Genomic DNA, 112004 nt, shown 5'->3' with positions numbered 1-112004 from the left:
CTGCCCGGGACCCGGGGCCGCGATCTGCGCGATGCCGATCGGGAGCCACAGCGCGGCAACGAGAAATAGCGCGAGGTGGATGATCGCCTGACGCCGCACAGTGAACCGCCCGAGCCAGTGCGCATAGGCGTAACCGCCGAGCAGCAGCGCCTGATAGACGAGCATCGCGCTGTTCCACACCGCCGGCGCGCCGCCCAGCTTGGGCAGCACCATGCGCGCGACCATCGGCTGGACGAGGAAAAGCAGGAAGCTGCCGACGAGGATCGTCAGCACGAACAGCCAGCGTCGCGGCGAGGAGGACGCGGTCATGCGATTTTCCATGCCGAGCGCGACAGCGAATAGGTCACGTGCGGCCGCAAGGGATTGTCGGCCGCGAGCTTGGGATGGTCAAAGCCGAGGTCGGCGCAATATTGCATGCCGAGCCGTTCCATCACCGCCCGGCTGCGGACATTGCCCTGCCAAGTGATCGCCAGGATTTCATCGTCGGGCAGGTTCGCGAAGCTCCACGCGGCCGCGCCGCGCGCGGCCTCGCTAGCGAAACCGGCGCCCCAACAGTCGCTCGCGAGCCGCCAGCCGATCTCGACCTTATCCGCTACCGGCGCCATGTCGCCGCGGATGACGCCGCACCAGCCGATCAGCCGCGCATCGTCACGCCGCTCGAGCGCCCAGAAAGTATACCCATGCTCAGCTTCCCGCGCCTTGACCCGTTCGATGAGCGCCTGCGTCGCATCCATGTCGAGCGGGGCGCCGAGAGTCGCCATGACCTCCGGATCGCTACAGATCGCCTGAAAGGGCGCGACATCTTCGTCGCGCCACGATCGCATCACCAGCCGCTCGGTCACGATCATGCGTTAAGCAGCCGTGCCGCATGGAGCGCGTGATAGCTGAGCACCCCCGACGCCCCCGCGCGGCGGAAGGCGAGCAGAGTTTCGAGGACGAGCGCATCGCGGTCGCCCGCGCCCACCGCCGCCGAGGCCTCGATCATCGCATATTCGCCCGACACCTGGTATGCGTAGACGGGCACGGCAAAATTATCCTTCACCGCGCGGACGATGTCGAGATAGGGCAGCCCGGGCTTGACCATCACGCTGTCGGCGCCCTCGGCGAGGTCCTGTGCGACTTCGCGCAAGGCTTCCTCAGCGTTCGCGGGATCCATCTGATAGGTCTTCTTGTCGCCCTTGAGCAGCCCGCGCGAGCCGACCGCGTCGCGGAACGGGCCATAGAAGGCCGAGGCATATTTGGCGGCGTAGCTCATAATCTGGACATGGCCGAAACCCTCGGCCTCGAGCGCCTGCCGGATCGCGCCGATGCGGCCGTCCATCATGTCGCTGGGTGCGATGATGTCGGCGCCCGCGCGCGCCTGATTGAGCGCCTGTCCGACGAGCACTTCGACCGTTTCGTCGTTGAGCACATAGCCCGTATCGTCGATCAGCCCGTCCTGCCCGTGGCTGGTATAGGGATCGAGCGCGACGTCGGTGAGGACGCCGATATCGTCGCCGAGCGCCTGCTTGATCGCGGCGGTGGCGCGGCACATGAGGTTGTCGGGATTGAGCGCTTCGCCGCCATCCTCGCTGCGCCGGTCGGGCTGCGTATAGGGAAAGAGCGCAAGACACGGGATGCCTGCGGCGACCGCGTCTTTCGCGCGCTCGACGAGCAGATCGACCGACCAGCGCGATACGCCGGGCAGGCTCGCGATCGGTTCCTCGGTGCCCGATCCGTCGGCGACGAAGAGCGGCCAGATGAGGTTCGAGGGCGAAAGCTGGGTTTCGCGCACCATCGCGCGGCTCCAGCCGGTGCGGCGGGTGCGGCGCAGGCGCAGGTCGGGAAAAGCGGCTTGGGTCATCCGGGGTGCATAGCGGCGCTTGGCCGCGGGGCAAATGGATATTGCCGCTTTAGTGCGGGGTCAGATCCCTTCGCCAGCCCGTTTCGACGCGACATCGGCAAGGCTGCCGAGCTTCGGCCCCTCGACCTGTTTCGGTGCGATCGGGGTGAGCGCGGCGCCCGGCGCGATCGAGGTCAACGAGCGGATGCGCGCGCGGAAGTCGGCGAGCGCCTTGCCCTCGAGCAAAGCGCGGGTGACGAAGGTCACCGACGACGGGTTCACCGCGCGGCCGTTCCGATACAGCTCGTAATGGAGGTGCGGGCCGGTCGAGAGGCCGGTCGAGCCGATATAGCCGATCACCTGCCCGCGACGCACGCGCTGGCCGGAGCGCACCGCGATGCGGCTCATATGGCCGTAACCGGTGCCGAGGCCGTTGCCGTGGTTGAGCTTGACGAAATTGCCGTAACCGCCGTGGCGCCCGGCGATCGTCACGACGCCGTCGGTGACCGCATAGATCGGCGCGCCATAGCCGCCGCCGAAATCCATGCCGCTGTGCATGCGCTTGTAGCCGAGGATCGGGTGACGGCGCATGCCGAAGGTCGAGGTCACGCGGCCATTCGTCGGCCGCGCCATGCCGCCGCGCTGTTCGCCGACGCCCGACGCCTCGAACCACTGCGTCCGGCCGTCGACATTCCATTCGAGCATCGAGAGTTTCGATTTTCCGCCGCGGATCAGCCCGGCGTAGAGCAATTTGCCCGTCTCGGTCTCGCCCGTTTCAGCGCGGCGGTAATCGACGATGATGTCGAACTCGTCGCCGGCGCGAATGTCGCTGCCGACCGAAATCTGTTTGCCGACGACGCGCAGGTACGACTGGATCGCCTGCGGCGGCGCGCCGGCGGCGCGCGCCGAACGATAGAGGCTGTCGCCCACCCTTCCGCGAATCCGCAGCGGGGTCGCGTCGACCGCGATCGGGATGCGCCGCATCACAAGTTGGCCGCCCTGCCGCTCCATCTCGATACGCAGGTCGAAGCGTGCGCGCATCGCGAGCGCCTCGACCGGGCGCGGCATCGTGCGCGCGGCGCGGCGGCCGAGGATCAGGTCGATGCGCGTGCCCGGCGCGATATCGGCGAGCGGCACCGCGCCCGACACCTGATTTGCCAGCGTCTGCGCCTCGCTGCTGCCGACGCCCGAGCGTTCGAGCAGGCGCGCGAAGCTGTCGCCGCTGCCGAGGGTGGCGGTGAGTTCGATCTGCGGGCGTTCGGGGGTTTGCGTCAGCGGGCGGACCGCGTCGGTCGCCGCCATATGACGGCCGGTGTCGCCGCCGAATGCCAATGGCACGATCATCTGCGCGCGCGCTTCGTTGAAATCGGCGGCATCGAGCGCGGGGGTTCCGCCGACTTGAAGCGGCTGGATGCCCGGGAAGGTCGCGATCGCGGTTCCGCACAGCAGGGTTAATGTCGCAAGACCGCGCCACCATTCGCCCGAACCGATATTGTCGCCAAGGTCGGGAACAAGGTCGAGCTGCGCGAGCCGGTCACGCCAGCCGAGCTGCGGTTCGGCATCGGAATCGGCACGCCGCAGCGGGATCGCTTGCGACATCGTGAGGGCGGCCGCGTTGCCGGACATCCCCGCGATGGGTTCGTGACGCTGAAACAAATTTCGGACCCCCGCTCGGCCAGCCTCCCTTTTACCCGGCTGCCGAATGATGTTTTCGAGCCATTGTCTGTAAAGAAAGGTCGTTAAAGTCAATTTAATGGCGGAATTGCCGCGGTGCATTGCGGCAAGGCGTGGCGGGCCCGGGATATTATGCAACAGTGTGGAAAAAATCGGCCTCCACCCTTCCTTTCGAAGATCGGCTGTTGCGCGCGGACCTTGCGCATGCCAGCTTGGCGGTCAAGAAAATGACGTCACCCTCCTCCCAGCCGGTCAAGGCTGTCCTTGGCCCCACCAACACCGGCAAAACCCATTTGGCGGTCGAGCGCCTGACCGCCCATTCGAGCGGCATGATCGGCTTTCCGCTGCGCCTGCTCGCGCGCGAGGTTTACGACCGTGTCGTCGCGATCAAGGGCGCCGCGCAGGTCGGACTGATCACCGGCGAAGAGCGAATCCTGCCCCCCGATGCGCGCTATTTGCTCGGCACGATGGAAGCGCTGCCCGTCGAACGCGACGTCGCCTTCGTCGGGATCGACGAGGCGCAGCTCGGCGCCGATCCCGAACGCGGGCATGTCTTCACCGACCGGCTGCTGCGCGCGCGCGGGCGCGAGGAAACGATGATCCTCGGCTCGGCGAGCATCCGCGGGCTGGTCAAGGGGCTGGTGCCCGAGGCCGAGATCATCACCCGGCCGCGCTTCTCGACCTTGAGCTATGCGGGTTCGTCGAAGCTGTCGCGCCTTCCCAAACGCTCGGCTATCGTCGCCTTCTCGGCCGAGGAAGTCTACGCGATCGCCGAAATGCTGCGCCGCTTTTCGGGCGGCGCCGCGGTGGTGATGGGGGCACTCAGCCCCAAGACGCGCAATGCGCAGGTCGCGATGTTCGAGGCGGGCGAGGTCGATTATCTCGTCGCGACCGATGCGATCGGCATGGGGCTCAACCTCGACGTCCAGCATGTCGCCTTTGCTTCCTTGCAGAAATTTGACGGGCGGCGCCTTCGCCGCCTGACGGTTTCGGAGATGGCGCAGATCGCGGGGCGCGCCGGGCGCCACCAGCAGGACGGCGGCTTCGGCACCGTCGGGCTGCCGCAGGGCGGCTTCACGCCCGAGGAAATCCACGCGATCGAGGGGCATCATTTCCCGCCGCTCGCGAGCCTGTTCTGGCGCAACCCGACCCCGGGCTTCGGCTCGCTCGACCAATTGCTGTCCGACCTCGCCCAGCCGCCGAGCCAGCCGATGCTGCGCGCCGCGCCCGAGGCGGTCGATATCGCGGTGCTCAAGCATCTCGCGGGCGACATGGAGGTGCGCGCGCGCAGCGGCGATTTCGATGCCGTCCAACGCCTGTGGGACGTCTGCGGCCTCCCCGATTTCGAGCAACTGGGCGCCGAGCACCATAGCCGCACGGTGTTTAAGCTGTGGCAATGGCGCACGAGCGGCGACGGGATGATCGATGCCGACTGGTTCGCGCGCCGCCTCGCGCGACTCAACGATGTCGAGGGCGATATCGACCAGCTCGCGAGCCGCATCGCCGCGGTGCGCACGCTCTGCTTTATTGCGCAGCGCGGCGACTGGATCGCGGGCGCGGCGGGTTGGACCGAGCAAACGCAGGCGCTCGAATCGCGCCTGTCCGACGCGCTGCACGCCGCGCTCGCGCAGCGTTTCGTTGACCGGCGGCTCGCGCTGCTGCTGCGCGATGCGGGGCAGCGGGGCGCCGCCTTGCCCGTCGCGGTCGGCGCCGACGGCACCGTCGCGGTCGACGGCGAGGCGATCGGCACGCTGAAAGGATTTCAGTTCAAGGTCGACCCGGTCGCCAAGGCGAGCGACCACCGCATGCTGCTCGCGGCGGCCGAAAAGCATCTGCGCGCCGAACTCGCGCGCCGCGCGACTGCGATCGCCGAGGGCGACGACAGCGCGCTGTCGCTGATCGCCGAGCCGGGGACCGCGCCGCGCCTCGCCTGGCACGGCCATGCGATTGCGACGCTCGCGCGCGGGCCGACGCTCGTCCAGCCGGCGATCCAGGTCGACCCATCGCTGCGGCGGCTCGAACCCGGGCAGGTGCAGGCGATTTCCGAACGCCTCCAACGCTTCGTCGCCACGCAGCTTGCCCGCCACGCCGGACCATTGGCCGCGATGGGCGAGGCGGCCGGCGACCTCTTTACCCCGCCGCGCGTGCGCGCGTTGCTCGCGGCACTCACCGACAATAGCGGGACGATCGGCCGCGCGGCGGTCGAGGACCAGCTCAATGCCCTCACCCCCGAAGAGCGGCCGCAGCTGCGCAAGCTCGGCTTCACCATCGGCTCGCTCGACCTCTTCCACCCGCTGCTGCTCAAGCCCGAGGCGGTGCGCTGGCGCGCGGCGCTGATGGCGGCCCAGCAGGGCGCGCCGGTTCCCGCGCTGCCGCCGCACGGCGCGGTGCTGCAAAAGGCGGGCAGTCATGCGGGGCTGGTGATCGCGGGTTTCCGCCGCTGTTCGTCGGGCTGGCTGCGCATCGACATGGCTGAAAAGCTGGCGCGGCAGGCGCATGCCGCGCGGATGCAGGCGGCGGCACCGCCGACCGCGCCACTGGTCGGCCGCGACGATCACCATGACGATCATGCGCAGGACGAGCATGAGGGAGTCGGCGCGGCGGCGCCGCCCGGCTTTGTCATCGACCCGGCGCTCGCCACTTCGCTCGGGCTCGACGAGGAGACGCGCCGCGCGCTGCTCGGCAGCTTCGGTTTCCGCAGCATCGGCGAACCCGCGCTCCAACGCTGGCGCTGGTCGGGGCTGCGCAAGCCCGAAAAGCGCCCGCGCCGCAAATCGCATCCGCATCGCAAGAGTGCCGACGCGCCGCCTCGGACCGCCAACGGTGAGGCGCGGCGACCGCCTGCGCACCAGACGAAAGGCAAGCGCGGCAAGCCCGGCAAACCCCGCATCGACGCCCCGCGCCCGCCGCGCCCCGACCGCCCCGACCGGCAGCCGCGTCGCGGCCCGTCGCCCAATAGCCCCTTCGCGGGCCTTGCGGCACTCCTTGCGGACGCACGCAAAGACTGATGGCGAGCCCGGGCGCCGCAGGAAGCATCCGGCTGGACAAGCTGCTGTGGTTCCTGCGCTTCGCCCGTTCGCGCAGCATCGCGCAGGCGATGGTCGAAGCGGGGCATATAAGGCTCGACGGGCGGCGCATCACGCGTTCGTCATGCGCGGTGCATGCCGGATCGACGCTGGTTCTGCCCGTCGGCGAGCGGATCGAGGTGATCCGCCTGCTTTCGCTGCCGCTGCGCCGCGGCCCCGCGCCCGAGGCACAGGCCTGTTACCAGCGGCTCGATCCCGGGGCGCTGCCGCCCGAACAATCGGCTATCGGCGCCGATGGAAATGCTTTGCACCCAGAGCCCCCCGATCGTCCTATTCAATGAGAGTGATTCGCAACTGTCGCTTAGCGTTGACGCACCGCCTTCACGCGGCATAGAGGCGAGCCCATATGGAGAGCCTGACGGCCCGATCGCCGTCATCTGAGGGAGCCGAAAGCCCATGACCTATGTCGTCACCGATGCCTGCGTCCGGTGCAAATATATGGACTGTGTCGAGGTGTGCCCCGTCGACTGTTTCTATGAGGGCGAGAATATGCTCGTCATCAATCCGAACGAATGCATCGACTGCGGCGTGTGCGAACCCGAATGCCCGGCCGAGGCGATCCTGCCCGACACCGAGAGCGGCCTGGAAAAGTGGCTCGAAGTGAACAGCAAGTTCAGCGCCGAATGGCCGAACATCACGGTCAAGAAGGAAACCCCCGCCGACGCCGACGAATTCAAGGGTGTCGAGAACAAGTTCGAGACGCTCTTTTCGCCCGAACCCGGCGAGGGCGACTGAGGCGAAACCAGATAATCCGGACGGGGCGGGACTTTCCCGCCCCTTCTTTTTGCCCCCTTGAAAGACCTCCGCTTGGCGACGATGTAGGATCATGGAGGGGCAGCCCGCCGGATTCTCCGGCGCGGCATCCCGATAACATAAGGACGAATTCCCAATGATCGACCCGCTCGCAGCCCTTGTTCCCGTCGTCGTCGAGCAGACGAGCCGCGGCGAACGCAGCTTCGACATTTTCTCGCGCCTGCTGCGCGAACGGATCGTCTTCGTTACCGGCGAGGTCGAGGACCAGATGGCCTCGCTGATCGTCGCCCAGCTCTTGTTCCTCGAATCGGAGAATCCGAAGAAGGACATCTATATGTACATCAACTCGCCGGGCGGAGTCGTCACGGCGGGCATGGCGATCCACGACACGATGCAGTACATCCGTCCGCGCGTCGGCACTGTGTGTATCGGTCAGGCGGCATCGATGGGCAGCTTCCTTCTCGCCGCGGGCGAACCCGGCATGCGCGTCGCGCTGTCGAACGCCCGCGTGATGATCCACCAGCCGTCGGGCGGCGCGCGCGGCATGGCGTCGGACATCGAAATTCAGGCGCGCGAAATCCTGCGCATCCGCAAGCGGATGAACGACCTCTATGTGAAATACACCGGCAAGCCGCTGAAAGAGATCGAAAAAGCGATGGACCGCGATACGTTCCTGGAGGCCGACGAGGCCAAGGCATTCGGCCTGGTCGATCAGGTGTTCGACCGCCGCCCAGGCCTGCCCGGCGACGACGCGCCGAAGGATGTGAGCGAAGGTCCGACGCCCTGATCGTCAGGCGGGCAACACACCGGTAACCGCGTTTCTTGACGTCCGCTTGGCGCCTTGGCGCTAGGCGGGACATTGAACCCGTGTCACCCAATTGCCATATTGTAATTGGGTGACCGGGGACTAGGATAAAGACGGCAGCGCCCCTTTTGGGCCCGCCATAGGAAGTTTTATGACGAAATTGAGTGGCTCGGACAGCAAGAGCACCCTTTACTGCTCCTTCTGCGGCAAGTCGCAGCACGAAGTCCGCAAGCTGATTGCCGGGCCGACCGTGTTCATCTGCGACGAATGCGTCGAGCTGTGCAACGACATCATCCGCGAAGAGATCAAGGGCGGGATCGCCGCGCGCAAGGATGGCGCGGTGCCGACCCCGCTGGAAATCTGCCAGCATCTCGACGCCTATGTGATCGGCCAGAACACCGCCAAGCGCGTGCTGTCGGTCGCGGTGCACAATCACTACAAGCGCCTCGCGAACAGCGGCCGCGGCGACGATGTCGAACTCGCGAAGTCGAACATCCTGCTCGTCGGCCCGACCGGCAGCGGCAAGACTTTGCTCGCGCAGACGCTCGCGCGCTTCCTCGACGTGCCCTTCACGATGGCCGATGCGACGACGCTGACCGAAGCCGGCTATGTCGGTGAGGATGTCGAGAATATCATCCTCAAGCTGCTGCAGTCGTCCGACTATAATGTCGAAAAGGCGCAGCGCGGCATCGTCTATATCGACGAGATCGACAAGATCAGCCGCAAGGCCGAGAATCCCTCGATCACGCGCGACGTGTCGGGCGAAGGCGTGCAGCAGGCGCTGCTCAAGCTGATGGAAGGCACGACCGCGAGCGTTCCGCCGCAGGGCGGGCGCAAGCATCCGCAGCAGGAATTCCTGCAGGTCGACACGACGAACATCCTGTTCATCGCGGGCGGTGCGTTCAGCGGGCTCGAAAAGATCATCGGCGACCGCCTGCAGGGCAAGTCGATCGGCTTCGGCGCGCATGTCGCCGGCCCCGACGAGCGCCGCATGGGCGAGGTGCTGAAGAATATCGAGCCCGAGGATCTGCTGAAATTCGGCCTGATCCCCGAATTCGTCGGCCGCCTGCCCGTCATCGCGACGCTCGAGGATCTCGACATCGACGCGCTGGTCAAGATTTTGGGCGAGCCCAAGAACGCGCTGGTGAAGCAGTATCGCAAGCTCTTCGATCTCGAGGAGGTCGTGCTGACCTTTACCGACGATGCGCTGATCGCGGTCGCCAAGAAGGCGATCGAACGCAAGACCGGCGCGCGCGGGCTGCGCTCGATCGTCGAGGCGATCCTGCTCGACACGATGTTCGACCTGCCCGACCTGACCGATGTGGTCGAGATCGTCGTCGACAAGGATGTCGTCGAGGGCCGCAAGGATCCGGTGCGCGTCTATGCCGACAAGGCGAAGGAAGCGGCGGGCGACGCCGCCTGAGTCGCAAATAGGGCGCCCTTCGGGGCGCCCTTTTATGTTGCATTGCAGCAACAGTTTCCCGAAAAAACGAATTCGTGCCTGTGGATAACTCCACGCGCATTACGCAAATTCGCGCTTTTTTCACCCTCTTGTGAAGCGCGCTCCCCTCCCCGCTTGCACTGTCACAATTGCTGTCACAATCGTGCCACATGCGGGCTTCAGGGGCGCTCGCAGGTCAGGCGCGCCCCATTTGCGTGCCCGCCGAATGCACCACCAAAGGGGACAATCCAAATGCATTTCCGTCATTATCTGGCTGCCAGCGCCGCTGCGCTCAGCATGAGCGTCGCGCTAGCCGCTCCCGCCGCCGCGCAGGAAACCAGCTCGTCGCTGCGCGGAACCGTCGAAACGGCCAGCGGTCCGGTTGCCGGTGCCGCCGTCACCGTGACGCACGTCCCGTCGGGCACCGTGTCGCGCACGACCACGGACGCCAGCGGCAATTTCGGCGCCAACGGCCTTCGCGTCGGCGGCCCCTACACGGTCGAAGTGACCGCTGACGGTTTCGACAGCACGCAGGTCACCGACCTGTTCCTGCAGGCCGGCCAGCCTTTCCGCCTGCCGATCACGCTCGAAGACACGGCGATCGTCGTGACGGCATCGTCGGTCAAGGGCGCAGTCGAAACCTCGAACGGCCCGATCACCGCGCTCAACCGCGAAGCGATCGAAGGCGCCGCCTCGATCAACCGTGACATCCGCGACCTCGCACGCCGCGATCCGCTGGTCACGCTCGACCTGACGAACGCCCGCACGATCGAAGTCGCCGGCAACAACGGCCGTCTCAATCGCTTCTCGGTCGACGGCGTCCAGATGAGCGACGACTTCGGTCTCAACAACGGCGGTCTGCCGACCTCGCGCGGCCCGGTTCCCTTCGACGCGATCGAGCAATTCTCGGTCAAGGTCGCCCCCTTCGACATCGCCGAGGGCGATTTCCAGGGCGGCGCGGTCAACGTCATTCTCCGCTCGGGCGGCAACAAGTTCCACGGCGGCGCCTTCTTCACCTACACCGACGACAGCCTGACCGGCGATCGCACCCGCGGCCGTAACGTCAATCTGAACTTCGACAGCAAGCAATATGGTGCGCACCTCAGCGGCCCGATCATCAAGGACAAGCTGTTCTTCATGCTGGCCTATGAAAAGACTAAGGAAAGCGATCCGTTCGACGATGGTTTCGGCGACGGCTTCGCGAACCAGGTTCCCGGTCTGACGCAGGCGGTGATCGACCAGGTCAGCAGCGTCGCACAGTCACGCTACGGCTATGACACGCTTGGCCTGTCGCCGAACGCGGTCGAAGAAGATGAAAAGATCATCGGCAAGCTCGACTGGAACATCAGCGACACGCAGCGCGCATCGCTGACCTATATCCGCAACGTCGGCACGCAGCAGTTCCAGCAGAACACCTTCCTGACCGCGCCTTTCGCGCTGGGTTTCCAGTCGAACGGCTATGAGCTGGCCGAAGAAGTCAACTCGGGCTCCTTTGAACTGAACTCGACCTGGTCGGACACTTTCTCGACCACCTTCCGTGCCTCGTATCGCGACTATAACCGCGACCAGACGCCGTTCGGCGGCCGCGAGTTCCCGCAGATGGAAGTCTGCACCGACGCCGCTTCGGCGGGTTCGGCAACCAGCTGCGACGGCACGCGCCTGTTCTTCGGCCCCGACGTCAGCCGTCAGTCGAACGACCTCAACACGGAAAATCTGTCGTTCGACCTCACCGCGCGTCTGGACGCCGGCGATCATTCGTTCCGCCTGCTCGCGGGCTACACCGACGTTTCGGTGTACAACCTGTTCCTGCAGCGTTCGCTCGGCGATTTTTATTTCGATAGCCTCGCCGATTTCGCCGCTGGCAATGCGAACCGCCTGCGCTACGGCAACGCAGTGCCCAGCCTTGATCCGAATGATGCCGCGGCCCGTTTCAGCACGCAGAACTACACCGTGGGCATCCAGGACGACTGGCAGGTCACCCCCGATCTGACGCTGTCGCTCGGCGTTCGTTACGACCTGTTCGGCAACGACGTGAAGCCGCCGCTAAACCCGAACTTCCTGGCTCGTTATGGCTTCCACAACCGCGAAACCTTCAACGGCCGCGACGTGCTGCAGCCGCGCTTCGGCTTCAACTGGCAGGCCACCGACAAGCTGATCGTCCGCGGCGGCGTCGGCATTTTCTCGGGCGGCACGCCCGACGTCTATCTGTCGAACAGCTTCTCGAACACGGGCCTGCTGACCAACTCGGTCGACATCAACGACGCCAACTGTGCGGCGTCGGTGACCTGTAACGCCCTTACCAACGTCTCGAATGGCACAATCCCGACCAGCGTCACCGACTTCCTGTCGCGGAACGTCGGCTCGTTGGCAGCAGCGCCGACCGACAATATCGATCCGAATCTGAAAGTCGCGCGCAAGTGGAAGGCTTCGTTGCAGGCCGATTATGAAATCGGCGACGGCTGGTTCGTCGGCGGCCAGTTCCTGTACGACAAGAACATCTATGGCTACACGTGGACGGACCTGCGCTCGGTGCCGGTCGGCACGTTGCCCGATGGTCGCACCCGCTATGGTCCGATCGGCGGCGCCGCAACGAGCAACCGCGATCTCCAGCTGACCAACAGCGAAAAGGGCCGCGCCTATTTCGCGACCGCCCGCTTCGCCAAGGCATGGGACTTCGGCCTCTCGATCGACGGCAGCTACACCTATTCGAACGTCAAGGACGAAGGCGCGATGACCTCGTCGACCTCGTCGTCGAACTATGGCAACAACGCCTTCGTCGATCCGAACCGCGCTGCCTATGGCCGGTCGATCTACGAATATACCCACCAGTGGAAATTCGGCGCCGACTTCAAGCGCAACTTCTTTGGCGACAATGAAACGCGTATCAGCCTGTTCGGCGAATATCGCTCGGGCCGCCCGTACAGCGTCACCATGCTGGACAACAGCAGTGGCCGCGGCGCGGTGTTCGGCACCGTCGGGAACCTTGGCAACATGCTGCTCTACGTTCCCACCGGTGCCAACGATCCGCTCGTCCAATGGGGTTCGCACACTTCCAACGGCGCAACCGTGACCGCAGCGCAGAACGAAGCGGCGTTCAACGATCTGATCAGCCAGCTCGGCCTCGAAAATTATCGCGGCAAGATCGTCAAGAAGAACAGCCAGACCTCGCCCGACTTCTTCAAGGTCGACCTGCACTTCAGCCAGGAAATCCCGGCCTTTGTTGGCAATGCGAAATTCAAGCTGTTCGCGGACGTCGAGAATGTGCTGAATCTGATCGACAGCGACTGGGGTTCGCTCCGTCAGGTGTCGTTCCCGTACAACTCGGCATTGGTGCGCGTCACCTGCGCCGCGACGAGCGGGGCGAACTGCACCAAGTATCAGTATACCAACACTCTTGCACCGAACGAGGTTCTGACGAACCGCGTGTCGCTGTACGGCGTCCGCGTCGGCGTGAAGGTCAACTTCTAAGCCATCCGGCTTCGGCCAAAAGAAAAGGGCGCGGGAGGCAACTCCCGCGCCCTTTTTCATTGCGGTGAAAGCGGCGTGGCCGCGGCGCCGGGAAATCAGCCCGCGGCGATCCGCCGCGCGGTCTCCTGGACCAGCGCGATCATGTTGGGGACGCCCTGCGTCCGGTTCGACGACAGCTGGCGCGTGAGGTCGAAGGGGGCGAGCGCCGCCGCGACGTCCATCTCGGCCACTTCGGCCGCGGGCTTGTCCTGCACCGCCGAAAGCACGAGCGCGACGATCCCTTTGGTGATCGCGGCGTTGCTGTCGGCGAGAAAATGGAGCTGGCCGTCCTCGCGCGGCACCGGATAGACCCAGACGCTGGCCGAACAGCCGCGCACCATCGTCGCGTCGGTCTTGAGCGCGTCGGGCATCGGCTCGAGCGTCCGGCCGAGGTCGATCAGCAGGCGATAGCGATCGTCGCCGTCGAGAAAGTCATATTCGTCGAAGATGTCGGTCAGGCTGCGCATGGCCGCGCCACTCGCATAGATGGCGCCAAGTTGAAAGGGGCCTGAAACGACATCGGCCCGCTCCCCTGTCAGCCGCCGGACGGATGGCGACTGACAGGGGAGCGGGCCGGTGCCGCGCGGGTCGGAGTGATTAGAGGTCGACCCCCGCCGCGATGGCTTCGAGCTTGCGCAGCCGTTCCTTGAGGTCGGCGATCTCGATCCGCGACCCGGCGTGCGGGACGCCCGGATCCTGCGCGAGCGGCGCGTGGTGGCCCGCGGCGAGTTCGTCGCGCTTGAGCTGGATCCAGTCACGCCAGCCGCGCAGCGCGACCAGGCTGACGATGCTCAGCGCGGTGAGAGCGATCGCCGCGGCGGTGAGGTCGGGGGTGATGAAAGCCATGAGCGTTGCTCCTTTTCCGGCATTCAGATTTTGCTGTTGTCGCGCAATTTCTCGATTTCCTGATCGAGCGTGACCGCGCGGTTGTGATCGGTCGCGATGCGTTCGAGCACCTGGATCCGCTCCTTGAGCGCGCGGATTTCGGCTTGCAGCGCCTTGGTCTCGCCATTGTCGGTGGCGACGAAATATTCGCCGCCCTTGTGATCGCGGCGGATGCCGTGCTTGGCGCGGATTATGCTGCCGATGGTCACGATCAGGACGATGCCAACAACCATTTCAAACGGGCCCATGGGGAGGTTCCTTTCCGTATGTCTTTGTTTTTTAGTTCAGCGGGGCGTCGCGCAGCTTTTCGATCTCGTCGGCGACATCAATTCCCTTGTCGGTAACGATGCGCTCGAGAACGCGGACGCGCGCCTCCAGCCGTTCGGTTTGCGCCGCATATTGCGCGGCCTTTTCGGCGGTCTCGTGCGTGATCGCCTGGAACTGCTTTTCCTTGAATTTCAAGGTCCGCTCATAAGCGGCGTAGCCGATGGCCAGCGTGACGGGCAGCCCCACGACGATGGCGAGAATGAAGATGACTTCCATGTTCGTTCCTCTCAGTCCGGCGCTTAGTTCGAGGGGCGCCGCAGCGCTTCGATCTCGTGGCTCAGCCGGTGGCTTTCGTCGGTGACGATGCGCTCGATCACCGCGAGGCGATCCTTCACCGAACCGAGTTCGGCGCGCAGCTGGGCATTTTCCTGGCTGATCAGCTTGACGCGTTCCATCGCCTCGTCGCTGGTCTTGGGGTAAACCGCCTTGCCCCAGCTGTTTTCGAGCGGATAGCCGTTCTTGACGCGGAGCCAAGTGGTGAAGACCCATCCTCCGACCCCGGCCAAACCGATGGTGGCGATGACGGGGGCGATGGCGTTCAGGACGTCCAGATTCATTGTCTTCTATCCTCTCAGCGCAGGCGGTCGATCTGGCTGGCGAGTTCCGCCGCCTGACCATTGTTTTCGGTCGCGATGCGTTCGAGCACCGAAATCCGCTCTTCCAGCCGGCTGACCTGCCCCGCCAGCTTGGCGTTGTCATCGGTCAGCAGGGCGATTTTTCGATCAGCGTCGGGGTCGGTTCGATGAACCGTGCCGCCCCATTCATTCTCAACGGGATAGCCGTGCTTGGCGCGGATCCAGGTGGTGAACATCCAGCCGCCGATCGACAATGCGATGATGGCGAGGACAAAAGTGGTGCCACCGAAATTCATTCTTTATCTCCCTGTTGCCTTGGACCCGCCCGGCCCGCTCAGCGCAGCGCGTCGATCTCGTCGGCGAGGCGGCGGTTGTGGCTGGTGTAATATTGTTCGATGTCAGCAAGCCGGCGGTCGATGTCGCGAAAGCGCGACTTGATGTCGCGGGTCGATGCGGTCGGGTTGCTACGCACACCCTGCCAGAATTTCGCTTCCTCACTCGAACCATAGAGCGCGAACGGTTTCGGCGTGCCCATCCAGGCGACCATCCAGTAAGCGATCAGCGTCCAGGGGAAGCCGCCCATCAGGGTCAGGAGGACCGCGCCGACACGAACCCAGAGGACGTCGATCCCGCTATAATCCGCGATTCCCGAGCACACGCCGCTCCATTTGGCGTTCTGCTTGTCGAGGTAGAATTTTGTGCGGCTGGCAGACATCTCAGTTCCTCCGGTTCGTATGGTTTTCGAGTTGCGCCAGCTCTTCATCGCTGCGTACCGCGGGGCGGAAGTCGGGATGGTCGGCGCTGATGATGCGTTCGACGGTGTGCAGGCGGTTTTCGAGCCTTCGTGCCGTGTCGTAGAGTTCGTCGAGCAGCTGTTCGTCTTCTCCGGTCAGCGTCTTGGCCTGCTTCCACTTCGTGATGTAGTGGAGGATCAGCCAAGGCAGACCGAGGAAGAGGGTTCCGATGACGATCGGGACGATGATAATCTCTTCCATCGGTCCGGCTCCTTACTGCTTGCTGGCCTGCGCGGCTTTCAGCGCGGCGAGTTCGTCGGCAACCTTATCGGCGGCCTGCAGTTCGGCGATCTCTTCGTCGAGCGACTTCTTGTAACCGAGGCTCAGCGCATCGGCGCGGCCTTCGGCTTCGTCGACGCGGCGTTCGAGGATCTCGAAGCGCGAGAAGGCGTCTTCGACGCGGTCGCCGTTGGTCATCTCGCGCAGCTTGTAGCGATTCTCGGCGCTTTCGAGGCGGTTGACGACGCTCGACTGGCGCGCGCGGGCTTCCGAAAGCTTCTTCTGCAGCTTGGCGATGTCGGCCTCGTAACCGGTCAGCGCGTCGTCGAGGACGGCGATCTCGGCCTTGAGCTTCTCGGCCATGTCGCCGGCCTTCTGCTTTTCGACGAGCGCGGCGGTGGCGAGGTCTTCGCGGTCCTTCGACAGCGCGAGTTCGGCCTTTTCCTTCCAGCTGTCCTGCAGGCTTTCGAGCTTGGCGATGTGGCGGCGCATTTCCTTTTGGTCCGCGATCGTGCGGGCGGCGGAGGCGCGAACTTCGACGAGCGTTTCGTTCATCTCGAAGATGATCTGGCGGATCATCTTTTCGGGGTCCTCGGCCCGGTCGAGCAGGTCGGTGACGTTGGCGGCGATGATGTCGCGGGTTCGTGAAAAAATACCCATTTTGAAACTCCTGTCGAAAATCTTGAGACCCGGTATTTTTTTGGGTGTCGTTGGAAAAAAGCTGGTGCCGGGGCGGGGCAAGGGGGGAGAGTGCCCCGGCACCAGTGCCGGTCAGGCCAAAGCGCTGACCGCCGGGGACATGACAGCGGCAACCAGCGGGCCGGCAGGGGTGCCGGTGACGCTGGCGGCGACCTGGGGCTGGTCGATCACACCGACGAGGATGGCAAGCGCTCCGACCGCGCTGAGCGCGAAAGTGGCGGCCTGGGCAAACATCGTTTTCATGGATCAACCTTCCCTGTAGTTTTCGCTGCACCGGTGCGATTTGCGCCGGTTCGTCTGAAACAATGCATAGGGCGTGCCAATTGCGCGCACGCACGGAAAACCGCCGAAATTCGCGCCGGAATCGCACCCCCAATCGATTTGACTTGCCAATGAGCGGGAAAATTTGCCAATGATTGGGAATGGAGCGCGAGACCCAATTTATCGGCCAATCGGCGGCGTTTCAGGACGCGGTCGAACGCGCGAGTCTCGCGGCGTCGCTCGACCGCCCGGTGCTGGTGATCGGCGAGCGCGGCACGGGCAAGGAACTGATCGCCGAGCGCCTCCACCGCCTGTCGACGCGCTGGGACCGCCCCTATGTGATCATGAACTGCGCCGCGATGCCAGAGACGCTGATCGAGTCCGAACTCTTCGGGCACGAGGCGGGCGCCTTTACCGGCGCGACGCGCACCCGCGCGGGGCGCTTCGAGGAGGCCGACGGCGGCACCTTGTTCCTCGACGAACTCGCGACGATGTCGATGGGGGCGCAGGAGCGCCTGCTGCGTGCGGTCGAATATGGCGAGGTGACGCGCGTCGGCTCGTCGCGCCCGATCCGCGTCGACGTGCGCATCGTCGCGGCGACCAACGAGCATCTGCCCGCGCTCGCCGAGGATAATCGTTTCCGCGCCGACCTGCTCGACCGGCTGTCGTTCGAGGTCATCACCCTGCCCCCGCTGCGCGCGCGCGAAGGCGATATCGAGGTGCTCGCCGAATATTTCGGACAGCGCATGGCGGCGGTGCTCGGCTGGGACGAATGGCCGGGTTTCGGCCCGCGCGCGCTCGCGGCGATGGAGGGGCACGACTGGCCGGGCAATGTCCGCGAACTCCGGAACGTGATCGAGCGCGCGATCTATCGCTGGGCCGACGCCGAAAAGCCCGTCGACGCGCTGAGCTTCGACCCTTTTGCGAGCCCCTGGCAGCCGGTATCGCGCAAGGTCCCCGCACGGCCCGAGGCGTCCGCCCCGGCACCGGCGAACGACGCCGCGCAAACCGCCGCCGCCCCGCCCTCCGGCCCGGTCAGCGACCTGCGCGCTGCGGTCGACGCTTATGAAAAGCAGATTTTGTCCGACACGATGGCGCGCTGCCGCTTCAATCAGAAGGTCGCGGCCGAGGCGCTGGGATTGAGCTACGACCAGATCCGCCACGCGCTGAAAAAGCACGGGCTGAATCAGTAGCACGCGAACGTCGTCCCAGCGAAAGCTGGGACCGCCATCGTCCTTTATGGGCGCCAGAGATCCCAGCTTTCGCTGGGATGACGGTGTAACCTACTGCCCCGGCAACTGCGCGCTCAACGCTTCCAGCAACGCATCCTGCGTCGAGGCCAGATCGGCGAGCCGGTCGCGCAGCGCATAGATGTCGGGAAGCCCGTCGATCTGCTCGTCGACACTGCGCTCGACATAGAGGCGATCGATATCGGCGAGCGCCGCGGTGAGCGGCGCGCGTGCTGCCGCGAGGCGCGAGATCGCCTGCTGCGCGACGACCCAGCGTTCGCTGGCGACGGGCGCGCCCGCGGCCGCCGAAACCGCCGACGCGGTCGCAGATCGTTCGGCGGCGAAGGCCTGCTGGCCGGCGGCACCATCCGATTCCCAGCGCTGAAGCCGTCCGGCAACGTCGGTGGGCAGCGGCCCCGGGGGCGCGACGACGACCGCGGGGGGTGCGACATCGAATCGCCCCTCGACCGCGCGCTTCGCCAGCGAGGGTCCGTCGTTGGCCTGCGTCGCGGCGCAAGCCGGCAGCGACAGGAGCAGCGGAGCAAAAAGAAAGGCGCGCGTCATCGCCGCCCCTGATATGGGCGCACCGACGGCGCAGCAAGCACCGAATCGGCGGCGCGCGCGATAATTGGTGCAGCCCCGCGCTTTTGGATGAAAAGCACGGGATTTGGCGGTTGACAGCACGCGCCTGGCTCGCTAGTGGCGCTGACTTTCCCGCATGCCGGAAAAATCGCCTGCTTTGGCGGGTGACTGGCAGCGTGGGTGTTTTAGTTTCTGATTGGATGGAAGACCATGTTCGCAATCGTGCGCACGGGCGGCAAGCAGTATCGCGTCGCCGCTGGAGACAAGATCGCCGTTGAAAAGATCGACGGCGAAGCTGGCGACACCGTGTCGCTGGGCGACATCCTGCTGGCCGGTGACGGCGGCGAAGTGAAGAGCGCCGACGGCCTCGTCGTTTCGGCCGAGATCATCGCCCAGACGCGCGGCGAAAAGGTCATCGTCTTCAAGAAGCGCCGCCGGCACAACTACCGCCGCCGCAACGGTCACCGCCAGTCGCTGACGCTGCTGCGCATCCTCGCTGTCGGCGATGCCAAGAAGGCCGCGCCGAAGAAGGAAGCCGCTCCGAAGGCAGAGGCCGCTCCGGCCGCCGAAGCCAAGGCTGCAGCGCCCGCCAAGGAAGCCGCGCCGAAGAAGGCTGCTGCTCCGAAGGCCGAAGCCGCCGCCGAAAAGAAGCCCGCTGCCAAGAAGGCAGCCCCCAAGAAGGAAGCCTGAGCGCGGCAACGCCGCTCGGCCTCTCGAACGAACGAATTAAGGAGCATCAGTCATGGCACATAAGAAAGCAGGCGGTTCTTCGCGCAACGGTCGCGACTCAGCCGGCCGCCGCCTTGGCGTGAAGAAGTTCGGCGGTCAGGAAGTGATCGGCGGCAACATTATCGTGCGTCAGCGCGGCACCAAGGTTTACCCGGGTGTCAACGTTGGCATGGGCAAGGACCACACGCTGTTCGCAACCGCCGACGGCCAAGTCCGATTCCACGATGGCAAGCTTGGCCGCAAATATGTGTCGGTCGACGCCATGGCGGAAGCCGCCGAATAAGGACGATCTTCCAGGGTCGTCCACCAAGGGATGACCCGGAACGGTCCTTTCCGCCTCCAGCGGAAACAAAGTTCGAAAAGAGGGAGACGGGTCACCCCCGTACTCCCTTTTTTCTTGTCCAAAATCCGTCACTTGTGACGATCGGGCGCGAAAACGGGGCCATCCATCTCCCTCCATATCGAATGTCGTCAAAGCGTCACCATCTGGCGCCAAGGCGACAGGCATTGGGAGTTTGAAAAGATGTTCGCGCGTACCGAAAGACTGTTGCTGCGGCCCGGCTGGCAGGAAGACGCCCCGGCGTTGGCCCGGGCGATCGGCGAGGAGGCGGTGGTCCGCAATCTCGCGACCGCACCCTGGCCCTATGGCGAGGAGGAGGCGCAGAAGTTCCTGAGCCTTCCCGTCGATCCCGACCAGCCGCGTTTCCTGATCTTTGCCCGCACCGGCGGCGCACCGCGCCTCGTCGGCGGCTGCGGCATCAAGCCCGATGAAGAGGGCCGCCCCGAATTGGGATACTGGATCGCGCGCCCCTATTGGGGACTCGGCTTTGCGACCGAGGCGGGCCGCCAGCTCGTCCACATCGCGCGCGCGATAAACCTGCCGAAGCTCACTGCCGGCCATTTCCTCGACAATCCGGCGTCGGGTGCGGTGCTGCGCAAGCTCGGCTTCAGGCCCACCGGCAAGGTCGCGCAGCGCTACAGCGTCGCGCGCGGCGGCGAGGCCGCGTGTGCGCTGTTCGAAGAAGGCGACGCCGATGCCGATGGCGCCGTCACCCCGATGCGAACCCGCATCGGGGTGGACGAGGATTTCCGTCAGGAACTGCGCCTGATGGCAGCCTGAGGCGCTGCTCGCTTGAGCAGCGCCCACAGGATTGGTGGCAGCAGCAATTCGACGCTGCCCAGCACGATGAACAGCGTGTTCGGCAGCCCGACCGCGAGCGCCGAGACGATCCGCGCGATACCGCCAAGGAAGAAGATCAGGAGCAGCGCGCCAAAAACGTCGCGCCGCTGGACCAGCGCGCGACTGGACCAGATCATCGCTGCGCCATAGCCGAGGAACAACGTCGCGTAGAAGCGATCCTCGCTGTCCATCGTCGCATTGACCGGCACCGATCCGGGGATCGCCGCTGGCCCCAATGCGATATGCGCGAGCGCGATCACCACGCAGACCGTGCCGAACAGGGCCGCAAACAGCGAAAGCGCGCGCAGCACGGGAGACTAGCCGCGCATCTTGTTCACCATGCCCATGATGTCGTCGAGCGGATTGCCGTCGCCGTCCATGTCGAGCATCTTGCCCAAACCGCCGAGACCGCCTGCCGAAGGTGCCGCACCGCCGCCCATCGCGCCGCCAAGCACATTGCCGAGCATGCCGCCCAGCCCGCCGCTCTCGCTGCCCTGCCCGCCCTGCTTCGCCATATAGCCTGCGGCCATCATCGCGAGCATCGGCAGCATCTGCTTGAGAATCCCCGAATCGATCCCGGTCTGCGCCGCGGCCTGTCCGGCGACGGTGCGGCTGACATCCTTCGACCCGAAAATCTGGCCGAGCACGTCATTGCCCTGTTCGACCGGGGTCGTCTGCGGTCCGAGCACCGAGTCGAGCAGGCCGCCGCCGCCCAGCTGGCCGAGCAGCCCGCCGAGGCCTTCGACTCCGCCGCCCGATTGCGCCTGTTTCTTGAACCCGCCGAGAATCGCGGGCAGCAGCGCGTCGGCGCCCTGTTTTGCCATCGCGGGCGGAATGCCCAGCTGGTTCGCCATCGATTCGATGCCGCCGGCCTGCGCCAAAATATCGGTGAGATTCATGTCATCATACTCCCGCTTCGGCGCAGATCGGACACCGCACCGATTGGAATGAGTATAGCAGCGCGCGGGCGAAGGACGAGTCGGTCTTTTGACTGTCATTCTCAAATGCATAGTCCTAGCTTGCGGCTGTTCGACTCGCCTCTTCCGGGTTGAGCCGCTTTTCTAGTGGGAGCTACACAATGAGCATTTTCGGCAAGATCAAGGACGCCATCTTCGGCAAGAAGGCCGTCGCTGCAGAACCCGCCGCCCCGGCAGCCCCCAACCCCGTCGGCTCCGCACTCGACGCCGCGACGCAAGCCATGGCAGCAGCGGCCGCCGCGCCGGTCGATGTCGATGCGATCCTCACCGCCGAGGCCGCCAAGGCCGGGCAGGATCTCAACTGGCGCACGTCGATCGTCGACCTGATGAAGCTGCTCGGGATCGATTCGAGCCTCGCCAACCGCAAGGAACTGGCGCAGGAACTCGGCTATACCGGCGAGCTCGACGGCAGCGCCGAAATGAACATCTGGCTGCACAAGGCGGTGATGCGCGAACTCGCGGCGAACGGCGGCAAGGTGCCCGCCGACCTTACCGACTGATAGACGGCCGATAATTTTCGACGGGGGTCGGGAGGGCAGCAGCTTTCCCGGCCCCTTTTCGTTGACCGGCGCGCCCCCGCGCCTAGACAGGTTTCACAAGAAACAAGTCGCCAGGGAGCCGCCCGTGTCCAATCCGCTTTCCATCCCCGTCAGCCGCCGCCAGACGCTCGCCACGCTCGGTGCGGGCACCGCAGGGCTTGCTATCGCTGGCCCCGCGTCGGCGCTGCAGTCGCCGCCAAAGAGTAACGCGCAGAAACTGCTCGATTCGGTCGCCGACAATCTGCTCGCGCTGTCGCCCGAAGGCGCGACCTCGCTCGGTATCGACACCGGCGCGCGCGCCGCGATGCGCGGGCGTCTCGGCGACCGGTCGGCGGCAGGGCAGAAAGCCGTCGCCGACACGCTGAAGGCCGATCTCGCGCGCGTCCGCGCCTTCGACAAAGCGGGGCTCGATCACAGCACCCGCACCAGCCTTGCTGTCGTCGAAAGCGCCTATGGCGTCGCGCTCGACGGCTTTGCCCTGCCCTATGGCGATGTCGCGGTCGGCGGCTGGCGCAACACGCCCTATGTCGTGATCCAGAATGTCGGCGCCTATCTCGACGTGCCCAAATTCCTCGACAGCGACCATCCGGTGAAGAACGCCGCAGATGCCGAAGCCTATCTCTCGCGCCTCAATGCCTTTCCGGGCGCGCTCGACGGCGAGACCGACCGGCTGAAGGCCTCGGGTGGACGGGGACTGATCGCCCCCGCCTTCCTGATCGACAAGGCGGTGAAGCAGATGGAAGCGAGCCTGGCCGATGCGAAGGCGGGCGGCTCGATGGTCGAAAGCCTCGTCCGCCGCACCGGCGAAGCGAAGATCGCGGGTGACTGGAGCGCGCGCTCGGCGAAGATCGTGCAGGGGCCCGTCGCCGCGGCGCTCGAACGCCAGCTCACCGCGATGAAGGCGCAGCGGTCGAAGGCGACGATGGACGCAGGCATGTGGGCGCGGCCGGGCGGCGACGAATGGTATGCGTGGGGCCTCCGCGCCTCGACCACCACGCGCATGACCCCCGACGAAATCCACGCGATGGGCCGCGAAGAACTCGCCGAACTCCATGGTCGCATGGACCCGATTCTCAAGAAACTCGGCTATACCCAAGGCTCGGTCGGCGACCGGATGAACGCGCTCGCCAAGGATCCGCGTTTCCAATTCCCCGACAATGACGCGGGCCGCGCCGAAATCCACGCCTATATCCAGACCTGGCTCGGCAAGATCCGCGCCGAGTTGCCGCGCGCCTTCCGCACGCTGGTGAAGGGCAATGTCGAGGTGAAGCGCCTGCCGCTCGCCGAGGAACCCGGCGCGCCCGCGGCCTATGGCGGCGCGGGGTCGATCGATGGCAGCGTTCCGGGCAAATTCTGGATCAACCTGCGCACCACCGAGCTCCACAGCAAATATTCTCTCCCCGACCTCACGATGCACGAGGCGATTCCGGGCCATGTGTGGCAGGGCGAATATGCCAACCAGATGCCGCTCATTCGCACGATGCTGGCATTCAACGCTTATTCGGAAGGGTGGGCGCTCTATGCCGAACAGCTCGCCGACGAGCTGGGACTTTACGATGACTTTGAGGTCGGGCGCTTGGGCTATCTCCAGTCGCTGGCCTTCCGCGCCTGCCGCCTTATCGTCGACACCGGCCTCCACGCCAAACGCTGGACGCGCGAGCAGGGCGTCGACTTCTTCGTCAAGGAGAATGGCTCGAACCCGCTCGAGGTCGCGAGCGAGGTCGACCGTTATTGCAGCTGGGCCGGGCAGGCGTGCGGCTACAAGGTCGGGCACAGCGAGATCGTCCGCCAGCGCGGGCTGGCGCAAAAGGCGCTCGGCGCGAAATATGACCTCCGCGATTTCGACAATGTCGTCGTCGAGGGCGGCAATGTCCCGCTCGACGTGCTCGCGCAGAATGTCGCCGCCTATGTGGCAGGCGCGAAAGGCTAACTCCCCTCTTCGCCATTGCGACCCCGGCGGAAGCCGGGGTCGCAATGGCGACTAAGGCAAAGGCGCAAGATCGGGTTCGACGAAGGCGCGCCGCGCCGGCACCGAGAAGAGCAGCTCGCGGCTGTAGAAGCGCAGCGGCCAGTCGCGGCGGCCCATGTCGGAGCGCAGCAGCGCGTTGACGCGCGCCGCGAGTTCCGTCTCCGCGGTCGTCGACAGGAACAGCCGTACCCCCGCGACATAAGCGCGGGTGATGCTGTCGTGATAGCCGCCATGGTCGTCGTTCACGCCGCCGACGCTTTCGTTGAAGCGGCGGATGATAGTGGCGATCTCGGCATCGATATCGACGTCGGGGCGCTCGGTCAGCAGCCATAGGCACGCGCCAAGATGCGCCTCGTGCGTCCACGCTTCGCGCGGCAAGGCGCACGCGAGCAGCCCTTCGCCGAGCGCGCGGATTTCGTCGTCGCGCGCGAACAGGCGCGGTTTATATTCGGTGGTCATGGGTCCGTTCCTTCCGGGTGATGTGCCACCCGGAAGAGGTCCGGGTCAATTATGCCGCGACGGCGGCCTGCGGTGCGGCCTGGCGGACGCCTTCGTCGACATGGTCCGCAAATTGCGCGAAATTGTCGATGAATTGTCCGACGAGCGTTTGTGCGGTGCGGTCATAGGCGGCCTTGTCGGCCCACGCTTCGCGCGGATCGAGCAGGCCGCTGTCGACGCCCGGAACCGCGACGGGGACCATGAAACCGAAATTCGGGTCCTTGCGGAATTCGGCGTCGTTGAGGCTGCCGTCGAGCGCGGCGTTAAGCAGCGCGCGCGTCGCCTTGATCGGCATGCGCTTGATGCCGTCCATCGTCGCCATGCCGCCGGTCCAGCCGGTGTTGACGAGCCAGCACTGGACGCCGCCCTTGGCGATGCGTTCTTTCAGAAGGTTGCCATAGACCGACGGGTGACGCGGCATGAACGGCGCGCCGAAGCAGGTCGAGAAGGTTGCCTCGGGCTCGGTCACGCCGATCTCGGTCCCCGCAACGCGCGCGGTATAGCCCGACAGGAAGTGATACATTGCCTGATCGGGGGTCAGCTTCGCGATCGGCGGCAGCACGCCATAGGCGTCGGCGGTGAGCATGATCACCGTCTTGGGCACCGGGCCCATATTATGGTCCGACGTGTTCGGAATGAAGTCGATCGGGTACGAACCGCGGCTGTTCTCGGCGAGGCTGTTGTCGTCGAAATCGAGCTCGCGCGTTTGCGCGTCGATCACGACATTTTCGAGCACGGTGCCGAAGCGCTTCGTCGTCGCGAAAATCTCGGGCTCGGCTTCGGGCGAGAGGCGGATCATCTTGGCATAGCAGCCGCCTTCGAAGTTGAAGACCGCGGTGTCCGACCAGCCATGCTCGTCGTCGCCGATCAGCGTGCGCGAGGCATCGGCCGAGAGCGTCGTCTTGCCGGTGCCCGAAAGGCCGAAGAAGACCGCGGTATCGCCCTTGGGTCCGATGTTCGCCGAACAGTGCATCGGCATCACGCCATCGACGGGGAGCAGATAGTTGAGGATGCCGAACACCGACTTCTTCATCTCGCCGGCATAAGCGGTGCCGCCGATCAGGATCAGCTTTTCGGTGAAATTGACCGCGACGACGGTTTCGGTGCGCGTGCCGTGCTTCGCCGGATCGGCGCGGAAGCTCGGCAGGTCGATGATCGTATATTCGCTCGCGAACGCCGCCAGCTCCTCGGCCGTCGGTCGGACGAGAAGCGTGCGGATGAACTGGCTGTGCCAGGCGAATTCGGTGACGACCTGGACCGCAACGCGATGCTCGGGCTGCGAGCCGCCGAACAGCTGCTGGCGATAGAGGCGCGGGCGCTCGGCGAGGTGCGCGAAGAAATCGGCCTTCAAGGCCGCGAAATGATCGGGGGTCATCGGGACATTGGTCTTGCCCCACCAGATCGTGTCGGCGGTCTCGGCGTCCTGGACGATGAACTTGTCCTTCGCGCTGCGCCCGGTGTGCTTGCCGGTTTCGACGACCAGCGGGCCGTCCTTGGCGAGCACGCCTTCGCCGTGGCGGACCGCGTCCTCGATCAGCTGCGGCGCGCCCCAGTTTTCGGCGACCTCCGCCTTCGTCTCGACGGTGCTCGCGCCGATAACAATCTTGGTCATTTGCCTTCGCCTTTCCTTGTCCGGCGGCGTCGTTGCATACCTATGCAATGCTTAGCGCACTAATGGGTTGGCCCGCATTTGCATGGGTGCCGACGTGACCGCCGATTCCGAAATCCCGGCCGCGTTAGCTCGCTTGGCGGGGGAGGTCAAAAGATTAAAGCGGGGCCGCGCCGCGCTTGCGACGAACGCGCAAAGCGGGAAACCGGTGACCATGCGCGCGGTTGTCGCTGCGCCCCGGATAGGCTAATCGCTTTGCCGGGCCCGCCCAACGGAAAGAGCATGACGGCAACTATCGCGCTGGTCGACGACGACCGCAACATTCTGCAATCCCTTTCCATCGCGCTGCAGGCCGAGGGTTTCGTGACGCGCGTCTATTCGGACGGCGAAGCGGCGCTGAAACCGCTCATCGACAATCCGCCCGACCTTGCGGTGTTCGACATCAAGATGCCGCGCATGGACGGGCTCGAACTGCTGCGCCGCTTGCGCGAAAAAAGCCAGCTTCCGGTGATCTTCCTGACCAGCAAGGACGACGAGATCGACGAGGCACTGGGGCTCGCGATGGGCGCCGACGATTATATCGCCAAGCCCTTTTCCCAGCGCCTGGTGATCGCGCGCATCCGCGCCATATTGCGCCGCGTCGAGCTCAACAAAAGCGCGGCCGAAGAGGGCGACGAGCCCGTCGCCGAACCGATCACCCGCGGACGGCTGAGCATGGACCCGGCGCGCCACAAGGTCGCATGGGACGGCAAGGACGTCACGCTGACGGTCACCGAATTCCTGATCCTCGAAACGCTGGCCAGCCGCCCCGGCATCGTGCGCAGCCGCAACCAGTTGATGGACGCCGCCTATCAGGACGACGTCTATATCGACGACCGCACGATCGACAGCCACATCAAGCGCTTGCGCCGCAAGTTCCGCGAGGTCGACCCCGAATTCGACGCGATCGCCACCCTCTATGGCGCGGGGTATCGCTTTGCCGATGAAAGCTGACGCCCAGAAAGCTGAAGGGAGCGTCGCCGAACAGGAGGAGGCGCCGCTCGTCTGGTCGGCGCGCTGGTCGCTGACGACGCGCATCCTCGCGGTGAACATCCTCGCAATCGCGCTGCTCGCGGGCGGCTTCTATTATCTCGACACCTATCGCAGCCGCCTTGTCGATACACGCATCGAGGTGATGAAGGACCAGCTCGCGATGCTCGACAGCGCGCTCGAGGCCGCACGCCCCGAGGAGCGGACGCGGCTGATCGACGAGTTCGCGGCAGCGACCGAATCGCGGCTGCGTTTCTATGCGCCCGACGGCCAGCGCATCTCGGACAGCTTTCAGAGCGGTCCGCCGACCTATACGCTGCGCGATCCCGACCTCCAGCCCTGGAAGCGCGATGCCGCGCGCGCGATGGACCGCGGGATCGACTGGGTCGTCGGCGCGCCGACCTATCCCGATTTTGAGGAGCCGCGCGTCGACCGGGCGCAGTCCTGGCCCGAAGTCGTCGAGGCGCAGACCGGCGGGGTCGCCGCGAGCCGCTTCCGCTTTGCCCCCGAACGCACACCGCTGCTCAGCGCCGCGCGCGTGGTCGACCTAGAGACACCGCAGACGGTGCTGATGACGCTCAACGCGCGCGATATCACGCGCACCGTGCGCGCCGAGCGGTTCCGCATCGCAGTCGTCGTCGCGATGGTGCTGATGGCTTCGGTGCTCCTTTCGCTGTTCCTCGCGCGCACCATCGTCCGGCCGCTGCGCCGGCTGGCGCGCGCCGCGGTGCGCGTCCGCCTCGGCCGCGCGCGCGAAGTCGTCGTCCCGCGCCTGCCGAGCCGCCGCGACGAGATCGGCACGCTCGCGCGCGCGCTGTCCGACATGACGCAGGCGCTACGCGAACGCATCGACGCGGGCGAACATTTCGCCGCCGACGTGACGCACGAACTCAAGAATCCGATCGCTTCGGTCCGCTCGGCGATCGAGGGGCTGGGGCGCGTCAAGAGTGACGAGCAGCGCGCGCAACTGCTCGCGATCGCCGACGAGGACGTCCGCCGGCTCGACCGGCTGGTGAGCGACATCAGCGAGGCGAGCCGCGTCGACGCGCAATTGTCACGCACCCTGTTCGAACCGATCGACGTCGGCATTATGATCGAATCGATGCTCGCCGCGCGCGCGGCGCGCGTCGACGCGAATGTGCCGCAGCCGCGCGTCGCATTCGCGCGCCCGCGCAAGGGCACAACGGTGGTGATGGGCGACGGCCACCGGCTCGAACGCGCGATCGACAATGTCATCGACAATGCGATCAGCTTTTCGCCCGACGCCGGCCTCGTCTGCGTCTCGGCAACGCGTCTCGGCGACGAGGTTCACATCAAGGTCGACGACGACGGCCCCGGGATCGATCCCGCGCAGCGCGACGCCATTTTCCGCCGTTTTCACAGCGAACGCCCTTCGGGAGCCTTTGGGCGGCACAGCGGATTGGGTCTGGCGATCGCGCGGACGATCGTCGAGGGGCATAGCGGGACGATCAGCGCCAAGGATCGCGACGACGGCAAACCCGGTGCAAGCCTGCTCATCACCCTCCCCGCGCGCGAAGGCGGGCACGCGGCAGGCTGACGCCGTCATCCTATCGCCTTGCGGCACCGCATCGTCGCCGGTAAGCCATGCGCCATGCTTCCGAGCCGGACCCGAACCGATATCATCAATATCCATGCCAGCTGCGTCGCGGCGGGCAATGGCGGCGTGCTGATCCTCGGCAATTCGGGACAGGGCAAATCGGACCTCGCGCTGCGGCTGATCGACCGCGGTGCCAAGCTGGTCGCCGACGATCGCTGCGACATCTGGTTCGAACGCGACCGCCTGTGGTGCCGCCCGCCCGAAAATCTCGCGGGCAAGCTGGAAGTACGTGGCATCGGGATCATCGAACGCGCGTGGACGGCACCCGTGCCGCTCGCGCTCGCGGTGCGCCTGACCGACCGTTACGATCGCATGCCGTCGATCAATCAGTTCGAGACGGTCGCGGGCCGCCCGCTGCCCGCGCTGCTGCTGTCGGCGTTCGAGGCGTCGGCGCCGATCAAGATCCTGCTCGCACTCGAACGGCTGGCGCCCGGCGCATGATGCATCGACGATGAGTCCGGCCGCCGAATCGCGCCTGTTGCTGGTTACCGGCCTGTCGGGCGCGGGAAAATCGACCGTGCTCAAGGTGCTCGAGGACCTCGGCTGGGAGGTTGTCGACAATCTGCCGCTCGCGCTGCTCGAAACGCTCATTGACGCGCCGATGCAGCGCAGCGAAGCGGGTCGCCCGCTCGCGATCGGCATCGACAGTCGTAGTCGAGGCTTCCGTCCCGCGCTGCTCGTGCGCCGGATCAAGGATTTGCGCGAAGCGGGCGGCCGCGACATCCAGACTTTGTTCCTCGACTGCGCGGGCGCCGAGCTTGAGCGCCGCTTTTCCGAAACGCGCCGCCGCCACCCGATGGCCGAGGACCGCCCCGCCGCCGACGGCATCGCGCGCGAGCGCGAGATGATGGAGCCGCTCCGCCGCTGGGCCGAGCATGTCGTCGATACGACGAATTACAGCAGCAATGATTTGCAGCAGGAAATCCGCCAGCGCTTCGGCGACGCGAGCGACGGCGAGCCGGTGCTCAACGTGATGAGCTTTGGCTTCGCGCGCGGGCTGCCGCGCAACGCCGACCTCGTCTTCGACATGCGCTATCTGCGCAATCCGCACTGGGACCCGAAGCTGAAACCCGGCACCGGGCTCGACGCCGATGTCGCCGCCTATGTCATCGCCGACCCCGCCTATGAGGACAGCGTCGCGCAGATCGAGAAGCTGATCCTGACCCTGCTGCCGCGCTACCGCGCCGAGGGCAAAAGCTATGTCACCATTGCTTTTGGTTGCACCGGCGGCCGCCACCGGTCGGTCCATGTCGCGGCGCGTGTTGCCCAAACGCTACGCGAATCCGGATATGAGCCAACGCTGACCCACCGCAATCTTGACTCTGCCCCGCAAGATGGGCTTGAGGGCAGGCCCCCGCCCGCGGCTTCCGCGCCCGGCGGCAAAACATAAGGGTCGACGACTGCATGCCGAACGATAAGGCTCTGCCGCTTCTGGGAATGGTGCTCGTCACCCACGGCCGCCTCGCCGAGGAAATGGTGCGCGCGATGGAGCATGTCGTCGGTCCCCAAAGGGCCATCGCGACCGTGTGCATCGGCCCCAACGACAATATGGAAATGCGCCGCAAGGAAATCGCCGATGCGATTCGCAAGGTCGACGAAGGTCGCGGCGTCGTGATGCTCACCGACTTGTTCGGCGGCACGCCGTCGAACCTTGCGATCAGCCTGCTCGAATCGGGGCGCACCGAAGTGATCGCGGGCGTCAACCTGCCGATGCTGATCCGCCTCGAAAGCGCGCGCAAGACGATGGAGCTGCGCGCCGCGGTGATCGCCGCGAAGGAAGCCGGCCAGAAATATATTTCGGTCGCGTCGGAAATGCTGGGAGTGGGCCCTTGAACGAAAATTCCGAGACGGTCGAAATCACCAACCAGCGCGGCCTGCACGCGCGCGCCAGCGCCAAGTTCGTGACCTTCGTCAGCCGCCTGCCCGAAAGCGTCTCGGTCGAGGTCGAAAAGGGCGGATCGCGCGTCAACGGCACCTCGATCATGGGGCTGATGATGCTCGGCGCCGCGAAGGGCGATTCGATCACCATCCACACGCGCGGCGACGGCGCCGACGCCGCGCTGCTGAAACTCGTCGGGCTGGTCAAGGACAGCTTCGGCGAGGATTGACGGCATGCGCCGTTCCACCATCGAGAGCCTGTCGAACCCGCTGGTGAAGCGGATGCGATTGCTGCGCGAAAAGCGCCATCGCCGCGCCGAGGGCCTGTTCCTCGCCGAAGGGCTGCGCATCGCGACCGAGGCGCGCGAGGCGGGCGTGCTTCCGCAATGGCTGTTCCTCGGGCCCGAGGGCGACGCACACCCGCTCGCGGCGGCGCTCGCCGCCGACACGCTGGCGGCGGGCGGCGAGGTGATCGACACGACGGGCGCGATCCTCTCGAAACTGTCGGGCAAGGACAATCCGCAGACCGTCGTCGGCATCTATGCCGAACCGCGAACGACGCTCGCCGATCTCGACCGCGACGCCGCGCCGATCTGGCTCGTCGCCGAGCGGCTGCGCGACCCCGGCAATCTCGGCACGATGCTGCGCACCGGCGACGCGGTCGGCGCGGGCGGGCTGATCCTCTTGGACGAATCGACCGATCCCTATGCGGTCGAGGCGGTGCGCGCGAGCATGGGCGCGATCTTCACGCAGAAGCTGGTGGTCGCACGCTGGAACGAGTTTCTGCCGTGGCTGCGGCAGGGGTCGGGGCAGCTCGTCGCGACCTGGCTCGGCGACGACACCGAGGATTATCAGGCGGTGCGCTATACCGCGCCGACCTTCATCCTCACGGGCAATGAATCGCAGGGCATGCCGAGCGAATATGCCGATGCCGCCGACGTCCGCGTGAAGATGCCAATGATGGGCAAGGCCGACAGCCTCAACGCCGCGGTCGCGACCGCGGTGATGGCATATGAGGTGCTGAACCAGCGGCGGAACCAATAGCGCCGCGCGCGGTTCATCGATCGATCAGCATAATGCGTTCAGGAGACACCGCATGATCAGGGTCGCCCTCCCCGCCGCTTCGCTTCTCGCGCTCGCCGCCTGCGCCCCCGCCGCCGAAACGCCGCCACAAGGCCCCGGCGAGCAACCTGCCGCCGCCTATATGGCGCTCGGCACCGAGCCCGGCTGGACGCTCGAGATCACGCCGTCGCGGCTCAATTACGACGGCGACTATGGCGAGACGAAGATCATGGTGCCGAACCCCGGCGCGAAGCCGTCGACCAACGGGCGGACCTATACCACCGACCGCCTGTCGGTCGTCGTCCGGCAGGCGCCGTGCAGTGACGGGATGAGCGACCGTCGCTATTCCGACAGCGTCCGCGTCGTCGCCGACGGCAAGGCGCTGCAGGGGTGCGGCGGCAAGATATTGCCGCCCGACACCTTGGCGGGATCGAACTGGACCTTCGTGTCGATCGGCGGCGTGCCCGTCGCGGCGGACCGGCCGACCTCGCTGCAATTCGACGGCAACCGGCTTAGCGGCAGCGCGGGCTGCAACCGCTTTTCGGGCGGCTATTCGGTCGACGGCGGGACACTCAAGGCCGGACCGCTGATGGCGACCGAAATGGCGTGTCCCGGCGCCGGCATGACGCAGGAGGCGGCCTTCTTCAAACTGATGGCTTCGCCGGTCAGCCTGACCTTTGCCGACGACGGCACGCTGATCCTGACCGGGAGCGAAGGCCGGACGGCGGTATTGCGGCGGGTGATTTAAACACCTCTCATCTCCGTTCGTGTCGAGCGAAGTCGAGACACCCATCGGCGGTCCACACCCTCACGGCATCTCGACTTCGCTCAATGCGAACAGGATTTCAGAATGGGCCTATTCGCCCGCGTCGTTCACCGCCGCTGGCGCCGACGCGAGCTTCGCGAGCGGACGCGCCGACTGCTCCGCAACAGGGAGCGCGGGAATTTCCTTGTCGCCGGTTTCGATATCGAGCGCCTCGAAACGTTTCGCCTGCGTCAGCACCTGCGATTCAAAGCTGCCGACGAAGGCATTATACGCCCCCGTCGCCTGATCGAGATTGCGCCCGACCTTGGCGATATGCGCGCCCATCACCGACATGCGCGCGTAAAGCTCCTTGCCGAGCGCGGCGATCTCGCGCGCCTGATTGGCGAGCTTTTCCTGCCGCCACACCGCCGCGACGGTGCGCGCGATCGCGATGAGGTTGGTCGGAGTCGCGAGCAGCACCTTGCGCTCGAACGCATAATCCCAGAGCTCATGGTCCTGATCGAGCGCGGCGGCGAGGAAATGTTCGCCGGGGACGAACATCACGACGAAATCGGGGGTATCGGGAAACTGGTTCCAATAGGCTTTGGCGCCGAGCGTGTTCACATGCGCCTTCATCGCCGCGGCATGTGCGGCGAGGTGCGCCGCCTTCTCGCGTTCGTCGACCGCGCCGAACGCATCCTGATAGGCGTTCAGGGACACCTTGGCGTCGATCACGAGGCTCTGCCCGCCGGGCACCTTCACCACGACGTCGGGGCGCAGCCGCCCGCCGTCGCCGTCGTTTACGCTGACCTCGGTCTGGAAATCGGCATGTTCGGAGAGGCCGCAGCTTTCGAGTACATTCTTGAGCTGCTGCTCGCCCCAGCGCCCGCGCGCCTTGGGCGCGTTGCGCAGCGCGTTGACGAGCTTCGCCGCCTCGCTCGACACGCGTTCGGTGCCCTCGCGCATCGCGGCGATCTGGCCGTGGAGCAGGCCGAAGGCGTCGCGCCGCTCGGCCTCGACCTTGCCGACCGCTTCCTCATATTTTTGCAGGCGTTCGTGGACCGGATTCAGAAGCGCCTTCAGATTCTGCCCCGCCGTCTCTTCGCTCTGGCGAAAGCGCGCGTCGGCGCGTTCGAGAAACGCCTTTTGCGCGCCATCGAGCATCACCTGCCCGACCTCGCGGAACTGCGCGGTGAGCGCCGCCTGCGCGTCCTTCAGCCCCGCAATCTGCGCATCATGCGCTTCGTCGCGCGCTTTCTGCTCGCTGAGCAGCGCGGCGAGCCGGATATCAGCGGCCTTGCGCGCCTCGGCCTCGGCGGCAAGATCGGTCACCGCACTCTTGAACCGCTCCGAAAGCCCGTCGCGCTCGGCCGTGAGCGCGCCCGACTGGCGGCCGGCGAAGAGCCAGCCGATCAGGGCACCGATGGCGAGGGCAACGAGGGCGACGACAAGCGAGGTTGAATCCATAAACGGAACATAGGACGAACAGCGGGTGTTTGGCCAGCGAAGAATGGCGGGCCGCCCGACCGGCAATAGTTTTCCGGGGCGACGCAGCCCGGGTTGCCGCCGCCGGGATTGCATGTGCCGCCCTTCCGGATAGAATGATGCCGACATGATGCGATGGCGCCTCTTTCAATCGCTGCTCCTGCTCGTCGCCGCGGTGCTGCTTGCCGCGGGGCCGGGCAGCCCGCTCTGCACCGCAGCCGCGGCCGCTCAAACCGCCGGCCCCGCCATGGCGGGCTGCGACATGTCTGCGCCTGCGAAGAAAACGCCGCTGCCCGCGCACCCCGATTGTGCGTCGCCCTGCATCGCGATCGCGTGCCCGGCGCCCGATATTGGCTTGGCCAGCCCGGAAAAATTCATCCCGTCCGATACCACAATGGCGCGGCTCGACGGTCTTGATCCGGTTCCCGAAGCCGAACCGCCGCGCTCCTGAATGCGATCCCGATTTCAGTCATTCAAAGGAGCATTTATGAAGAAGATCTTGTTCGGGCTGGCGATCGCGCTGGCCACCCCCGCCGCCGCCCATGCCGCAGAGGCGCCCAAGAAGGCGTGCTGCTGCAAGGAAATGAAGGACGGCTGCTGCTGCGACAAGAAAGGCGAGGACAAGTCCGATCACGCCGATCACAAGGATATGCAGCACTGATATCCGGATCGGGGAGCGCTTGCCGCTCCCCGGTCTTTTTATCCCGGGCCGTTATCCGGACTCGGCCTCGAACGGCAGGATCGCGCGATAAGCGTCGATCCCCGGCGCGCCGCCGACGACCAGGCCTTGTGTGAGCAGCCAGTAATGGCGGACGATCTCGGCCTGTTGCTCCAGCCCATAGCGTTCGAGCAGCCAGCCGGGCTTGAGGCTGTAGCTGTAGGTCGCGAACGGATGGCGCATCAGCACCAGATACCAGCGCCCGCGCGTCTGCGCCTGCCACACATGCGTCATCTCGTGGATGAAAAGCCCCTGCAATCGCTGCGACGCCGCGCTGAAATCGTCGCAATAGAGCTCGCCGTGCGGGTTGAAGTGCAGGCTGCCCATCGGCGCCATGACGATGTGGCGCGGCTGGAAGAATATCCATTTGTCATGGCACACACGCACGCGGTCGTAGGAGATCGCGTCGCCGAACACGCTGCGCGCCAGCGCGACCTCGCCTTGGGTCAGGGAACGCGCGTGGCGCGGCACGCAGACTTATTTCTTGGCCGCGTCCGGCGCCGCCTTGTCAGCGCCATGATCCATCGCGCCATGGTCCATTCCGCCCTCCGCCGCAGCGCCCTCAGCCGGCTTGATCACCAGATCGAACAGGATGCGCTCATTATTGTTGTTGGTGAACACGAACGCCATCGGCAGCTTGCCCGCGCGCACCGCGGCGCCGTTGATGCCCCAGATCATCAGATGCTTGCCGCCCTGCTTGAACACCAGCTCGCCCTTTGCGGGGACGTCGGCGCGGAGCAGCGGCTTCATCGTCACGACGCCATTTTCCTTGACGCTTTCGTGCATCTCGACGCGCTGCGCGAGGTCGGCGGTCACCGCAACGAGCTGGACCGGCTGCGGCCCGCCCTGGACGCGGAAATAGCCGACCGCGGGTCGGTCTGGGGTCGCGCCCATCACGATATGGCCGCTGACGACGTTCAGCGGCTTGGCAGCGACCAGATTATCGCCGCAGGCCGACAGGGTCAGCGCGGTGGCGGCGAGTGCAAGGATCGCAAAAGGTTTCATTTTGGGAGGACTCCGTAAAAGCGCGTCGTTTTCACGCCCTCGATAAGCCCTGAAAGCCCTTGTGCCAAGGATTAGCGCACCTATATCGCCCCCATAAACCCATGGACGGCGTGCCTTTTCAGGGCGCCAGAAAAGCAACAAGGACTGAATACCAATGGCCAAAGTGATCGGGATCGACCTCGGCACCACGAACAGCTGTGTCGCGGTGATGGAAGGCGGAAAACCCAAGGTTATCGAAAATGTCGAAGGCACGCGCACGACCCCGTCGATCGTCGCCTTTGCCAAGGATGGCGAGCGCCTGATCGGCCAGCCGGCGAAGCGCCAGGCCGTCACCAACCCCGAAAACACCGTTTTCGCCGTGAAGCGCCTGATCGGCCGCCGCTTCGACGATCCGATCACCAAGAAGGACACCGAGCTGGTCCCCTACACGATCGTCAAGGGCAGCAACGGCGACGCATGGGTCAAGGCCGGCAACGAAGATTATTCGCCGTCGCAGATTTCAGCCTTCATCCTTCAGAAGATGAAGGAAACCGCCGAAGCCTATCTGGGCGAAAAGGTCGAGCAGGCGGTGATCACCGTTCCCGCTTACTTCAACGACGCGCAGCGCCAGGCGACCAAGGACGCCGGCAAGATCGCGGGCCTCGAAGTGCTGCGCATCATCAACGAGCCGACCGCGGCGGCGCTCGCTTACGGCCTCGACAAGACCGAGAACAAGACGATCGCGGTCTATGACCTTGGCGGCGGCACCTTCGACATCTCGATTCTCGAGGTTGGCGACGGCGTGTTCGAAGTGAAGTCGACCAACGGCGACACCTTCCTCGGCGGTGAAGATTTCGACAGCAAGGTCGTCGAGTTCCTCGCCGACACCTTCAAGAAGGACGAAGGCATCGACCTTCGCGGTGACAAGCTCGCGCTCCAGCGCCTGAAGGAAGCCGCCGAAAAGGCGAAGATCGAACTGTCGTCGGCCGCGACGACCGAGGTCAACCTGCCCTTCATCACCGCCGACGCCAACGGGCCGAAGCACCTCGTCAAGACGATCACGCGCGCCGACCTTGAAAAGCTGGTCGAAGACCTCGTGAAGCGTACGCTCGAACCCTGCAAGAAGGCGATCAAGGACGCCGGCATTTCGGCGAGCGAAATCGACGAAGTCGTGCTCGTCGGCGGCATGACGCGCATGCCGCGCGTCCGCGAAGTCGTGAAGGATTTCTTCGGCAAGGAACCGCACACCGGCGTGAACCCCGACGAAGTCGTCGCGATCGGCGCCGCGATCCAGGCGGGCGTGCTGCAGGGCGACGTCAAGGACGTGCTGCTGCTCGACGTCACACCGCTGAGCCTCGGCATCGAGACGCTGGGCGGCATTATGACCAAGATGATCGACCGTAACACCACGATCCCGACCAAGAAGTCGCAGGTCTATTCGACCGCCGACGACAATCAGTCGGCGGTGACCATCCGCGTGTTCCAGGGCGAGCGCGAAATGGCGCAGGACAACAAGATCCTCGGCCAGTTCGACCTCGTGGGCATCCCGCCGGCACCGCGCGGCGTGCCGCAGATCGAGGTGACCTTCGACATCGACGCCAACGGCATCGTGTCGGTCCACGCCAAGGACAAGGGCACCGGCAAGGAACAGCAGATCAAGATTCAGGCATCGGGCGGCCTGTCCGATTCGGACATCGACCAGATGGTCAAGGACGCCGAACAGTTCGCCGAAGAGGACAAGACGCGCCGTGAGGCGGCCGAGGCGAAGAACAACGCCGAAAGCCTGATCCACTCGACCGAAAGCCAGCTCCGCGAGCATGGCGACAAGGTCGACGCGGGCCTGAAGTCCGAGATCGAAGCCGCAGTCGCCGAAGCGAAGACCGCGGTCGAAGGCGGCGATGCCGCCGCGATGACCGAAAAGAGCCAGGCGCTCGCGCAGGTCGCGATGAAGCTCGGCCAGGCGATCTACGAGAAGGAGCAGCAGTCGGCCGCATCCCCCGGTGCCGACGATGACGCCGGTGCGGCGAAGGCCGACGAAGACGTCGTCGACGCCGAATTCTCCGAAGTCGAAGACGACAAGAAGTAAGAAAATGATCTTCATCCGTCATGCCGGCGAAGGCTGGCATCGCTCTCGGCAAGGCACCGCCAGCCCGATAGCGACCCCGGCTTTCGCCGGGGTGACGGGTTGAAGAGGGGGCCCCTATGTCACTCGACATCGATTATTACGAACTGCTGGAAGTCGAGCGCACCGCCGACGATGCCGCGCTGAAGGCGAGCTACCGCAAGCTCGCGATGAAATATCACCCCGACAAGAATCCGGGGTGCGACAACAGCGAAGCGCGCTTCAAGGCGATCAGCGAAGCCTATGACTGCCTGAAGGACCCGCAGAAGCGCGCCGCCTATGATCGTTTCGGCAAGGCCGGCGTCAACGGCAACGGCGGTTTCGGTGGCGGCAATGGCGCCGATTTCGGCGACATCGGCGATATTTTCGAATCGATCTTCGGCTCGGCCTTCGGCGGCGGGCGCCAGCAGCGCGGCCCCGCGCGCGGCGCGGACCTGCGCTACGACATGGAGATCAAGCTCGAGGACGCCTTTGCCGGCGTGACGCGCGAGATTCAGGTCGATGTCGCGGCGCGCTGCGACACCTGCGACGGATCGGGCGCCAAGCCCGGCACCCAGACCAACCGCTGCACCACTTGCGCGGGCCACGGCAAGGTGCGCGCGCAGCAGGGTTTCTTCATGGTCGAGCGTACCTGCCCGACCTGTCAGGGCGCGGGCGAGGTCATCGCCGATCCCTGCAATTCATGCCATGGCGAAGGCCGCGTCGACCGGCGCAAGACGCTGACCGTCAACATCCCTGCCGGGGTCGACGAGGGCACGCGCATCCGCCTGTCGGGCGAGGGCGAGAGCGGCGCGCGCGGCGCGGCGCCGGGCGACCTCTACATTTTCTTGCACATGGCGCGGCACAAGGTGTTCGAACGCGAGGGCACGACCTTGTTCACGCGCGCGCCGATCAGCTTCACCACCGCGGCATTGGGCGGCGAGATCGCCATTCCGGGCCTCGACGGCAAGAAGCACGACATCGCGATCCCCGCGGGCATCCAGTCGGGCAAGCAGCTGCGCCAGCGCGGCGCGGGCATGCCGGTGCTCAACGGCCGCGGCCACGGCGACCTTGTCGTCCAGATCGACGTCGAGACGCCGACGAGGCTCACCGCGCGGCAGAAGGAATTGCTCTCAGAATTCCGCGAGACAGAGACGGGCGAGGAATGCCCCGCGAGCCAAGGCTTTTTCGGTCGCATCAAGGAAATGTGGGACGATCTGACGGACTAGCCGTCGCCCCAACAATCCTCGTCATTCCCGCGAAAGCGGGAACCCAGTTTGAGCAAACCACGGTAGCCACTGGGTCCCCGCCTTCGCGGGGATGACGAATTTTCTAGCCGATCTCACCCCGCAGCTCGTCGATCAGCGCCTTCACCTTAGGCAAGCGCCCCTCCTCCTCGTCCAGTATCGCATGGAACGCGCGGCGCTTGATCGCCTTCAGATCCTCGCCCGCCAGCGCCCCGTCACCGCCGACGCTCGACGCCACGATGTCGATCAGCCGGTCGGCGCCGTGGAGCCGACCCCACAAATAGTCATTCTCGCGGTACGCGCGGCTGAAGAAGGCGCCGAAGCTGTTGAACTCAACCCCTTTGAGCATCGCCGCCGCGCCGCCGGTGCGGATCGCGGTCGCGTCCGACGGCGAGATGCGGTCGATCTTGATCGGGTCAAATTCGTCGAACCCCTCGCCCTGCAGCAACGGCAAAGTCGCGATGTCGTAAAAGGGGTAGCCGAGATAGGCGAGCAGCAGCGTGCGCCGGTCGCCCTTGGGCATCGCGGCGAGCCCCGCAGCGATCAGCGCATCGGCCTCGCCATCGACCGTGCGGAGGTCGCGCCGCGCCGCGATCGCATCGATCCAGTCGCCGGGCCCGGCGTCGGCGGGCAGGTCGAGGTCGGCGAGCCAGCTGTCGCCCTGCCGGTCGAGATAGAGGCCAAGCGCGGTGAAGATCGCCTCGCGCATGTCCTCGCACACCGGGTCGCGGCCGTCGCGCGTCGCCTCGACCGCGGTGTCGAGTTCGCGCGCGAGGAAACGCAGGCGGCGGATGCGAAAGCCGAGGTCGTGGGTGCGGAAAAAGACGACCGCATCGCTGCTCGCGCCGGCACCTTTTTTCCCCGAAATCCGGTCGAGCCCGCGCGCGCGCGCCTCGTTCCATAACGCAAGGCGCCGGTTCGCCTGGTGCACCGCGCCCTCGGGCGGCAACAGCCGGTCGATCAGGCCCGCCATCTCTTCGATCACCGCCGACAGCTTGAGGTGGCCATAGGGCGCAAAGGCAAAGCCCGCGCGCGCCGCCGCCTGATCCTGCGCCTTGGCGCGCCATTTTTCGAGCCGCGCGACCGTCGGCGTATCGAGAAAGAAGGTGGTGCCGAACAACGCCGCGACCTGTTCCTCGACCTCGACCTTCATCGCGTCGACGATATGCTGCATCCGGCGAATGCGGCGCGACATCCCCTCGATCGCCTCGACATTCTCGCGGATCGGCTGTTCGCGCGGAATTTCGGACAGCGCCCCCAATATCGTCGCCAGAAAACCCGGAAGCCGCGCTCCCTCGCCCGCCACCTGTTCGCCCGGCTTGCCGAAGCTGATCGAGCGATAATCGGGCTTGGGGTCGATATAGACGAAACGGCGGTCGATCTCGCGCCGCGCCGGACGCTGTTTCAGCGCCGCGATCGCGGGCCGGAAGGGCGCATTCGCGAGCACCGAGCCGTCGATCAACACGCGATCGGCGGGATCGCCTTCGCCGCCCGCCGGAAGCTGCGCATGGATGAAAGCCTCGCGGCCCGGCCATGCGATCTGGCGCTTTTCGAGCACGCGGTCGAGTTCGCGCAAGGTGAAGGGCGGAAAGGCACCGGGAAAACTCGCCGTCGCGCGCGCCGCCGCGGTCAGTCCCGGAACATCGTCGAGCCGCTTGCCGAGACGGCTGTCCGCGCGAAAATGCAGCATCAACCGATGCTCGTCCTCGGTCACGCGCGCCGGGCTGTTGAGCGCGAGCGGCACGCTGTGCCCCGCAAAATCGGTGACCGAGACGAACAGGTCGACCGGCTGTCCGTCCGGCACCAGCACCGGCCCGCGCGGCCCCGCATCCATCGCGTCGAACGCATCGAACAGCAGGTTCGTGAAGGTTTCGCCGCCGAAGGGCGGTTCGAACCAGCGCGCGCGGACGAAGCGCGAGAGCTTGACGCGCACCTCGTCCTGCGCGCCTTCGCCGACGGTGCGGTCGATCGCGTTACCGCGCTTTTTCATCATCCAGCCGGCGATCGGCACCGCCCAGAATTTGGTCGCCGCCGACAGCGGCCGTGCATCGGGGTCGATCAACTTGTCGACATCGGCGCCGTCGAGCCACAGGCCGGTCAGCGGGTCGAGCGACTGCCCCGTCGCCAGCGCGCGCGCGAGGAAGATGCCGTTGATGCCCCCCGCGCTGGCGCCCGCGACGATGTCGGCAAGCACACGAAGCTGTACGTTGCTGCGCGCCGCGATTCCCGCGAGCAGCTCGCCATAGACTTTGCCCGCCCCGCTCAGCGGCGCGCCGTCGTGAAAGGCGCGCGACGCCGCCGCAAGCCGCCAGACTTCTTTCGTGATGCCATGCATATAGACGGCGAGGCTGATGCCGCCGTAGCAAATCAGGGCGAAGCGCAGTTCCTTTTCCCGCATTGGCAATCTGATAGCGCGCTTTTCGGCACTGTGGCGATTTTTCCACGAACCCGGGCGAAATGAAAAAATGGTCGCTGCATCGCGGCTTTTTCCTTGCTTATGCGAATTGCTCTCATTAGCGGCGCCTGCGAACAGGAGTTGAGAATGATTCGCAAAATTGCCGCCGCCGCCTTGTTGGGCACCTCGATGTCGTCGCCCGCCTTCGCACAGGACACCGCCCCCGTCGATGCGGACAGCGCGGCCGGCGAGACAATCGTCGTCACCGCGGCGCGCACCATCCTGCCGCCGAGCGCGCTGCCGCTGACAATCGACATCATCGACAAGGATGCGCTCGATCAGCAGATCGCGATTTCGGGATCGGTCACCGACGCGGTCGCGACCCTGACCCCCAGCTTCTCCCCGACGCGCCAGAAGCTTTCGGGCTCGGGCGAATCCTTGCGCGGGCGCTCGCCGCTCTATGCGATCAACGGCATCCCGCAATCGACCCCGATGCGCGACGGCAGCCGCGACGGTTTCACGATCGACGGCTTTTTCGTCGACCGCGTCGAGCTGATCTTCGGGTCGAACGCCTTGCAGGGAATCGGCGGCACCGGCGGCATCGTCAACCAGGTCACCGTCGGCGCGCCGACCGAAGAGGGGATTTCGGGCCGCGTCCTGCTGCAGGGCACCGCCGACAATGATTTTTCGAAGGCCGGGATGGGCGGCAAGGCCGGCGGCCTCTTCCAGTACAAGGCGGGCGCGTTCGACGCGTCGCTCGGCGCAACTTATGAAATCCGCGGCGTCTTTTCCGACGCGAAGGGCCGCCCGATCGGACTCAACCTGACGCAGGGCGAAACGCAGGACAGCAAGGCGACGAATTTCTTCGCACGCCTCGGCTATGAACTGTCGCCGAGCGCTCGCCTCGACCTGATCGCCAGCCGCTACGAGCTGAAGGGCGACGGCGACTATGTCGCGGTCGCCGGCAACCGCACGCTCGGCTTGCCCACCAGCGCGGTGCGCGGCAACCCGCCGGGCAAGTCGGCGCAGAGTCGCACCGAAAGCGTCGCGCTGTCGCTGACCGACACCGACCTTGGCGGCGGCAATTTCGTCAGCCAGATCTTCTTCAACCGCAGCCGCGACACCTTCGGCGGCGAAATCGTCACGCAGGCGACTTTCCAGGATCCGGCGATCGCCCCCGTCGGCACGCTGTTCGACCAGTCGCAGAACCGCAGCCGCAAGCTCGGCGCCAAGTTCAGCTACGAACGCGCGGTCCCCGGCTTCGAGGATCTGACGCTGACGATCGGGTTCGACGCGCTGGTCGACAAGACCGAACAGGCGCTGATCGCGACTGGCCGCCGCTGGGTGCCGCCGAGCGATTTCCGCAGCCTTGCCCCCTTCGGGCAGGCGAACCTGAAACTGTTCGACGGCGTTGTGCGCCTCGCAGGCGGGGTCCGCTGGGAAAATGTGAAGATCAAGATCGACGATTATCGCACGCTCGCGTCGACCACCTTCGTCGCCTGCCCCGCGCCGCCCGCCACGCAGCCCGTGCCGTGCGGCCTCGCAAGCTATGGCGGCGTCGACGTCGCCGGCGGCAAACCGAAGTTCGAGGATTTGCTGATCAACGGCGGCGTGATCGTCGAACCGTGGGACGGCATCCGTGCCTATGCAAGCTATGCCGAGGGCTTCACCGTTCCCGACATCGGCCGCATCACCCGCGCGGTGAACCGCACCGGCATCGATATCGACAATTTCCTCGATATCTCGCCCGTCGTATCGAACAACCGCGAGATTGGCTTCGAAGTGAAGCGCGGCCCGGTCGACGCGAGCGCCGCCTATTTCTGGTCGTCGAGCGACAAGGGCCAGCTCCTCGTCACGGGCGCCGACCGCAACTTCGACGTCCAGCGGCTGCGTGTCGAAATCCAGGGGCTCGAGGTCAACCTCGGCGTCCAGACGCCGATCGACGGGCTCAAACTCAACGTCGGCTATGCGCATCTGATCGGCCGCTTCGACAGCGATGCGGTGCCCGACGGCAAGGTCGACAGCGACCTCGACGGGGTCAACATTTCGCCCGACCGCGTCAACCTCGCGGCGAGCTACAACAGCGGCCCCTTCTCGGCGCGCATCCAGACGCAGGTCTATCTGAAGCGCCGCTTCGACGGCAAGGCGCGCGCCGCCGACGATGCGCGCGGCAGCCCGCTCAAGCTGCGCGACAATGATTTCGGCGGCTACACGCTGACCGACGCCTATGTCCGTTACCAAACGGGCTTTGGCGGGATCAGCCTGTCGGCGCAGAATCTCTTCAACAAGCAATATATCGACTATTCAAGCGACACGCGTCTGCCGAGCGACCAGCTCTCCTATTTCGCGGGCCGCGGGCGCACCTTCACCCTCGGCTGGGACTACAGGTTCTAAAGGGAGGCGTTTCTGATGATGAAGCTGCTCGACACGCTGCACCGCTGGACGGGGGGCCTGATCGGCCTCGTGCTCGCGCTGCTCGGCCTGTCGGGCACGATCCTTCTCTACGAGCATCTGTGGATCGGCTTCCCGGGCACCGGCGACCCGCTGCGCGGCGACCTGACGACGGTCGCCGCGACCACCGAAAGGCTGATGGCGGCGCCGGGCGCGCAGGGCATCATCTATGCCGACGAACGCTTCGGGCTCCACCAGCTCCGCTTCGGCAAGGAAGCGGGCGCCTATGCCAGCCAGTCGGGCGACCTCGTCACGCGCTGGGCGAGCCAGTGGGAGCGGCCGGAACTATGGATCTTCGATTTCCACCACCATCTCTTCGCGGGCGACAGCGGCGAATGGGTGATCGGGATCGCGGGACTCGCCGGGCTGTTCTTCGTGATTTCGGGCGCGATCCTGTGGTGGCGCACGCGCAAGACCTTCCAGCTTCGCCTGTGGCCGAAACGGATGAGCCGCCCGTCGATCGTCATGCACCACCGCGATCTCGGCATCATTGCCGCGCCTTTGCTGCTGATTTCGATCGTCACCGGCACGATGATGATCTTCCGCCCCTTCGCGATGGTGATGATCGCGCCCTTCGGCTCGCCCGCCGAGGCGGCGAAGGCGATCGAGCCGCCGAAATACAAGGGCGGTCCGCTTACCGGAAAGCCCGATTATACCGCAATGCTGGCGGAAGGACGGCGGCGCTTTCCCGACGCCGAATTCCGCATCCTCAGCCTGCCGCGCAAGCCCGGCGACCCGATCAGCCTGCGGATGCGCCAGCAGGCCGAATGGCTTCCCAACGGCCGCTCCACCCTGTGGTTCGACGCCGCGACCGGCGAGCTGCTCGGCGCACGCGACGCGCTCGCGATGCCCAGCGGGGCGCAGGCGTTCAACATGGCCTTCCCGATCCACGCGTCGAAGGTCGGCGGCTGGACCTGGCGTATATTGCTCACTCTCTCGGGCCTCGCGATGACGATGCTCGGCAGCTTTGCCGTGTGGACCTTCTGGTTCCGCCGTCCGAAGCCCGCGAAGCGCCCCGCACCGCGCGCGCTCGCGACGAGCTAAACCCCTTTTCCTCGCACCGCCGCTTTGCGCACCGATTCGCCGTGCGGAAATACTAAGGTATTGACCTAAGTATTTCCGCATTCTAGATCGAAGCCGAAAGGAGCTGCCGCCATGTCGAAAGTCCGGCCCGACGCCCCCGTCACGGCGCAGCCCGCGATGATCGACGGCATCTTCCGCGCGCTGGCCGACCCGACACGGCGCGACGTGCTCGAACGGCTGAGCGAACGCCCGACCTCGGTCAGCGAACTCGCGGCGAAACATGCAATGGCGCTGCCGTCGTTCGTCGAGCACCTCAAAATTCTCGAAAGCTGCGGACTCGTCAGTTCGCGCAAGGTGGGCCGCGTGCGCACCTACAGCCTCGCGCCCGACCGGTTGCGACTCGCCGAAGACTGGCTCGGGACGCAGCGCCGCCTGTGGGAAGGCCGGCTCGACCGCATGGACGATTATCTGCTCAGGCTCAAAAAGGAGGAAAACCGATGACGTTCCCGCTCCCCCAAATCGATCCCGATCTCGACCTGGTGCTCGACCGCGAGATCGACGTACCCGTCGACCTCGTCTGGAAGGTGTGGACCACCCCCGAACATTTGCAGCACTGGTTCGTCCCGAAGCCGTGGACGATCACCGATTGCACGATCGACCTGCGCCCCGGCGGCGCGTTCAACACCGTGATGCGCTCGCCCGAAGGCGAAGAGTTCCCGAACAGCGGCTGCTATCTCGAGGTCGTGCCCCACGAACGGCTGATCTTCACCGATACGTTGCTCCCCGGCTTCCGCCCTGCGCCCGCGCCCTTCTTCACCGCCGGGCTGTTCCTGACCCCGCACGGCAGCGGCACGCGCTACAAGGCGATCGCGCTCCACGGCGATTCGGCGGCGCGGCAGAAGCATGAGGAAATGGGCTTCCACGACGGCTGGGGGACCGTGGTCAGCCAGATGGTCGATTATATCAAGGCGATGTGACGTGATGGCCGGGCCGGACAACAGGCGCCTGCTCGCGGCCGGTGTCGCGGCGGGGATATTCTTTTTCGCCGTGACCATCGTCGAGATATTCGCACGGCCGGGCTTCGATATCGCGCGCCACGCAATCAGCATGCTCAGCCTCGGCCCGCGCGGCTGGGTGATGAAGGCGGTTTTCATCGTCTCGGGGCTGCTCGTGCTGGCCTGTGCGCTCGGGCTGCGCCGCGCTACCGGGCGAATCGCGGGGCCGGTGCTGGTCGCGCTCTATGGGGCCGGGCTGGTCCTCGCGGGGCTGTTCGATGCGCCGCCGGGGCTCGGCTTCCCGCCCGGCACCGCCGCCGATCAGCAGCCGGTGATGACGACCGAAGCGATCGTCCACAGCATCGCCTTCATGCTCGCCTTCGGGTCGCTCATCATCGCCTGCTTCGTCTTCGCTTTCGGCCTCTGGCGCGTGGCGGACCGCGGCGCCGCGATGCTGTCGGCGCTGGCCGGCATCACGATGCCCGTGCTTATCCAGCTAGGCATGGCGGGCATGATCGCGACCGGCGTCGCCTTCTACCTCGCGGCGATGCTCGCATGGATCTGGCTCGGCTGGATCGCATTGCGCCATCGCTGACCCGGCGGGCGGGCGGCGGGATCGCACTTTCCTAATTTGCGGGCAGCCCTATATCCTGCTCGCCCCCATGACCCGCGCCCGCGTCCTCCTCCTCACCGCCGCCCTCGGCCCGCTTGACTATCGCGTCCCGCGCGAAAGCGAAGCGCCGCTGGGGAGCGTCGTGATCGCACCGCTCGGCCCGCGGCGGCTAGGCGGCGTGGTGTGGGAGGATGCAAGCTTCGGCGCGCCCGAGGCGGTCGGCGACAACCGCCTCCGCAATCTCTACGAAGTCGTCGCCGTCCCGCCGATCGCCGCGCCGCTCCGCCGCCTCGTCGAATGGACGAGCGACTATTATCTCGCGCCGCCCGGCGCGGTGCTGCGCATGGTGCTGCCCGGGGTCGCCTTCGCCGATGCGCGCCGCCCGATCGTCGAATATCGCGCGACCGGCGAACTGCCTGCACGGATGACGCCGCAGCGCATCGTCGCGCTCGAGGCGATCGGCGAACGGCAAGGCATGGTGCGCGAACTCGCCGCGATCGCCGAGGTCAGCGACGCGGTGATCCGCGGGCTCGTGAACACCGGTGCGCTCGAGGCGGTGACCGTGTCGGCCGACCAGCCCTATCCCGAACCCGACAGCGGCTTCGCCCCGCCCGACCTCTCGGACGAACAAACCACCGCCGCGGCGCAGCTGCGCGACGCCGTACATGCCGAGAAATTCGACACGCTGCTGCTCGACGGCGTCACCGGATCGGGCAAAACCGAAGTCTATATGGAGGCGATCGCCGCCGCGATCGACGCGGGCAAGCAGGCGCTGGTGCTGCTCCCCGAAATCGCGCTCACCGAACCGATGCTGACGCGTTTTACCGCACGCTTCGGCTGCGAGCCGGTGGCGTGGCACTCGGGGCTGCGCTCGGCCGAGCGCCGCCGCGCCTGGCACGCGATCGCATCGGGCGACGCGCGCATCGTCATCGGCGCGCGCTCGGCGCTGTTCCTCCCCTATGCCCGGCTCGGCGTGATCGTCGTCGACGAGGCGCATGAGACGAGCTTCAAGCAGGAGGATGGCGTCCATTATCATGCGCGCGACGTCGCGGTGATGCGCGGACATTTCGAGGGGCTGCCGGTGATCCTCGCGAGCGCGACCCCCGCGCTCGAAAGCCTCGCGATGGTCGAGGCGGGCCGCTATCGCCACATCCAGCTCCCCGCGCGCTTCGGCGGTGCGACCTTGCCCGATCTCGCGGCGATCGACATGCGGCAGGACCCGCCCGACCGCGGCCGCTGGCTCGCTCCGCCGCTCGTCGACGCGCTCGCCGACCGGCTCCAGAAGGGCGAGCAGAGCCTGCTCTTCCTCAACCGCCGCGGTTTCGCGCCGCTGACCCTCTGCCGCACGTGCGGCCACCGCATCCAGTGCCCGAACTGCACCGCGTGGATGGTCGAGCACCGGCTCGTCCACCGCCTCGCCTGCCATCATTGCGGCCATGTCATGCCGCCGCCGCGGCTCTGCCCCGAATGCGAGGATGAGGACAGCCTCGTCGCCTGCGGCCCCGGCGTCGAGCGTGTCGCCGACGAGGTCGCACTGCGCTTTCCCGAGGCGCGCGTCGCGATCGTCACCTCGGACACGCTCTGGTCGCCCGCGAAGGCCGCCGAGTTCGTCGATAATGTCGAGGGCGGGCTGATCGACATCATCATCGGCACCCAGCTCGTCACCAAGGGCTATCATTTCCCGAACCTCACGCTCGTCGGGGTCGTCGACGCCGACCTCGGGCTCGACGGCGGCGACCTCCGCGCATCCGAGCGCACCTTCCAGCAGATCGCGCAGGTCGCGGGGCGCGCCGGGCGCGGGGTCAAGCCCGGCGAGGTGCTGATCCAGACGCGCGTGCCCGAGGCGCCGGTGATGGCCGCGCTCGTCGCGAACGACCGCGACGGCTTCTATTCGGCCGAGGCCGCGGCGCGGAAATTTGCCGGTGCGCCGCCCTATGGCCGCTTCGCCGCGCTCGTCATCTCGTCGGAGGATATCGAGGTCGCGCGCGGGCAGGCGCAGCGGCTCGGGCAGAAAGCGCCGGTTGCCGAAGGGCTCGCGGTCTATGGCCCCGCCCCCGCGCCGCTCGCGATGCTGCGCGGCCGCCATCGCTTTCGCCTGCTGCTTCACGCGCCGCGCAGCTTCGACCTGCAAGGCACGATCCGCGACTGGGTGAACAGCGTCGACTGGTCATCGAAGGCGCGCCTCGCGATCGATATCGACCCCTATAGCTTTGTTTAGCCGTAACAGGGCTTTACAGCTCCACAACGCACTGGCAGCATTTCGTGAGGTGCCAACCGGGGGGACGGCGGAATGTACGGGATGCGCGTAGCGATATTGACGGCTGGAGCGGCGCTGCTGGTCACGCCAGCGCAGGCCAAATGGCTGCGCGCCGACACCGAAAATTTCATCATCTATAGCGAGAGCAACGAACAATCGCTGCGCAGTTTCGCTGAAAATCTCCAAAAATTCGACACGACCCTGCGCATCCGCTTTAACCTGACCGATGCGCCCGAGCCCAATCGGTTGACCATCTATCTGGTGCCGCGCGGCGACGACGCGGGCCGGCTGGTCACAGGCAAGAGCGGATCGCCGATAGCCGGCTGGTATCGCCCCGATCCAGAGGGGAGCTTCGCTGTCTCGCACCGCGAAGGCACCACGGTCCAGGGCGCGCCGCTGTCCCGGCAGACCTTATTCCATGAATATAGCCACCATTTTATGAAGCGTTATGCCGGTGCCGCCTTTCCGGCCTGGTTCATCGAAGGCTTTGCCGAATATTATTCGACGCTCGATTTCACCAAGGATGGCAAGGCGGAGATCGGCAGGCCGGTTTATTCGCGCGCTTATGGGTTGCTCGCCATGCCGAAGATTCCCGCCGCGACCCTCCTGACGCAGCGCCCCGGCGAGATGCGCAATTCGGGTCAGATGGACGTCTACTATGGACGCGCCTGGTTGCTGACGCACATGCTCTACACCGAACCCGCCCGTGCCGGGCAACTCGGACGCTATTTCGACGCGATCAACCGCGGTGAGGATGCCGACAAGGCGGCGGTAGCGGCGTTTGGCGACCTGAAGCAACTCGATCGCGACCTGAACGACTATATGAAGGGCCGGATGACGATGCGCACGACGGGTGCGCCGATTCCGGTGTCCGGGACCATTCGCATCACGCCGCTTTCGCCCGCCGAGGACGCGCTGCTGCCGCTCCGGCTCGAACGGCGCAGCGCTGGCGGCGATTACGCACGTCTCGCCGCTGTGCGCGGTCAGATCAACGCGCTGACCGGCAGATATGGCGGCGATGCGGACGTCTGGTTCGAACTCGCCAGCGCCGAATGGGACATCAGCGACGAAAAGCGCGACATCGCGGCGGCGCGCGCCGCGGTCGACAAGGCGCTGGCGATCGACCCCAAACATGTCCGCGCCAATGTCCTGCTCGGCCAGATCCTGTCGGCCGGGATCGAAGCGAAGGACGATCCCCAACCGGCGGACTGGAATGCGGTGCGCAAACCGATCGCGCTCGCGAACCGCACCAATCCCGATGATCCGGTGCCGCTCTATGCCTATTACAAGAGCTTCGTCGACCAGGGCATCAGGCCGCCGTCGATCGCGATCCAGGGCCTTGCCCGGGCATTTGCGCTGGCACCGGAGAATATCACGGCGCGCATCACCTATGCCTTCGCACTCGCCAACGACGGCAAGTTCGACGATGCGTTAAAGCTCGCAAAAGCGGTCGCCTTCGACCCGCATGACGGCGGTCAGGGCGAGCAATTGCTCGCCCAGCTCGAGGAAATGCGCGGCAGCAAAGAAGGTACGTCCGTCCCCGAGACGGCGGCGGACGATTAACCCCCTCAATAATCAGGTTCGGCGCCGCCCAGCACTTGGGCGGCCTGCGCCGCCAGCCATGCCATCGCCGCCGCCCAAGGCTGATGCCCGTGGCTGATCCGCGCAACGCCGAGGCCCGCGAGTTCCTTGTGCGTCGGGCCGCCCTTGCCGCGCAGGATGTTTACCGGCAGCGGCGAGGCGTCGCAAATCGCGCCGATGCATTTGGGATCGAGCAGGAAGGGTACGAACAGCGACCCCGCGCCCGCGTCGGCATAGGCGCGCGCGCGTTCGAGCGTCGCCGCGACGAGCGCGTCGCCGTCCTTCGCAGCATCCTGCCCCAAAAACAGGTCGCAGCGCGCGTTGACGAAAATGCCCGTGTCGGCGGCAGCGCGATAGCGTTCGGCGGCGTCTGCAATCGCGAGCAGTTCCTTCTGCCCGGGTAGCCGGTCTTCCATATTGATGCCTGCCGCACCTGCTTCGCGCGCCAGCGCCACCGACTCGCCTACCGCCGTAGGATCGTCGCCATAGCCCGCTTCCATATCGATCGTGACGGGCAGGTCGGTGACCGCCAGAATCTGCGCGAGGTTGGCGAGCGCCGCTTCGAGCGGAAAATTCTCGCCGTCGGACGATCCGTGCGCCGACGCAACGCCCCAGCTGCCGGTCGCGATCGCCTTGGCACCCGTCGCCGCGACCGCCTTTGCGCTCCCCGCGTCCCAGATGTTGATCAGGATCAGCGGGTCGCCGGGGACGTGCAACGCGCGGAACTCGGCAATTTTGTCGGCCATTAAAAACTCTCCCTTTTGAGCAATTCTTCCTTGATCGGCAGGCCGTAAGCATAGCCGCCGAGCGTTCCGTCGCTGCGTACCACACGATGGCACGGGATCAGCACCGCCACGTTATTTGCGCCATTGGCGCTCCCCGCAGCGCGGACCGCCTTGGGCTTGCCGACCGCTGCGGCAATGTCGGCATAGCTGCGCGTCTCACCCGCCGGGATTTTCCGGAGCTCGCGCCACACCGCTTCCTGAAAGGCGGTGCCCTTCACGTCGATCGGGATATGATCGAAGCCGTTCACCGGCGCCTCGACCGCGTCGACGACCTGTTTCAGCAGCGCTTCGAACTCTTCGCCGCCCTCGACCAAGCTCGCGGCGGGGAAACGCTCCTCGAGCGCCTCGCGCCCTTCATCGAAGCTCAGGCGGCACACGCCCTTTGTCGTCGCCGCAACGAGCATTTCGCCGAGGCTGGTGGGCACCACCGCCCAGTGAATCTCGGTATCCTTGCCGCCGTTCACCCACGCCGACGCGGTCATGCCCATGCGGCCTTCCATATTCTGGTAGAAGCGCGACGGCCCCGAAAAGCCCGCGTCGTAAATCGCGTCGGTTACCCGGCTTCCATCGCTCAGCGCCTTGCGCGCGCGCTCTTCGCGCAGCGCACGGGCATAGGCCGCGGGCGACAGGCCGGTGTGGCGGGTGAAGACGCGCTGGAAATGCGTCGGCGAATAGCCGGTGCGCGCGGCAAGATCGCCGAGCGCGAGCGGTTCCTCGCTGCCCTTGATCGCCGCGATCGCCTTGATCACCGCATTTTCGTCGCGCGCGACATCGTCGGGCAGGCAGCGTTTGCATGGGCGGAGGCCCGTGGCGCGCGCTGCATCGCCGTCGGCGAAGAAGCGGACATTCTGGCGCAAGGGATGGCGCGCGGCGCAGCTGGGCCGGCAATAGATGCCGGTGGTCAGCACCCCGGTGACGAAACGGCCGTCCTGCGCCTTGTCGCGCGCCTGCACCGCGTCCCAACGCTCGTCGTCGGTCATGGCCTTGAAGTCCATGGTCAATTCCTCTCGATTCGCGCGGCAAAACAACCATAGGCGGCGTTGTGCGCATCGATATAAGCAATCGCATCGTCGGCGAACAGGTCGCGGATCGCACCATCGGCCTCGCCCGGCGCCGCGAGCCGCGCGGTCTGCAGCATGCCGTCGGCAGCGAAGGCGCGGAGTGCGAGCTGGCGCCCCTCGAACACTGGCGGCAGTTCGTCGCGATAAGTCGCCGCTTCGACGCCCGGCCGCACATAGATCGCATAGGCGCTGCGATACGGCGTTTCGACATCGTGGCTGGTGTGATGGAGCAGGATCAGCGCCTCGCCCGCCTTCGCATCGTCGAGGCTGATGCGGCACGGAAAGCCCCGGTCGGCGGTCGCAGTGACGCGGCGCGCGTTGATCGCGGCGAGTTCGCTGTCGTCCATCGCGAACAGCGGTGCAAAGCGATCGGCGGCGAGTCCGGTAATCGCATAGGTCATCAGATAGTCCTTTCTATTCGGTCGGATACTGATGCCACGTCCCCTTTGCGCCCGCGTCCCGATGCTTGCGTTCAAAGTTCCGGCGGCTAGTGTGCGCGCCATGACCCGCCTCCTCGCGCTGCTGCTCGCCCTTTTGGCCCTCTCGCTGTCATTGTCGATTCCGGCCCATGCCGCCGACGATATCAGCGCCGCGTCGCGCAGCGTCGTGCGCGTCGTCACCGTCGCGATGGTCGACGGCGAGGTCGTCGGCTTCGGCCATGGCAGCGGCATCGCGATATCGCCGACACGCATCATCACCAACGCGCATGTCGTCGAATCGGCCGCCAAATACCCCGACAATGTCGCCCTCGGCGTTGTCCCGTCCGAAGGGCAGAAGAGTTTCGCGGGCAAGCTGATCGCGATCGACACCGCGCGCGACCTTGCACTGATCGAGATTACCGAGGGCCGCCTGCCCGCCGCCGCGATCTACACCGGCCCGCTCGATTCGGGCGCCGACGTCGTCGCGCTCGGTTATCCGGGCAATGTCGACCTTGCGACCGCGCGCAGCGCCAACGACTATATCACCCCGCGCACCCCGACGCGCAGCGAGGGCAATATGTCGAACACGCAGAGCGTCGACGGGGTCGCGATGCTGATCCACACCGCGAAGATCTCGCGCGGCAATTCGGGCGGACCGCTGGTCGACCAGTGCGGCCGCATCACCGGGATCAACACCGCGATCACGCGCGCCGACGACGGCGATTCGCCCTTCGCCTTCGCCATTTCCGGGCGCGAGCTCATGCGCTTCCTCGCCGATGCGAACCAGCAATATAGCAGCGTCGGCACGCCCTGCGTCTCGATGGCCGAGGCCGATGCGCGCGACCGCGCCGCGATCGACGCCGAAGCGCGCGCGAGTGCCGAAGCGAATGCCGCGAAGAACGCTGCCGCCCGGCTCGACCGCGAATTGAAGCAGGCACGTGCCGAGGAAGACGCGCTCGCATCGCGTGAAAACCGCATCGCGCTCGCGGGCGTTTTCTTCGTGATCGGCGCGCTCGCTGCGGGCGCCGGCCTGCTTTTCTACAGCCAGAAGAATCTGCGTAACGCCAAGGTCGCGGGCGGCGCGGGCGCGGTGCTGATGCTCGGCGCCGCGATATTGTTCGCGACGCGCCCCGACGCGCACGCCGAAATCGCCGAGGAAGCGGCCGTCGCCTCGACCACCGAAACGCCCAAGCTCGCGCAGGGCAATTTCCTCTGCACGATCCGCCCTGACCGCAGCCGCATCACCGTGTCGGCGACGACCGACGTCCCCATCAACATCGGCAAGGGCGGCTGCGTCAACGGGCGCACGCAATATACGCAGGGCGCCGACGACCGCTGGCAACGCATCCTTGTGCCGAACGACGAGGCGACCGTCACGGTCGCGTCGATCGATTCGACCGGGCGCGATTACCGCGTCGACCGCTATCTGCTCGACGCCGAAACGATGACCAAGGCGCGCGAGACACGCGCGACGGTCACGCTCAAGAGCTGCACCGCCAACCCCGACGAGCTCGCGGGGCTCGCCGCGCAGCAGGACGCGATCCGCAGCGCGCTGCCCGCCAGCCCGAACGAGCGGCTCGTCTATCGCTGCCAGCCCGCTTCGGGGGCGGCGGTCAAACCGGCGACCGGCGACTGACCGTCAGCGGAGTCCGCCAACCCATTCGGTGAGAATCGCCTGAGCGGGGGCGGTGTAGGCCAGCTCGTGCCCAACCCCTGCGACACGCACGACCGTCGCGTCGGGCCGTGCGCGCGCCAGCCGCTCGAGATTGTCGGGCTTTACCAGCGTGTCGGCGTCGCCGTGCATCAGATGGACGGGCGCCTTCACACGGGCGAGCTTTGCCGCATTGTCGAACCGGTCGCGCACCAGCCAGCGCGGGACGAGCGGGACCTGGCTCTTCACAACCGAGGGCAAATCCGAAAATCCCGACACAAGCATCAGCGCCGCGACGTCGTACCGCAGCGCCATTTCGGTCGCGGGGCCCGAGCCGACCGAATTGCCGACGACGACGATCCGGCGCGAATCGATCCCGACCCCGGCGAGCCAGCGCATCGCCGCCGCGCCGTCGCGATAGAAGCCCGCTTCGCCCGGCGAACCGGAATTGCCGCCATAGCCGCGATATTCGACAAGCATCAGCCCGTGCCCCGCCGCCGCCGGGCCGCGCGTCGCCTCGATCGCGCCGAGCATATTGTCGCCATTGCCGTGGAAAAAGAGGAGCGTCTTCTTGCCCGGCAGCGCGGGGCGATAGAAAGCGGAAAGCCGCAAGCCGTCGTCGGTGCGGGTGTGGACGAAGCGGAAGCCGTCGGCCGCCTGCGGATAATGGGCAGGCGCCGGAAAGATCAGCCGGCGCTGCTGCGTATAGAGCAGCGCCGCCGCGACGAGCGCGAAGACGGCCAGCGCCAGTAGCAGGTTCAGGACCAGCTTCACCCGCCCCGCGCTATCCGAGGCCGAGCGCGGTGCGAATCTGCTCCGCCGCTTCGGTGGGGCGCATGGTTCCCGAATCGATCGCGACCCGCGCCGCGGGAAGCGCGGGATAGGTAAAGGCGCCCTTCGCCGCGAGTTCGCGATACAATGCAACCGACGACAATTTGCCGCTCGCCTGCCGCGACGGCGCGTCGAGGCGGGCTTCGACAATCGCGGGCGCGCACGTCAGCGCGACGAAATCGACCTGCCCGCCGGCCTGTTCGACCAGCGCCACGACCCGCTCGGGAAAATCCGGGGCGACGCTCGCCTCCGGATGAAAGGTGAAGATCAGCGATCGCTTTTCCGCCGCAGCCGCGCGAAATACATCCATCCACATCTTCTCGCGCAGTTCGACAAAAGCGTCGCTGCCGAAGGGAAAGACCGCCAGCAGCGCATCGACGACCAGATGGTTGTGGAACAGCGGCAGCCCGGTCTGCGCCGCGAGTTCGCGCGCGACGGTCAGCTTGCCCGACGCCGCGGGGCCGTGGATGAAGACCAGCCTCACCCCCCGCACGCCCTGAACAGCATCAGCGTGCGTTCGCGCGCGCGATCTGCGCTCGCCTCGTGATAATCCTTGCGCCGGTCGCTGTTGAAACCATGCCCCGCCTCATAGACAAAGATTTGCGCGGTCGGGTGATCCTTCGCGATCAGCGCCTCGACGCCTTCCATCGGGATGCCGTCGTCATAGCGGCCGAAATGGGCGATCGCCGCGCAGGCGGGCGCCTCGTCCTTGAACATCGTCGGCACCAGGCTGCCGTAATAGGCCGACGACGCCGCAAGATCGGGGCTGATCTGCGCCATCCGCCAGGCGACCGAACCGCCGTAACAATAGCCGGTGATGAAGACCGGGCCCTTCGCTTTCAGCGCGTCGATGCAGGTCTGCGCATCCTTCAGGCTTTGCTCGAACGGATGAAGCTCGCGCGCGAGTTGGACCGCGCGCTGGAACTGCGGCCCCGAATAATCGCTCTCGAACCCCGGATGCTCGCGGTCGAAGAGCGCGGGGCTCAGCACCTCATACCCTTCGGCCGCAAATTCGTCGCACATCTCGCGGATATGGTCGGTGACCCCGAATATCTCCTGGATCAGCACCAGACCGCCACGGCGCGCACCGTCGGGCTGCGCATGATAGACCGCGATTTCGGCGCCATCGTCCATCGTCATCCGAATCATCTCGCCCATCATGCACCCTCGCTTCGACGTCATATTTTTTGGTTCGCCCGTCCCTATCGCACGAAGGGGCAAAAGCAATCGCCCCCCCGCCTTGCATTGCAGCAAAATCGTTGCTAGGCGCGCCGCGACTTCGCGTGGGGGGCATTCGTCGAATATCCCCGAAAAGAGCGCGACCCATCCCCCACGGGATCGTAGAAAAGGACTTTCACGCGTGGAGAATTCCGGCGGCATTCAAGGCAACATCACGGCGGGCCTCGCGGGCCGTTACGCGGTCGCTTTGTTCGATCTGGCCCGCGAATCGAACGCGATCGACGCGGTGGCGAAGAGCCTCGTGACGCTCAAGGCCGGCCTCGCCGATTCGGCAGACCTGTCGGCGCTGATCGCCAGCCCCGTCGTCGGCCGCACCGACGCCGCGAACGCCATCGCCGCGGTCGCCAAGTCGCTGAAGCTCGATTCGCTGACCGCCAAGTTCCTCGGCGTGCTCGCCGAGAATCGCCGCCTCGCCGATCTGCCGAAGATGATCGACGCGTTCGACGCGATCGTCGCCGACCACCGCGGCGAAGTGACCGCGAAGGTCACCAGCGCGCACCCGCTTTCGGCCGCGCAGCTCAAAGAGCTGACGGCGAACCTCAAATCCCGTGTCGGGCGCGACGTCACCGTCGCGACGACCGTCGATCCCGCCATCCTCGGCGGCCTCGTCGTCCAGCTGGGCAGCCAGCTGATCGACGGCAGCATCCGTACCCGTCTCAATAGCTTCGCACAGGCGATGAAAGGCTAAACCATGGAAATCCGCGCCGCTGAAATCAGCAAGGTCATCAAGGACCAGATCGCCAATTTCGGCACCGAAGCAACGGTCAGCGAGATCGGCTCGGTTCTGTCGGTCGGCGACGGCATCGCCCGCGTCCACGGCCTCGACAATGTCCAGGCCGGTGAAATGGTCGAATTCGCCAACGGCGTGAAGGGCATGGCGCTCAACCTCGAAGCCGACAATGTCGGTATCGTGATCTTCGGCTCGGACAGCGAGATCAAGGAAGGCGACACCGTCAAGCGCACCGGCACGATCGTCGACGTTCCCGTCGGCAAGGGCCTGCTCGGCCGCGTCGTCGATGGCCTCGGCAATCCGATCGACGGCAAGGGTCCGATCAAGGCCGACAAGCGCATGCGCGTCGAAGTCAAGGCGCCGGGCATCATCCCGCGCACCTCGGTTCACGAACCCGTCCAGACCGGCCTCAAGGCGCTCGACGCGCTCGTCCCCGTCGGCCGCGGCCAGCGCGAACTGATCATCGGTGACCGTCAGACCGGCAAGACCGCCGTCGCGATCGACACCTTCATCAACCAGAAGCAAGCGAACGCCGGCACCGACGAATCGAAGAAGCTGTACTGCATCTACGTCGCCGTCGGCCAGAAGCGTTCGACCGTCGCGCAGATCGTCCGCCAGCTCGAAGAAAATGGCGCGATGGAATATTCGATCGTCGTCGCCGCGACCGCTTCGGAGCCCGCTCCGCTGCAGTATCTCGCACCCTATGCCGGCGTGACGATGGGCGAATATTTCCGCGACAACGGCATGCACGCCGTGATCGTTTATGACGATCTTTCGAAGCAGGCCGTCGCCTATCGCCAGATGTCGCTGCTGCTGCGCCGCCCGCCGGGCCGCGAAGCTTACCCCGGCGACGTTTTCTATCTCCACAGCCGCCTGCTCGAGCGCGCCGCGAAGATGAACAGCGACAATGGTTCGGGCTCGCTCACCGCGCTGCCGATCATCGAAACACAGGCGGGCGACGTTTCGGCGTACATCCCGACCAACGTGATTTCGATCACCGACGGCCAGATCTTCCTCGAAACCAACCTGTTCAACGCCGGTATCCGTCCCGCGATCAACGTGGGTCTGTCGGTGTCGCGCGTCGGCTCGGCCGCGCAGACCAAGGCGATGAAGAAGGTGTCGGGCTCGATCAAGCTCGAGCTCGCGCAGTATCGCGAAATGGAAGCCTTCGCGCAGTTCGGGTCGGACCTCGACGCGTCGACGCAGAAGCTGCTCAACCGCGGCGCGCGCCTGACGCAGCTCCTGAAGCAGCCGCAGTTCCAGCCGATGCCGTTCGAAGAGCAGACCGCGTCGATCTTCGCCGGCACCAACGGCTATCTCGACAATGTCGCGACGACCGATGTGTCGCGCTACGAACAGGCGATGCTCGCCTATCTGCGCAGCGACCATAGCGATGTGCTGAAGACGATCCGCGACACCAAGGACCTGGGCGACGACGCCAAAAAGGGTCTGGTCGCGGCGCTCGACGCCTTCGCCAAGATCTTCGCTTAATCGCTTTCCGCATCCCGGCTCGGCCGGGACGCAAAGAGGGGCTTAAATGGCTTCGTTGAAGGAACTCAAAGGGCGCATCGTCTCGGTCAAGTCGACCCAGAAGATCACCAAGGCCAAGAAGATGGTCGCCGCTGCCAAGCTCCGTAAGGCGCAGGCGGCCGCCGAAGCCGCGCGTCCTTACGCCGAGCGTCTCGAAGGCGTCGTCGCCAGCCTGGCGTCGAAGGTCGGCGGGTCGGATTCGGCACCGCAGCTGCTCGCCGGCACCGGCAAGAGCGACACGCACCTGCTCGTCGTGCTCAACAGCGACCGCGGCCTCGCCGGCGCGTTCAACTCGAACATCGTCAAGGCCGCGCGCGACAAGGCGCTTGAGCTGCAGGCGCAGGGCAAGAAGGTCATCTTCTACCTGATCGGCCGCAAGGGCCGCCCGGTGATCGCGCGCCTGTTCGCGGGCCAGATCGTCGAGCAATATGAGACGACGGGTATCCGCGACATCGGCTTCGAACAGGCGCACGACGTCTCGGCGAAGGTGATGGAGCTGTACGAAGCCGGCGCGTTCGACGTCGCGCATCTCTTCTATTCGAAGTTCCGTTCGGCGCTCCTCCAGGAAGCGACCGGCCAGCAGCTGATCCCCGTTCCCGCCCCCGTCGACGTTCCGGCGTCGAGCGGCGCCGCGGTCGAATATGAGCCCGACGAGGAAGCGATCCTCGCCGACCTGCTCCCGCGCAACATCACGATCCAGATCTTCAAGGGCCTCCTTGAAAACGCCGCGTCCGAACAGGGTGCGTCGATGACCGCGATGGACAATGCGACGCGCAACGCGGGCGACCTGATCAACAAGCTGACCATCGTTTACAACCGCACGCGTCAGGCGGCGATCACGACCGAACTCATCGAAATTATCGCGGGCGCCGAAGCGCTCTAATCGATCAACCCAAGGAAGAAGACCATGGCTACCGCTCCCGCTGAAAAGAAGGCTCCTGCCAAGAAGGCCGCCGCGCCCAAGGCTGCTGCGCCGAAGAAGGCTGCCGCTCCCAAGGCTGCTGCCACCGGCACCGCCACGGGCCGCATCGCACAGGTCATCGGCGCCGTCGTCGACGTCCAGTTCACCGGCCAGCTCCCCGCGATTCTGAACGCGCTCGAAACCGACAACAACGGCAACCGCCTCGTTCTCGAAGTCGCACAGCACCTCGGCGAAAACACCGTCCGCACGATCGCGATGGACGCGACCGACGGCCTGACCCGCGGCCAGCCTGTCACCGACACCGGCGCGCAGATCTCGGTCCCCGTCGGCCCGCAGACGCTCGGCCGCATCCTCAACGTCATCGGCGACCCGATCGACGAGCGCGGCCCGGTCAACGCCACCGCGACCGCGCCGATCCACGCCAAGGCTCCCGAGTTCGTCGACCAGTCGACCGAAACGAGCATCCTCGTCACCGGCATCAAGGTCATCGACCTCATTGCCCCTTACGCAAAGGGCGGCAAGATCGGCCTGTTCGGCGGCGCGGGCGTCGGCAAGACCGTGCTTATTCAGGAACTGATCAACAACATCGCCAAGGGCCATGGTGGTACGTCGGTGTTCGCGGGCGTCGGTGAACGCACCCGCGAAGGCAACGATCTCTATCACGAATTCCTCGACGCTGGCGTTATCGCCAAGGACAAGGACGGCAACCCGACCCCCGAGGGTTCGAAGGTTGCTCTCGTGTTCGGCCAGATGAACGAACCCCCGGGCGCCCGTGCCCGCGTCGCGCTGTCGGGCCTGACGATCGCCGAATATTTCCGCGATCAGGAAGGCCAGGACGTGCTCTTCTTCGTCGACAACATCTTCCGCTTTACGCAGGCGGGTTCGGAAGTGTCGGCGCTGCTCGGCCGTATTCCTTCGGCCGTGGGCTACCAGCCGACGCTGTCGACCGACATGGGCGCGCTGCAGGAACGCATCACCTCGACGAACAAGGGCTCGATCACCTCGGTGCAGGCCATTTACGTTCCCGCGGATGACTTGACCGACCCGGCGCCGGCAACCTCGTTCGCCCACTTGGACGCGACGACGACGCTGAACCGCGCGATTTCGGAACTCGGCATCTATCCGGCGGTCGATCCGCTCGATTCGACCAGCCGCGTGCTGACCGCCGCGATCGTCGGGCAGGAGCATTACGAGACCGCCCGCCGCGTTCAGGAAACGCTGCAGAAGTACAAGTCGCTCCAGGACATCATCGCGATTCTCGGCATGGACGAGCTTTCGGAAGAAGATAAGCTGGTCGTCGCCCGCGCGCGCAAGATCCAGCGCTTCCTGTCGCAGCCGTTCCACGTCGCCGAAGTCTTCACCAACATCCCCGGCAAGTTCGTGGCGATCGAAGACACGGTGAAGTCGTTCAAGGCGGTGGTCGACGGCGAATATGACCATCTGCCCGAAGCAGCCTTCTACATGGTCGGCGGCATCGACGAAGCGGTCGCCAAGGCCGCGAAGCTCGCCGAAGACGCGTAACACACCTACGCCCCTCCCCATGCGGGAGGGGTTTAAGGACATATCATGGCTCTGAAGTTCGAACTCGTCACCCCCGCCCGCCTCGAGCGGACCGCCGACGTCCATATGGTCACCGTGCCGGGGACCGAGGGCGATTTCTCGGTGCTCGAAGGCCACGCCCCCTTCATGGCGACGCTGCGCAACGGGCCGCTGACCATCTATGCGACCGCGGGCGCCGCGCCCGAGGTGATCGAGGTCGAAGGCGGTTTTGCCGAGGTTAACGAAGCCGGCCTCACCGTTCTGGCCGAGCATATCGCAAGCTGATTGCTTCCGCCGTCCACGGCGATCAAAAGCCCGCATCCTTCACGGATGCGGGCTTTTTTTATGCCCGCATCGCTTGTCCCCGCCGCATTAGGACAATGTCAAAGTTTCCGGTTTATTCACCGTGTCGGATGGGGGTTCGTCTGCGCTGGCAGCGATGATCCCGATGATATGGAAGCAGGAAAAACCGATGAGTGCATTCGGACGCCGACCCGGAACCGCTGGCCGCCCCGCCTTTGGCGTGGCCAAGCCGATGCAGACTGGTCCCGGCGTGCCAGGCGGAACCCAGTTTCCCGCGATGGATACGCCGATCGATATTCCGCAGATGCCGTCGAACCTGTCGCCCGAAGAAGAGGCGATGGAGCGGCTGAACCAGCGTTCGACCGCCGAGGCGATGGAGCCCGAAAAGGCGCAAGGCTTTGAAGCGTCGGTCCACAAGATCAAGGAACAGGTGCTGCCGCGCCTGCTCGAACGCGTCGATCCCGAGGCCGCGGCGACGCTCAACAAGGACGAGCTGACCGAGGAATTCCGTCCGATCATCCTCGAAGTGCTCGCCGAGCTCCGCATCACCCTGAACCGCCGCGAGCAGTTCGCGCTCGAAAAGGTGCTCGTCGACGAACTGCTCGGTTTCGGCCCGCTCGAAGAACTGCTCGCCGACCCCGACATTTCGGACATCATGGTCAACGGCCCGTACCAGACCTATATCGAGCGCAAGGGCCAGCTGGTCATCGCGCCGATCCAGTTCCGCGACGAACAGCATCTGTTCCAGATCGCGCAGCGCATCTGCAATCTCGTCGGCCGCCGCGTCGACCAGACCACGCCGCTCGCCGACGCCCGCCTGAAGGACGGCAGCCGCGTCAACGTGATCGTCCCGCCGCTGTCGCTCCGCGGCACCGCGATCTCGATTCGTAAATTCTCGGCCAAGCCGATCACGCTCGACATGCTGTGCCAATGGGGCGCGATGAGCCAGAAGATGTGCACCGCGCTGAAGATCGCGGGCGCCAGCCGCTTCAACATCGTCATCTCGGGCGGTACGGGTTCGGGTAAGACGACGATGCTCAACGCGCTGTCGAAGATGATCGACCCCGGCGAGCGCGTGCTGACGATCGAGGACGCCGCCGAACTTCGCCTGCAGCAGCCGCACTGGCTGCCGCTCGAAACGCGCCCCCCGAACCTCGAGGGCAACGGCGCGATCCACATGGGCGACCTCGTCAAGAACGCCCTGCGTATGCGCCCCGACCGCATCATCATGGGCGAAGTCCGCGGCGCCGAGTGTTTCGACCTGCTCGCCGCGATGAACACCGGTCACGACGGGTCGATGTGTACGCTCCACAGCAACTCACCCCGCGAATGCCTCGGCCGTATGGAGAATATGGTCCTGATGGGCGACATCAAGATTCCGAAGGAAGCGATCTCGAAACAGATCGCCGATTCGGTCGACATGATCGTCCAGATCAAGCGCCTGCGCGACGGTTCGCGCCGCGTCACCAACGTCACCGAGGTGATCGGCATGGAAGGCGACGTCATCGTCACCCAGGAACTCTTCAAGTTCGAATATCTCGACGAAGACAAGGACGGCAAGATCGTCGGCGAATATCGCGCGATGGGTCTGCGTCCCTATACGCTGGAAAAAGCGCGCCAATACGGCTTTGATCAGCCCTATCTCGAGGCGTGCCTGTAACGGTCTAGAGCCGCATTCCCAGCCAGATTACCGCTTCGGTCGACACGGACACAACCGGGCCGACCAAACGCTGCCAAAAGCCTGCCGATGGCAAGCAGGCCGCTGACAGATCGTGATGCTCCTGTTCTTCGGCGATGATGATTGTCAACGTTCGGACCGCCGGCTCATCAAAGCCCTGCAACGCCGCAATCTGTTCGTGCATATGGCGCAAGACGACCCGCTCGATTGCGACCGTCGTAGCAGCGATCGCGCCGCGCCCCGCGATCCCGGTGATTGTGCCAAGTATCAGGCCGCCAATACCGCACCAGACATAACTGCGGCAGCGACCGCGGCCACGGCGGCGCAATTCTTCGGCAAAAAGGGCGCGGTGACCGCGTTCGTGGGCCAGGAAGGCATCGAGTTCGCCCACCATGTCAGGCGCGCGCAAGCGTGCGAACCAGCGTTGGGCGCTATAGATACAGACGGCACCATGCTCGCCCGCATGGTCGACCTTCATCACCCGGTCGCCGAGTGTTTCGCCCGACTTCAGCCTCGCAATCAGCGTCATGCCGGGCGCGGTATCCATATTATCTACCGCTCAACCAGAACGCCGTCGCGAACAAGGCAACGGCGGCCGATGCGAGCGCGATCCCGCGCCAGGGCATGAAACCAACCTGTTCGACGTCGCGGCGGTTGTTGCGGCGCCAGCTCGCAATCTCGGCCACGCCGAACAGAATCGCGGCGCCGATCCCGATCGACAGCATGGACACTTGCATTGCCGCGCATCCCTTCGCAAACAGGGCCTTCCCCTGGAGAGAGGTGCCCCATATGCGTTCCTTATTATTGCTTGCAAGTGCCGCCGCCCTGATCGCCGTTCCCGCGACCGCGATGCAGCATGACGCCCACGCCGCACATAAGGCGCAGGACGCGATCGCGGCGGCCGTCGCCGCGCCCACGCGCACCGCAACGAACACGCCGCGCGACAAATATCGCCACCCCGCCGAAACGCTCGCCTTTTTCGGCGTGAAGCCCGGCGACACGGTGGTCGAGCTGTGGCCAGGTGGCGGCTGGTACACCGAAATCCTCGCGCCGCTGGCGAAGTCGGGCGGCGGCACGCTTTATGTCGCGGCGCCGTGGGAACGCGGCCTCAATCGCGTCAAAACCAAGCAGACCGAAAATGCCGACGTCTATGGCGCGATGAAGCTCGCCGAATTCCCCCATGCGGGCACCAACCCCAAAGTGCCCGATGGCAGCGCCGACGTCGTGCTGACCTTCCGCAACGTCCACAACTGGCGCTTCGACGGCACCGACAACACCGCGAACGCGTTCAAGCAGATTTTCGCGATGCTCAAACCCGGCGGCACGCTCGGCGTCGTCGAGCACCGGCTGAATGAAAGCGACGACAGCGCGAAGGAAGAAAAGTCGGGCTATATGAAGAAAAGCTCGATCGTCGCCTTTGCCGAAGCTGCGGGCTTCAAGCTCGCCGGCGAGAGTGAGATCAACGCCAATTCCAAGGACACCAAGGATTATCCCAAGGGCGTCTGGACGCTGCCGCCGAACCTGGCCGAGGGCGAGACGGATCGCGCCAAATATGTCGCGATCGGCGAATCGGACCGCATGACGCTGAAATTCGTGAAGCCCGCGTCCTGAAGCATTTTGAATCCATCGACCCGGCGCTGCTACTCAGCGCCTATGCGCAGGGCATTTTTCCGATGGCCGACGGGGCGGACGACCCGTCGGTCCATTGGGTCGAACCGCGGCTGCGCGCGATCCTACCCTTGGATGGCTTTCACCTGTCGCACAGCCTGAAAAAAATCATCGTGTCGGACCGCTTTCGCGTCACGACCGATACCGCCTTTGCCGAGATGGTCGCACTCTGCGCCGCGCCCGCCGACGACCGGCCGACGACGTGGATCAACCCGGTGATCCGGGCGAGCTACGACCGGTTGTTCCAGCTCGGCCATGCGCACAGCGTCGAATGCTGGCTGGACGGCGAGCTTGCGGGGGGACTTTATGGCGTGACGCTCGGCCGCGCCTTTTTCGGCGAATCGATGGTCAGCCGCGCGCGCGACGCGTCGAAGGTCGCGCTCGCGCACCTCGTCGCGCGGCTACGCGCGGGCGGCTGGAAATTGCTCGATTGTCAGTTCATCACCCCGCACCTCGCCAGCCTTGGCGCGATCGAGATCCGCCAGGCCGACTATCTTGCGCGGCTCTATTCGGTGTTGGCGGGGGGCGAAGGGGCAGCCTTGGGCGCCGGGGCCGGGACGACCGGTGGCGCGACGGGCGCTGCCGTCCCCTCGCCGCCGTTCGTCGCGGGCGACTGGGGCGCGCTCGATGCCTTGGGTGCGGCGGCGGCGCCCGATTTCGGCGCCGAACGCGCGACGGGTTCGCCGCCCGGATATGTCATCGCACAGCTTTTGACGAAGACGTCATAGATCGGGTGCTGGATGACGTTGCGGTCGGGCCGCTCGCGGAAAATCCAGCCCGAAAAGACGCGATACCATTTGTCGTCGCGCTGATCCTGCACCGTCAACTGCACGAACGCGCCCGTCTCCGGCGGATCTTCCCACGGCGCGGTTTGCTCGCATGCGCGCAGCCGCACGATCGCGCGGCCGACGCGGGCCGTTTCGCCGGGTTTCATCTCGAGATCGCGGACGAGCCCGTTACGCTTGTTGAGCAGGCCGACGACGGCAACGCGGTCCGCCATCGGGGTCGCGCCTTCGATGCCGCCGACTTCCTGCGGGACGCGTTCGGATTTGGCGACGGTCGGGACCGTGGTGCTGCCACCCGCTTTCGACGGTGCCCGGTCGCAGGCGGTCAGCGCGGTCGCGGCGAGAAGCGCGATCAGCGCGGTCGAAATCTGGCGCGCCACGCTGAGCTTCACTCGGGCCGCCAGGCCTCATAATCGCCCGTCGCGGCGGCGCGCTGGCCGCCGCGTTCGAGCGCGCCGGCGGGGCGATAGGCGCCCGTGCTGCCGGTCAGGTTGGGGGTCGCTTCCTTCTCCCATGCGCGCGGCGCGGGAAGGACGTCGGTCGGCAGTTCGTCGAAGGTGCCGTGCAGCCAGCCGTGCCATTCGGGCGGCACGCGGCTCGCGTCGTTCGATCCATTGTAGATCACCCAGCGACGGCCGCCCTTTTTCGCACGGAAATAGCGGTTGCCGAGGCTGTCCTCGCCAACCTTCGTGCCGGTGCTCCAGCTGTTCAGCAACGTGCCGACGGTCGCACCGTCCCACCAGGTGAAAATCTTGCCCAAGATGCTCATGGCGTGGCGTTTACAGGCAAGGCGGCGCGGTCTGCAAGCCGCAAACCGCGCGGCGCGGCGCTATTTTCCATCTTTCCACGTGATCTTGGCGGTCTCGTCGATGCCAAGCTTCGCCGCCGTACCGCCCGCAAGTTCGAGCACCGCGCTAACCTCGCCGCCGCTCACCACCGGTTCGAGCGATTCGGGAATCGTATTTTCGGCGATGCGGTCGATGCTGCCGTCGGCGCGGATGAAGAACATATCGAGTGGAATCAGCGTGTTCTTCATCCAAAAGCTGCCGATTCGCGGCTTTTTGAACGGAAAGATCATTCCGCCGCCCTCGGGCAGGCTGGTGCGGAACATCAGCCCGCGGTCCTGTTCCGCATCGGTGCGCGCAACCTCGACGTTGAAGACATGCGCCTTGCCCGCCGCGGCGATCGTCACCGGGATCGTCGAGGCGCTCGCTTCCTCGCTTGCATCGCTGCTGCACGCCGCCATCGGCAGCGCGAGCGACAGCGCAAGGGCGGTAAAAATGGCGCGCATCGGCAGATCCTTATCCCGTGATGCCGCCGGACCTAATCGAGCATCGCTTCATCGTCCAGCACCGCCAGCGCCGCCTCGTCCCCCGGCGGGACGGCGAGGATGCGGCGCGCGATCGTCATGCTGTGCCCCGCGCGCAAAAAGGCGGCGATTTGCCGCTCGCGCTGCTTTGGATCGTCGCTCGATCGCACCGCGAACGGCCCGAACCGCCGCCGCCGCGCAAAACCGATGGCCGCCGTCACCGCAGCGCCCTCCGCCGTCTCGATCGCTTCGCCGCTGTCTTTTTCGGCGATTCCGTCGACGTAAAGCTGCGCCTTGACCCGCCGCACGCCGAGCCCGCGCCGCGTCATCGCGCCGGCGCGCATCGCGGCATATTGCCGGTCGTCGAGGTAGCGTAATTGCTCCATCCGGTCGGCCACCGCCTCGCACGCCGCCATGGCGTCAATATCGTCTATCCATTCGGATTCGCGGACTTTTCGTGACAAATAGCGCGTCAGCTTGGCCCGGCTCGTTGCGAATCGCGCGACATAGGCAAGCGCCAGTTCGTCAAGCTTGGCTGCGCCGAGAGGCCTTTTCGATCGGTCGGATGGGGCGCGGCGGTTGGCCATATGCCATGTTTGTGCCACAGTCGGGCCTGATTGAGAACGATCAACACCGCCATATCGGGCCATAACGCCCGGAAATGGGCGATTGTTCTAACAACACAGGGCTCGCGCACGGTACTATGGCTTCAAAAGATGACATGCTTGTTGCCGCGCGGCCCGTTTCACGGGATGTCGCACCCCCTATGACTCAGATCATCGAAACGCAGGCCGACGCGCTGACGTCGACCCCGACGCTCTGTGCGCAGCCGCGCCGCTTTTCGGACTTCGCCACCGTCGGCGAAGCGCTCGACTATGCCGCCGACGGCACGCGCGGGCTCAATTTCCACGATCCGCGTGGGCGTCTTGTGCGCCCCTATCTGTATAGCGAGCTCAGGGCCGATTCGCTTGCCACCGCTTACCGCCTGATCGCCGCGGGGGTGAAGCCCGGCGACCGAATCGCGCTGATCGCCGAGACGGGCGCCGAATTCGCCGCGCTGTTCTTCGGCACGATCTACGCTGGCGCCTGGCCGGTGCCGCTGCCGCTGCCGACCAGCTTCGGCGGGCGCGATAGCTATGTCGGCCAGCTCATCGTCCAGCTTTCCAGCTGCGATCCGACGATGCTCTTCTTCCCGCCCGAAATCGCCGCGATGGCGATCGAGGCGGCCGAAAAGGAGGGTGTGACGCCCGTCGACTGGAGCGCGTTCGAAAACAAGCCCGCACCGGTCACCGCGCTTCCGGAGCAGAAGTCGAATGAGACCTGCTATCTGCAATACAGCAGCGGGTCGACGCGCTTCCCGCACGGCGTCGCGGTCACCCACGCCGCATTGCTCAACAATCTCGCCGCGCACAGCCATGGGATGGAGCTTCAGGACAGCGACCGCTGTATTTCGTGGCTGCCCTGGTATCACGACATGGGCCTCGTCGGCTGCCTGCTCTCGCCCGTCGCGAACCAGGTATCGGTCGATTATCTCAAGACCGAGGATTTCGCCCGCCGTCCGCTCGCCTGGCTCGATCTGATCAGCCGCAACGAAGGCACGACGCTCAGCTATTCGCCGACCTTCGGCTACGATATCTGCGCGCGCCGCGTGTCGAGCCAGACGCATGTCGCCGACCGGTTCGACCTGTCGCGCTGGCGTGTCGCGGGCAATGGCGCCGACATGATCCGCCCCGACGTGATGCAAAGCTTCGTCGACGCCTTTGCCGATGCGGGATTCAAGGCGAGCGCCTTCCTGCCGAGCTATGGCCTTGCCGAAGCGACGCTCGCGGTCAGCATCATGCCCCCGGGCGAAGGCATCGTCGTCGAACTGGTCGAGGAAACCGAGCTGTCGGGCGCCGCGAATGATTCGGGCCGCCCGACGCGCTACCGGGCGATCGTGAACTGCGGCCGCGCCGCGCGCGACATGGTGATCGAGGTCCGCGACGAAGCGGGGGGCGTGCTGCCCGACCAGACCGTCGGCAAGGTGTGGTGCACCGGGCCGTCGCTGATGACCGGCTATTTCCGCGATCCCGAATCGACCGCTGCCTGCATGAAGGACGGCTGGCTCGACACCGGCGATATGGGTTATTTGTCAGACGGTTACATCTATATTGTCGGCCGCGCCAAGGACATGATCATCATCAACGGCAAGAATCACTGGCCGCAGGATATCGAGTGGGCGGTCGAGCAATTGCCGGGCTTCAAATCGGGCGATATCGCCGCCTTTGCGATCACCGCGCCCGGCGGCGAGGAGACCCCCGCGGTGCTCGTCCAATGCCGCACCAGCGACGAGGCCGAGCGTCTCGCGCTGCGCGAGACGATTCGCGACCGCGTCCGCGCGATTACCGGCATGAATTGCCTGATCGAACTGATCCCGCCGCGCACCTTGCCCCGCACCAGTTCGGGCAAGCTCAGCCGATCGAAGGCGCGCGCGCAATATCTGGCCGGGGAAATCCAGCCTTTCGCGATGGCCGCCTGATCAACACGCTGAACTTGCAACGCTTTCCTGTCCCGCGACGGAACAGGAAAGCGTTTTGGAAATGCGCCGATAGTTACCTTCGGGTAACTCCCGCGCGCTAAACAGGGCGGGTGAAAAGCCTGCTGACCGATCCCATTGCTGCCGAAGTCATTCCTGCGCGGACCCTTTTGGGGCTGGGGCCGCGCGATCAGGACATCGGCAACCTCCGCCAGCTCCAGCTTGCGCCGCTTCGCGGCCGCGGATCGCTGCGCCTGATGATGGGCATGGGCATGGCGCTGGTCGCGGCTTTCACCATGATCCTGAGCATCCCCCTGCCGGTCGCCGCCGGCTGGCTGGGCGGCGCGCTGGTTTTCGGCTTCTGGTCGTACAGCAAATTCCGCAGCCTCCCGCTCGGCGACCCCAAGCTTTCGGGGGTGGCCGAATATCGGCTGTGCTTGCGTCACGCGCTTTATTCGGCGGTTCTCTGGGGATCGCCCTTTTGGCTGCAAGGGCTGACGCCGACGCTCGACCATGTCCTTTCGATGTGGACGATCGCGGTGCTGATGATGGTCACACTCTCGATCGTCGCGCACAGCGTTCCGCTGGCCTGCGTGCTGTTTATCGGTCCCGTCACCCTGTCGGCCGTCGCCGCGCTCGTGCGCGCCGGAGCGCCGCAGCTTGCGGGTGTCGCGCTCGCCGCCGGGCTGCTGCTTTGCGCCTTCTGCGTCCGTTTCGCGCAAAGCCATATCCGCTTCCGCCGCGCCGAAGAGACGCTACACGAAAAGACCGAAACGGTAAGCCTGCTGCTGCGCGAATTTGAGGAAACCTCGGCCGACTGGCTGTGGCAGACCGACAACAGCCGCCGCCTGGTCCATGTCTCGCCGCGCCTCGCCTACGCGCTCGGCGGCACCGCGGAGACGCTCGAAGGCGTCCCGCTCTTGCAGGCGCTTTCGGGCGATGCATGGGAAACCGGGCTGTTCCCCAAAAGCCTTCACGACATGGCCGAGCGGATGAAACGGCGCGAAAGCTTTTCGAATCTGATCGTGCCGGTGACGATCGGCGGCATGCCGCGCTGGTGGGAATTGTCCGCGTCGCCGCGCCTTGACGAAGCCGGCAAGTTCCTCGGCTTCCGCGGCGTCGGATCGGACGTCACCGAAAAGCGCGCGACCGCCGAACAGATCGCCAAGATGGCGCGCTTCGACAATCTGACCGGCCTGCCCAATCGCCTCAGCCTCAACGAGGATCTGGCGCGCGCGCTGGCGCAGGCGGTCGAAGCCAAATCGCGCTGCGCGCTGCTGATGATCGACCTCGACCGCTTCAAGGCGGTCAACGATACGCTGGGCCACCCCGTCGGCGACAAATTGCTCGCGCAGGTCGCCGCGCGGCTCAAGGGCCTGATGGAGCGCGGGATGACCTGCGGGCGGCTCGGCGGCGATGAATTTGCCGTCGTGCTCCACAATGTGGCGTCGGCCGATGCGGCCGAGGAGCTTGCGCGGCGGATCATCACGACGATCAGCCGCCCTTATGTGGTCGACAATCACCAGCTGTTTGTCGGCGCCAGCGTTGGTTTCGCGATCGGGCCGACCGATGGCGCGACGGTCGAGACGCTGACGCGCAACGCCGACCTTGCGCTCTACAAATCGAAGGACAAGGGCGGCAATGTCGTCGCCGCCTATGTCGCCTCGCTGCACGCCCAGGCCGAGGAACGACGCGTGATGGAGCAGGAGTTGCGCGGCGCGCTCGAACGTGGCGAATTCGAACTTTATTACCAGCCGGTGGTGACGGCGGCCGACGGCACATTGAACGGCTTCGAGGCGCTGATTCGCTGGAACAACCAGAAGCTCGGCAATGTATCGCCCGGCCGCTTCATCCCGCTGGCCGAGGATGCGCGGCTGATCTCTCCGATCGGCGAATGGGTCCTGCGCACCGCATGCCGCGAAGCGATGAAATGGCCGTCGAACCTGAAGGTCGCGATCAACGTCTCGGCCGACCAGCTCACCGACCCCAGCTTCGCCTCGGTCGTCGTGTCGGCGCTGGCGCAGAGCGGGCTTTCGCCGCAACGGCTCGAGATCGAAGTCACAGAAAGCGTCTTCCTGCGCGACGGCGGCGGCGCGGCGCAATTGCTCGACCAGCTCATCGGGCTCGGCATCCGCCTCAGCCTCGACGATTTCGGCACCGGCTATTCGTCGCTCGGCTATCTGCGCAAGACGCAATTCTCGACGATCAAGGTCGACCGCAGCTTCGTCGTCGGCGCGGCGAAGGGCAGCATCGAATCGATCGCGATCATCCGCGCCGTCGTCGCGCTCGCCGACAGCCTCGGCATGTCGACGACCGCCGAGGGCGCCGAGACCGAGCTCGAGGTCGAAACGCTCCGCGGCTTTGGCTGCAGCAACATCCAGGGCTATTATTACGGGCGGCCGATGCCCGCGAGCGACGTGCTGACGCTGTTCCGTGCCTCGGACGATATCGCGACCGCGGCCGCCTGACGGCGACAGGCCGAAACGCCCGCACGGCGAATTGATCAGCTTAACAAAAGGTTCCCCAGCTCACCGCACGACAAGCGCGACTCGTCGCTAGGTGGGTGGTGTACCCCGCCGCACATGGCAAAGACACTCCAACGCTTGAAGACAAGCCATCGGGGGTCGCTTTCCATGCTTATTCGTCGCTACCTGGCAGCCGCCATGGCGTCTGTGATGACGATCACCGGCCTGCTCGTCAGCGCTCCGGCTGCTGCGCGCGACTATCTGCAGTGCGTCCCCTTTGCCCGCGCCGAATCGGGCGTCGAAATCCGCGGCAACGCCAAGACCTGGTGGGCGCAGGCCGCCGGCACCTATCAGCGCGGCGACGAGCCCCGCCAGGGTGCGGTGATGGCGTTCGCCGGCACCGGCGGCATGCCGATGGGCCATGTCGCGGTGGTCAAGAAGATCGTCAGCGACCGTGAAATCCTGATCGACCACGCCAACTGGTCGCCGATCAACGGCCGCCGCGGCCAGATCGAACGCAACGTCCGCGTCGTCGACGTCAGCTCGGATGGCGACTGGAGCATGGTCCGCGTGTGGTACGCGCCGATTGGCGACCTGGGCCTTCGCGCCAATCCGGTGCAGGGCTTCATCTACGCCGACGGCGAAGCGGGCGCACCGAACAAGGCCCCCAGCTTCAAGGCGCCCGTCTGGGCCCAGAACGACTGGAAACCCGGCAACGGCCTCGAATTCGTCGCGGCTTCGCTCGGCCAGTAAGCCCAAACGACATTCTGCAAGCGCATCACGCGCATAAAAGAAGCCCCGGATCGCTCCGGGGCTTCTTTTATGCGCCGTAACACCGGTATTTAGGCTTCGTCGCCTTCACCGGCGGCGGTGTCTTCGAACCAGGCTTCGACCTCGCCCGACAGCTTGATCGTCATCGCCTGGCCAAAGCGGTCCTTCGACTTGCCCGCGGCGACGCGAATCCAGCCTTCGGAGATCGAATATTCCTCGACGTCGGTGCGCTCCTTGCCCTTGAAGCGGATTCCGATGCCGCGCTGCAGCACTTCCATATCGAAATGGGGCGAGCGCGGATTGGTCGACATGCGGTCGGGGGGCGTATCGGTCATGACTATATTTCCCAAAAAATGATGGCGCGGCCCTAGCTGGACCGCGCCATCATCGTCAACGTAAAGGCGATTGGGGGAAGGCGGTTTTTAGAAACCGGCCTTCAACGTCACAAAGAACTGTTGCGGCGCACCCGTCAGCAAGGTCTGACTATCACCGCGGTTGGCGAAGCCGTTCGTCCCGATCGTCGACACATATTCCTTGTCGAACAGGTTCGTCGCATTGGCCTGGATCGAGATGCGCTCGTTGAGACGGTAACCGATGCTGGCGTCGACGATCACGAACCCGCCGACCTCGGCGTCATTCTCGTACGAATAATAGCGCTTCGACGTGTAGTTGGCGCCGACGCGCGCGAAGAAATCGCCATTGTCCCAGGTGATTTCGCCCTTGGCGAGATGGCGCGGCGAATTGACCACCGTCTTGCCCGCAGTCGCCGCGACGACCGCGCCCGCCGCGGTCACGACATCGTCCTGATATTCGGAGTCGTTGTACGCATAGGAGGCGAAGAGCGAGAGTTCGGGGGTGACGCGGAACGTGCCAGCCGCCTCGACGCCCCACGAGCGGACGTCGCCGACGTTGCTGAGGATCGCCGGATTGCCCTGAATGCCCGACCCGTTGGCGAACGCGATGATACGATCCTTGAAGTCGACATAATAGCCCGCGATCACGCCCTGAAAGCGCGACGATTTGGTGCGGAAGCCGAGCTCGTAGGTCGTCGAGGTTTCGGGCTTCAGATCGAGCGCGTCGAAACCCGCCTGGGTCGTGGCGAAGGGACCGCCCGTCGCCGACGATTCGAAGGCGCGGATATTCTCGGTATAGCTCGTGAACAGCTCGTTATCGTCGTTCAGGCGATAGAGCAGCCCCACCTGCGGCAGGAACCAGTCCTTCGCCTCGGTCTTCCCCGACGCGAGCCCGCCGCGCACGATCGGCGTCGCAAGGTTGGTGACGCGCAGCCCCTTCCAGCCCGCATTGATCTGGAAGCTGCCAAGGTCGAGCGTGTCCTGCACATGATATTGCAGCGTCTGGGTGTTGAAATCGAACTCCCACTGGGTCGCGAGCGGATCCTTGGGGAATTTCAGGCTGCCGCGGCTCGGCGCGCCGGTCGTGTTGGCAAGGCCGTAGAAGCGCCGCGCCTGATTGAAGGCGTTATCCTCGTACCACATGCCGATTTCGAACTTGTTGTTGCCCACCTCGAACAGGCTGGAGGTGACGATACCATAACGTTCGATGTCATATTCGGTGGTGCGGATCGTCATCGGCGCGCCGCCGGGGGTCGTGACATAGGGCGTGAACCACAGGCCGCGGCCCTTGTTGCCGTGGTAATAGCCCATCGCCTTCAGCGTCCAGTATTCGCCGAGCGGCGCCTCGACGCCGACGCCGGCCAGCCAGTCCTTACGCAGCCCCGACGCGTCATAATAGGCGTCGTCGACCGTCTGGACCGGCGCGGGGAATGCCTCGCCGGCCCCGGCATAGGGCGCGACATAGGGCGTCCCGAGCGGCAGGCTGCCGTTGGCGACGCCGGTGTTATACGCCGCGCGCGCGACCTGATTCTGATAGACTTTGGCGACCTGAACCGCCGTGTCCCAATCCTTCGCGAAATTGTCCCACTGATAACCGAGGCGGCCGATCATGTCGGCGCTGAGGTCCTGATAGTCGTTCTCGCGGCGGTTCGAATAGTTGACGAAGCCGAAGAACTGGCCGTCGCCAACGGGCTGGACGATGCGCGCGTTGACCTGATCCTGACGCTGGACGCCATTGCCCTTCCACTTGTCGGCATCAGCCCAAGCATAGCTCAGCGACAGGCGCGGCCCGCCGGGCGCGATCTCGCCGCTGTCGATGCGCGCGAAGATACGCTTGGTCTCGTCGCTGCCATAAGTGCCCGACACTTCGACGCCGAGTTCTTCGGCGGGTTGGCGCGAGAAGAATTCGATCGTGCCGCCGAGGTTGCTCGTCGACGCCGCGGCGAGCGAGCCCGCGCCCTGCGCGACTTCGACCCGGCCGACATTCTCGCTGATGATCGCGCGGCTGATGTGCAGACCGTTGTGGTTGCCATAGTTCATATCGCCGAGCGGGACGCCGTCGAGCGTGAAGCCGAGCTGGTTCTGCGAAAAGCCGCGGATCGAGATGCGCGCCGACCATTCATAGGCGCCGAACGGGTCGGCCGCCTGGAAATTGACCCCGGGCAGCTTGTCGATGGCTTTCAGCGGGCTGATCCCCGACACTTCGAGTGCGATGTCGGCGGCGCCCAGTTCCTGCACCTGACGCGCCTGCCCCTGACCGAGCACGACAATCTCTGCGACATCGGCGCTTTCGGCCGCATCGGCCGCGGCGTCTTCGGCGAAGGCCGGCGTCGCGGCCAGCATGGCGAGCGCAGCGATCGAGGCAGCCCCGGCCCGCAGGCGGTTCCTGAATTGAATGGTCATCGATGGATCCCCTTTTCCCGGTCGCGAAATGGCGCCGGGGTCGCGGGGGCATAGGCGGGCGATATTGCTGCGCTGCGGCGAAGGCGTGACAGCGCGGTGACAGAAAGAAGAAGGATCGGCGGCAATCGCGCCGACCTTGAGACCGGAACTTTTTATACAAATCAATTTGCGAAAATCATGTGCCTTGATGGATCATATATTGACAACGCCAAGTTAGCTTGAAGAACGAACTACAGAAAAATTTTAGTTAACACCTTGCCACTCATTGCAAGGAAATGCGTAATATCTCCCAAGTTACTAGTTTATATATTGGGTTAATAACAATTAATTTCAACAACAAAGGGAACTTTGGAGTTCGTTTGGGAATATGGGGTCCAGGGACCAGATCATGTACGAAGGGGATATCTCATGCCTTTCTTCCGTCTTGAATTCCGCCCAGCCCATCTCATCCTCATCCCGGCGTGCTTCGCGCTCGCGGCCTGCGAATCGTCGGGCAGCTACCGCGTCGGCAGTGTCGGCAGCGGCGGTGCCACCGGCGCCGCCGGCCCGGCGGGGGCCCCCGGTCCAGCCGGGGCAACCGGTGCGACCGGCCCCGCCGGCCCCGCAGGCCCGGCCGGTAGCGGTCTCGGCCTCGGCAGCGCGGGCGCGCTCGCGGTTGGCGGGCTTGTCGGCCCCGGCGGCGTCGCCGGCACCGGACTGCTCGCGAACACCGGCGATCCCGCCAGCACCAATCCGGTGATCGGCGGCGTGCTCGTCAAGACGGGCGGGCTCGTCAATGTCATCGCCGACAAGGGGCTGCTGCTCGCCAGCGCGGTCGACGGCAAGGTGCCCGGCAACACCAACCTCGTCGGCACCGTCGTCGGCGTCGTCAAAAGCACCGGCGTCGCGCTCGTCCAGACCGGCAATGGCCAGCAATATCTGGTCGATGGTCTCGCCGCCGCCCCCGGCCAGCTGATTACCGCCTCGATCGGCAAGGCCACCGCGATCGGCAGCCCGACCGCCTCGCCGCTGATCGGCGCGAGCATCCTCTCGCCCGGCCAGCAGAACGGCAGCCTGCTGACCGTCGGTGTCGGATCGGGCGGCCAACTCGTCACGCTCCAGCCCGGAACCGGCGGTAATCTGCTCGGCGGCGCCACCGGCGGCCTTACCGGCGGCAGCCCCGTCGGATCGCCCGTCACGTTGGTCAGCAACGTCGTCACCACGGCGACCGGCGCGCTCGGACAGGTGGGCGGCGGCGCGACGGACGGCGGCACAGCGGTCGATCCCGTCACCGGGCTCGTCACCGGGGTCACCGGCACCGTCGGGGGCGTCCTCGGCGGCCTGAAACCGAAGCGCGGCAACTGAAGCCGCACCCTATGCGCCCATTGCGCTACGCCTGCGCCGCGGCGGTGGTCGGAGCCCTGCTCCTCCCCGCCGCGGCGCTCGCGGCCCAGCCCGCGGCGACGCCGCTCGACGGCCGCCCGCCCCTCGCCCCCGACCGCAGCCGCGATCCGCTTCCCGATCCCGAGGCAAAACCGCTCTCGCTCGGCAAGGTCGAACTCGGCGCGCGGCCCGACGTCACCATCCGCGAAATCCGCTTCGTCGGTGCGGGCGTGCCCGCCAATGTCGGCCGCGCGGCGCAGCGTTTCGTCGGCAAGCCCGCGTCGGCGGACAATCTCGCGAAACTCGCCGCCGCGATGACGCGCGCGTACAATCGCTCGAGCGTCGCGCTTTTCACCCTCGTCATTCCCGAACAGGATCTGTCAGGCGGCATCGTCACCGTCGCCTCGGCCGAGGGCTATATCGGGTCGGTGACGCTGAGCGGCGAGCGCGACAGCGGCCCTGCCCCGCTAGTCGGCAGGATGGCGCGGAGCCTCACTGGCCAGCGTCCGTTACCGCGCGCGCGCTTCGAGCGCGCGCTTGGCAATATCGCCGACATTCCCGGCGTCACCGTCACCCCGTCGCTCGCGCTCGGCGGCGAACAGGGCGCGGTCGCGCTCGACCTCGCAATCGACGCGAAGAAGCCAACGATCGGCCTTGGCTTCACGACGCGCACGAGCCAGTTCGTGAACGACGGCATCGTCGAGGCGAACGCGCGCGGCACCAGCCTGCTGCGCAGCGGCGACGAAACGCGACTCACCGGCGCCGCAGCGGCCAACCTCAAATCCCTGCTCTACCTCGCCGCGAGCCATTCAACCCCGATCGGCGCCAGCGGCACGCGCGCCGAAATCTCGGCCGCGGCGCTGCGCACCCGTCCAAAGGGGCTCGCGATCGACGGTGAAGCATGGAGCACGGGGCTGGGCGTCACCCACCCGCTGATCCGCGCGAATCGACGCAATCTGGTCGCTGCGGCGCGGATCGACTATCTCGATTCAAAGAATGCGCTGTTCGGCTCGACGATCGCCGCCGAAAAGACCTGGACGGCGAGCGGCAGCCTCGCCTTTCGCCTCAGCGAAGAGCGCACCGTCGTCGGCGCGCGGATCGGCGGCGCCAAGGGGCTCGATTTCGCGGGCGCACGCGTCGATCCCGGCGTCGGCGAGGTGGATTTCCTCTATGCCGACGCCAGCATCGAGGCGAATCAGGCGATCGGCAAGGCCCTGGTCGTCCGTGCCGCCGCGACCGGCCGCTGGACGCGCGACCGCCTGCCCGCGGCGCAGCGTTTCAGCGTTGGCGGTGCCACCTTCGGCCGCGCGTTCGACGACGGCTTGGTCAATGGCGATCGCGGCTATGCCGCCTTTGGCGAATTCGTGCTGCGCCCGCTGCGCGGCGGCAAGCTGGCGAAGAGCGAGATTTACAGCTTCATCGACTATGCCGACGTCACGCTGCTCGCGCGCACGGCGATCCCGAAAACCGGGTTCACGCTCGGCAGCTGGGGCGGTGGCGTGCGCCTTTCCTGGTCCGAAAATGCCACCATCGGCCTCGAACTCGCCGACGCTTGGAACCAGCCGGTGCCCGGCTATGATCAGGACTGGCGCGTCGCGCTCAGTTGGAAATTGTCGCTTCGTCCGTGATCGCCGGACCGAGCGCCGCGGCCGCGACATAAAGCTTGTCGGCAAGCGGGTAGAGTTCGCGCTCCTCGCGTTCGATCCGCAACGCCAGCAAGCCGAAGATCGCTGCCGTCTCGCGGCCGAATTCCGCCCATTTGGCCTCGACCCTTTTGGGGGTCCATGTGTCGTCATAGGCGACATAGTCCGCCGCCAGATCGCCCATTTCCAGTTCGAATTCGCGCGTGATGTGCATCAGGTCCGGGTCGCCGGTCGCCCGCAGGCGCGGATAGAGGATCCAGTCCTCGCATTTCAGGTGGCGCACCAGCATCTCGCGAAGCCGCCCGCGGGCCGACGCGAGCTCGGTCAGCTGCGGCGGCCCCGGGGTGTTGGTCAGTTCGGTCACGATCCGCGCCAGCGCGATCAGCGCCGCATGTTCGGCGCGCAGTCGCTCTATTTCGTGGCTCAAAGGCATAGCTGCTCCAAGCGATACGAACGGGTCCCTCGGGCGTCATCTTGAGGGCACCGCAATGGGAAAGCAAATTGATATTCGATAACGTTCGAAACGCACGAAGGGTCCGCACCGGAATGGACCCTTTCTGCTTCTTGTCGGGTCGGCGGGGCGAGCAGGTGTCAGCGGCCCCGACATGGGAACCGCTCCCCGCCTTGTTCATTGTGACTCGGGATAGCGAAAGGAACGTCGATGGCCGCACGCGCTTACTGGAAGGGGCAGATCCGGCTCGCGCTGGTATCGATCCCGGTCGAAATCTATTCGGCGACCAAATCGGGCGCCGCGGTCACCTTTCGCCAGATCCACGAACCGAGCGGCAAGCCGGTCAAATATGAGAAGGTCGTGCCGGGCATCGGCGCGATCGACCATGACGATATCGTCAAGGGCTTCGAACTGTCGAAAGGCAATTATGTGCTGCTCGACGAAGAAGAGATCGAGGCGGTCAGGCTCGAGAGCAAACGCACCCTGGAGCTCGTCCAGTTCGTCGACACCGACGCGATCGACGTCCTTTATTACACCAAGCCCTATTATGTCGTCCCCGCCGACGAGCTTGCCGAAGAAGCCTATATTGTCCTCCGCGAAGCGCTCAGACGCACGAAGAAGGTCGGTCTCGGCCAGCTCGCGCTGCGCGGGCAGGAGCAGCTTGTCGCGCTGCGCCCCTGCGGGCGCGGCCTCGTGCTCGAAGTGCTGCGCTATGCCGACGAGGTGAACAAGGCGGCGAATTATTTTCGCGACGTCGGGAGCAGCAAACCCGACGCCGACCTGCTCGACCTCGCCGAAACGCTGATCGGCAAGAAGAGCGGCAAGTTCGACGCAAGCGACTATCACAATCATTATGTCGACGCGCTCAAGCGCGTGATCGCCAAAAAGGCGAAGGCGAAGGGCAAGCGCGTGCTCGAGGATGTCGAGGAACCCGCCGAGGTCTCGCGCGGCTCGAACGTGATCGACCTGATGGCGGCGCTGAAAGCCTCGGTCGACGGCAAGAAGAAAGCCCCCGCCGCCGAGGAAAAGAAGACGCCCGCCAAGAAGGTCCCGGCGAAGAAGGCACCCGCCCGAAAGCGCGCCTGACATGGCGAAGCGCGCCGATCCGCTCGCGCAATATAACGCCAAGCGCGATTTCGCGCTGACCCCCGAGCCCGCGGGCAAAATTGCCCCCGGTAAGGGCGACCGCTTCATCGTCCAGAAGCATGACGCGACGCGGCTCCATTACGACTTCCGGCTTGAGGTCGACGGCGTGCTCAAAAGCTGGGCGGTGACCAAGGGCCCGAGCGCCGCCCCCGCCGACAAGCGCCTCGCGGTGCGCACCGAAGATCATCCGATGAGCTATGCCGAGTTCGAGGGAGCGATCCCAAAGGGCGAATATGGTGGCGGCACCGTGATGCTGTGGGATCGTGGCACCTGGGCGCCGATCGCGGGCAAGAGCGCGAAGGACATCGACAAGGGCCATCTTCACTTCACTCTCGACGGCGAGCGAATGAAGGGCGAATGGCTGCTCGTCCGCATGAAGCCGCGCCCGGGCGAAAAGCGCGAGAACTGGCTGCTGCGCAAGGTCGATGATGCTTTTTCGGGCGGCACCGACGATCTTGTCGGCCGCGAACTCACGAGCATCCTCACCGGCCGTACGATGGCCGAAATCGCCGGCGACGAGGGCGGCGAACAATCATTGAAGGGCGCCAAGGGCGCGGCCTTCACGAAAAAGATGCAGGCGGCCGCCGCGCACAACAAGAGGGTCGCCAAACCCGCCGCGAAGGGCAAACCACCCAAATTCCGCCCGCTCCAGCTCGCGACGCTCGTCGACGCCGTCCCCGGTGGTAACGGCTGGTTCCACGAAATCAAATATGACGGCTACCGCGCCGAAATCGCTGCCGCGGGATCGGACGTGCGCGTCTACACGCGCAATGGCCTAGACTGGACCGACAAATTCGCCCCGCTCGTCCGCCACATCGCCGCGCTGGACCTGCCGCCGTGCCTGATCGACGGCGAGATCGTCGCCTATGGCAAGGACGGCAATCCCGACTTCTCGTCGCTGCAAGCGGTGCTCAAGCGCGGCCACGGCGCGCAGGACGAGAGAACGGACCTGCTCTTCTTCGCCTTTGACCTGCTCGAAGAAGGCGGAAAATCGCTCGCCAAGCTCGGCAATCTCGAACGCAAGGAGCGGCTCGAAGCGCTGCTTCGCCACGCAACCCCGCCCGTCGCCGTCGCCGATCATGTCATCGGCGCAGGCGAAAAGCTCTACGCCGCGATGTGCGGTGCGGGGCAGGAAGGCATCATATCGAAACGCGCCGATGCGGCCTATTCGGGACGCCGGTCGAAAAATTGGGTGAAGGTCAAATGCACGCGGCGGCAGGAATTCATCCTCGTCGGCTGGAACCCCTCATCGACCAAGGCGCGCCCCTTCGCCTCGCTCCTCCTCGCGCAGCGCGAGGGCGATGCCCTTGTCTACAAAGGCAATGTCGGCACCGGCTTCGACACCGACACGATGGCCGACCTCGCGAAGAAGTTCGCCGCCCGCGAACGCAAGACCGCGCCGCTCGAAGTCGATGCCGCAACCACGCGCAAGGTCCATTGGCTCAAACCCGATCTCGTCGCCGAAATCGCCTTCGCCGAATTTACCGCGAGCGGATCGGTGCGCCACGCAAGCTTCCTCGGCCTGCGCAGCGACAAGGAGGCAAAAGACGTGACCCCCGAAAAGAAGCAGCCTGCACCCGCTCCGGAAAGCGACGTGAAGATCAGCAGCCGCGACCGCGTGATCTTTCCCGAGGCGAAGGCGACCAAGGGCGACCTCGCCGATTATTATGCCGCGATCGCGCCGGTCATGCTCCCACACACCGCGCGCCGCCCGATCAGCCTCGTCCGTTGTCCGCAGGGGCGCGGCAAGAAATGCTTCTTCCAGAAACATGATTCGGGTTCGTTCGGCGAACATGTGCTGCATGTCCCGATCAAGGAGAAGGACGGCGGGCACGAGGATTATCTCTACGTCGAGGACGCCGACGGCCTGCTCGCCTGCGTCCAGATGGGGACGATCGAATTCCACGGTTGGGGCAGCCATGTCGAAGCGCTGGAAAAGCCCGACCGCATGGTGTTCGACCTCGACCCCGACGAGGGACTCGATTTCGCCGACGTGAAGAAAGCCGCGCTCGACATCCGCCGCCAGCTCGCCGACATCGGGCTGGTCAGCTTCGCGATGCTCTCGGGCGGAAAGGGCGTGCATATCGTCGTCCCGCTCGATCCGGGGCACAGCTGGGACGCGCACAAGGATTTCTCGAAACGCTTCGCCGAGGCGCTGAGCCTCGCCGAACCCGACCGCTTCACCCCGACGATGAGCAAGGCGAAGCGCAAGGGCAAGATTTTCATCGATTACCTGCGCAACCAGCGCGGCAGCACCGCGATCATGCCCTATTCGGCGCGCGCGCGCGAACAGGCGCCCGTCGCGGTGCCGATCGGCTGGGATGCGCTCGCCGATGTCGAAAAAGCGGGGCATTGGACGATCAAGGATGGCGGGGACCTGCTCGACCGCGCCGCGAGCCCCGAACTCAAAGGTTGGGGATTTGCGAACCAGGTGCTTCCGGATTTCTAGCCCATCGGGCCAAGCGCGACTCGCGCACCGGAAATTAGTTAGGGCGCTAAGCGCTGTCAGAATAATACCAATAAAGTACCAAAATTCCGCGCACTTCGCGTGGACGGGGCATAAATTGCGTCAAATTCAGCTTGACGGATAGATTGGTATGTATAAATTTCCCTCAAAATTAGAGCAAAACTTGATCTAAGATCAAAAAGAGGGAGACTTAACATGACCAATGCAAGATATCTGCTCGCTTCGGCCAGCATTGGTACGCTGCTTTTTGCCGCTAGCGCGGCCCACGCCCAAGCCCCTGCCCCGGCCGCCGCCGACGCAGCGGAAAGTGAAATCGTCGTCACCGGCATCCGCGGCTCGCTCCGCGAAGCGATCGACGCGAAGCGTGACCTGTCGGTGATCGCCGACGTCGTGACCGCCGAGGATGTCGGCAAATTCCCTGATAAGAATGTCGCCGAGGCGCTCCAGCGCGTTCCGGGCATCGTCGTCAACCGCGAGTTCGGCGAAGGCGAGCGCGTCTCGCTGCGCGGCACCGCACCGAACCTCACCAAGACCCTGCTCAACGGCCATAGCGTCGCGACCGCCGACTGGTTCATTCTCGACCAGGTCGCCTCGACGCGCAGCTTCAACTACCTCACCCTGCCCGCCGAGATCATCGGCCGCCTCGAAGTCTACAAGAGTCCGCAGGCCGACGTCGAGGAAGGCGGGGTCGGCGGTACGATCAACGTCATTACGCGCAACCCGCTCGACCTCGAACCGCTCACCCTCTCCGCCTCGGTGCAGGGCGTCTATTCGGACCTGTCGGGCAAGTTCGACCCGCAGCTTTCGGGCCTCGTCAGCTGGAAGAATGAAGCCGAAACCTTCGGCGTCCTCGTCGGCGCCATCTATCAGAAGCGCCGCACGCGCCGCGACGGGCTCGAAATCTTTGGCTACCGCTCCTTTCCCGTCGGCGGCGGGCAGAGCGCGCTGGTCCCGACGCTGATCGGTTCGACGATGTTCGAACAGGACCGCGAACGCTATGGCGCCAATATCGGCATCCAGTTCCGTCCGTCGGACGAACTCGAAGTCAACATCACCGGCCTCTATTCGCGCTTCAACGCCGACAACTTCAACCAGAACTATATCGCATGGGGCGAACAGGCACTAGGCGGCGGCGGCACGATCAGCAACGCGGTGGTGCAGGACGGCGTCGCGGTTGCGGGCAATGTCGCGTCGCGCGCCGGCGGCACGCAGGGCTTCGGGGTCGTCTATGACGCGATCGACCGGGCGGCGGTCGCCAAGACCGTCTCGGCCGACTTCGACCTGACGTACCGCCCGACCGACAGCCTGTCGGTGCATTTCAAGGCCGGCTGGACCAAGGCGAACGGCGACACGAGCAACGAGAATTTCATCGAGTTCGCGGGCCCCGGCGCCTTCGCCTATGACCTGCGCAGCGGCCGTCCCGAAGTCAGCTTCTCCAATCCCAACCCGCTCAACCCGGCGGGCATCCGCCCCGACTTTGCGCGTATGCAGTCGGTGACGAACGACGATGAGGAGAAATATTTCTATCTCGACGTCGAAAAGCAGGTCGAATGGGGCCCGATGACCGCGCTCAAATTCGGGGTCAAATATACCGACCACGACCGCGTCGCCGAACGCTTCGCGACCAATGGCGGCGTGTTCACCCCGGGCCTGCGCTGCGGCGCTGCCGCCTGCACCTCGGCCGATTTCGCGACCGGCAGCGGGATGCCCGGCGACTTCCTCGACAATATCGCGGCGCCCGGCACGCTGAAGGATTATTGGCGCGTCGATCCGGCGAAGCTCCGCGCGATCTATGGCGCCCAGACCGCGCCCGGAACCGATCGCTTCCTCGTCCCCGGCAACAGCTATTCGATCAACGAAAAGGCGTGGGGCGGCTATGGCCTCGCGAAATTCGGCGGCGACGGCTGGCGCGGCAATGTCGGCGTGCGCGTGATCGAGACGAAGCAGACCTCGGACGGCTTCATCATCGGCGGCGCGAACCCGCAGTTCACCAATCCGTTCGGCGGCTTTACCCCGTCGACGGCGAAGCGGTCGTACACCGACATCCTGCCGAGCGCGAACCTGTCGGTCGACCTGTCGCCTCAGGTCGTGCTGCGCTTCGCCGCGGGCAAGACGGTGACGCGCCCCGACTTCGTCGACATCACCCCCGGGGTCGATCTCAACGGCACCTTGCTGACCGGCCGCGGCGGCGATCCGAACCTCGATCCGTACCGCGCCAACCAGTATGACCTGTCGATCGAATGGTATCCCGACCGCGAGACGATCGTCGCGCTCGCCGCCTTCTACAAGGATATCCAGTCGTACATCGTCAACACGACCTCGACCGAAATCCTGCCGAGCGTCTTCGTGCCGGGGTCGCAGCCCGCGGGCTGCGTCGCGGCGGGCGGCGGCAATCCGAACCTGTTCAACTGCCCCTATCAGATCAACCGCCGCAGCAACGGCGACGGCGGTCGCAACCAGGGCTTTGAATTCCAGGTGTCGCGCCCGATCTGGGGCGGCTTCGGTGCGGTGGTGAACTACACCTATTCGGACGCCAAGGCGAACAATGGCGATCCGATCCCGGGCAACTCGAAACACTCGCTCAACCTGTCGGGCTATTTCGAGAACGACCTCGTCAGCGCGCGGCTGTCGTATAACTACCGGTCGAAATTCTTCATCGATATCGACCGCGCGGCACCGCTCAACCAAGCCGCGCTGTCGTCGCTCGACGCGTCGGTCAGCGTCAACATCACCGACAATATCGCGCTCACCGCCGACGCGATCAACCTGACCAACCAGAAGATCGAGCAATATTCGGGCACCCGCGACCGCCCGCGCGCGATCTATGACAATGGCCGCCAATTCTATGTCGGCGCACGCCTGAAGTTCTGATCCCCCCGCAACCGGCACCCGGCGCACGCAGCGCCGGGTGCCGGTTCGGACTGCTATTGCGCAGCCGCGCGATAGCGCGTCGGCGGCACCCCGAACCGCCGCACAAAGGCCGTCGCAAAATGGCTGGGTGACGCAAAGCCCGTCGCCAACGCCACCTCGGTCACCGGCTCCTCGCCATACCACAGGCGGCGCGCCGCCTCGTCGAGCCGCGCACGCATCACATATTGCCAAGGGGACAGGCCGAAAGCCTGCTGGAACGCTTCGGTGAAGCGGCGAACGTCGAAGCCGACCAACGACGCCAGTCCGGCAAGGCTATGCTCCGCATCGAGCTGCCCGCGGATCGCATCGACGAGGCGGTTGCGATCCGACGCCGACAGGGCACGATGCCCCGGCACCCGCTCGCGATAGCCATAGAACCGACGCAGATGTTGCTCGAGCGCATCGCCAACCTCATGCGCCGCCATTCGTGCCAGATCGTCGTCGGCGTTGTGCATCAATTCGAACAGCCGCGCCGCCCCATCAAAGAGGACATCGTCGCGATGGCGGACCCGCGCGGCGAGCGGCGCATCGGCGAGCAATGCGATCGGCACGCGCAGTTCGACGAACTCCGCCCGCTCGCCTTGCGCAAGCGCGGCATAGCGGCACGCCGCCGGAATCACCCACAGATCGCCGCGCGACGGCAGCACCGGACCCGAGGGCCCGACCGAAAACTCGCACTCCATCTGGTCGAGCCGGCCGCCCAGGTGGACGACGACGATATGATGATCTTCCTCGAACGCCCAGTCGGTGGGCTGCTCCAGATTTTCGGTTGCGGCAAGAACAGCGAGCCGACCGATCTGCGCCTGATACCGCGCGACGACGTCGCGCCCCGATCGCGGCCTGATACCATCCCAGACGGTTGCGGCTTCGGTCAATCACCCACCTTGCGAGCCCCCACGACTCGCCGAAGATAATATTCGAATATTGTGCCGGAATTTGAAAGCGGACAAGGCGAAAGCGCCTTAGCCTTGGATAATCAACGACCAAGGAGACCAAAATGGCCGATCACAGCATCCAGGGTAAAACCGTCCTCATCGCGGGCGGCGGCAAGAATCTCGGCGGCCTCATCGCACGCGACCTCGCCGCGCAGGGCGCGAGGGCGATCGCGGTGCATTACAACAGCGGCGCCTCGGCCGCCGAGACCGAGGCAACGCTCGCCGCGATCCGCGCCACCGGGGCCGAGGCGGTCGCCTTTCAGGCCGACCTCACGTCCGCCGCTGCGATGGAAAAGCTTTTCGCCGACACGATCGCCGCGATCGGCCGCCCCGACATCGCGATCAACACTGTCGGCAAGGTGCTGAAAAAGCCCTTCACCGAGATCAGCGAAGGCGAATATGACGAGATGACGGCGGTCAATTCGAAGACCGCCTTCTTCTTCCTGAAGGAGGCGGGCAAACATGTGAACGACAATGGCAAAATCTGCACGCTCGTTACATCTTTGCTCGGCGCCTACACGCCCTTCTACGCCGCCTATGCGGGGACCAAGGCGCCGGTTGAACATTTCACCCGCGCCGCATCGAAAGAGTTCGGGACACGCGGCATTTCGGTGACCGCGATCGGCCCCGGTCCGATGGACACCCCCTTCTTCTACCCCGCCGAGGGCGCGGATGCGCAGGCCTATCACAAGTCCGCCGCGGCGCTCTCTGCCTTCACGAAGACCGGGCTCACCGACATTCAGGATATCGTGCCGTGGATCCGTATGCTGGTATCGGACGGCTGGTGGATGACCGGCCAGACGATCCTCGTCAACGGCGGCTACACGACCAAGTGACCCCTCCCCCTGCCGCTATCCCGGCGGCCGGGACAGCCGGGCGGATGGCGCACCTCCGCGCTATCCGCCCGATTTGTCGGAAAAGCCGAATCGATCGGCGCCCGGCCTGACCGGAGCCGTCACAGTCCGGCCGCCGCGATTATTCGCAGCAGCGGTCAGGGTCGTCCGACGCATCGAGGGCGACGAGCAGCCCGACCCCCGCGAGGAGGGCGAGACCGCCGACGACGACCGCCACGGTCCCCGCGTCGGACATGTTGCTGCGCCCCTTCGCCGGCGTCGACCGGCCGGGCGCATAGTGCGCCGGTGTCAGCCGCTGCCCGGCGAGCGAGAGATGCGGCGATCGCTCATCGCCCGAAAAGCCGAATTCGAGCCCCTCGCCAATGCGCCACGCGGGGCCCTTCAGCCCCGCCCCGTCGCTCCGCTGCATCGGCGCCATGGTCAAGCCGACGCGAAGCTTCCGTGCCTCGTCGCTTTTCGTTCCGCCGAGCGGGATGCGCAGGCGCGCGCCGACAAAGCCCCCCGTCGCGACCGGACCGGCGCCGTTCAGAGGAACGCTGCCCTCGATCGTCTGGGCGTGGAGCGGCGACGCGCAGCAGGACAGCAGCGCAAGCGATGCGGCGATGGATTTCATGGTCATTGGATGCCCCTCCCTGAAACCCGATCCTCGCCCTGAAATACGGCCGAAGAATGGCCACGGATTGCCGCCCGCGCCGCCATTGACAGCTTCCCGCCCCTAACGCCGCCTGACCCCGTAATCGATCCGGATCCGGACCCAGGCGCCCACCAGCGGCCGTCCGCCAAGGCGCGGGGGCCGCACCTGGAACGCCCACGCCGCGGCGAGCACCGCGCGATTGATCTGCGATCCGTTCGGATATTCGTCGAGCCCGACGCAATCCTCGACGCGATAATCGGGCGCAGTGCGGCAAGCGATCAGCCCCCATCCGGGCCCGCTGGCGGTCGACAAATAGCCGCGAAGCTCATCGTCTCTCGGCTCGCGATACCAGGCCGCCGCATAGAGCGGCTCGCCATTGGGAGCCGTCCCCACCCGCTCGGTGTCGCGCGAGGCGGAGGAGCCGCCGCCGGTGTTGGGCGGCCCATAAACCTTCCCGCTCGGCGGACGAACCGGCGTCGGCGGAAGCGCCGGCGCGGGCGGCTGTTCGGTCGGCTTCGTTATGATCGGCGGGACCTTCGGCTCCACGGGTCGCGGGGGCAGCACTTCTTCGGCTACCGGCCGCGGCGGCACGGGCGGCTCTTCGGCCTGCTCGCGCTTCGCGCTGCTCGGTTTCGGCGCTTCCGCTGAAATCTGGCTGGCCTCGAGGCTCACCACGCTGACACGCGTCTCGCGATAGTCGGGCTCCGCTTCAAAGCCAAAGGAGAGCAGCAGGAGCAGCAGGAGCGCGGGGATCAGAACCGCCAGGCTGATGGCAAGCGTGCGGCGCCCCGCCCCGATGCTGAGCTGTTCGACATAGGGAGTGGCTGGAACAGGGCTCAGCTGAAGCAATCTTTGGTGGCGGCGTCGGCTGGTCGGGGCGCCTGGGGCCAGGTTCGCGACGGATAGTGGGGCACCAGGCCTTTGACAAGGGCGGCGCCGTTCGACCACGAAATTGCGCGCGGACCTTTCACCCGACCTCGCGCCATTCCCCCGGCGCCAGCGCGCCAAGCTCCCACCCCCCGATCCGCCAGCGCACCAGCCGCAGCGTCGGATAGCCGACCGCGGCGGTCATGCGGCGAACCTGGCGGTTGCGGCCTTCGGTGATCGTCAGTTCGATCCAGCTGTCGGGAACGCTCTTGCGGTATCGCACGGGCGGGTCGCGGTCCCACAGCAGGGGCGGGTCGATGCGGCGGACGGTCGCGGGGCGCGTCATGCCATCGTTCAGTTCGACTCCGGCACGCAGCTGATCGAGGCTCGCCGCGTCGGGCTCGCCCTCGACCTGCGCCAGATAGGTTTTGGGCGTCTTGTGCTTCGGCGACGAAATGCGCGCCTGCAGCGCGCCGTCGTCGGTCAGGATCAGCAGGCCTTCGCTATCGCGGTCGAGCCGCCCGGCCGGATAGACGCCGGGCACGTCGATATAGTCGGACAGCGTCGCGCGCGCCTCGGGCGTGCCGCGATCGGTGAACTGGCTGAGCACGCCGTACGGCTTGTTGAACAGGATCAACCGTCCCAACGCTTGGACTCCCACAGGATGGAAATGCGCCACCCGATGCGGAGGACTGACGTGCATCGAACCGGAGCGGCGGACGACTCCCCGCCGCTGGCGCCCCGCCCTCATGCGCTTCGCCGGACGTCAATTCAAGCCGTTGTTGCCCGTCCGACGGCGGTCAGAAGGCGGACGGCTGCGCCGCCGCGCCCGTATCGGGGCTGCTGCCGGGACGCCCGCCCTGAGCATTGACCGCCTCAACGGTCAGCGCCAGCGGATACAGCCCTGCGTCCTCGCGCTCGATGCGCGCGGCAAGCGCTTCGAGTATCCCCTTGGTCGCGGCGCAATAGCCCGCCCAGTCCGCCGCGATCGCGTCGGGCAGCCATTGGCGGCTATAATCGGTGAACGCCTCCGAAATATGCCCCATTTCGTCGACGTAATTCTGCGCGGTGTCGGTCAGCTGGCGGTCACCGCTGGCAAGAAGCGAGGGATAGAGCACCCAGTCTTCGCGCTTCAGATGCGCGATCAGCTCGGTGCGGAACCGCGTGCGCACCGCGTTGAAATCCTCGCGCGCTTTCGCATCGTGCGGGAATGCCCCCGCGACATGGCGTCCCAAATGACCGGCGAGCGAGAGCAGTCGGCGATGCTCGTTCCTGAGCCGTTCGATTTCCACGCGCATCGTCATCGCCATCTCTCCTCTGTGCAGGAGAGTCGGATGCTATGCTTGTCGCGTGAAAAAAGAATTGAACCGCCGGTAACGCCGCGTTCACAAAAAACGCAGCGCTACCGCCGATACTGTAATTACGCCGCTTCTTTCTTGCGCGATGCTTTCTTGCGCTCATGCGGGTCGAGCAGCGTCTTGCGGATGCGGATATTCTTCGGGGTCACTTCGACCATCTCGTCATCGTCGATATAGGCGATCGCCTGTTCGAGCGTCATGCGCTTCGGCGGGGTCAGGCGGATCGCGTCGTCCTTGCCCGTCGAACGGAAGTTGGTGAGCTGCTTCGACTTCATCGGGTTGACCTCGAGGTCGTCGGGCTTCGCATTTTCGCCGATGATCATGCCCTCATACAGCGCCTCGCCGGGCGAGACGAAGAGGATACCGCGCTCTTCGAGCGGGCCCAAGGCATAGGCGACGGCTTCGCCATTGCCGTTCGAGATCAGGACGCCATTCTTGCGGCCCTCGATCACGCCCTTGTACGGGCCGTACTTCTCGAACAGACGGTTCATAATCCCGGTGCCGCGCGTGTCGGACAGGAATTCGCCATGATAGCCGATCAGGCCGCGCGAGGGACCCGAGAAGGTGATCCGCGTCTTGCCGCCACCCGACGGGCGCATGTCGGTGAGGTCGGCCTTGCGGACCTGCATCTTCTCGACAACCGTGCCCGAATGTTCGTCATCGACGTCGATCACGACGGTTTCATAAGGTTCGGTGCGCTTGCCGGCCTCGTCCTCGCCATAGAGGACCTTCGGACGGCTGATGCCGAGCTCGAAGCCTTCGCGGCGCATCGTTTCGATGAGCACGCCGAGCTGAAGCTCGCCGCGGCCCGCGACTTCGAAGCTGTCCTTGTCGGCGCTTTCGGTGATGCGGATCGCGACATTGGTTTCGGCTTCGCGGAACAGGCGGTCGCGGATCATGCGGCTCGTCACCTTGCTGCCCTCTCGGCCCGCCATCGGCGAATCGTTCACGGCAAAGCGCATCGACAGCGTCGGCGGATCGATCGGCTGCGCGGCGATCGGGGTGCTGACGCTGGTGTCGGCGATGGTGTTCGCGACGGTCGCCTGCGCGAGGCCCGCGATCGCGACGATGTCGCCCGCGCGCGCTTCCTCGACGGGAACGCGGTCGAGCCCGCGGAACGCGAGCAGCTTCGACGCACGGCCGGTTTCGATGACCTTGCCGTCCATGTCGATCGCGTGGATCGGCTGGTTGACCTTAACCGTGCCCGACTGGACGCGGCCGGTCAGGATGCGGCCGATGAAATTGTCGCGGTCGAGCAGGGTGGCGAGGAAGGTGAAGGGCGCGTCTTCGGGCAGGCCCGGGGTCGGGACGTGCGACACGATCGTCTTGAACAGCGGCTCGAGCGTGCCTTCGCGCGCGTCGGGGCTGTCCGAGGCGAAACCGCCGCGGCCCGAGGCGTAGAGGATCGGGAAGTCGAGCTGTTCGTCATTGGCTTCGAGCGTCAGGAACAGTTCGAACACCTCGTCGAGCACTTCGGCGGCGCGCGCGTCGCTGCGGTCGATCTTGTTGACGACGACGATCGGCTTGAGGCCGAGCGCGAGCGCCTTGCCGGTCACGAACTTGGTCTGCGGCATCGGGCCTTCGGCGGCGTCGACGAGCAGGATGACGCCGTCGACCATGCTGAGGATGCGCTCGACCTCACCGCCGAAGTCGGCGTGGCCCGGGGTGTCGACGATGTTGATGCGCGTCAGGTCGGCGCCTTCGCCCCACTCGACCGAGGTGCATTTCGCCAGGATGGTGATCCCGCGTTCCTTTTCCAGATCGTTCGAATCCATCGCGCGCTCTTCGACGCGCTGGTTGTCGCGGAACGTGCCCGACTGGCGGAACAGCTGGTCGACGAGGGTGGTCTTGCCATGATCGACGTGCGCGATGATGGCGATATTGCGCAAAGACATGCGGAAGGGCCTTATTGGAAGGGGGCAGCGCCCGGAGCGCCGCGAAACGCCGCGCCCCTAACAGAATGGGTGCTGCGGCGCAACATGATTGCCGATGGCGCGCTTTATCGCAGCGATCGCGCCAAATGCTCTGCATTGTAGAGCGAGCGGCCCTCCGCGCGGCGCAACCGCTTTGCCACCCCCTTGTTGAAATCGGCTTTCCAGCGTTCGAGAGCGGGCGAGATCCGGGCGAGGTCGAGCATATCGCCAATCACCTGCAATTCGCGCGAAGCGCCGAGTAGCGCCGCGCGCTCGCGGCCAAAGCCCGGCCCCGCGTAGCGCTCGGCGATCAAACCAAGTTGATGGCGCATCGCCGCAATCGCGAGCCGCGCGCCTTGCGGATCGGCGCGATCCAGCATCAACTCTGCGCCCGCGACGCCGTCGCCGATAGCCGAAAGCTGATCGCCGAGACGCCGCCCAACGCTCGGCTCGCCGGGACAGGCGCGCACCGCGCGAACATAGGTGGCCAGCGCGTCGAGCATCGCGGGGGTTGGCTCCTGCCCGCCGAATTCCTCGACGATTAGGTTGCGAACAAAGGCTTCGAGCACACGCGTATCGGGATCGCGCGCTACCTTTCCCGGCATCGCGAGATCGGGAATCGCAACGGGATCGAACCGCGCATTGCCGCGCGCCGCACTGAAGAAACTGTTCGTGACGTCGGCCGTCCCCGGCGCCGCCGACACGCCCGCGAGCAGAAAATGCGGATTACCGCGCCCATTGATATGGCAGCTCGCGCAGCTCAGCCCCGCCTTCGCCGCCTGCCCGCCGAGCAAGGTCGGTGTGCTGAATAAGGCGCGTCCACTACGGACAAGCTGCGTGTCACTAGCAAGACAGGTCGCGGGCTGTTCCGACAAGAGCGCCTGTTCGGACCCCGGCGCGGTCCAGCGCAGTTGCTCGAAAGCCGGCGGCGCATCCCGCGTCGCCGCGACCCCGACGAGCAGCGCCGCGAACGCGGTCAGCTTGCGGATGAACGCCCCGCCGCGATCCAGCGCTTCAGCTCGTCGACCTCGTGACAGCCGAAACCGCAGATCGCCTCAAGCTTTGCCAGATGCGCCCTGGCGCCCGCCACGTCACCGCGTTCGAGCTTCAGTTCGCCATAATATTCGAGCGCGCCGCGATGCGTCGGCGCGATGGCGAGCGCCTCGCGATAATAGGTCTCGGCCGCATCATAGCGTTTGAGCTTGCGGTTCGCGAAACCCAGATAAGTCAGCACATCGGGATGCGGCCCCGCCGCCCACAGCGCCGCGTCGAGCTTGGCGATCGCGGCTTCGTAGCGATGCTCGTTGATCAGGCCAACGGCGGCAACATAGGTCGCATCGAGCGTCTCGGCCGCGGCCAGCCGCACCTCGGGCTCGACCGCGCTTTGCACCTGCGGCCCCGCGGCCACCGCCGCATCGAGTTTAGCAACCGCATCGGCGAGCTTCGCGGCATCGGCGCAGGTGCCGCCGCAGCCTTCCTGCATCGCCTTCAGCGCCGCGGCCTGCTCGGCCGCCTTTTCCGTCTTGCCGAGCTTCGCCTGCGCGATGCCGAGGTCGCGGCGCGCGACGACCATCTTCTCGTCATAGCGCACCGCGGCTTCGAGCGGCTTCACCGCGCGCGAGAAATCGCCCTGCGCCATATAGCTCGCGCCGAGCAGATAATTGGCCTGGGGGTTCTTCGGGACCGCGGACACGACCTTTTTGAACGCTTTCGCCGCCTCGTCATATTTGCCCGAGGCGAAGGCGTCAGCGCCTTTCTTGTAATCGACCGTTGGGTCGTAGCTGCTCTGGCTCGGCGGTGCGCTGCCGCCCCCTCCGCCGCCACCCGCAGCAAAGGCGAGCGGCGCGACGAAGAGCGCGCAAGCAGCGGCGATGGATAGTGAAGATCGATAGCGCATGACGAGTCTCTCCCGCGGTCGATACGGGCGCCAGCCTATCACAAATGCGGCCCTCGCGGAACGAGGAAGCGACGGTCAGACCATCGCGATCAGCCGCTCGACCTCCTGCCCGGCGACGCGCGCGGCACGGACGAGATTGGCGTGAAAATCGCCCGCGCTGTCGCCGTTCGCTTCGTCGGTGACCGCCTTGATCGCCGCCCAGGGCTTGCCCAGCCGCGCCGCGACCTGCGCCACCGCTCCGACCTCCATATCGACGAGTGTCGCGCCGAGCGCCGCTAGGTCGGCAGCGGCATCGGGGCACGCGACAAAGCTGTCGCCGCTCGCGATGCGCGCGTGCGGCAAGCCGAGGCCGGGGTCGGCCACCGCCGAAAAATGCGCCTCCCCGGCTTCGCCGATCGGCCATTCGCCCGCGCGGTAGCGGCGAAAAAGGCCGGGCTGGCTGGCGCCATAATCATGCTGCAGTGCCTCGGCGAGCCAATAGGCGCCGGGCGCCGCGCCCAGCGAGCCGCACGTTCCCATCATCAGCAGCATATCGGCATCGCCCGCCAACGCGCCCGCACAAAGCGCCGCGTTCACCTTGCCGAGCCCGCACGTTGCGATGGTGAGTCTGTGGCCCGCGACGGCCAGCCGCCGTTCGGCAAACAGTCCGCCGACGCGCTCGCCGGTGCCGGGAAACAGCGCATCGGCCTCTTCGGGCAGCGCGGCGAGGATCAGGATATGGGCCATGGCTGCTTCTAACCCCGCAGATCACAAACGCCAGTGTCCCCGCGAAGGCGGGGACCCATCTCCGACCGGTTCAACATGGAACAGCCAGGAGATGGGCCCCTGCCTTCGCAGGGACACGGGGTCTTGCCAAGCGCGCGTCTCCCCGCCATCGCTCAACTCAATGCTCACCCGCATCTTTCCCGACCGCTTCGTCCCCGTCCTGTTCGCGACAATCCTGCTCGCGAGCCTGCTCCCGGTGCGCGGCGCCGCGGTGCCAATCGCGGGAGGCGTTTCGACCGCGGCGATCATCTTCCTCTTCTTCCTCAACGGCGTACGCCTGCCGCGCGATGAGGTTTTGCACGGCATCCGCAACTGGAAGCTGCAAGGAAGCGCGCTCGCTTTCTGTTTCGGCTTTATGGCGCTGCTCGGCCTCGCGGCGCAGGCGGCGACCGCGCCGCTGCTCCCCGCGACGCTCGCGCTCGGTTTTCTCTTCCTCGGCATCCTGCCTTCGACCGTCCAGTCGGCGACCGCCGCGAGCAGCCTTGCGGGCGGCAATGTCGCGGCGAGCGTCGTCGCGGCGGCGCTGCTCAACCTCAGCGGGGTGGCGCTCTCGCCCCTGCTCTTCGCGCTGCTCGCGGGCAGTGCGGGCGAGATCCATGGTGAGGCGGTGCTGCGCATCGTTTCGATCCTGCTCGTGCCGTTCGTCGCCGGGCAACTCGTGCAGCGCTGGCTGCGGCCGTGGGTGCTCGCGCACCGCGGGCTTGCAACCTTCATGGACCGCACCGCGATCGCGATCGCGGTCTATGTCGCTTTCTCGGCCGCCGTCGTCGCGGGGATCTGGAGCCTGCTCGACGCGCGCGAGATCGCCATCGTGTTCGCCGCGGTCGCGGCGCTGCTTACGCTCTCGTTCGGCGGCGCGTGGGCACTCGGCGGGCTGCTGAAGCTCGCACGGCCCGACCGCATCACGTTGCTCTTTTCGGGGGCGCAAAAGAGCATCGCGGTCGGCGCACCGCTCGCCGCGACGCTTTTCCCGCCCGCCATCGCCGGCATGGTGCTCGTTCCGATCCTCGTCTATCATATGGCGCAACTGATCCTGTCCGCGTGGATCGCGCCGGTGCTGCGGTCGGGACAGGGTGTGGTACTTGAATAACACAGGACCGCATGCCATATAGGCAGGCGGCCCAAATTCTCTCTGTGGGTGGCTGGAAGGAAGACGAATGAGCGAACTGACCGCGACGGCAACCGCGACCGACGAGCTGAAGCTGACCCCGCCCGATCCCGTGCCCGCGGTTTCCCCTGAAAAGGCCGCCGGCCTGGTGCCGCTGTCGACCGAGCAGAAATCGAAGCTCGAGGAACGCGTCGACGGCTTCATCGACGACCTCGTCGCGCAAGACGTCAATTCGCCCGCCTTCGGCCAGAAGGTCGACCAGATCACCAACATGGGCCGCAAGGAAATGCTGGAGGCGGCGAACCAGTCGAACCGTTTCCTCGACCGCCCGATCAAGGCGATGGACCGCGACACCGACATCGGGATGAACCTGATCGAGCTTCGCAACACCGTCGAGCGGCTCGACCCGTCGGCGAACGGCAAGCTTCTGAGCAAGCGCGGCTTTTTCGACAAGATTCTCGGCAACAAAGTGGGCAATTATTTCGCGCAATACCGCAGCGCGCAGACGCATATCGGCGGCATCCTGACCGCGCTCGCCAACGGCAAGGATGAGCTGTTGATGGACAATGCCGCGATCGACGTCGAGCGCCGCAAGCTGTGGGAAGCGATGGGCAAGCTCGAACAGATGGTCCACATCGCGGGCACGCTCGACGCCAAGCTCGAAGCCAAGGCGACCGAACTCGACGGCGTCGATCCCGCGAAAGCCAAGGTGATCCGCGAGAATGCGCTTTTCTATGCGCGCCAGCGGACGCAGGATTTGCTGACCCAAATGGCGGTGACGGTGCAAGGCTATCTCGCGCTCGACCTCGTCAAAAAGAATAATGTCGAGCTGGTGAAGGGCGTCGACCGCGCCTCGACGACGACCGTCGGTGCGCTCAAGACCGCGATCACCGTCGCGCAGGCGATGACGAACCAGAAGCTGGTGCTCGAACAGATCACCGCGCTCAACACGACAACCGCGAACATCATCGACGGCACGTCGAAGATGCTGAAGGACAACACCGCGCGCATCCACGAACAGGCGGCGTCGAGCACGATCCCGATGGAAACGCTGCAGCGCGCGTTCCAGAATATCTATGACACGATGGACGCGATCGACACCTTCAAGCTGAAGGCGCTCGACAGCATGAAGACGACCGTGACGACGCTCGAGGGCGAGGTCGCGAAGTCGAAGGGCTATATCGCGCGCGCCGAGGGCGCGAGCCAGGCGCAGGCCAGCGTCGGCGGCGCCGACAGCCCGCTCGCGTCGCTCGAAGGCTAAGGCAAAATATGAGCATGAGCGAAGTCGACAAGATCCGCATTTCGGCCGCCTCGGCGATCGAACGGTCGCGCGAACGCCGCCGCCCGATCGGCACCAAGAGCGTCGCGCTGCGCCGTCAGCACCTGTATAAAAAGCTCGGCCGTGTGCTGATCGCGGGCGGGATCGTGCTGATCGGCGCCGCGGTGTTCGGCGCACTGATCCAGCCGCTCGGTTTCACCGGGCTGCTCGCGCTGTTCATCCTCCTGATCGGGGTCGCGGTGCTGTTCGGCCGCTCGCCCTTTCCCGAACCGCGCCAGGCCGATCTGCCCAAGACCGACCTCAAGCAGCTCGCGGGCCGCACCGAAATCTGGCTCGAGGCACAGCGCCCCGCGCTCCCGGCCCCCGCGCGCCAGCTCGTCGACGGCATCGGCGTCCAGCTCGACCTGCTCGCGCCGCAGCTCCAGACGCTCGACGCGGCGAGCCCCGCAGCGGCGAATATCCGCAAGCTCGTCGGTGAGGATTTACCCGAACTCGTCGCGGGCTATCAGCGCATTCCCGCGGGCCTCCGCACCGAAGCGCACGCCGGGCGCACTCCCGACGAGACGCTCGTCGGCGGATTGAAGATGCTCGAAAGCGAGATCGGCAACGCCGCGCGCAGCCTCGCCGCGGGCGAGCTCGACAAGCTCGCGACGCGCGAACGCTATCTCCAGCTTAAATATCAGGGCATCGATGGCGAGGATGTGCCCGCCAGCTAAAGCCGGACGCGCTAGGCTTGCCGCCAGCGCTGCGTCCCGAACCAGAGCAGCAGGATAAGCAGCAGCGGCGGCGCAAGCCCCCAATGCGTCGCTCCGGCAAGCGGCGCGAGCAAGGGCGCCGACGACAAGAGCCACAGCGCCGCGAGCAACGCGCCGATCGCCAGCGCCTCGAACGCAAAGCTGCGCCAGAAGCGCCTCCGCGCGCGGGCATAAGCCGCCTGCGCATCGATCGCGCGCTCGACCCCGGCCGCAAAGCCGCGATCACCCGGCCGCGCGGGCGGCGCCAGCATCGCGGCCAGCATCGCGTCGATGTTCTGATCGTCCGGCGCCGTCATGCGTCCGCTCCTTCGCCGATCATCTTCTGCGCCTTTGCCCGCCCGCGCAAGACGAGCGATTTGAGCGTCCCCAATGGCAGGCCCATGATCGCCGCCGCCTCGCCATGCGACCAGCCATGGCCGAAGCATAAGGTGAGCGCGGCGCGCTCTTGCGGCGACAAGGCGCCGAGCAACCGGTTGGCGTCGATCGCGGCGTCGCTTGCCGGGCGCGGATCGGCCGAGCTTGCGATATCCTCTCCTCCCAGGAGTCCCTCGCGCCGCTGCGCGGTGCGCCGCTGGTCGAGGAACAGCCGCCAGCCGATCCCCATGACCCACGCCGCATAACTCCCCTGCCCCCGATATTCGCCCGCGCGCTGCCACGCGCGGACAAAGGCTTCCTGCGCCAGATCGTCGGCGTCGCATCCGGCGGCGCGGGACAGGAAGGCGCGCAATCGCCCCTCGTGCCGCAGCACGAGAAGCTGGAAAGCGGCACGATCTCCTCCGGCGACACGCTGGTTGAGGGCCCAATCTTCATCGGCGCGGTCCTCATCACGCAGCGGCGCGCTCCTCAGCAGCCGCGGCGCGCGCGAGGCGGCGGCGGACGAGGAGCGCGATGCCGACAAAGGCAGGGAAGAGCGCGGCGCCCGCCGAAATGCGGATCAGCTGCTCATTCCCCTGGATCAGCCCGAAGCCCGCCATCGCGAGCCCGATCGCGAGCAGCACGAGCGCGTTGCGATCGTCGCCGCCTGCCGGTTCGCCGGCGCCTTGCGGGCCGAGATGCTCATAGGGTTTGTTGAGCTTGTCGATCAGCGGGCTGACCGCATCCGACTTAGCCTCGAGCGCACGGCGGATCGAGCGATGCAACATCCAGGCGTGGAGCAGCCGCGCGAGCAGGAAAAAGCCGACGACGAACAGCGCGACCATCGTGATATTTTCGAGCCAGCTGAAGAAACTGTCGCTGACCGCGACCAGCTCGGTGGTCGGCGGGGGCGCAGGCACATAAGAGGCGACTTCGCGCGGGCTGATATAGGCGGCGACCTCTTCGGCGCTGATCGATTCCCCGGCCGGCACCGTAATCGTCGTGACCGCAGGGGGCGCCGCCGCGGGAGCGGACGCAGTGGCGGCAGCGGCCGCGGCGGCAATCAGAATACCCATCAACATATCTCCCCGTCATGCCATTTCGGCATGGTGAAACCACAGGCGGCGGCCTCCGGCAAGGCGGGGATGATCTGCACCGGGGAGCGCATATCAACCACCTCGGGGCGCCACCGCCCGGACCGGCGCAGTGGCCGATCACGGACTGGACGCCACGACGCGCGCCGGTGGATGCAAGGGGGAGAGATTATTTTGGGGCGAAGAGCCTAGAGCCCTTCGCCGCCCGTCCAGTGCGCGTTGACGAGGCGGCGCGCGAGCGCGCTCACCTGATTGCGGATATCGGGGACCGCGACGACTTCCCACAGGTCGCCGCGCGTCATCGGACCGATGGCGAGGATATGTTCCGACGACCGCCCCGACGCATCGACAATATGCCCGTCGCGGTCGATATCGAGCCCGAGGCGGAGCGCATCGGGGCGGATCCGCCGCGCACCGAGCAGCCTTTTCACCAGCGGGTCCGACGAGCGCAGCAGATCGCCCTGCGGCCCGGTGCAGTTGATCATCCGCGCCGCGCGCGTCGTCATTAACTCGGCTTCGCCGCGCGGCAGCCACGCGACGGCGAGCGCGTCGGGTTCGACCGCGACATGCGCGATCTTGCCCGCGCGGAAATGGAGCTGCCCCGACGCGACAAGCGCGTCGATCCGGTCGGCGACCTCAGGCGCGAGCCGGTGGCGATGGACATCCCAGAAGGGGCGCAGATGGCGCAGGAAGCGCGCGCGCTTGTCGGCATCGGCGGCCGACCACATCATCTGCGTTATCGGGCGGATCGAATCGACGACAAGCCGCCAATCGCGGTCCTTCGCTTCGCCCCGCGCCCAGCGCACCAGTTCGGAAAGATCGGGCGCGGGTTTGGCAAGCACCGGCTTGGGGCGCGGGAGGCCGTCGATATGGCGATGCGGGCGCAGCCCGCGGCGCGAGAGCGCAGTGATCGGTCCTTCGAAGCCTTGCGCGACGAGCCGCAGGATCACGTCGACCGCGGTGAGCCCCGTGCCGACGACGAGCAGCGGCGCCTCTTTGCCCAGCCCCTCCTCGAACGCGCTCGCCCACGGATCGCCGATATAGCGATGTGACGGCAGGTGCGCGCCCTCGATCGCGGGCGGGTCGTGCGGCGGCAGATTGCCGATCGCGAGCACCGCGCGGTCGGCCTCGATCAGCCCGCCGTTGACGAGCCCGAGCGTGACCTGCCCGCGCTTCTCCTCGATATCGAGCACTTCGTCGTCGACGAGCTTCAGCCGCCGGCCATATTTTTCCATCGCCGCGCGCAGCGTCTCGCGCAAATAGCGGCCATAGGTCGCGCGCGTCACGAACGCCGCCTCGCAGCCGAGCCCGCGCGCGGCTAGCCATTCGCAGAAATGGTCGGGCCGGTCGGCAAAGGCGCTCATATTGCCGGCGCGGACGTTGAGCAGGTGCGAGGTTTCGGTGCTGCTGTACGCGACCCCGGCGCCCATCCGGTGCCGGTCGCGCTCGATCAGCAGGACCTCGACATCGGGCTGTTCGAGCAGGTTGATCGCGAGCAAGGTCCCCGAGAAACCCGCGCCGACGATCGCGACGCGCGTCGCGGTGCGAAAGCGCGGACGCGGCGAATGAAGCTGGGCTTCGATCATCCTCATCGGGTTACCACGTCGCCCGACACCGTCACGCGTTCGAGCGCGCGATATTCGGGCCAATAATCGCCGACGGCATAATGCTGGGTCGAGCGATTGTCCCAGATGCCGATCGCATTCGGGGTCCAGCGGAAACGAACCTGATATTCGGGCACCTTGATCCGGTCGAAGAGCAGGCGGAGCAGGCTGTCGCTGTCCTCCTCGCTCACGCCGACGATGCGGCTGGTGAAGGTGTAGTTTACGTAGAGAATCTTCCCGCCCGTTTCGGGGTGCGAGCGCACGACCGGGTGGCGCACCGGCGGGAAATCGCGCGCGAGCTGCGCGCGCTTTTCCTCGGTCACGCGGCCGCCGAAGCTGCGCACGATGTCATGCTCGGCCTCGAGCCCGTCGATCCGGTCCTTCACCGGCTGCGGCAGCCCGGCATAGGCAGCGACGGTGTCGGCCCACATCGTATCGCCGCCGAGCGGCGGCAGGTGCCGCGCGCGCAGGACCGAGGCAATCGATGGCCGTTCGCGGAATGTCACGTCGGTGTGCCATTTATTATACGCCTGGAACGGCGCGAGCGTCTCGGCGGTGAGCTGGACACCCTCGACGCCTTCGATCTTGAGGATTTCGGGATAGCCTTCGACCGAGGGGATCACCGGATGGCCTTCGAGATCGCCGAACAGTTCGCCGAGCCGGACATGGCTTTCGTGGCTGATATCCTGATCGCGAAAGAAGATAACCTTGAAACGCAGCCACGCGGCGCGGAGCAAATCAACCTCCTCCGACGAGAGCGGTCGGTCGAGATCGAGCCCGCCGATCTCGGCCCCGATCGTCGGAGTTGAGGGCGAAATCGCCACGCCGAGCGATCGCGCGGTCTCGAACAGGTCGGGGGTGTTCAGCTGCGTGGCCATGGGCAGTCCTTTCGCTCGTTCGATTCGGAAATACGTCCCGGAACAGCGAAAGTAACTCAACTGATATGATTGACAAGACCTAACGCGCCGAAACGCATGATATGCACGATCTATGGTCGATAGGGGATGGCGTCGGGCAGGATCACGCCAACCTCCTGTGCATAACGATCCCATGCCGCCGCAAGCTCGGCCTTGTGGTCGGGATGGGCGAGCGACAGGTCGCGCGTTTCGCCGGGATCGCGCGCGATATCGAACAATCGCCAGATGCCGTCGCCGACATCGGTGAGCTTCCAGTCGCCGCGGCGATAGGCGCGCGATCCGAACAGCTCGGCGCCGACGCCGTCGTCCGCCCCATAAACGCGTGCATCGGCATTTTTCAGCCATGCGGCCCACGACCGACCGGTGATCGGCACGACCTTGCGTCCCGCGACCTGCGTCGCCTTCGCATCGGCGCCCGCAAGGTCGAGCAGGGTCGGCGCAATATCGGCGACCGAGAGATATTGTGTTTCAGCCCCTTTGCGCGCTGCAATCCCCGCACCGCTGATAAACGCGACCGCGCGCGTGCCGCCCTCGCTCTGATAGCCCTTGGTCAGCCACGACGGCGCGGTGGCCGCCTGCGCCCAGCCCGCGCCATAGGTGAGGTACGACGACACCGCGCCGCGATTGGCGAAGCTGTTGTCGGCGCTCTTCAGCGAGCCGGCCAGCATCTGCGCGCCCGTCGTTTCGACATCGAGCGCCTCGGCGCCATTGTCGGCGAGGAAGACGATCACGGTGTTGTCGAGTTCGCCCGAGGCGCGCAGCGTTTCGATCACGCGCCCGACATTCTGGTCGAGCCGGTCGACCATCGCGGCATAGATTTCCATGTTACGCGCGGCGAGCCGCTGTTGATCGGCGGTCAAGGAATCCCAGCTGCCGTCGCGGTTGCGCGGCGTATGCGCGACAACGTCGGGCGCAAGGATGCCGAGCTCACGCTGCCGTGCAATGCGGCGTGCGCGCAGCACGTCGAAGCCTTCGTCATAGCGCCCCTTATAGCGCGCAATATCCTCTGCCGGCGCTTGCAGCGGCCAATGCGGCGCGGTGAAAGCCAGATAGCCAAAGAAGGGCCGCCCGGCTTTCCCCTTCACGGGCCGCTCGCCGAGAAAATCGATCAGCCGCGTCGCGAAATAATCGCTCGAATAGAAATCCGTGGGCAAGCGCGCGACGATCTTGCCGTCCTCGCGATAGGTCGCGATCCCGCGTGTCCCGGGGCTCGCTTCGGGCTGGATGTCGGTTCCATAATGATTGTGCCCGCCCTGCAATAACGCAAAGCTGCGCTCGAACCCCCGCGCATGCGGATCCTGCTCCGGGGTCAGGCCAAGGTGCCATTTGCCCGACAGCAAGGTGCGATAGCCACTGGCGCCCAGCCGCTCGGCGAGCGTCGCAACGTCGCTGCGCAAATAGCCCTCATACCCCGGCTTGCCCTGCTGGTTCGGCCGGATCATTTCGGCCATCGTGCCGAGCCCTGCGCGGTGATTGTCGGTGCCCGAGAGCAGCATCGAGCGCGTCGGCGAACAGGTCGGCGCCGTGTGAAAGCCCGCCAGCCGGATGCCGTTCAGCGCGAGCCTGTCGAGGTTCGGGGTGCGGATCTCGCCCCCGAACGCGCCAAGGTCCGAATAGCCGAGGTCGTCGGCGACGATGACGAGCAGGTTCGGCCGCCGCTCCTTCGCCTGCGCGGGCCCGATAGTCGCGGCGGCGCCGATCAGCGCGGCAAAGAGGAAGCGGGCGAAACGCGAACCATGGGTCATCGGGCGGTCTTTCGAAGGTAAAAGGTCGGCGCGCCCGGGCGAATGAAACCGGGGCGCGCCGCAGACAGGGCCGGCGCAGTCACAGGAAGGGAGAGGAGAACCACAAGCGCCGGCCGATTTCGTCAGGCGGGTTCGTATTGAACCGCCTTTTCCTTGCGGACGGTGCGGCTGCTGCGCCCATCGATTCCGACCGGCACTTCGCCCGAAATCGTCGCGCGGCGAAGCGTCCGGCGCTGCAAGCCGAAGTCAGCGGTCGCGCGGTGCTGCGTCGACTGATTGTCCCAGATGGCGACGTCACCCTCGCGCCAGCGCCAGCGCACGACATTTTCGGGCTTGGTGATATGATCCTGCAGCGTCTGGAACAGCCGCGCACTGTCGGCCGCGTTCAGCCCGACGAACTGCTTGACGAAATGGCCGAGCAGCAGGCTCCGCTGCCCGCTCACCGGATGGACGCGGACCACCGGATGTTCGGTCTCGTACACCGTCGAGGCGAAGACATTGCGATGCTCCTTGATCCGCTTCGCCGCGCTTTCGCCGTCGGGCGCCGACTGCAGGATCGACGCATAATCATAGAGGTTGGTGTGCGTCGCCCACAGATTGTTGACGAGCTGGCGCAGCACTTCGGGCAGGCCTTCATATGCCGTCTCGCCATTCGCCCACTGCGTGTCGCCGCCCGCTTCGGGAATGGTGAGCGCGCGCAGGATCGATGCCTTGGGATAGGCGTCGACAAAGGTCACGTCCGTGTGCCAGCTCGACGCCGCATAGCCTTCCTTGCTGTCGAGTTCGAGCAAGTAGCGCGATCCTTCGGCAACCGGCACCGTCGGATGCGCGACCGGATCGCCGAGAAGCGCCGCGAAATCCTCATGCTCCTGATCGGTCAGATGCTGCTGGTCGCGAAAGAAAAGCACCTTGTGCCGCACGAGTGCCGCCTGAATGGCCTGCACCGTCGCCGCGGGCAGGTCGCCCGACAGCTGCACGCCGTTCACGATCGCACCGATCGTGCCGGTCACCGGGGTGACGTCGAGGTCGATAGTCTTGTCGCGGGCATTGGCATAGCTGTTGTGAAGGTCCGTCATGTCAGTCTCCTTTGGGGGTTGGACGGCGGGGGTATCCGGCAAGAGCCCCGGCGGGCGGTCGTCGAATGGGGTGGGCGCGTGGTTCACGCGCGAGTGAGGCGGACATGGCCATCACAGCTTCGTCCGCAGCGTCGCGCCGATCGTGCGCGGTTCGCCGATCAGCGAGGTCACGATGCCGGTGTTCTGCGCCGACAAGGTCTGGAAATAATCCTTGTCGAACAGGTTGCGCGCCCAGAGCGACAGATCGAACAGGCCGTCGTCGGTCTTGAAACCGATACGCGCGTTCGCAATCCCATAGGCGGGAACATCGGCATAGATGCTGTTGCTCGACGAGGTGTTGAACGACGAGCGATGCGAATAATCGGCATGGGCATAGATCGACAGATCGCGCCCGCCGAGATTGCCGACCGGCGCCGACACATCGCCGCCGAGCGTGTAAGTGAACTTCGGAACGCCGGGCAACTGCTCGCCCGTCAGATCCTGAATTCCACCTTCGTTCAGCCGCTCGGGCGCCTGCGGGGCGGTCCGGTAATCGCTGTACGTCGTGTCGGCATAAGCGACCGAAGCATAGAAGCTCGCGCGCTCGCTCGGCGCATAGCTGAGGTCGCCCTCGACCCCGCGCGAGCGCACGCCGGGAATGTTCGCAATATATTGGCGAACGTTGACCGTGTTCGGCACCTGCTCGGTGATCGCGGTCTGATAATCGCTGATCTCGGTCCAATAGCCCGCGACGTTGAGCGTCACCGCCTTGTCGAACCATTGCGACTTGATCCCGAGTTCGTAGCTGTCGACCTTTTCGGGCGCGACGTCGGGGTCGATCCCGGCGGGCAGGTTGGTGAGGTTGAGCCCGCCCGACTTGTTGCCGCGCGAATAGGTCGCATAGGCGAGCGCATCGTCGCTGAACTGCCACGACAAGGTCGCGAGCCCCGACACGCTGTTGTCCTTGAAGCCCGTCGAATAGCTGGTCACCGGGTTGAATTGCGCGCGGAGCGCCGCCGCCTGCGCCGCGATTCCGGCTGGCAGGGTCGACAGGTCGGTCCCCGCGACGTGGAATTGCGTGAACGAACCGCTCTTCTTTTCGTGCGTGTAGCGGAGGCCCGCGGTCAGCGTCAGCCGGTCGGTGAATTTCCAGTCGAGCTGGCCGAACAAAGCATAGCTTTTGGTCCGCGGGTCCGAGGTCGAATTCGCCTCAAAGCCGTTCAGCGCGGCTTCCCATGCGGCGAGCGGGATCGGCGAGGTCGCGGGACGGTTCCACAGCGCGGCGGCGGGGCCATAGGCGCTCGCGCCCCGGCCGCGGATCACTTGCCAGAAGTAATAGGCGCCGACGACATAATCGATCGGCCCGTCGCTGTCCGACGCGAGGCGAAGTTCCTGGCTGAACTGGCGTTGGCGGTTCGACTGTTGCGCCTTGACGATGACGGGGAGCGAAGTCGAATCGCCGTCGTTCGCGGGGTTCCAGTCCCACCAGCGGTATGCGGTGATCGAGGTCAGCTTCGCGGCGCCGACGTTCCAGTCGACCTGCCCCGACACGCCATAACCGTCCATATTCGACTGATAATGGCTGTCGGCCTCGCCGCGCCGCGCGAAAGGATCGATCGTCGGAAAGCTGTAACCCGGGAAACGCGCCGCGCGCTCGGCAAAGCTGTTCGCGATCGCCGCGCCATTGGCATAGGTACCGAAATAATCGGCGAAGACATTGAGGACATGATTCTGCTTCTGCCGCGCAAAATCGCCGATGATGCGGACCTCCAGATCCGACGTCGGGGTAAACAGCAACTGCCCGCGCACGCTCCAGTTCGAATAATCCTGCGCGCGCTCGTTCTGCGTGTCGTTGTAGAGGAAGCCGCGCCGTTCGGTCACCGAGCCGCTGACGCGGACCGCGAGCAGATCGTCGATCAGCGCCCCCGATGCCGAGCCGCGCAACTGGTAATAGCCATAATCGCCGACGCTCGCCTCGCCCGAAAATTCGGGGTCGAAGCTCGGCTTCCTCGACGTGATGTTGATCGCGCCCGAGGTCGTGTTCTTGCCGAACAAAGTCCCCTGCGGCCCGCGCAGCACCTCGATCTGCTGCAGGTCGACCAGGTCGAATTGCGACTGGCCGACGCGCCCGAAATAGACATTGTCGACATAGAAGCCGACGCCATTTTCGAGCCCGTCGTTGGTCAGCGCGACGTTGCTGCCGAGCCCGCGGATGTTGATATTGGTATTACGCGGGTTGAAGCTGAACACTTGCAGGCTCGGCACGATCTGCTGGATCTGCGTCAGCGAGTAGTTGCCCGTCGCCTCGAGCTGCGAGGCGCCGACCACCGACAGCGCGATCGGCACGTCCTGCGCGCTTTCGTCGCGGCGGCGCGCCGACACGATGATTTCGGCGCCGTCGTACGAGGCCGCGGAAGCGGCTGCCACCGCAGCACCGGCCGCGTCTTCTTCGACAGCGGCGTCGGCAGAGACGCCGGTCTCGGCGGTGGTTTCGGCGGCAAAGGCCGGAGCGGCGGGCAGCAACAGCGCCGCACCTAGCAGAAACTTCAAACGATGATCGGGAGAGAAACGGTTCATTATATTGGGTCCCCGGGCGGTGATCCCGCCCCCTTTTTGATGTGATGGATGGTGGCGCGGTGCGCCGCGCCGGACCGGGCAGCCGCCAGCTCCGCTCCCCACAGCGCCCGGGCGGCGCTGCGCAGGGACGCAGGATAGCGAGCCAGATCCGACAGGTCGGATTGGGTCAGCAAAGGCATGATTTTTCCCCGCGCCGGCGCTCGGACGCCGGACGTCAGGCCGCAACGTCTCGCGAGAGGAGGCGCGGCCGGAGATGTTGGAAGGCCGCGCGGCGAAGCGGGGCGCGGTCGGTCCGCTACCCCGCACAAACGCGCGGCGATGATCTAGCTGATGCTGCTACACATACGCATCGCAATACCCCTTCTGGGGGGAACGCAATGCCTGGCGATGTCGCCCGAGCATCACGCGCTTTAGCCGTTGGTAACGCGGAGCAAGCTGCTTCCCGGTCAAAAGCCGCGGGTCGAGGGGGAGAGCCCGTCATTCGTCTCGACCAGTCCCGAATGACAATGTCAACTTAATCGATTGATTTTAGATTCGTCAACGGCGGAGGCCGCTTTTTGCGACGAAGAAAATCTATCGGCGGACAAGCCGAGACTTATCCGCCGACAATAAATCCCGTGAAGTGATCGCGCCGGCCGGTCAGAAGCGCTTGATCGAGAGCACTTCGAAAGTCTGGCGCAGCGTGTCGATCGAATGGTCATAGTCGCCGAGCGCGAGCGCCGCGATCAGGGCGTCGACGACGCAAAGCTGAGCGATCCGGCTCGTCATCGCCTCAGTGCGAAAGCGCGTTTCGCGCGCCATGGTGAAGAGGACGACATCGGCATAGGCCTGGATCGGCGAGCGCGCGAAATTGGTGATGACGATCGTGCGCGCGCCCGCCTCTTTCGCCAGCCGCGTCGCGGCAACGGTCTCATGCGTCGCGCCGCTATGCGAAATCGTCAGCACCGCGACGTCGGGATCGCAGCGCGAGGCGCTGATCGCCTGGATATGGCTGTCGGTGACCACGCGCGCGTCGAGCCCGATGCGCAGCATCCGGTAATGCGTGTCCTCGGCGATCGGCGCCGACGAGCCGATGCCATAGATTTCGACGCGCTTCGCGGTCCGGATCGCCTCGACCGCACGCGAGAGCGCCTGCGGATCGAGCACCGAGAGCGAGTCGCGCAACGCCTGGATTCCCGAATGAAAGACCTTACGGCAGATCGTGTCCATATCGTCGTCGCGACCGACATCCTCGTGGATGAACTGCACCGGCTGGACGACCTCGCGCGCGAGGCTGAGCTTCAGATGCTGGAAGCCCGACAGACCGATGCCGCGGCAGAAATTGACGACGCTGCCCTCGCTCACCCCGACCGCTTCGGCGAGCTCGGTGATCGACATGCGGACGATCTCTTCGGGCTGCGCAAGAATATGGTCGGCGATGCGCCGCGCGCCCCGCGCCATATTCCCATGAGCCATTCTCATTCGTTCGAGCGCATTTTCGATCGGCGCCCGATCATCGCCCGTCGCTTTCGGCGCCCCACCCTTGTCATTCATCTTACGCAATTCTCCGTCAGAATCCGCATGCCCGCCCCCGCGGGACAGAGAAGACTAGCCGAGATCGCAGTGATCCGAAAGTGCAATTTGCTCATTTTTATTTAAATACAAAATTGAGCTAATTTCACTCAACTGTCATATGCCGCCCCTAGCGGATGCCTCGCACATTGGTGCGGCGCAGCATCGAGTCGTGAATACGGCCGCCCTGCCCCACCGAATGTGATCGGGATTCTTCAAAAGGGGCATGATTGTGCACAAGGTTTCCAAATTTCGTGCGGCCATGGTTTTTGGCCTGATGCTGTCGGCGAGCGCGCTGCCGTCGGTCGCCTTTGCCGCCGTCGATGAGGCGACCGCCGACAGCGCCGATGCCGGTTCGGACGCGGGCGACGAGATCATCGTCAACGGCACCGCAACCGTCGAGGCGACACCGCTCGCCGCGCAGGCGGTCGAATTTGGCAACGCCGTCCAGATCGTGACCTCCGAAGAGATCGCCGCGACCGGCGCGACCAACTTCGCCGAAATCGCGCAGTTCCTGATCAAGGGCGCGAACATTGGCTATTCGCCCGACGAGGGCGAATATACGATCCGCCTCGACGGCGGCAGCGACCGCGACACGCTCGTCGTGCTCGACGGCGTGCCGCTGTATGACCGCGGCCCCGCGCTCGAGGATATCTGGGGATCGACGACGATCGACCCGCACATGATCGAGCGCGCCGAGGTGTTCCGCGGCGGCAACAGCCTCTTTTTTGGCAGCAACGGCGGCATCGGCGTGATCAGCCTCGTCACCAAGCGCCCCGACGGCACCAGCAAGTTCGAACTCGGCGCGCAATATGGCGCGTTCAACACGCGCGAAATCTGGGGCAACGCGCGCTTCCCGATCGATCCCGAGGGGCGCCACAGCCTGATGGTCTATGGCGGCACGATCCAGACCGACGGCCCGCGCATCTTCGCCCCCGAATCCTATGTCGACAATGTCGCCAAGGCCGGCGGCATCCAGGACTATCCGCTCAACCGCAGCAACATCGGCATCAAATATCTGTGGAAGGTCGACGACAAGAGCGAGTTCCGGGTCAACGGCCAATATACGCAGATCGAATTCCACGACCCCTTCCCCGACGCCGAAACCTATTCGCCGAACCGCGTCCGCTATCCGATCGTCGATTTCTCGCTCGACCGCCGCTGGTCGGAGAATTTCTACACCGAGGTTGCCGGCTATTGGAGCAACCCGCGGCTCAACAACACCGAGACCTTCGCCGAAATCTGCAAGACGCCAGCGGGCTGTACCGACCCGACGACGGGCAAGCTGATCCGCTTCGGCGACGCGACGGGCAAGTCGGTGCCCTTCCCCAACAAGGGCTTCGGCAAGGATTCAAAGGTCGGCGGTTTCCGCGAAATGGGGCTCAACGTCCGCAACACGCTGTCGCTCCAGGGCATCCTCGAAGTCGTCGCGGGCGTGCAGGTCGTGTCGTACAAGAATGACTCCGACCCCGTCTTCCCGATCTCGAACAAGGCGAACACGATCACCGGCGTCTATGCCGATTTCCGCCCGGTGATCCCGTTCAGCCCCGACACCAAATTGTCGCTCGCGCTGCGCACCGATTTCGCCGACAGCTTCGGGTCGCGCACGATCTGGAAATTCGGTTTCCGCCAGCCGATCGGCGCCTTCTATATCCGCGGTAACGGCGGCACCTCGTACAGCCTGCCGCGCACCAACGAACTGTTCGCCCAGAGCCCGACGCTGGTCGGCAACCCCGACCTCAAGACCGAAGAAACCGAGACCTATAACGGCGGCATCGGCTTCTCGCAGAGCTTCGGCAATGTTGAGGTGAATGCCGAGGTCGGGGCGTTCCGTACCGACGTCACCAACCGCATCCAGACGACGTCAGGGCTCACCCCCAACACCTATTTCAACAACGACCGCATCACCGAGATCCGCGGCCTCACAGCCGAGCTCGACGTGCGCGTCGGCAAGGGCTTTTCGTTCAACGTCAACTACACCAAGCAGAAGGCACGCCTCGACGGCAGCAAGCTGCAGATCAACGAGACCCCCGAATATATGATCGGCGGCAACGTCCGCTGGACCAGCCCCGACGACCGTTTCTCGGTCACGCTCTTCCCGCGCTATCAGGGTCCCGAATATGCGACGGGCGGCGTCAACAATTCGCTGCGCCACAATTTCGGCAATTATTTCCTGCTCAACGGGTCGATCGGCTACCGTCTGGGGGACGAGCGCCAGCACCAGATCCAGCTGCGCGTCGTCAACATCTTCGACCAGAAATATGCCGAACGCTACGGCTATGGCAACATGCGCTACAGCTCGGCGTTCATCCGCGGCGAGATTGCGCTCAACAGCCCTGCATATTTCTATGGCTATGAGTTCGAGGGCAAGCCGCGCGCGGTCTACGTCTCCTTCTCGACCCAGTTCTGATCGGGCCGGTTCGGAGAGCCCGGTTCATGCCGCTGTCACAGCCCCGTCGTAATCGCCGCTCGTTTTTCGGGTCGACGGAGATTGTGTATGCGGCGGTGGATGATTGCGGGCGTGCTGGCGGCGCTATGCGTCGCCGGCACGGCCTGGCTGGCCCTGTCGCCGCGATCGGCCTCTCCGCGTTCGGCCCAGCCACCACTCCGCGTGCTGCTGATCCCCGCCGACGGCGGGACCGAGAGCGGCACGCTCGCCGATTATCGGCCGATCTTCGACGCGGTCGCGCGCAGCACCGGCCTCAGCTTCGACCTCAAGGTCGCGCAATCCTATGGCGGGGTCGTTGAGGCGATGTGCAACAATGCCGCCGATATCGCCTTTGTGGGATCGGTCACCTATCTGCAGGCGCAAAAGCGCGGTTGCGCCGAACTGCTCGCGGTCGCGGTCAAGTCGGGGCGCTCGGTCTATTATTCGGGGCTCTTCGTCCGCGCCGACTCGCCCGTGCAGTCGATCGCCGACCTTCGCGGCCGGCGCGTCGCGTTCGGCGACGTCAATTCGACCTCGGCTTTCATCTTCCCCGTCGCGATGTTCCTCGACGCCGGGATCGATCCGGTCCGTGACCTGTCCGCGGTGCGCATGACGGGCACTCACGCCAACAGCCTCGCCGCGCTGATCAACGGCGAGGTCGATGCCGCCGCGCTCTCGTTCGACAGCTATGACAAGGCGGTGCGCGCCAATGTGCCCGGCGCGCGCGACCTGCGCGTGATCGCGCGCAGCGAGCCGATCCCCTATCCGCCGCTGATCGCGAACACGCGCCTCGATCCCGCGCTACGCGCCCGCCTGCGCAAGGCTTTCGAGAAGATCGATCGCACCCCCGGCGTCACGCCCGAGATGATCCGCGGCTATGGCGGCGCGCGCGTCGACGGCTATGTGAGCCATCTTCCCGCCGGGCATTTCGACCCCGCCGCGCGCAAGATGGCGCAGGTCACCCCGGCGCTGAAGGACGAGATGCTGCGCAAGGCGGCCGAAAGGTCGGCGCGATGATCGACATCGGCATCGCCGA

General features: G+C 65.7%; 110 protein-coding genes and 1 pseudogene (2 of these 111 only partly in view). 55 read left to right on the top strand and 56 right to left on the bottom strand.

Translation table 11 applies throughout. From position 1 onward, the window contains the following. The 4 genes in view from V8J55_RS08040 to V8J55_RS08025 are tightly spaced (at most 60 nt apart) and all read right to left on the bottom strand, a layout consistent with a single transcriptional unit that may run on beyond the window. Positions 1-309, bottom strand: partial view of a fused MFS/spermidine synthase gene (locus tag V8J55_RS08040; protein ID WP_336445113.1) — the 5' portion only. 1944 nt of this gene lie to the left of the window's left edge; the window shows 309 of its 2253 coding nt (coding positions 1-309); the start codon lies at positions 307-309; its stop codon lies off the left edge, out of view. Then, positions 306-848, bottom strand: a complete 543-nt coding sequence (locus tag V8J55_RS08035) for a GNAT family N-acetyltransferase (RefSeq protein ID WP_336445112.1) — start codon at positions 846-848, stop codon at positions 306-308. The genes V8J55_RS08040 and V8J55_RS08035 overlap by 4 nt, the downstream gene beginning before the upstream one ends. Beyond that, entirely contained in the window at positions 845-1843 is a 999-nt protein-coding gene (gene hemB / locus V8J55_RS08030; protein ID WP_336445111.1) for a porphobilinogen synthase, read from the bottom strand. The genes V8J55_RS08035 and hemB overlap by 4 nt, the downstream gene beginning before the upstream one ends. Before the next feature lie 60 nt (positions 1844-1903). Further along, entirely contained in the window at positions 1904-3421 is a 1518-nt protein-coding gene (locus V8J55_RS08025) for a peptidoglycan DD-metalloendopeptidase family protein (RefSeq protein ID WP_336445110.1), read from the bottom strand. 302 nt (positions 3422-3723) lie between these two features. Here V8J55_RS08025 and V8J55_RS08020 point away from each other — a divergent pair, with 302 nt between their 5' ends. The 6 genes from V8J55_RS08020 (at position 3724) to V8J55_RS07995 (ending at position 13049) form a co-directional block, all read left to right on the top strand. Then, a complete protein-coding gene (locus tag V8J55_RS08020; RefSeq protein ID WP_336445109.1) occupies positions 3724-6504 on the top strand; it encodes a helicase-related protein in 2781 nt (926 codons plus the stop codon). After that, the gene (locus V8J55_RS08015; protein ID WP_336445108.1) at positions 6504-6863 is read left to right on the top strand and encodes an RNA-binding S4 domain-containing protein; all 360 of its coding nucleotides are present in this window, start codon (positions 6504-6506) and stop codon (positions 6861-6863) included. The genes V8J55_RS08020 and V8J55_RS08015 overlap by 1 nt, the downstream gene beginning before the upstream one ends. A gap of 115 nt (positions 6864-6978) precedes the next feature. Then, positions 6979-7317 carry a ferredoxin FdxA gene (fdxA, locus tag V8J55_RS08010; protein ID WP_037513620.1) on the top strand — a complete coding sequence of 113 codons (339 nt, stop codon included), beginning with the start codon at positions 6979-6981 and terminating at the stop codon, positions 7315-7317. A 154-nt stretch (positions 7318-7471) separates the two neighbouring features. Beyond that, positions 7472-8122 (top strand): ATP-dependent Clp endopeptidase proteolytic subunit ClpP, encoded by a 651-nt coding sequence (gene clpP, locus V8J55_RS08005; RefSeq protein WP_037513619.1) that lies wholly within the window; start codon positions 7472-7474, stop codon positions 8120-8122. A 169-nt stretch (positions 8123-8291) separates the two neighbouring features. Further along, positions 8292-9563: an ATP-dependent Clp protease ATP-binding subunit ClpX gene (clpX, locus tag V8J55_RS08000; RefSeq protein WP_037513618.1), complete on the top strand. Its 1272-nt coding sequence runs from the start codon at positions 8292-8294 to the stop codon at positions 9561-9563. 270 nt (positions 9564-9833) lie between these two features. Beyond that, on the top strand, positions 9834-13049 hold the full coding sequence (locus tag V8J55_RS07995; RefSeq protein ID WP_336445107.1) for a TonB-dependent receptor: 3216 nt from the start codon (positions 9834-9836) through the stop codon (positions 13047-13049). 95 nt (positions 13050-13144) lie between these two features. Here V8J55_RS07995 and V8J55_RS07990 read toward each other — a convergent pair whose 3' ends face one another. The 10 genes from V8J55_RS07990 to V8J55_RS07945 form a co-directional block, all read right to left on the bottom strand. After that, positions 13145-13555, bottom strand: coding sequence for a SufE family protein (locus V8J55_RS07990; protein ID WP_336445106.1), 411 nt, complete (start codon positions 13553-13555; stop codon positions 13145-13147). Positions 13556-13685: 130 nt separating this feature from the next. Continuing rightward, positions 13686-13934: a hypothetical protein gene (locus V8J55_RS07985; protein ID WP_037513615.1), complete on the bottom strand. Its 249-nt coding sequence runs from the start codon at positions 13932-13934 to the stop codon at positions 13686-13688. Positions 13935-13957: 23 nt separating this feature from the next. After that, positions 13958-14221: a hypothetical protein gene (locus tag V8J55_RS07980; protein WP_037513614.1), complete on the bottom strand. Its 264-nt coding sequence runs from the start codon at positions 14219-14221 to the stop codon at positions 13958-13960. 31 nt (positions 14222-14252) lie between these two features. Continuing rightward, positions 14253-14516, bottom strand: a complete 264-nt coding sequence (locus V8J55_RS07975; protein ID WP_037513613.1) for a hypothetical protein — start codon at positions 14514-14516, stop codon at positions 14253-14255. Between the two features lie 23 nt (positions 14517-14539). Beyond that, the gene (locus V8J55_RS07970; RefSeq protein WP_056367996.1) at positions 14540-14857 is read right to left on the bottom strand and encodes a hypothetical protein; all 318 of its coding nucleotides are present in this window, start codon (positions 14855-14857) and stop codon (positions 14540-14542) included. Positions 14858-14871: 14 nt separating this feature from the next. Then, entirely contained in the window at positions 14872-15171 is a 300-nt protein-coding gene (locus tag V8J55_RS07965; protein ID WP_037513611.1) for a hypothetical protein, read from the bottom strand. Positions 15172-15209: 38 nt separating this feature from the next. After that, the gene (pspC, locus tag V8J55_RS07960) at positions 15210-15590 is read right to left on the bottom strand and encodes an envelope stress response membrane protein PspC (protein WP_137891839.1); all 381 of its coding nucleotides are present in this window, start codon (positions 15588-15590) and stop codon (positions 15210-15212) included. Position 15591: 1 nt separating this feature from the next. After that, the gene (pspB, locus tag V8J55_RS07955; protein WP_037513609.1) at positions 15592-15870 is read right to left on the bottom strand and encodes an envelope stress response membrane protein PspB; all 279 of its coding nucleotides are present in this window, start codon (positions 15868-15870) and stop codon (positions 15592-15594) included. A 12-nt stretch (positions 15871-15882) separates the two neighbouring features. Continuing rightward, a complete protein-coding gene (gene pspA / locus V8J55_RS07950; RefSeq protein WP_056367987.1) occupies positions 15883-16548 on the bottom strand; it encodes a phage shock protein PspA in 666 nt (221 codons plus the stop codon). A 111-nt stretch (positions 16549-16659) separates the two neighbouring features. Next, positions 16660-16830: a hypothetical protein gene (locus V8J55_RS07945; protein ID WP_156419602.1), complete on the bottom strand. Its 171-nt coding sequence runs from the start codon at positions 16828-16830 to the stop codon at positions 16660-16662. Positions 16831-17009: 179 nt separating this feature from the next. On the opposite strand from V8J55_RS07945, the gene pspF reads away from it, so the two are divergent. Continuing rightward, on the top strand, positions 17010-18041 hold the full coding sequence (pspF, locus tag V8J55_RS07940; protein WP_336445105.1) for a phage shock protein operon transcriptional activator: 1032 nt from the start codon (positions 17010-17012) through the stop codon (positions 18039-18041). Positions 18042-18131: 90 nt separating this feature from the next. Here the strand turns inward: pspF and V8J55_RS07935 are convergent, their stop codons facing one another. Beyond that, entirely contained in the window at positions 18132-18641 is a 510-nt protein-coding gene (locus V8J55_RS07935; RefSeq protein WP_336445104.1) for a hypothetical protein, read from the bottom strand. A 228-nt stretch (positions 18642-18869) separates the two neighbouring features. Between V8J55_RS07935 and rplU the strand changes: the two genes are divergently transcribed. The 3 genes from rplU to V8J55_RS07920 all read left to right on the top strand — a co-directional run bounded on the left by rplU (position 18870) and on the right by V8J55_RS07920 (position 20508). Next, complete coding sequence (gene rplU / locus V8J55_RS07930) at positions 18870-19349, top strand: 50S ribosomal protein L21 (protein ID WP_037513605.1); 480 nt, start codon at positions 18870-18872, stop codon at positions 19347-19349. Positions 19350-19401: 52 nt separating this feature from the next. Next, positions 19402-19671, top strand: coding sequence for a 50S ribosomal protein L27 (rpmA, locus tag V8J55_RS07925; RefSeq protein WP_037513604.1), 270 nt, complete (start codon positions 19402-19404; stop codon positions 19669-19671). 240 nt (positions 19672-19911) lie between these two features. Continuing rightward, positions 19912-20508, top strand: a complete 597-nt coding sequence (locus tag V8J55_RS07920) for a GNAT family N-acetyltransferase (protein ID WP_336445103.1) — start codon at positions 19912-19914, stop codon at positions 20506-20508. On the opposite strand, the gene V8J55_RS07915 is transcribed toward V8J55_RS07920, so the two are convergent. Continuing rightward, the gene (locus tag V8J55_RS07915; protein WP_336445102.1) at positions 20481-20879 is read right to left on the bottom strand and encodes a DUF4345 domain-containing protein; all 399 of its coding nucleotides are present in this window, start codon (positions 20877-20879) and stop codon (positions 20481-20483) included. The genes V8J55_RS07920 and V8J55_RS07915 overlap by 28 nt on opposite strands. 6 nt (positions 20880-20885) lie before the next feature. Further along, positions 20886-21467 (bottom strand): DUF937 domain-containing protein, encoded by a 582-nt coding sequence (locus tag V8J55_RS07910; protein ID WP_336445101.1) that lies wholly within the window; start codon positions 21465-21467, stop codon positions 20886-20888. 179 nt (positions 21468-21646) lie between these two features. On the opposite strand from V8J55_RS07910, the gene V8J55_RS07905 reads away from it, so the two are divergent. Beyond that, positions 21647-22045 carry a DUF3597 domain-containing protein gene (locus V8J55_RS07905; RefSeq protein ID WP_037513601.1) on the top strand — a complete coding sequence of 133 codons (399 nt, stop codon included), beginning with the start codon at positions 21647-21649 and terminating at the stop codon, positions 22043-22045. A gap of 124 nt (positions 22046-22169) precedes the next feature. Then, entirely contained in the window at positions 22170-24014 is a 1845-nt protein-coding gene (locus V8J55_RS07900) for a DUF885 domain-containing protein (protein WP_336445100.1), read from the top strand. 51 nt (positions 24015-24065) lie between these two features. Here V8J55_RS07900 and V8J55_RS07895 read toward each other — a convergent pair whose 3' ends face one another. Then, the gene (locus V8J55_RS07895; protein ID WP_336445099.1) at positions 24066-24512 is read right to left on the bottom strand and encodes a hypothetical protein; all 447 of its coding nucleotides are present in this window, start codon (positions 24510-24512) and stop codon (positions 24066-24068) included. 49 nt (positions 24513-24561) lie between these two features. Next, positions 24562-26163, bottom strand: coding sequence for a phosphoenolpyruvate carboxykinase (locus V8J55_RS07890; RefSeq protein WP_336445098.1), 1602 nt, complete (start codon positions 26161-26163; stop codon positions 24562-24564). 279 nt (positions 26164-26442) lie between these two features. On the opposite strand from V8J55_RS07890, the gene V8J55_RS07885 reads away from it, so the two are divergent. Genes V8J55_RS07885 through V8J55_RS07850 form a run of 8 tightly spaced genes read left to right on the top strand, consistent with a single transcriptional unit; the run spans position 26443 to position 32495 of the window. Next, complete coding sequence (locus V8J55_RS07885; RefSeq protein WP_336445097.1) at positions 26443-27153, top strand: response regulator transcription factor; 711 nt, start codon at positions 26443-26445, stop codon at positions 27151-27153. Further along, positions 27143-28747 (top strand): sensor histidine kinase, encoded by a 1605-nt coding sequence (locus V8J55_RS07880; protein ID WP_336445096.1) that lies wholly within the window; start codon positions 27143-27145, stop codon positions 28745-28747. The genes V8J55_RS07885 and V8J55_RS07880 overlap by 11 nt, the downstream gene beginning before the upstream one ends. Positions 28748-28801: 54 nt before the next feature. Continuing rightward, the gene (locus V8J55_RS07875) at positions 28802-29248 is read left to right on the top strand and encodes an HPr kinase/phosphorylase (RefSeq protein WP_336445095.1); all 447 of its coding nucleotides are present in this window, start codon (positions 28802-28804) and stop codon (positions 29246-29248) included. Between the two features lie 10 nt (positions 29249-29258). Further along, positions 29259-30197, top strand: a complete 939-nt coding sequence (rapZ, locus tag V8J55_RS07870; protein WP_336445094.1) for an RNase adapter RapZ — start codon at positions 29259-29261, stop codon at positions 30195-30197. 14 nt (positions 30198-30211) lie between these two features. Continuing rightward, positions 30212-30640, top strand: coding sequence for a PTS sugar transporter subunit IIA (locus V8J55_RS07865; protein ID WP_037513594.1), 429 nt, complete (start codon positions 30212-30214; stop codon positions 30638-30640). Further along, entirely contained in the window at positions 30637-30915 is a 279-nt protein-coding gene (locus V8J55_RS07860; protein WP_037513592.1) for an HPr family phosphocarrier protein, read from the top strand. Before V8J55_RS07865 ends, V8J55_RS07860 begins: the two co-directional genes overlap by 4 nt. 4 nt (positions 30916-30919) lie before the next feature. Next, positions 30920-31729 carry a TrmH family RNA methyltransferase gene (locus tag V8J55_RS07855; protein ID WP_336445093.1) on the top strand — a complete coding sequence of 270 codons (810 nt, stop codon included), beginning with the start codon at positions 30920-30922 and terminating at the stop codon, positions 31727-31729. 52 nt (positions 31730-31781) lie between these two features. Continuing rightward, positions 31782-32495, top strand: coding sequence for an META domain-containing protein (locus V8J55_RS07850; protein ID WP_336445092.1), 714 nt, complete (start codon positions 31782-31784; stop codon positions 32493-32495). Positions 32496-32603: 108 nt separating this feature from the next. On the opposite strand, the gene V8J55_RS07845 is transcribed toward V8J55_RS07850, so the two are convergent. Continuing rightward, positions 32604-33959 (bottom strand): DNA recombination protein RmuC, encoded by a 1356-nt coding sequence (locus V8J55_RS07845; RefSeq protein WP_336445091.1) that lies wholly within the window; start codon positions 33957-33959, stop codon positions 32604-32606. Positions 33960-34104: 145 nt separating this feature from the next. Here V8J55_RS07845 and V8J55_RS07840 point away from each other — a divergent pair, with 145 nt between their 5' ends. Together V8J55_RS07840 and V8J55_RS07835 are read left to right on the top strand one after the other, a co-directional pair. Beyond that, positions 34105-34428: a hypothetical protein gene (locus V8J55_RS07840; RefSeq protein WP_336445090.1), complete on the top strand. Its 324-nt coding sequence runs from the start codon at positions 34105-34107 to the stop codon at positions 34426-34428. Positions 34429-34464: 36 nt separating this feature from the next. Then, positions 34465-34638, top strand: a complete 174-nt coding sequence (locus V8J55_RS07835; protein WP_336445089.1) for a hypothetical protein — start codon at positions 34465-34467, stop codon at positions 34636-34638. Positions 34639-34689: 51 nt separating this feature from the next. Here the strand turns inward: V8J55_RS07835 and V8J55_RS07830 are convergent, their stop codons facing one another. Further along, the gene (locus tag V8J55_RS07830) at positions 34690-35166 is read right to left on the bottom strand and encodes a vgr related protein (protein WP_336445088.1); all 477 of its coding nucleotides are present in this window, start codon (positions 35164-35166) and stop codon (positions 34690-34692) included. Between the two features lie 6 nt (positions 35167-35172). Then, on the bottom strand, positions 35173-35700 hold the full coding sequence (locus V8J55_RS07825) for a copper chaperone PCu(A)C (RefSeq protein ID WP_336445087.1): 528 nt from the start codon (positions 35698-35700) through the stop codon (positions 35173-35175). Between the two features lie 154 nt (positions 35701-35854). Between V8J55_RS07825 and dnaK the strand changes: the two genes are divergently transcribed. Next, a complete protein-coding gene (gene dnaK / locus V8J55_RS07820) occupies positions 35855-37765 on the top strand; it encodes a molecular chaperone DnaK (RefSeq protein WP_336445086.1) in 1911 nt (636 codons plus the stop codon). Between the two features lie 116 nt (positions 37766-37881). Then, positions 37882-39009, top strand: a complete 1128-nt coding sequence (gene dnaJ / locus V8J55_RS07815; RefSeq protein ID WP_336445085.1) for a molecular chaperone DnaJ — start codon at positions 37882-37884, stop codon at positions 39007-39009. A gap of 103 nt (positions 39010-39112) precedes the next feature. On the opposite strand, the gene V8J55_RS07810 is transcribed toward dnaJ, so the two are convergent. Then, positions 39113-41425, bottom strand: coding sequence for a patatin-like protein (locus tag V8J55_RS07810; protein WP_336445084.1), 2313 nt, complete (start codon positions 41423-41425; stop codon positions 39113-39115). Positions 41426-41569: 144 nt separating this feature from the next. Between V8J55_RS07810 and V8J55_RS07805 the strand changes: the two genes are divergently transcribed. From V8J55_RS07805 to V8J55_RS07775, 7 genes are all read left to right on the top strand, one after another. Then, entirely contained in the window at positions 41570-43816 is a 2247-nt protein-coding gene (locus V8J55_RS07805) for a TonB-dependent receptor (RefSeq protein ID WP_336445083.1), read from the top strand. 18 nt (positions 43817-43834) lie between these two features. Further along, entirely contained in the window at positions 43835-44917 is a 1083-nt protein-coding gene (locus V8J55_RS07800; RefSeq protein ID WP_336445721.1) for a PepSY-associated TM helix domain-containing protein, read from the top strand. Between the two features lie 111 nt (positions 44918-45028). Continuing rightward, positions 45029-45397: an ArsR/SmtB family transcription factor gene (locus V8J55_RS07795; protein ID WP_336445082.1), complete on the top strand. Its 369-nt coding sequence runs from the start codon at positions 45029-45031 to the stop codon at positions 45395-45397. Then, entirely contained in the window at positions 45394-45873 is a 480-nt protein-coding gene (locus tag V8J55_RS07790) for an SRPBCC family protein (RefSeq protein ID WP_336445081.1), read from the top strand. Before V8J55_RS07795 ends, V8J55_RS07790 begins: the two co-directional genes overlap by 4 nt. A gap of 4 nt (positions 45874-45877) precedes the next feature. Continuing rightward, on the top strand, positions 45878-46486 hold the full coding sequence (locus V8J55_RS07785; RefSeq protein ID WP_336445080.1) for a DUF998 domain-containing protein: 609 nt from the start codon (positions 45878-45880) through the stop codon (positions 46484-46486). Between the two features lie 67 nt (positions 46487-46553). Continuing rightward, on the top strand, positions 46554-48722 hold the full coding sequence (locus tag V8J55_RS07780) for a primosomal protein N' (RefSeq protein WP_336445079.1): 2169 nt from the start codon (positions 46554-46556) through the stop codon (positions 48720-48722). 81 nt (positions 48723-48803) lie between these two features. After that, positions 48804-50324, top strand: coding sequence for a tetratricopeptide repeat protein (locus V8J55_RS07775; RefSeq protein WP_336445078.1), 1521 nt, complete (start codon positions 48804-48806; stop codon positions 50322-50324). 5 nt (positions 50325-50329) lie between these two features. On the opposite strand, the gene V8J55_RS07770 is transcribed toward V8J55_RS07775, so the two are convergent. The 3 genes from V8J55_RS07770 to V8J55_RS07760 are packed head-to-tail and all read right to left on the bottom strand — an operon-like array spanning position 50330 to position 52589. Beyond that, complete coding sequence (locus tag V8J55_RS07770) at positions 50330-51088, bottom strand: isocitrate lyase/PEP mutase family protein (protein ID WP_336445077.1); 759 nt, start codon at positions 51086-51088, stop codon at positions 50330-50332. After that, on the bottom strand, positions 51088-52122 hold the full coding sequence (gene ada, locus V8J55_RS07765) for a bifunctional DNA-binding transcriptional regulator/O6-methylguanine-DNA methyltransferase Ada (protein WP_336445076.1): 1035 nt from the start codon (positions 52120-52122) through the stop codon (positions 51088-51090). Before ada ends, V8J55_RS07770 begins: the two co-directional genes overlap by 1 nt. 2 nt (positions 52123-52124) lie before the next feature. Beyond that, positions 52125-52589, bottom strand: coding sequence for a DUF1203 domain-containing protein (locus V8J55_RS07760; RefSeq protein ID WP_336445075.1), 465 nt, complete (start codon positions 52587-52589; stop codon positions 52125-52127). A gap of 100 nt (positions 52590-52689) precedes the next feature. Here V8J55_RS07760 and V8J55_RS07755 point away from each other — a divergent pair, with 100 nt between their 5' ends. Then, positions 52690-54243 carry a S1C family serine protease gene (locus tag V8J55_RS07755; protein ID WP_336445074.1) on the top strand — a complete coding sequence of 518 codons (1554 nt, stop codon included), beginning with the start codon at positions 52690-52692 and terminating at the stop codon, positions 54241-54243. Positions 54244-54246: 3 nt separating this feature from the next. On the opposite strand, the gene V8J55_RS07750 is transcribed toward V8J55_RS07755, so the two are convergent. The 3 genes from V8J55_RS07750 to V8J55_RS07740 are packed head-to-tail and all read right to left on the bottom strand — an operon-like array spanning position 54247 to position 56247. Beyond that, on the bottom strand, positions 54247-55032 hold the full coding sequence (locus V8J55_RS07750) for an alpha/beta hydrolase (protein WP_336445073.1): 786 nt from the start codon (positions 55030-55032) through the stop codon (positions 54247-54249). Positions 55033-55042: 10 nt separating this feature from the next. Next, complete coding sequence (locus V8J55_RS07745) at positions 55043-55573, bottom strand: AAA family ATPase (protein ID WP_336445072.1); 531 nt, start codon at positions 55571-55573, stop codon at positions 55043-55045. Continuing rightward, positions 55570-56247 (bottom strand): dienelactone hydrolase family protein, encoded by a 678-nt coding sequence (locus tag V8J55_RS07740; RefSeq protein ID WP_336445071.1) that lies wholly within the window; start codon positions 56245-56247, stop codon positions 55570-55572. Before V8J55_RS07740 ends, V8J55_RS07745 begins: the two co-directional genes overlap by 4 nt. Positions 56248-56449: 202 nt before the next feature. Between V8J55_RS07740 and V8J55_RS07735 the strand changes: the two genes are divergently transcribed. The 6 genes from V8J55_RS07735 to V8J55_RS07710 all read left to right on the top strand — a co-directional run bounded on the left by V8J55_RS07735 (position 56450) and on the right by V8J55_RS07710 (position 63012). Beyond that, on the top strand, positions 56450-57016 hold the full coding sequence (locus V8J55_RS07735) for a F0F1 ATP synthase subunit delta (protein ID WP_137889876.1): 567 nt from the start codon (positions 56450-56452) through the stop codon (positions 57014-57016). 3 nt (positions 57017-57019) lie between these two features. After that, entirely contained in the window at positions 57020-58549 is a 1530-nt protein-coding gene (gene atpA, locus V8J55_RS07730; RefSeq protein ID WP_336445070.1) for a F0F1 ATP synthase subunit alpha, read from the top strand. 46 nt (positions 58550-58595) lie between these two features. Further along, positions 58596-59471: a F0F1 ATP synthase subunit gamma gene (locus V8J55_RS07725; protein WP_294048474.1), complete on the top strand. Its 876-nt coding sequence runs from the start codon at positions 58596-58598 to the stop codon at positions 59469-59471. Positions 59472-59495: 24 nt separating this feature from the next. Further along, positions 59496-61031 (top strand): F0F1 ATP synthase subunit beta, encoded by a 1536-nt coding sequence (atpD, locus tag V8J55_RS07720; RefSeq protein ID WP_336445069.1) that lies wholly within the window; start codon positions 59496-59498, stop codon positions 61029-61031. 45 nt (positions 61032-61076) lie between these two features. After that, positions 61077-61334, top strand: a complete 258-nt coding sequence (locus V8J55_RS07715) for an ATP synthase F1 subunit epsilon (protein WP_037513563.1) — start codon at positions 61077-61079, stop codon at positions 61332-61334. Positions 61335-61521: 187 nt separating this feature from the next. Further along, positions 61522-63012: a CpaF family protein gene (locus tag V8J55_RS07710; RefSeq protein WP_336445068.1), complete on the top strand. Its 1491-nt coding sequence runs from the start codon at positions 61522-61524 to the stop codon at positions 63010-63012. A 4-nt stretch (positions 63013-63016) separates the two neighbouring features. Here V8J55_RS07710 and V8J55_RS07705 read toward each other — a convergent pair whose 3' ends face one another. Then, the gene (locus V8J55_RS07705; RefSeq protein ID WP_336445067.1) at positions 63017-63508 is read right to left on the bottom strand and encodes a demethoxyubiquinone hydroxylase family protein; all 492 of its coding nucleotides are present in this window, start codon (positions 63506-63508) and stop codon (positions 63017-63019) included. Between the two features lie 70 nt (positions 63509-63578). Then, complete coding sequence (locus tag V8J55_RS07700) at positions 63579-63767, bottom strand: hypothetical protein (protein ID WP_336445066.1); 189 nt, start codon at positions 63765-63767, stop codon at positions 63579-63581. A 52-nt stretch (positions 63768-63819) separates the two neighbouring features. Between V8J55_RS07700 and V8J55_RS07695 the strand changes: the two genes are divergently transcribed. Next, on the top strand, positions 63820-64641 hold the full coding sequence (locus V8J55_RS07695; RefSeq protein WP_336445065.1) for a class I SAM-dependent methyltransferase: 822 nt from the start codon (positions 63820-63822) through the stop codon (positions 64639-64641). Then, a complete protein-coding gene (gene aat, locus V8J55_RS07690; RefSeq protein ID WP_336445720.1) occupies positions 64638-65426 on the top strand; it encodes a leucyl/phenylalanyl-tRNA--protein transferase in 789 nt (262 codons plus the stop codon). The genes V8J55_RS07695 and aat overlap by 4 nt, the downstream gene beginning before the upstream one ends. Before the next feature lie 35 nt (positions 65427-65461). On the opposite strand, the pseudogene V8J55_RS07685 reads toward aat, so the two are convergent. The 4 genes and pseudogenes from V8J55_RS07685 to V8J55_RS07670 all read right to left on the bottom strand — a co-directional run. Beyond that, a pseudogene (locus tag V8J55_RS07685) lies at positions 65462-65632 on the bottom strand (DUF2155 domain-containing protein); the annotation flags it as partial. 239 nt (positions 65633-65871) lie between these two features. Continuing rightward, positions 65872-66252 (bottom strand): NADH:ubiquinone oxidoreductase subunit NDUFA12, encoded by a 381-nt coding sequence (locus tag V8J55_RS07680; RefSeq protein ID WP_336445064.1) that lies wholly within the window; start codon positions 66250-66252, stop codon positions 65872-65874. A 60-nt stretch (positions 66253-66312) separates the two neighbouring features. Then, positions 66313-66774 (bottom strand): DUF192 domain-containing protein, encoded by a 462-nt coding sequence (locus V8J55_RS07675; protein ID WP_336445063.1) that lies wholly within the window; start codon positions 66772-66774, stop codon positions 66313-66315. 32 nt (positions 66775-66806) lie between these two features. Then, positions 66807-67379 carry a regulatory protein RecX gene (locus V8J55_RS07670; protein WP_336445062.1) on the bottom strand — a complete coding sequence of 191 codons (573 nt, stop codon included), beginning with the start codon at positions 67377-67379 and terminating at the stop codon, positions 66807-66809. A 179-nt stretch (positions 67380-67558) separates the two neighbouring features. Between V8J55_RS07670 and V8J55_RS07665 the strand changes: the two genes are divergently transcribed. The 3 genes from V8J55_RS07665 to V8J55_RS07655 all read left to right on the top strand — a co-directional run bounded on the left by V8J55_RS07665 (position 67559) and on the right by V8J55_RS07655 (position 72525). Then, the gene (locus tag V8J55_RS07665) at positions 67559-69310 is read left to right on the top strand and encodes a fatty acyl-AMP ligase (protein ID WP_336445061.1); all 1752 of its coding nucleotides are present in this window, start codon (positions 67559-67561) and stop codon (positions 69308-69310) included. Positions 69311-69420: 110 nt separating this feature from the next. Then, positions 69421-71775, top strand: coding sequence for a putative bifunctional diguanylate cyclase/phosphodiesterase (locus V8J55_RS07660; protein ID WP_336445060.1), 2355 nt, complete (start codon positions 69421-69423; stop codon positions 71773-71775). Positions 71776-71982: 207 nt separating this feature from the next. Then, entirely contained in the window at positions 71983-72525 is a 543-nt protein-coding gene (locus V8J55_RS07655; RefSeq protein WP_336445059.1) for a CHAP domain-containing protein, read from the top strand. Positions 72526-72614: 89 nt separating this feature from the next. On the opposite strand, the gene V8J55_RS07650 is transcribed toward V8J55_RS07655, so the two are convergent. Then, positions 72615-72878, bottom strand: a complete 264-nt coding sequence (locus V8J55_RS07650) for a DUF3297 family protein (RefSeq protein ID WP_137889866.1) — start codon at positions 72876-72878, stop codon at positions 72615-72617. Positions 72879-72965: 87 nt separating this feature from the next. Next, positions 72966-75299, bottom strand: coding sequence for a TonB-dependent receptor (locus tag V8J55_RS07645; RefSeq protein ID WP_336445058.1), 2334 nt, complete (start codon positions 75297-75299; stop codon positions 72966-72968). 408 nt (positions 75300-75707) lie between these two features. Between V8J55_RS07645 and V8J55_RS07640 the strand changes: the two genes are divergently transcribed. Further along, entirely contained in the window at positions 75708-76643 is a 936-nt protein-coding gene (locus tag V8J55_RS07640) for a hypothetical protein (RefSeq protein WP_336445057.1), read from the top strand. 11 nt (positions 76644-76654) lie between these two features. Further along, complete coding sequence (locus V8J55_RS07635; protein WP_336445056.1) at positions 76655-78289, top strand: ShlB/FhaC/HecB family hemolysin secretion/activation protein; 1635 nt, start codon at positions 76655-76657, stop codon at positions 78287-78289. On the opposite strand, the gene V8J55_RS07630 is transcribed toward V8J55_RS07635, so the two are convergent. Further along, the gene (locus V8J55_RS07630; protein WP_336445055.1) at positions 78261-78737 is read right to left on the bottom strand and encodes a hemerythrin domain-containing protein; all 477 of its coding nucleotides are present in this window, start codon (positions 78735-78737) and stop codon (positions 78261-78263) included. The genes V8J55_RS07635 and V8J55_RS07630 overlap by 29 nt on opposite strands. A 228-nt stretch (positions 78738-78965) precedes the next feature. Here V8J55_RS07630 and ku point away from each other — a divergent pair, with 228 nt between their 5' ends. The 3 genes from ku (at position 78966) to V8J55_RS07615 (ending at position 85239) form a co-directional block, all read left to right on the top strand. After that, the gene (gene ku, locus V8J55_RS07625) at positions 78966-79841 is read left to right on the top strand and encodes a non-homologous end joining protein Ku (protein WP_336445054.1); all 876 of its coding nucleotides are present in this window, start codon (positions 78966-78968) and stop codon (positions 79839-79841) included. A 1-nt stretch (position 79842) separates the two neighbouring features. Further along, the gene (gene ligD / locus V8J55_RS07620) at positions 79843-82350 is read left to right on the top strand and encodes a DNA ligase D (RefSeq protein ID WP_336445053.1); all 2508 of its coding nucleotides are present in this window, start codon (positions 79843-79845) and stop codon (positions 82348-82350) included. A 213-nt stretch (positions 82351-82563) separates the two neighbouring features. After that, a complete protein-coding gene (locus V8J55_RS07615) occupies positions 82564-85239 on the top strand; it encodes a TonB-dependent receptor (protein ID WP_336445052.1) in 2676 nt (891 codons plus the stop codon). A 53-nt stretch (positions 85240-85292) separates the two neighbouring features. Here V8J55_RS07615 and V8J55_RS07610 read toward each other — a convergent pair whose 3' ends face one another. Continuing rightward, positions 85293-86153 (bottom strand): AraC family transcriptional regulator, encoded by an 861-nt coding sequence (locus V8J55_RS07610; RefSeq protein ID WP_336445051.1) that lies wholly within the window; start codon positions 86151-86153, stop codon positions 85293-85295. A gap of 122 nt (positions 86154-86275) precedes the next feature. On the opposite strand from V8J55_RS07610, the gene V8J55_RS07605 reads away from it, so the two are divergent. Further along, positions 86276-87049 (top strand): SDR family oxidoreductase, encoded by a 774-nt coding sequence (locus V8J55_RS07605; RefSeq protein ID WP_336445050.1) that lies wholly within the window; start codon positions 86276-86278, stop codon positions 87047-87049. A gap of 139 nt (positions 87050-87188) precedes the next feature. Here the strand turns inward: V8J55_RS07605 and V8J55_RS07600 are convergent, their stop codons facing one another. The 8 genes from V8J55_RS07600 to V8J55_RS07565 form a co-directional block, all read right to left on the bottom strand. Next, a complete protein-coding gene (locus tag V8J55_RS07600) occupies positions 87189-87686 on the bottom strand; it encodes a hypothetical protein (protein ID WP_336445049.1) in 498 nt (165 codons plus the stop codon). A 96-nt stretch (positions 87687-87782) separates the two neighbouring features. Further along, positions 87783-88550 carry a hypothetical protein gene (locus V8J55_RS07595; protein WP_336445048.1) on the bottom strand — a complete coding sequence of 256 codons (768 nt, stop codon included), beginning with the start codon at positions 88548-88550 and terminating at the stop codon, positions 87783-87785. A gap of 118 nt (positions 88551-88668) precedes the next feature. Then, positions 88669-89214: an rRNA large subunit pseudouridine synthase E gene (locus tag V8J55_RS07590; RefSeq protein ID WP_336445047.1), complete on the bottom strand. Its 546-nt coding sequence runs from the start codon at positions 89212-89214 to the stop codon at positions 88669-88671. Between the two features lie 154 nt (positions 89215-89368). Beyond that, positions 89369-89872 (bottom strand): hemerythrin domain-containing protein, encoded by a 504-nt coding sequence (locus V8J55_RS07585; protein ID WP_336445046.1) that lies wholly within the window; start codon positions 89870-89872, stop codon positions 89369-89371. 116 nt (positions 89873-89988) lie between these two features. Further along, a complete protein-coding gene (typA, locus tag V8J55_RS07580; RefSeq protein ID WP_137889851.1) occupies positions 89989-91821 on the bottom strand; it encodes a translational GTPase TypA in 1833 nt (610 codons plus the stop codon). Between the two features lie 104 nt (positions 91822-91925). After that, positions 91926-92714, bottom strand: coding sequence for a hypothetical protein (locus tag V8J55_RS07575; protein ID WP_336445045.1), 789 nt, complete (start codon positions 92712-92714; stop codon positions 91926-91928). Between the two features lie 101 nt (positions 92715-92815). After that, positions 92816-93736 carry a tetratricopeptide repeat protein gene (locus V8J55_RS07570; RefSeq protein ID WP_336445044.1) on the bottom strand — a complete coding sequence of 307 codons (921 nt, stop codon included), beginning with the start codon at positions 93734-93736 and terminating at the stop codon, positions 92816-92818. 75 nt (positions 93737-93811) lie between these two features. After that, positions 93812-94462 (bottom strand): 5'-methylthioadenosine/S-adenosylhomocysteine nucleosidase family protein, encoded by a 651-nt coding sequence (locus V8J55_RS07565; RefSeq protein WP_336445043.1) that lies wholly within the window; start codon positions 94460-94462, stop codon positions 93812-93814. A gap of 160 nt (positions 94463-94622) precedes the next feature. Here V8J55_RS07565 and V8J55_RS07560 point away from each other — a divergent pair, with 160 nt between their 5' ends. The 3 genes from V8J55_RS07560 (at position 94623) to V8J55_RS07550 (ending at position 97604) form a co-directional block, all read left to right on the top strand. Beyond that, positions 94623-95591 (top strand): bile acid:sodium symporter family protein, encoded by a 969-nt coding sequence (locus V8J55_RS07560; protein WP_336445042.1) that lies wholly within the window; start codon positions 94623-94625, stop codon positions 95589-95591. 67 nt (positions 95592-95658) lie between these two features. After that, entirely contained in the window at positions 95659-96870 is a 1212-nt protein-coding gene (locus V8J55_RS07555) for a toxic anion resistance protein (protein ID WP_336445041.1), read from the top strand. 14 nt (positions 96871-96884) lie between these two features. Continuing rightward, on the top strand, positions 96885-97604 hold the full coding sequence (locus tag V8J55_RS07550; protein ID WP_336445040.1) for a hypothetical protein: 720 nt from the start codon (positions 96885-96887) through the stop codon (positions 97602-97604). 11 nt (positions 97605-97615) lie between these two features. Here the strand turns inward: V8J55_RS07550 and V8J55_RS07545 are convergent, their stop codons facing one another. From V8J55_RS07545 to V8J55_RS07505, 9 genes are all read right to left on the bottom strand, one after another. Beyond that, positions 97616-97939, bottom strand: coding sequence for a hypothetical protein (locus V8J55_RS07545; protein WP_336445039.1), 324 nt, complete (start codon positions 97937-97939; stop codon positions 97616-97618). Further along, a complete protein-coding gene (locus V8J55_RS07540; protein ID WP_336445038.1) occupies positions 97936-98541 on the bottom strand; it encodes an RNA polymerase sigma factor in 606 nt (201 codons plus the stop codon). Before V8J55_RS07540 ends, V8J55_RS07545 begins: the two co-directional genes overlap by 4 nt. Beyond that, positions 98468-99073, bottom strand: coding sequence for a hypothetical protein (locus tag V8J55_RS07535; RefSeq protein ID WP_336445037.1), 606 nt, complete (start codon positions 99071-99073; stop codon positions 98468-98470). The genes V8J55_RS07540 and V8J55_RS07535 overlap by 74 nt, the downstream gene beginning before the upstream one ends. A gap of 206 nt (positions 99074-99279) precedes the next feature. Then, positions 99280-100677: an FAD/NAD(P)-binding protein gene (locus V8J55_RS07530; protein WP_336445036.1), complete on the bottom strand. Its 1398-nt coding sequence runs from the start codon at positions 100675-100677 to the stop codon at positions 99280-99282. Positions 100678-100679: 2 nt separating this feature from the next. Continuing rightward, a complete protein-coding gene (locus V8J55_RS07525; RefSeq protein WP_336445035.1) occupies positions 100680-101573 on the bottom strand; it encodes a TauD/TfdA dioxygenase family protein in 894 nt (297 codons plus the stop codon). 110 nt (positions 101574-101683) lie between these two features. Next, entirely contained in the window at positions 101684-103357 is a 1674-nt protein-coding gene (locus V8J55_RS07520; RefSeq protein ID WP_336445034.1) for an arylsulfatase, read from the bottom strand. Positions 103358-103479: 122 nt separating this feature from the next. Beyond that, on the bottom strand, positions 103480-104433 hold the full coding sequence (locus V8J55_RS07515) for a TauD/TfdA dioxygenase family protein (RefSeq protein WP_336445033.1): 954 nt from the start codon (positions 104431-104433) through the stop codon (positions 103480-103482). 111 nt (positions 104434-104544) lie between these two features. Further along, positions 104545-106989, bottom strand: coding sequence for a TonB-dependent receptor (locus V8J55_RS07510; protein WP_336445032.1), 2445 nt, complete (start codon positions 106987-106989; stop codon positions 104545-104547). A gap of 639 nt (positions 106990-107628) precedes the next feature. After that, complete coding sequence (locus V8J55_RS07505; RefSeq protein WP_336445031.1) at positions 107629-108522, bottom strand: MurR/RpiR family transcriptional regulator; 894 nt, start codon at positions 108520-108522, stop codon at positions 107629-107631. A 250-nt stretch (positions 108523-108772) separates the two neighbouring features. Between V8J55_RS07505 and V8J55_RS07500 the strand changes: the two genes are divergently transcribed. From V8J55_RS07500 to V8J55_RS07490, 3 genes are all read left to right on the top strand, one after another. Further along, positions 108773-110950, top strand: a complete 2178-nt coding sequence (locus V8J55_RS07500; protein WP_336445030.1) for a TonB-dependent receptor plug domain-containing protein — start codon at positions 108773-108775, stop codon at positions 110948-110950. A gap of 87 nt (positions 110951-111037) precedes the next feature. Next, positions 111038-111985: a phosphate/phosphite/phosphonate ABC transporter substrate-binding protein gene (locus tag V8J55_RS07495; RefSeq protein WP_336445029.1), complete on the top strand. Its 948-nt coding sequence runs from the start codon at positions 111038-111040 to the stop codon at positions 111983-111985. Next, positions 111982-112004: the start of a phosphonate ABC transporter ATP-binding protein gene (locus V8J55_RS07490; protein ID WP_336445028.1), read on the top strand. Its footprint extends 703 nt past the window's final position; only the first 23 of its 726 coding nucleotides appear in the window; its start codon is at positions 111982-111984; its stop codon lies beyond the right edge, outside the window. Before V8J55_RS07495 ends, V8J55_RS07490 begins: the two co-directional genes overlap by 4 nt.

The organism is Sphingopyxis sp. CCNWLW2 (assembly GCF_037095755.1).
Taxonomy (GTDB): Bacteria; Pseudomonadota; Alphaproteobacteria; order Sphingomonadales; family Sphingomonadaceae; genus Sphingopyxis.
Note: the sequence above shows the minus strand (reverse complement) of the source record. Positions and strands in the feature narration are given on the sequence as shown.

What these genes read in the sequence shown, in the direction of transcription:
- V8J55_RS08035 (WP_336445112.1), bottom strand. Translation starts at nt 848, where the DNA reads ATGATCGTGACCGAGCGGCTGGTGATGCGATCGTGGCGCGACGAAGAT.
- hemB (WP_336445111.1), bottom strand. Translation starts at nt 1,843, where the DNA reads ATGACCCAAGCCGCTTTTCCCGACCTGCGCCTGCGCCGCACCCGCCGC.
- V8J55_RS08025 (WP_336445110.1), bottom strand. Translation starts at nt 3,421, where the DNA reads ATGTCGCAAGCGATCCCGCTGCGGCGTGCCGATTCCGATGCCGAACCG.
- V8J55_RS08020 (WP_336445109.1), top strand. Translation starts at nt 3,724, where the DNA reads ATGACGTCACCCTCCTCCCAGCCGGTCAAGGCTGTCCTTGGCCCCACC.
- V8J55_RS08015 (WP_336445108.1), top strand. Translation starts at nt 6,504, where the DNA reads ATGGCGAGCCCGGGCGCCGCAGGAAGCATCCGGCTGGACAAGCTGCTG.
- fdxA (WP_037513620.1), top strand. Translation starts at nt 6,979, where the DNA reads ATGACCTATGTCGTCACCGATGCCTGCGTCCGGTGCAAATATATGGAC.
- clpP (WP_037513619.1), top strand. Translation starts at nt 7,472, where the DNA reads ATGATCGACCCGCTCGCAGCCCTTGTTCCCGTCGTCGTCGAGCAGACG.
- clpX (WP_037513618.1), top strand. Translation starts at nt 8,292, where the DNA reads ATGACGAAATTGAGTGGCTCGGACAGCAAGAGCACCCTTTACTGCTCC.
- V8J55_RS07995 (WP_336445107.1), top strand. Translation starts at nt 9,834, where the DNA reads ATGCATTTCCGTCATTATCTGGCTGCCAGCGCCGCTGCGCTCAGCATG.
- V8J55_RS07990 (WP_336445106.1), bottom strand. Translation starts at nt 13,555, where the DNA reads ATGCGCAGCCTGACCGACATCTTCGACGAATATGACTTTCTCGACGGC.
- V8J55_RS07985 (WP_037513615.1), bottom strand. Translation starts at nt 13,934, where the DNA reads ATGGCTTTCATCACCCCCGACCTCACCGCCGCGGCGATCGCTCTCACC.
- V8J55_RS07980 (WP_037513614.1), bottom strand. Translation starts at nt 14,221, where the DNA reads ATGGGCCCGTTTGAAATGGTTGTTGGCATCGTCCTGATCGTGACCATC.
- V8J55_RS07975 (WP_037513613.1), bottom strand. Translation starts at nt 14,516, where the DNA reads ATGGAAGTCATCTTCATTCTCGCCATCGTCGTGGGGCTGCCCGTCACG.
- V8J55_RS07970 (WP_056367996.1), bottom strand. Translation starts at nt 14,857, where the DNA reads ATGAATCTGGACGTCCTGAACGCCATCGCCCCCGTCATCGCCACCATC.
- V8J55_RS07965 (WP_037513611.1), bottom strand. Translation starts at nt 15,171, where the DNA reads ATGAATTTCGGTGGCACCACTTTTGTCCTCGCCATCATCGCATTGTCG.
- pspC (WP_137891839.1), bottom strand. Translation starts at nt 15,590, where the DNA reads ATGTCTGCCAGCCGCACAAAATTCTACCTCGACAAGCAGAACGCCAAA.
- pspB (WP_037513609.1), bottom strand. Translation starts at nt 15,870, where the DNA reads ATGGAAGAGATTATCATCGTCCCGATCGTCATCGGAACCCTCTTCCTC.
- pspA (WP_056367987.1), bottom strand. Translation starts at nt 16,548, where the DNA reads ATGGGTATTTTTTCACGAACCCGCGACATCATCGCCGCCAACGTCACC.
- V8J55_RS07945 (WP_156419602.1), bottom strand. Translation starts at nt 16,830, where the DNA reads ATGAAAACGATGTTTGCCCAGGCCGCCACTTTCGCGCTCAGCGCGGTC.
- pspF (WP_336445105.1), top strand. Translation starts at nt 17,010, where the DNA reads ATGGAGCGCGAGACCCAATTTATCGGCCAATCGGCGGCGTTTCAGGAC.
- V8J55_RS07935 (WP_336445104.1), bottom strand. Translation starts at nt 18,641, where the DNA reads ATGACGCGCGCCTTTCTTTTTGCTCCGCTGCTCCTGTCGCTGCCGGCT.
- rplU (WP_037513605.1), top strand. Translation starts at nt 18,870, where the DNA reads ATGTTCGCAATCGTGCGCACGGGCGGCAAGCAGTATCGCGTCGCCGCT.
- rpmA (WP_037513604.1), top strand. Translation starts at nt 19,402, where the DNA reads ATGGCACATAAGAAAGCAGGCGGTTCTTCGCGCAACGGTCGCGACTCA.
- V8J55_RS07920 (WP_336445103.1), top strand. Translation starts at nt 19,912, where the DNA reads ATGTTCGCGCGTACCGAAAGACTGTTGCTGCGGCCCGGCTGGCAGGAA.
- V8J55_RS07910 (WP_336445101.1), bottom strand. Translation starts at nt 21,467, where the DNA reads ATGAATCTCACCGATATTTTGGCGCAGGCCGGCGGCATCGAATCGATG.
- V8J55_RS07905 (WP_037513601.1), top strand. Translation starts at nt 21,647, where the DNA reads ATGAGCATTTTCGGCAAGATCAAGGACGCCATCTTCGGCAAGAAGGCC.
- V8J55_RS07895 (WP_336445099.1), bottom strand. Translation starts at nt 24,512, where the DNA reads ATGACCACCGAATATAAACCGCGCCTGTTCGCGCGCGACGACGAAATC.
- V8J55_RS07890 (WP_336445098.1), bottom strand. Translation starts at nt 26,163, where the DNA reads ATGACCAAGATTGTTATCGGCGCGAGCACCGTCGAGACGAAGGCGGAG.
- V8J55_RS07885 (WP_336445097.1), top strand. Translation starts at nt 26,443, where the DNA reads ATGACGGCAACTATCGCGCTGGTCGACGACGACCGCAACATTCTGCAA.
- V8J55_RS07880 (WP_336445096.1), top strand. Translation starts at nt 27,143, where the DNA reads ATGAAAGCTGACGCCCAGAAAGCTGAAGGGAGCGTCGCCGAACAGGAG.
- V8J55_RS07875 (WP_336445095.1), top strand. Translation starts at nt 28,802, where the DNA reads ATGCTTCCGAGCCGGACCCGAACCGATATCATCAATATCCATGCCAGC.
- rapZ (WP_336445094.1), top strand. Translation starts at nt 29,259, where the DNA reads ATGAGTCCGGCCGCCGAATCGCGCCTGTTGCTGGTTACCGGCCTGTCG.
- V8J55_RS07865 (WP_037513594.1), top strand. Translation starts at nt 30,212, where the DNA reads ATGCCGAACGATAAGGCTCTGCCGCTTCTGGGAATGGTGCTCGTCACC.
- V8J55_RS07855 (WP_336445093.1), top strand. Translation starts at nt 30,920, where the DNA reads ATGCGCCGTTCCACCATCGAGAGCCTGTCGAACCCGCTGGTGAAGCGG.
- V8J55_RS07850 (WP_336445092.1), top strand. Translation starts at nt 31,782, where the DNA reads ATGATCAGGGTCGCCCTCCCCGCCGCTTCGCTTCTCGCGCTCGCCGCC.
- V8J55_RS07845 (WP_336445091.1), bottom strand. Translation starts at nt 33,959, where the DNA reads ATGGATTCAACCTCGCTTGTCGTCGCCCTCGTTGCCCTCGCCATCGGT.
- V8J55_RS07840 (WP_336445090.1), top strand. Translation starts at nt 34,105, where the DNA reads ATGATGCGATGGCGCCTCTTTCAATCGCTGCTCCTGCTCGTCGCCGCG.
- V8J55_RS07835 (WP_336445089.1), top strand. Translation starts at nt 34,465, where the DNA reads ATGAAGAAGATCTTGTTCGGGCTGGCGATCGCGCTGGCCACCCCCGCC.
- V8J55_RS07825 (WP_336445087.1), bottom strand. Translation starts at nt 35,700, where the DNA reads ATGAAACCTTTTGCGATCCTTGCACTCGCCGCCACCGCGCTGACCCTG.
- dnaK (WP_336445086.1), top strand. Translation starts at nt 35,855, where the DNA reads ATGGCCAAAGTGATCGGGATCGACCTCGGCACCACGAACAGCTGTGTC.
- dnaJ (WP_336445085.1), top strand. Translation starts at nt 37,882, where the DNA reads ATGTCACTCGACATCGATTATTACGAACTGCTGGAAGTCGAGCGCACC.
- V8J55_RS07810 (WP_336445084.1), bottom strand. Translation starts at nt 41,425, where the DNA reads ATGCGGGAAAAGGAACTGCGCTTCGCCCTGATTTGCTACGGCGGCATC.
- V8J55_RS07805 (WP_336445083.1), top strand. Translation starts at nt 41,570, where the DNA reads ATGATTCGCAAAATTGCCGCCGCCGCCTTGTTGGGCACCTCGATGTCG.
- V8J55_RS07800 (WP_336445721.1), top strand. Translation starts at nt 43,835, where the DNA reads ATGAAGCTGCTCGACACGCTGCACCGCTGGACGGGGGGCCTGATCGGC.
- V8J55_RS07795 (WP_336445082.1), top strand. Translation starts at nt 45,029, where the DNA reads ATGTCGAAAGTCCGGCCCGACGCCCCCGTCACGGCGCAGCCCGCGATG.
- V8J55_RS07790 (WP_336445081.1), top strand. Translation starts at nt 45,394, where the DNA reads ATGACGTTCCCGCTCCCCCAAATCGATCCCGATCTCGACCTGGTGCTC.
- V8J55_RS07785 (WP_336445080.1), top strand. Translation starts at nt 45,878, where the DNA reads ATGGCCGGGCCGGACAACAGGCGCCTGCTCGCGGCCGGTGTCGCGGCG.
- V8J55_RS07780 (WP_336445079.1), top strand. Translation starts at nt 46,554, where the DNA reads ATGACCCGCGCCCGCGTCCTCCTCCTCACCGCCGCCCTCGGCCCGCTT.
- V8J55_RS07775 (WP_336445078.1), top strand. Translation starts at nt 48,804, where the DNA reads ATGCGCGTAGCGATATTGACGGCTGGAGCGGCGCTGCTGGTCACGCCA.
- V8J55_RS07770 (WP_336445077.1), bottom strand. Translation starts at nt 51,088, where the DNA reads ATGGCCGACAAAATTGCCGAGTTCCGCGCGTTGCACGTCCCCGGCGAC.
- ada (WP_336445076.1), bottom strand. Translation starts at nt 52,122, where the DNA reads ATGGACTTCAAGGCCATGACCGACGACGAGCGTTGGGACGCGGTGCAG.
- V8J55_RS07760 (WP_336445075.1), bottom strand. Translation starts at nt 52,589, where the DNA reads ATGACCTATGCGATTACCGGACTCGCCGCCGATCGCTTTGCACCGCTG.
- V8J55_RS07755 (WP_336445074.1), top strand. Translation starts at nt 52,690, where the DNA reads ATGACCCGCCTCCTCGCGCTGCTGCTCGCCCTTTTGGCCCTCTCGCTG.
- V8J55_RS07740 (WP_336445071.1), bottom strand. Translation starts at nt 56,247, where the DNA reads ATGGGCGAGATGATTCGGATGACGATGGACGATGGCGCCGAAATCGCG.
- atpA (WP_336445070.1), top strand. Translation starts at nt 57,020, where the DNA reads ATGGAAATCCGCGCCGCTGAAATCAGCAAGGTCATCAAGGACCAGATC.
- V8J55_RS07725 (WP_294048474.1), top strand. Translation starts at nt 58,596, where the DNA reads ATGGCTTCGTTGAAGGAACTCAAAGGGCGCATCGTCTCGGTCAAGTCG.
- atpD (WP_336445069.1), top strand. Translation starts at nt 59,496, where the DNA reads ATGGCTACCGCTCCCGCTGAAAAGAAGGCTCCTGCCAAGAAGGCCGCC.
- V8J55_RS07715 (WP_037513563.1), top strand. Translation starts at nt 61,077, where the DNA reads ATGGCTCTGAAGTTCGAACTCGTCACCCCCGCCCGCCTCGAGCGGACC.
- V8J55_RS07710 (WP_336445068.1), top strand. Translation starts at nt 61,522, where the DNA reads ATGAGTGCATTCGGACGCCGACCCGGAACCGCTGGCCGCCCCGCCTTT.
- V8J55_RS07705 (WP_336445067.1), bottom strand. Translation starts at nt 63,508, where the DNA reads ATGAAGGTCGACCATGCGGGCGAGCATGGTGCCGTCTGTATCTATAGC.
- V8J55_RS07700 (WP_336445066.1), bottom strand. Translation starts at nt 63,767, where the DNA reads ATGCAAGTGTCCATGCTGTCGATCGGGATCGGCGCCGCGATTCTGTTC.
- V8J55_RS07695 (WP_336445065.1), top strand. Translation starts at nt 63,820, where the DNA reads ATGCGTTCCTTATTATTGCTTGCAAGTGCCGCCGCCCTGATCGCCGTT.
- V8J55_RS07680 (WP_336445064.1), bottom strand. Translation starts at nt 66,252, where the DNA reads ATGAGCATCTTGGGCAAGATTTTCACCTGGTGGGACGGTGCGACCGTC.
- V8J55_RS07675 (WP_336445063.1), bottom strand. Translation starts at nt 66,774, where the DNA reads ATGCGCGCCATTTTTACCGCCCTTGCGCTGTCGCTCGCGCTGCCGATG.
- V8J55_RS07670 (WP_336445062.1), bottom strand. Translation starts at nt 67,379, where the DNA reads ATGGCCAACCGCCGCGCCCCATCCGACCGATCGAAAAGGCCTCTCGGC.
- V8J55_RS07665 (WP_336445061.1), top strand. Translation starts at nt 67,559, where the DNA reads ATGACTCAGATCATCGAAACGCAGGCCGACGCGCTGACGTCGACCCCG.
- V8J55_RS07655 (WP_336445059.1), top strand. Translation starts at nt 71,983, where the DNA reads ATGACGATCACCGGCCTGCTCGTCAGCGCTCCGGCTGCTGCGCGCGAC.
- V8J55_RS07650 (WP_137889866.1), bottom strand. Translation starts at nt 72,878, where the DNA reads ATGACCGATACGCCCCCCGACCGCATGTCGACCAATCCGCGCTCGCCC.
- V8J55_RS07645 (WP_336445058.1), bottom strand. Translation starts at nt 75,299, where the DNA reads ATGACCATTCAATTCAGGAACCGCCTGCGGGCCGGGGCTGCCTCGATC.
- V8J55_RS07640 (WP_336445057.1), top strand. Translation starts at nt 75,708, where the DNA reads ATGCCTTTCTTCCGTCTTGAATTCCGCCCAGCCCATCTCATCCTCATC.
- V8J55_RS07635 (WP_336445056.1), top strand. Translation starts at nt 76,655, where the DNA reads ATGCGCCCATTGCGCTACGCCTGCGCCGCGGCGGTGGTCGGAGCCCTG.
- V8J55_RS07630 (WP_336445055.1), bottom strand. Translation starts at nt 78,737, where the DNA reads ATGCCTTTGAGCCACGAAATAGAGCGACTGCGCGCCGAACATGCGGCG.
- ku (WP_336445054.1), top strand. Translation starts at nt 78,966, where the DNA reads ATGGCCGCACGCGCTTACTGGAAGGGGCAGATCCGGCTCGCGCTGGTA.
- ligD (WP_336445053.1), top strand. Translation starts at nt 79,843, where the DNA reads ATGGCGAAGCGCGCCGATCCGCTCGCGCAATATAACGCCAAGCGCGAT.
- V8J55_RS07615 (WP_336445052.1), top strand. Translation starts at nt 82,564, where the DNA reads ATGACCAATGCAAGATATCTGCTCGCTTCGGCCAGCATTGGTACGCTG.
- V8J55_RS07605 (WP_336445050.1), top strand. Translation starts at nt 86,276, where the DNA reads ATGGCCGATCACAGCATCCAGGGTAAAACCGTCCTCATCGCGGGCGGC.
- V8J55_RS07600 (WP_336445049.1), bottom strand. Translation starts at nt 87,686, where the DNA reads ATGACCATGAAATCCATCGCCGCATCGCTTGCGCTGCTGTCCTGCTGC.
- V8J55_RS07585 (WP_336445046.1), bottom strand. Translation starts at nt 89,872, where the DNA reads ATGACGATGCGCGTGGAAATCGAACGGCTCAGGAACGAGCATCGCCGA.
- typA (WP_137889851.1), bottom strand. Translation starts at nt 91,821, where the DNA reads ATGTCTTTGCGCAATATCGCCATCATCGCGCACGTCGATCATGGCAAG.
- V8J55_RS07570 (WP_336445044.1), bottom strand. Translation starts at nt 93,736, where the DNA reads ATGCGCTATCGATCTTCACTATCCATCGCCGCTGCTTGCGCGCTCTTC.
- V8J55_RS07565 (WP_336445043.1), bottom strand. Translation starts at nt 94,462, where the DNA reads ATGGCCCATATCCTGATCCTCGCCGCGCTGCCCGAAGAGGCCGATGCG.
- V8J55_RS07560 (WP_336445042.1), top strand. Translation starts at nt 94,623, where the DNA reads ATGCTCACCCGCATCTTTCCCGACCGCTTCGTCCCCGTCCTGTTCGCG.
- V8J55_RS07555 (WP_336445041.1), top strand. Translation starts at nt 95,659, where the DNA reads ATGAGCGAACTGACCGCGACGGCAACCGCGACCGACGAGCTGAAGCTG.
- V8J55_RS07550 (WP_336445040.1), top strand. Translation starts at nt 96,885, where the DNA reads ATGAGCGAAGTCGACAAGATCCGCATTTCGGCCGCCTCGGCGATCGAA.
- V8J55_RS07545 (WP_336445039.1), bottom strand. Translation starts at nt 97,939, where the DNA reads ATGACGGCGCCGGACGATCAGAACATCGACGCGATGCTGGCCGCGATG.
- V8J55_RS07535 (WP_336445037.1), bottom strand. Translation starts at nt 99,073, where the DNA reads ATGGGTATTCTGATTGCCGCCGCGGCCGCTGCCGCCACTGCGTCCGCT.
- V8J55_RS07530 (WP_336445036.1), bottom strand. Translation starts at nt 100,677, where the DNA reads ATGATCGAAGCCCAGCTTCATTCGCCGCGTCCGCGCTTTCGCACCGCG.
- V8J55_RS07525 (WP_336445035.1), bottom strand. Translation starts at nt 101,573, where the DNA reads ATGGCCACGCAGCTGAACACCCCCGACCTGTTCGAGACCGCGCGATCG.
- V8J55_RS07520 (WP_336445034.1), bottom strand. Translation starts at nt 103,357, where the DNA reads ATGACCCATGGTTCGCGTTTCGCCCGCTTCCTCTTTGCCGCGCTGATC.
- V8J55_RS07515 (WP_336445033.1), bottom strand. Translation starts at nt 104,433, where the DNA reads ATGACGGACCTTCACAACAGCTATGCCAATGCCCGCGACAAGACTATC.
- V8J55_RS07510 (WP_336445032.1), bottom strand. Translation starts at nt 106,989, where the DNA reads ATGAACCGTTTCTCTCCCGATCATCGTTTGAAGTTTCTGCTAGGTGCG.
- V8J55_RS07505 (WP_336445031.1), bottom strand. Translation starts at nt 108,522, where the DNA reads ATGAATGACAAGGGTGGGGCGCCGAAAGCGACGGGCGATGATCGGGCG.
- V8J55_RS07495 (WP_336445029.1), top strand. Translation starts at nt 111,038, where the DNA reads ATGCGGCGGTGGATGATTGCGGGCGTGCTGGCGGCGCTATGCGTCGCC.